Source organism: Bacillota bacterium, assembly GCA_040757205.1.
Taxonomy (GTDB): domain Bacteria; phylum Bacillota; class Desulfotomaculia; order Desulfotomaculales; family Desulforudaceae; genus Desulforudis.
In genome coordinates, this window is the sequence record JBFLXL010000004.1 from 115,343 (window position 1) to 220,745 (window position 105,403).

At 61.8% G+C, this 105,403-nt stretch carries 116 protein-coding genes, 5 tRNA genes, 2 rRNA genes, 1 other RNA gene and 2 pseudogenes (1 of these 126 only partly in view); 19 read left to right on the forward strand and 107 right to left on the reverse strand.

Features of this window, described 5'->3' with window-relative positions; genetic code table 11:
- The 3 genes from AB1402_04675 to AB1402_04685 all read right to left on the reverse strand — a co-directional run.
- Positions 1-616 carry the 5' portion of a GGDEF domain-containing protein gene (locus AB1402_04675; GenBank protein ID MEW6540896.1) on the reverse strand. Its footprint begins 608 nt before the window's first position, so only the first 616 of its 1,224 coding nucleotides appear in the window; it begins with the start codon at positions 614-616; the stop codon falls past the left edge of the window.
- A 22-nt stretch (positions 617-638) separates the two neighbouring features.
- Positions 639-1,106: a CBS domain-containing protein gene (locus AB1402_04680; GenBank protein MEW6540897.1), complete on the reverse strand. Its 468-nt coding sequence runs from the start codon at positions 1,104-1,106 to the stop codon at positions 639-641.
- 742 nt (positions 1,107-1,848) lie between these two features.
- Complete coding sequence (locus tag AB1402_04685) at positions 1,849-2,850, reverse strand: histone deacetylase (protein ID MEW6540898.1); 1,002 nt, start codon at positions 2,848-2,850, stop codon at positions 1,849-1,851.
- A 79-nt stretch (positions 2,851-2,929) separates the two neighbouring features.
- On the opposite strand from AB1402_04685, the gene AB1402_04690 reads away from it, so the two are divergent.
- Together AB1402_04690 and AB1402_04695 are read left to right on the forward strand one after the other, a co-directional pair.
- Entirely contained in the window at positions 2,930-3,625 is a 696-nt protein-coding gene (locus tag AB1402_04690; protein MEW6540899.1) for a futalosine hydrolase, read from the forward strand.
- A complete protein-coding gene (locus AB1402_04695) occupies positions 3,622-4,476 on the forward strand; it encodes a 1,4-dihydroxy-6-naphthoate synthase (GenBank protein ID MEW6540900.1) in 855 nt (284 codons plus the stop codon). Before AB1402_04690 ends, AB1402_04695 begins: the two co-directional genes overlap by 4 nt.
- A gap of 51 nt (positions 4,477-4,527) precedes the next feature.
- Here the strand turns inward: AB1402_04695 and AB1402_04700 are convergent, their stop codons facing one another.
- From AB1402_04700 to AB1402_04725, 6 genes and pseudogenes are all read right to left on the reverse strand, one after another.
- Positions 4,528-4,935, reverse strand: a complete 408-nt coding sequence (locus AB1402_04700; GenBank protein ID MEW6540901.1) for an arsenate reductase ArsC — start codon at positions 4,933-4,935, stop codon at positions 4,528-4,530.
- Positions 4,928-5,989 carry an ACR3 family arsenite efflux transporter gene (arsB, locus tag AB1402_04705; GenBank protein ID MEW6540902.1) on the reverse strand — a complete coding sequence of 354 codons (1,062 nt, stop codon included), beginning with the start codon at positions 5,987-5,989 and terminating at the stop codon, positions 4,928-4,930. Before arsB ends, AB1402_04700 begins: the two co-directional genes overlap by 8 nt.
- A 76-nt stretch (positions 5,990-6,065) precedes the next feature.
- Positions 6,066-6,174, reverse strand: a pseudogene (locus tag AB1402_04710) (4Fe-4S binding protein).
- The gene (locus tag AB1402_04715) at positions 6,174-6,479 is read right to left on the reverse strand and encodes a metalloregulator ArsR/SmtB family transcription factor (GenBank protein MEW6540903.1); all 306 of its coding nucleotides are present in this window, start codon (positions 6,477-6,479) and stop codon (positions 6,174-6,176) included. The pseudogene AB1402_04710 and the gene AB1402_04715 overlap by 1 nt, the downstream one beginning before the upstream one ends.
- Before the next feature lie 252 nt (positions 6,480-6,731).
- Positions 6,732-8,339, reverse strand: a complete 1,608-nt coding sequence (locus AB1402_04720; GenBank protein ID MEW6540904.1) for a cation acetate symporter — start codon at positions 8,337-8,339, stop codon at positions 6,732-6,734.
- The gene (locus tag AB1402_04725; protein MEW6540905.1) at positions 8,332-9,081 is read right to left on the reverse strand and encodes a universal stress protein; all 750 of its coding nucleotides are present in this window, start codon (positions 9,079-9,081) and stop codon (positions 8,332-8,334) included. Before AB1402_04725 ends, AB1402_04720 begins: the two co-directional genes overlap by 8 nt.
- A 633-nt stretch (positions 9,082-9,714) precedes the next feature.
- On the opposite strand from AB1402_04725, the gene AB1402_04730 reads away from it, so the two are divergent.
- Positions 9,715-9,870 (forward strand): hypothetical protein, encoded by a 156-nt coding sequence (locus AB1402_04730; GenBank protein MEW6540906.1) that lies wholly within the window; start codon positions 9,715-9,717, stop codon positions 9,868-9,870.
- 346 nt (positions 9,871-10,216) lie between these two features.
- On the opposite strand, the gene ssrA is transcribed toward AB1402_04730, so the two are convergent.
- The 49 genes from ssrA to AB1402_04975 form a co-directional block, all read right to left on the reverse strand.
- Positions 10,217-10,573: a transfer-messenger RNA gene (gene ssrA, locus AB1402_04735) on the reverse strand.
- Between the two features lie 100 nt (positions 10,574-10,673).
- The gene (gene smpB, locus AB1402_04740) at positions 10,674-11,135 is read right to left on the reverse strand and encodes an SsrA-binding protein SmpB (GenBank protein MEW6540907.1); all 462 of its coding nucleotides are present in this window, start codon (positions 11,133-11,135) and stop codon (positions 10,674-10,676) included.
- A 23-nt stretch (positions 11,136-11,158) separates the two neighbouring features.
- A complete protein-coding gene (locus AB1402_04745; protein ID MEW6540908.1) occupies positions 11,159-12,148 on the reverse strand; it encodes a tRNA pseudouridine synthase A in 990 nt (329 codons plus the stop codon).
- A 13-nt stretch (positions 12,149-12,161) separates the two neighbouring features.
- Positions 12,162-12,500, reverse strand: a complete 339-nt coding sequence (gene rplQ, locus AB1402_04750) for a 50S ribosomal protein L17 (GenBank protein ID MEW6540909.1) — start codon at positions 12,498-12,500, stop codon at positions 12,162-12,164.
- A gap of 22 nt (positions 12,501-12,522) precedes the next feature.
- A complete protein-coding gene (locus AB1402_04755) occupies positions 12,523-13,470 on the reverse strand; it encodes a DNA-directed RNA polymerase subunit alpha (GenBank protein MEW6540910.1) in 948 nt (315 codons plus the stop codon).
- 26 nt (positions 13,471-13,496) lie between these two features.
- On the reverse strand, positions 13,497-14,123 hold the full coding sequence (gene rpsD / locus AB1402_04760) for a 30S ribosomal protein S4 (GenBank protein ID MEW6540911.1): 627 nt from the start codon (positions 14,121-14,123) through the stop codon (positions 13,497-13,499).
- Positions 14,124-14,139: 16 nt separating this feature from the next.
- Positions 14,140-14,526: a 30S ribosomal protein S11 gene (rpsK, locus tag AB1402_04765; protein ID MEW6540912.1), complete on the reverse strand. Its 387-nt coding sequence runs from the start codon at positions 14,524-14,526 to the stop codon at positions 14,140-14,142.
- Between the two features lie 12 nt (positions 14,527-14,538).
- Complete coding sequence (rpsM, locus tag AB1402_04770) at positions 14,539-14,910, reverse strand: 30S ribosomal protein S13 (GenBank protein MEW6540913.1); 372 nt, start codon at positions 14,908-14,910, stop codon at positions 14,539-14,541.
- 13 nt (positions 14,911-14,923) lie between these two features.
- Positions 14,924-15,037, reverse strand: a complete 114-nt coding sequence (gene rpmJ, locus AB1402_04775) for a 50S ribosomal protein L36 (GenBank protein MEW6540914.1) — start codon at positions 15,035-15,037, stop codon at positions 14,924-14,926.
- 21 nt (positions 15,038-15,058) lie between these two features.
- Positions 15,059-15,274 (reverse strand): translation initiation factor IF-1, encoded by a 216-nt coding sequence (infA, locus tag AB1402_04780; GenBank protein ID MEW6540915.1) that lies wholly within the window; start codon positions 15,272-15,274, stop codon positions 15,059-15,061.
- A 136-nt stretch (positions 15,275-15,410) separates the two neighbouring features.
- Complete coding sequence (gene map, locus AB1402_04785; GenBank protein MEW6540916.1) at positions 15,411-16,157, reverse strand: type I methionyl aminopeptidase; 747 nt, start codon at positions 16,155-16,157, stop codon at positions 15,411-15,413.
- A gap of 8 nt (positions 16,158-16,165) precedes the next feature.
- Complete coding sequence (gene secY, locus AB1402_04790) at positions 16,166-17,422, reverse strand: preprotein translocase subunit SecY (GenBank protein ID MEW6540917.1); 1,257 nt, start codon at positions 17,420-17,422, stop codon at positions 16,166-16,168.
- An 18-nt stretch (positions 17,423-17,440) separates the two neighbouring features.
- The gene (gene rplO / locus AB1402_04795; protein MEW6540918.1) at positions 17,441-17,881 is read right to left on the reverse strand and encodes a 50S ribosomal protein L15; all 441 of its coding nucleotides are present in this window, start codon (positions 17,879-17,881) and stop codon (positions 17,441-17,443) included.
- Positions 17,882-17,893: 12 nt separating this feature from the next.
- On the reverse strand, positions 17,894-18,085 hold the full coding sequence (gene rpmD / locus AB1402_04800; GenBank protein MEW6540919.1) for a 50S ribosomal protein L30: 192 nt from the start codon (positions 18,083-18,085) through the stop codon (positions 17,894-17,896).
- A gap of 3 nt (positions 18,086-18,088) precedes the next feature.
- Positions 18,089-18,595 carry a 30S ribosomal protein S5 gene (gene rpsE / locus AB1402_04805; protein MEW6540920.1) on the reverse strand — a complete coding sequence of 169 codons (507 nt, stop codon included), beginning with the start codon at positions 18,593-18,595 and terminating at the stop codon, positions 18,089-18,091.
- 17 nt (positions 18,596-18,612) lie between these two features.
- Positions 18,613-18,981 carry a 50S ribosomal protein L18 gene (gene rplR, locus AB1402_04810; protein ID MEW6540921.1) on the reverse strand — a complete coding sequence of 123 codons (369 nt, stop codon included), beginning with the start codon at positions 18,979-18,981 and terminating at the stop codon, positions 18,613-18,615.
- A 21-nt stretch (positions 18,982-19,002) separates the two neighbouring features.
- Entirely contained in the window at positions 19,003-19,548 is a 546-nt protein-coding gene (rplF, locus tag AB1402_04815; protein MEW6540922.1) for a 50S ribosomal protein L6, read from the reverse strand.
- Positions 19,549-19,707: 159 nt separating this feature from the next.
- Complete coding sequence (gene rpsH, locus AB1402_04820; protein MEW6540923.1) at positions 19,708-20,103, reverse strand: 30S ribosomal protein S8; 396 nt, start codon at positions 20,101-20,103, stop codon at positions 19,708-19,710.
- Positions 20,104-20,120: 17 nt separating this feature from the next.
- Positions 20,121-20,306, reverse strand: a complete 186-nt coding sequence (locus AB1402_04825; GenBank protein MEW6540924.1) for a type Z 30S ribosomal protein S14 — start codon at positions 20,304-20,306, stop codon at positions 20,121-20,123.
- A gap of 13 nt (positions 20,307-20,319) precedes the next feature.
- A complete protein-coding gene (rplE, locus tag AB1402_04830) occupies positions 20,320-20,862 on the reverse strand; it encodes a 50S ribosomal protein L5 (protein ID MEW6540925.1) in 543 nt (180 codons plus the stop codon).
- Between the two features lie 104 nt (positions 20,863-20,966).
- Positions 20,967-21,287, reverse strand: coding sequence for a 50S ribosomal protein L24 (rplX, locus tag AB1402_04835; GenBank protein MEW6540926.1), 321 nt, complete (start codon positions 21,285-21,287; stop codon positions 20,967-20,969).
- A gap of 329 nt (positions 21,288-21,616) precedes the next feature.
- Positions 21,617-21,985, reverse strand: a complete 369-nt coding sequence (rplN, locus tag AB1402_04840; protein MEW6540927.1) for a 50S ribosomal protein L14 — start codon at positions 21,983-21,985, stop codon at positions 21,617-21,619.
- A 30-nt stretch (positions 21,986-22,015) separates the two neighbouring features.
- Positions 22,016-22,273 carry a 30S ribosomal protein S17 gene (gene rpsQ / locus AB1402_04845; protein ID MEW6540928.1) on the reverse strand — a complete coding sequence of 86 codons (258 nt, stop codon included), beginning with the start codon at positions 22,271-22,273 and terminating at the stop codon, positions 22,016-22,018.
- A gap of 12 nt (positions 22,274-22,285) precedes the next feature.
- Complete coding sequence (gene rpmC / locus AB1402_04850; protein MEW6540929.1) at positions 22,286-22,489, reverse strand: 50S ribosomal protein L29; 204 nt, start codon at positions 22,487-22,489, stop codon at positions 22,286-22,288.
- Positions 22,479-22,910, reverse strand: a complete 432-nt coding sequence (gene rplP, locus AB1402_04855; protein MEW6540930.1) for a 50S ribosomal protein L16 — start codon at positions 22,908-22,910, stop codon at positions 22,479-22,481. The genes rpmC and rplP overlap by 11 nt, the downstream gene beginning before the upstream one ends.
- 2 nt (positions 22,911-22,912) lie before the next feature.
- Positions 22,913-23,569 carry a 30S ribosomal protein S3 gene (gene rpsC, locus AB1402_04860; protein ID MEW6540931.1) on the reverse strand — a complete coding sequence of 219 codons (657 nt, stop codon included), beginning with the start codon at positions 23,567-23,569 and terminating at the stop codon, positions 22,913-22,915.
- 3 nt (positions 23,570-23,572) lie between these two features.
- Positions 23,573-23,914 (reverse strand): 50S ribosomal protein L22, encoded by a 342-nt coding sequence (gene rplV, locus AB1402_04865; protein ID MEW6540932.1) that lies wholly within the window; start codon positions 23,912-23,914, stop codon positions 23,573-23,575.
- A 17-nt stretch (positions 23,915-23,931) separates the two neighbouring features.
- A complete protein-coding gene (gene rpsS / locus AB1402_04870) occupies positions 23,932-24,216 on the reverse strand; it encodes a 30S ribosomal protein S19 (protein MEW6540933.1) in 285 nt (94 codons plus the stop codon).
- Between the two features lie 16 nt (positions 24,217-24,232).
- The gene (gene rplB, locus AB1402_04875) at positions 24,233-25,060 is read right to left on the reverse strand and encodes a 50S ribosomal protein L2 (GenBank protein ID MEW6540934.1); all 828 of its coding nucleotides are present in this window, start codon (positions 25,058-25,060) and stop codon (positions 24,233-24,235) included.
- 17 nt (positions 25,061-25,077) lie between these two features.
- Complete coding sequence (rplW, locus tag AB1402_04880) at positions 25,078-25,365, reverse strand: 50S ribosomal protein L23 (GenBank protein MEW6540935.1); 288 nt, start codon at positions 25,363-25,365, stop codon at positions 25,078-25,080.
- The gene (gene rplD, locus AB1402_04885; protein ID MEW6540936.1) at positions 25,362-25,988 is read right to left on the reverse strand and encodes a 50S ribosomal protein L4; all 627 of its coding nucleotides are present in this window, start codon (positions 25,986-25,988) and stop codon (positions 25,362-25,364) included. Before rplD ends, rplW begins: the two co-directional genes overlap by 4 nt.
- Before the next feature lie 54 nt (positions 25,989-26,042).
- Positions 26,043-26,675 carry a 50S ribosomal protein L3 gene (gene rplC, locus AB1402_04890; GenBank protein ID MEW6540937.1) on the reverse strand — a complete coding sequence of 211 codons (633 nt, stop codon included), beginning with the start codon at positions 26,673-26,675 and terminating at the stop codon, positions 26,043-26,045.
- Between the two features lie 23 nt (positions 26,676-26,698).
- Positions 26,699-27,007: a 30S ribosomal protein S10 gene (gene rpsJ, locus AB1402_04895; protein MEW6540938.1), complete on the reverse strand. Its 309-nt coding sequence runs from the start codon at positions 27,005-27,007 to the stop codon at positions 26,699-26,701.
- A 16-nt stretch (positions 27,008-27,023) separates the two neighbouring features.
- On the reverse strand, positions 27,024-28,223 hold the full coding sequence (tuf, locus tag AB1402_04900; protein MEW6540939.1) for an elongation factor Tu: 1,200 nt from the start codon (positions 28,221-28,223) through the stop codon (positions 27,024-27,026).
- A 27-nt stretch (positions 28,224-28,250) separates the two neighbouring features.
- On the reverse strand, positions 28,251-30,320 hold the full coding sequence (fusA, locus tag AB1402_04905; GenBank protein ID MEW6540940.1) for an elongation factor G: 2,070 nt from the start codon (positions 30,318-30,320) through the stop codon (positions 28,251-28,253).
- A gap of 16 nt (positions 30,321-30,336) precedes the next feature.
- Complete coding sequence (rpsG, locus tag AB1402_04910; GenBank protein ID MEW6540941.1) at positions 30,337-30,807, reverse strand: 30S ribosomal protein S7; 471 nt, start codon at positions 30,805-30,807, stop codon at positions 30,337-30,339.
- A 12-nt stretch (positions 30,808-30,819) separates the two neighbouring features.
- Positions 30,820-31,194, reverse strand: coding sequence for a 30S ribosomal protein S12 (gene rpsL / locus AB1402_04915; protein MEW6540942.1), 375 nt, complete (start codon positions 31,192-31,194; stop codon positions 30,820-30,822).
- An 83-nt stretch (positions 31,195-31,277) separates the two neighbouring features.
- The gene (locus tag AB1402_04920) at positions 31,278-31,529 is read right to left on the reverse strand and encodes a ribosomal L7Ae/L30e/S12e/Gadd45 family protein (protein ID MEW6540943.1); all 252 of its coding nucleotides are present in this window, start codon (positions 31,527-31,529) and stop codon (positions 31,278-31,280) included.
- A gap of 128 nt (positions 31,530-31,657) precedes the next feature.
- Positions 31,658-35,119: a DNA-directed RNA polymerase subunit beta' gene (gene rpoC, locus AB1402_04925; protein ID MEW6540944.1), complete on the reverse strand. Its 3,462-nt coding sequence runs from the start codon at positions 35,117-35,119 to the stop codon at positions 31,658-31,660.
- 151 nt (positions 35,120-35,270) lie between these two features.
- Positions 35,271-38,810: a DNA-directed RNA polymerase subunit beta gene (gene rpoB / locus AB1402_04930; GenBank protein MEW6540945.1), complete on the reverse strand. Its 3,540-nt coding sequence runs from the start codon at positions 38,808-38,810 to the stop codon at positions 35,271-35,273.
- A gap of 265 nt (positions 38,811-39,075) precedes the next feature.
- Entirely contained in the window at positions 39,076-39,456 is a 381-nt protein-coding gene (gene rplL / locus AB1402_04935; protein MEW6540946.1) for a 50S ribosomal protein L7/L12, read from the reverse strand.
- Between the two features lie 86 nt (positions 39,457-39,542).
- The gene (gene rplJ / locus AB1402_04940; GenBank protein MEW6540947.1) at positions 39,543-40,070 is read right to left on the reverse strand and encodes a 50S ribosomal protein L10; all 528 of its coding nucleotides are present in this window, start codon (positions 40,068-40,070) and stop codon (positions 39,543-39,545) included.
- 188 nt (positions 40,071-40,258) lie between these two features.
- Complete coding sequence (rplA, locus tag AB1402_04945) at positions 40,259-40,954, reverse strand: 50S ribosomal protein L1 (GenBank protein MEW6540948.1); 696 nt, start codon at positions 40,952-40,954, stop codon at positions 40,259-40,261.
- 50 nt (positions 40,955-41,004) lie between these two features.
- A complete protein-coding gene (rplK, locus tag AB1402_04950; protein ID MEW6540949.1) occupies positions 41,005-41,433 on the reverse strand; it encodes a 50S ribosomal protein L11 in 429 nt (142 codons plus the stop codon).
- A gap of 58 nt (positions 41,434-41,491) precedes the next feature.
- On the reverse strand, positions 41,492-42,028 hold the full coding sequence (gene nusG, locus AB1402_04955; GenBank protein ID MEW6540950.1) for a transcription termination/antitermination protein NusG: 537 nt from the start codon (positions 42,026-42,028) through the stop codon (positions 41,492-41,494).
- A 47-nt stretch (positions 42,029-42,075) separates the two neighbouring features.
- Entirely contained in the window at positions 42,076-42,441 is a 366-nt protein-coding gene (gene secE, locus AB1402_04960) for a preprotein translocase subunit SecE (protein ID MEW6540951.1), read from the reverse strand.
- A gap of 24 nt (positions 42,442-42,465) precedes the next feature.
- Complete coding sequence (rpmG, locus tag AB1402_04965; GenBank protein ID MEW6540952.1) at positions 42,466-42,615, reverse strand: 50S ribosomal protein L33; 150 nt, start codon at positions 42,613-42,615, stop codon at positions 42,466-42,468.
- A 219-nt stretch (positions 42,616-42,834) separates the two neighbouring features.
- Positions 42,835-44,034 (reverse strand): elongation factor Tu, encoded by a 1,200-nt coding sequence (gene tuf, locus AB1402_04970; protein MEW6540953.1) that lies wholly within the window; start codon positions 44,032-44,034, stop codon positions 42,835-42,837.
- Positions 44,035-44,276: 242 nt separating this feature from the next.
- Positions 44,277-45,404: an ATP-binding protein gene (locus AB1402_04975; protein ID MEW6540954.1), complete on the reverse strand. Its 1,128-nt coding sequence runs from the start codon at positions 45,402-45,404 to the stop codon at positions 44,277-44,279.
- 382 nt (positions 45,405-45,786) lie between these two features.
- Between AB1402_04975 and AB1402_04980 the strand changes: the two genes are divergently transcribed.
- Complete coding sequence (locus tag AB1402_04980) at positions 45,787-46,125, forward strand: ACT domain-containing protein (protein ID MEW6540955.1); 339 nt, start codon at positions 45,787-45,789, stop codon at positions 46,123-46,125.
- A gap of 318 nt (positions 46,126-46,443) precedes the next feature.
- On the opposite strand, the gene AB1402_04985 is transcribed toward AB1402_04980, so the two are convergent.
- From AB1402_04985 to AB1402_05000, 4 genes are all read right to left on the reverse strand, one after another.
- Positions 46,444-46,520, reverse strand: a tRNA-Met gene (locus AB1402_04985).
- A 7-nt stretch (positions 46,521-46,527) separates the two neighbouring features.
- Positions 46,528-46,603, reverse strand: a tRNA-Thr gene (locus tag AB1402_04990).
- Positions 46,604-46,617: 14 nt separating this feature from the next.
- Positions 46,618-46,693 (reverse strand) — tRNA-Met (locus AB1402_04995).
- Between the two features lie 93 nt (positions 46,694-46,786).
- A tRNA-Thr gene (locus tag AB1402_05000) sits at positions 46,787-46,861 on the reverse strand.
- 207 nt (positions 46,862-47,068) lie between these two features.
- On the opposite strand from AB1402_05000, the gene AB1402_05005 reads away from it, so the two are divergent.
- Positions 47,069-47,608, forward strand: a complete 540-nt coding sequence (locus AB1402_05005; protein MEW6540956.1) for a peptidylprolyl isomerase — start codon at positions 47,069-47,071, stop codon at positions 47,606-47,608.
- A 288-nt stretch (positions 47,609-47,896) separates the two neighbouring features.
- Here the strand turns inward: AB1402_05005 and sigH are convergent, their stop codons facing one another.
- The 16 genes from sigH to AB1402_05085 form a co-directional block, all read right to left on the reverse strand.
- Positions 47,897-48,547, reverse strand: a complete 651-nt coding sequence (sigH, locus tag AB1402_05010; protein ID MEW6540957.1) for an RNA polymerase sporulation sigma factor SigH — start codon at positions 48,545-48,547, stop codon at positions 47,897-47,899.
- A 104-nt stretch (positions 48,548-48,651) separates the two neighbouring features.
- Positions 48,652-49,164 (reverse strand): NYN domain-containing protein, encoded by a 513-nt coding sequence (locus tag AB1402_05015; GenBank protein MEW6540958.1) that lies wholly within the window; start codon positions 49,162-49,164, stop codon positions 48,652-48,654.
- Positions 49,161-49,919 (reverse strand): 23S rRNA (guanosine(2251)-2'-O)-methyltransferase RlmB, encoded by a 759-nt coding sequence (gene rlmB, locus AB1402_05020; GenBank protein ID MEW6540959.1) that lies wholly within the window; start codon positions 49,917-49,919, stop codon positions 49,161-49,163. The genes AB1402_05015 and rlmB overlap by 4 nt, the downstream gene beginning before the upstream one ends.
- Before the next feature lie 34 nt (positions 49,920-49,953).
- On the reverse strand, positions 49,954-50,274 hold the full coding sequence (locus tag AB1402_05025; GenBank protein ID MEW6540960.1) for a cupin domain-containing protein: 321 nt from the start codon (positions 50,272-50,274) through the stop codon (positions 49,954-49,956).
- Positions 50,275-50,426: 152 nt separating this feature from the next.
- Positions 50,427-51,212, reverse strand: coding sequence for an FAD-dependent thymidylate synthase (gene thyX, locus AB1402_05030; GenBank protein MEW6540961.1), 786 nt, complete (start codon positions 51,210-51,212; stop codon positions 50,427-50,429).
- Between the two features lie 77 nt (positions 51,213-51,289).
- Positions 51,290-52,786 (reverse strand): cysteine--tRNA ligase, encoded by a 1,497-nt coding sequence (cysS, locus tag AB1402_05035; protein ID MEW6540962.1) that lies wholly within the window; start codon positions 52,784-52,786, stop codon positions 51,290-51,292.
- On the reverse strand, positions 52,734-53,450 hold the full coding sequence (cysE, locus tag AB1402_05040; GenBank protein ID MEW6540963.1) for a serine O-acetyltransferase: 717 nt from the start codon (positions 53,448-53,450) through the stop codon (positions 52,734-52,736). The genes cysS and cysE overlap by 53 nt, the downstream gene beginning before the upstream one ends.
- Before the next feature lie 97 nt (positions 53,451-53,547).
- Entirely contained in the window at positions 53,548-54,732 is a 1,185-nt protein-coding gene (gene ispD / locus AB1402_05045) for a 2-C-methyl-D-erythritol 4-phosphate cytidylyltransferase (protein MEW6540964.1), read from the reverse strand.
- Positions 54,725-55,840: a PIN domain-containing protein gene (locus tag AB1402_05050; GenBank protein ID MEW6540965.1), complete on the reverse strand. Its 1,116-nt coding sequence runs from the start codon at positions 55,838-55,840 to the stop codon at positions 54,725-54,727. The genes ispD and AB1402_05050 overlap by 8 nt, the downstream gene beginning before the upstream one ends.
- A 124-nt stretch (positions 55,841-55,964) precedes the next feature.
- On the reverse strand, positions 55,965-56,441 hold the full coding sequence (locus tag AB1402_05055; protein ID MEW6540966.1) for a CarD family transcriptional regulator: 477 nt from the start codon (positions 56,439-56,441) through the stop codon (positions 55,965-55,967).
- Positions 56,442-56,660: 219 nt separating this feature from the next.
- Entirely contained in the window at positions 56,661-57,737 is a 1,077-nt protein-coding gene (gene disA, locus AB1402_05060) for a DNA integrity scanning diadenylate cyclase DisA (GenBank protein ID MEW6540967.1), read from the reverse strand.
- Positions 57,738-57,760: 23 nt separating this feature from the next.
- Positions 57,761-59,095 carry a DNA repair protein RadA gene (gene radA, locus AB1402_05065; protein ID MEW6540968.1) on the reverse strand — a complete coding sequence of 445 codons (1,335 nt, stop codon included), beginning with the start codon at positions 59,093-59,095 and terminating at the stop codon, positions 57,761-57,763.
- A gap of 170 nt (positions 59,096-59,265) precedes the next feature.
- Positions 59,266-61,704, reverse strand: a complete 2,439-nt coding sequence (locus AB1402_05070; GenBank protein MEW6540969.1) for an ATP-dependent Clp protease ATP-binding subunit — start codon at positions 61,702-61,704, stop codon at positions 59,266-59,268.
- Between the two features lie 114 nt (positions 61,705-61,818).
- A complete protein-coding gene (locus AB1402_05075; protein ID MEW6540970.1) occupies positions 61,819-62,985 on the reverse strand; it encodes a protein arginine kinase in 1,167 nt (388 codons plus the stop codon).
- Positions 62,986-63,004: 19 nt separating this feature from the next.
- Positions 63,005-63,508, reverse strand: a complete 504-nt coding sequence (locus AB1402_05080) for a UvrB/UvrC motif-containing protein (GenBank protein ID MEW6540971.1) — start codon at positions 63,506-63,508, stop codon at positions 63,005-63,007.
- Positions 63,509-63,802: 294 nt separating this feature from the next.
- Entirely contained in the window at positions 63,803-64,609 is an 807-nt protein-coding gene (locus tag AB1402_05085; protein ID MEW6540972.1) for a DUF2889 domain-containing protein, read from the reverse strand.
- Positions 64,610-64,912: 303 nt separating this feature from the next.
- On the opposite strand from AB1402_05085, the gene AB1402_05090 reads away from it, so the two are divergent.
- A complete protein-coding gene (locus AB1402_05090; protein MEW6540973.1) occupies positions 64,913-65,644 on the forward strand; it encodes an HAD family hydrolase in 732 nt (243 codons plus the stop codon).
- Positions 65,645-65,759: 115 nt separating this feature from the next.
- Here the strand turns inward: AB1402_05090 and AB1402_05095 are convergent, their stop codons facing one another.
- From AB1402_05095 to AB1402_05130, 8 genes are all read right to left on the reverse strand, one after another.
- On the reverse strand, positions 65,760-66,206 hold the full coding sequence (locus AB1402_05095) for a ferritin-like domain-containing protein (protein ID MEW6540974.1): 447 nt from the start codon (positions 66,204-66,206) through the stop codon (positions 65,760-65,762).
- Between the two features lie 238 nt (positions 66,207-66,444).
- A complete protein-coding gene (locus tag AB1402_05100) occupies positions 66,445-66,795 on the reverse strand; it encodes a hypothetical protein (protein MEW6540975.1) in 351 nt (116 codons plus the stop codon).
- A 194-nt stretch (positions 66,796-66,989) separates the two neighbouring features.
- On the reverse strand, positions 66,990-68,759 hold the full coding sequence (locus AB1402_05105; GenBank protein MEW6540976.1) for a UbiD family decarboxylase: 1,770 nt from the start codon (positions 68,757-68,759) through the stop codon (positions 66,990-66,992).
- Positions 68,760-69,102: 343 nt separating this feature from the next.
- Positions 69,103-69,177: transfer RNA gene (locus AB1402_05110), tRNA-Asn, on the reverse strand.
- A 129-nt stretch (positions 69,178-69,306) separates the two neighbouring features.
- Positions 69,307-70,305, reverse strand: coding sequence for a [FeFe] hydrogenase H-cluster radical SAM maturase HydE (gene hydE, locus AB1402_05115; protein MEW6540977.1), 999 nt, complete (start codon positions 70,303-70,305; stop codon positions 69,307-69,309).
- On the reverse strand, positions 70,305-71,588 hold the full coding sequence (hydF, locus tag AB1402_05120; protein MEW6540978.1) for a [FeFe] hydrogenase H-cluster maturation GTPase HydF: 1,284 nt from the start codon (positions 71,586-71,588) through the stop codon (positions 70,305-70,307). Before hydF ends, hydE begins: the two co-directional genes overlap by 1 nt.
- Before the next feature lie 98 nt (positions 71,589-71,686).
- The gene (gene hydG, locus AB1402_05125) at positions 71,687-73,165 is read right to left on the reverse strand and encodes a [FeFe] hydrogenase H-cluster radical SAM maturase HydG (GenBank protein MEW6540979.1); all 1,479 of its coding nucleotides are present in this window, start codon (positions 73,163-73,165) and stop codon (positions 71,687-71,689) included.
- A gap of 128 nt (positions 73,166-73,293) precedes the next feature.
- On the reverse strand, positions 73,294-73,545 hold the full coding sequence (locus AB1402_05130; protein ID MEW6540980.1) for a TM1266 family iron-only hydrogenase system putative regulator: 252 nt from the start codon (positions 73,543-73,545) through the stop codon (positions 73,294-73,296).
- Between the two features lie 458 nt (positions 73,546-74,003).
- Between AB1402_05130 and AB1402_05135 the strand changes: the two genes are divergently transcribed.
- Positions 74,004-74,351 (forward strand): hypothetical protein, encoded by a 348-nt coding sequence (locus AB1402_05135; protein ID MEW6540981.1) that lies wholly within the window; start codon positions 74,004-74,006, stop codon positions 74,349-74,351.
- Between the two features lie 237 nt (positions 74,352-74,588).
- Here AB1402_05135 and AB1402_05140 read toward each other — a convergent pair whose 3' ends face one another.
- The 14 genes from AB1402_05140 to AB1402_05205 all read right to left on the reverse strand — a co-directional run bounded on the left by AB1402_05140 (position 74,589) and on the right by AB1402_05205 (position 86,463).
- Positions 74,589-75,110, reverse strand: coding sequence for a hypothetical protein (locus AB1402_05140; protein MEW6540982.1), 522 nt, complete (start codon positions 75,108-75,110; stop codon positions 74,589-74,591).
- Positions 75,111-75,226: 116 nt separating this feature from the next.
- On the reverse strand, positions 75,227-75,736 hold the full coding sequence (locus AB1402_05145; protein MEW6540983.1) for a hypothetical protein: 510 nt from the start codon (positions 75,734-75,736) through the stop codon (positions 75,227-75,229).
- A gap of 150 nt (positions 75,737-75,886) precedes the next feature.
- Positions 75,887-76,465, reverse strand: a complete 579-nt coding sequence (locus AB1402_05150) for a hypothetical protein (protein MEW6540984.1) — start codon at positions 76,463-76,465, stop codon at positions 75,887-75,889.
- A 141-nt stretch (positions 76,466-76,606) separates the two neighbouring features.
- Positions 76,607-76,951 carry a hypothetical protein gene (locus tag AB1402_05155; GenBank protein MEW6540985.1) on the reverse strand — a complete coding sequence of 115 codons (345 nt, stop codon included), beginning with the start codon at positions 76,949-76,951 and terminating at the stop codon, positions 76,607-76,609.
- Entirely contained in the window at positions 76,909-77,469 is a 561-nt protein-coding gene (locus AB1402_05160) for a hypothetical protein (GenBank protein ID MEW6540986.1), read from the reverse strand. Before AB1402_05160 ends, AB1402_05155 begins: the two co-directional genes overlap by 43 nt.
- A 70-nt stretch (positions 77,470-77,539) precedes the next feature.
- A complete protein-coding gene (locus AB1402_05165) occupies positions 77,540-78,436 on the reverse strand; it encodes a radical SAM protein (GenBank protein ID MEW6540987.1) in 897 nt (298 codons plus the stop codon).
- On the reverse strand, positions 78,433-79,806 hold the full coding sequence (locus tag AB1402_05170) for a nitrogenase component 1 (protein MEW6540988.1): 1,374 nt from the start codon (positions 79,804-79,806) through the stop codon (positions 78,433-78,435). The genes AB1402_05165 and AB1402_05170 overlap by 4 nt, the downstream gene beginning before the upstream one ends.
- 2 nt (positions 79,807-79,808) lie before the next feature.
- Positions 79,809-81,281: a nitrogenase component 1 gene (locus tag AB1402_05175; protein ID MEW6540989.1), complete on the reverse strand. Its 1,473-nt coding sequence runs from the start codon at positions 81,279-81,281 to the stop codon at positions 79,809-79,811.
- Positions 81,265-82,713: a nitrogenase component I subunit alpha gene (locus AB1402_05180; GenBank protein MEW6540990.1), complete on the reverse strand. Its 1,449-nt coding sequence runs from the start codon at positions 82,711-82,713 to the stop codon at positions 81,265-81,267. The genes AB1402_05175 and AB1402_05180 overlap by 17 nt, the downstream gene beginning before the upstream one ends.
- Positions 82,714-82,736: 23 nt before the next feature.
- Positions 82,737-83,102, reverse strand: coding sequence for a P-II family nitrogen regulator (locus tag AB1402_05185; GenBank protein MEW6540991.1), 366 nt, complete (start codon positions 83,100-83,102; stop codon positions 82,737-82,739).
- Between the two features lie 78 nt (positions 83,103-83,180).
- Complete coding sequence (locus tag AB1402_05190) at positions 83,181-83,498, reverse strand: P-II family nitrogen regulator (GenBank protein ID MEW6540992.1); 318 nt, start codon at positions 83,496-83,498, stop codon at positions 83,181-83,183.
- Positions 83,499-84,341, reverse strand: a complete 843-nt coding sequence (gene nifH / locus AB1402_05195; GenBank protein MEW6540993.1) for a nitrogenase iron protein — start codon at positions 84,339-84,341, stop codon at positions 83,499-83,501.
- Positions 84,342-84,594: 253 nt separating this feature from the next.
- Positions 84,595-85,992 carry an ammonium transporter gene (locus AB1402_05200; protein MEW6540994.1) on the reverse strand — a complete coding sequence of 466 codons (1,398 nt, stop codon included), beginning with the start codon at positions 85,990-85,992 and terminating at the stop codon, positions 84,595-84,597.
- A gap of 135 nt (positions 85,993-86,127) precedes the next feature.
- Positions 86,128-86,463, reverse strand: a complete 336-nt coding sequence (locus tag AB1402_05205; GenBank protein ID MEW6540995.1) for a P-II family nitrogen regulator — start codon at positions 86,461-86,463, stop codon at positions 86,128-86,130.
- A gap of 410 nt (positions 86,464-86,873) precedes the next feature.
- Here AB1402_05205 and asnB point away from each other — a divergent pair, with 410 nt between their 5' ends.
- Positions 86,874-88,718 (forward strand): asparagine synthase (glutamine-hydrolyzing), encoded by a 1,845-nt coding sequence (gene asnB, locus AB1402_05210; GenBank protein MEW6540996.1) that lies wholly within the window; start codon positions 86,874-86,876, stop codon positions 88,716-88,718.
- Positions 88,719-89,051: 333 nt separating this feature from the next.
- The gene (locus tag AB1402_05215) at positions 89,052-90,209 is read left to right on the forward strand and encodes a PRK06851 family protein (GenBank protein ID MEW6540997.1); all 1,158 of its coding nucleotides are present in this window, start codon (positions 89,052-89,054) and stop codon (positions 90,207-90,209) included.
- 103 nt (positions 90,210-90,312) lie between these two features.
- On the opposite strand, the gene AB1402_05220 is transcribed toward AB1402_05215, so the two are convergent.
- The 3 genes from AB1402_05220 to AB1402_05230 form a co-directional block, all read right to left on the reverse strand.
- Positions 90,313-91,641 (reverse strand): hypothetical protein, encoded by a 1,329-nt coding sequence (locus AB1402_05220; protein ID MEW6540998.1) that lies wholly within the window; start codon positions 91,639-91,641, stop codon positions 90,313-90,315.
- 242 nt (positions 91,642-91,883) lie between these two features.
- Positions 91,884-92,462, reverse strand: coding sequence for an RNA polymerase sigma factor (locus AB1402_05225; GenBank protein ID MEW6540999.1), 579 nt, complete (start codon positions 92,460-92,462; stop codon positions 91,884-91,886).
- 82 nt (positions 92,463-92,544) lie between these two features.
- Entirely contained in the window at positions 92,545-96,555 is a 4,011-nt protein-coding gene (locus AB1402_05230) for a PAS domain S-box protein (protein MEW6541000.1), read from the reverse strand.
- Between the two features lie 241 nt (positions 96,556-96,796).
- Here AB1402_05230 and AB1402_05235 point away from each other — a divergent pair, with 241 nt between their 5' ends.
- Positions 96,797-97,594, forward strand: a complete 798-nt coding sequence (locus AB1402_05235) for an epoxyqueuosine reductase (GenBank protein ID MEW6541001.1) — start codon at positions 96,797-96,799, stop codon at positions 97,592-97,594.
- An 82-nt stretch (positions 97,595-97,676) separates the two neighbouring features.
- Here the strand turns inward: AB1402_05235 and AB1402_05240 are convergent, their stop codons facing one another.
- Positions 97,677-99,416 carry an aldehyde ferredoxin oxidoreductase N-terminal domain-containing protein gene (locus AB1402_05240; GenBank protein ID MEW6541002.1) on the reverse strand — a complete coding sequence of 580 codons (1,740 nt, stop codon included), beginning with the start codon at positions 99,414-99,416 and terminating at the stop codon, positions 97,677-97,679.
- Complete coding sequence (locus tag AB1402_05245; protein MEW6541003.1) at positions 99,416-99,835, reverse strand: 4Fe-4S dicluster domain-containing protein; 420 nt, start codon at positions 99,833-99,835, stop codon at positions 99,416-99,418. Before AB1402_05245 ends, AB1402_05240 begins: the two co-directional genes overlap by 1 nt.
- Here AB1402_05245 and AB1402_05250 point away from each other — a divergent pair.
- The 9 genes and pseudogenes from AB1402_05250 (at position 99,809) to istB (ending at position 105,002) form a co-directional block, all read left to right on the forward strand.
- Positions 99,809-100,150 carry a hypothetical protein gene (locus tag AB1402_05250; GenBank protein MEW6541004.1) on the forward strand — a complete coding sequence of 114 codons (342 nt, stop codon included), beginning with the start codon at positions 99,809-99,811 and terminating at the stop codon, positions 100,148-100,150. The two genes, AB1402_05245 and AB1402_05250, sit on opposite strands and share 27 nt — an antisense overlap.
- A 66-nt stretch (positions 100,151-100,216) precedes the next feature.
- Positions 100,217-100,459: a CopG family transcriptional regulator gene (locus tag AB1402_05255; GenBank protein MEW6541005.1), complete on the forward strand. Its 243-nt coding sequence runs from the start codon at positions 100,217-100,219 to the stop codon at positions 100,457-100,459.
- Positions 100,449-100,883 carry a PIN domain-containing protein gene (locus tag AB1402_05260; protein MEW6541006.1) on the forward strand — a complete coding sequence of 145 codons (435 nt, stop codon included), beginning with the start codon at positions 100,449-100,451 and terminating at the stop codon, positions 100,881-100,883. The genes AB1402_05255 and AB1402_05260 overlap by 11 nt, the downstream gene beginning before the upstream one ends.
- 61 nt (positions 100,884-100,944) lie before the next feature.
- Entirely contained in the window at positions 100,945-101,334 is a 390-nt protein-coding gene (locus tag AB1402_05265) for a HEPN domain-containing protein (GenBank protein ID MEW6541007.1), read from the forward strand.
- A complete protein-coding gene (locus AB1402_05270) occupies positions 101,291-101,653 on the forward strand; it encodes a nucleotidyltransferase domain-containing protein (protein ID MEW6541008.1) in 363 nt (120 codons plus the stop codon). Before AB1402_05265 ends, AB1402_05270 begins: the two co-directional genes overlap by 44 nt.
- Before the next feature lie 139 nt (positions 101,654-101,792).
- Positions 101,793-102,071: a hypothetical protein gene (locus AB1402_05275; GenBank protein ID MEW6541009.1), complete on the forward strand. Its 279-nt coding sequence runs from the start codon at positions 101,793-101,795 to the stop codon at positions 102,069-102,071.
- Positions 102,056-102,445, forward strand: a complete 390-nt coding sequence (locus tag AB1402_05280; protein MEW6541010.1) for a PIN domain-containing protein — start codon at positions 102,056-102,058, stop codon at positions 102,443-102,445. Before AB1402_05275 ends, AB1402_05280 begins: the two co-directional genes overlap by 16 nt.
- Before the next feature lie 277 nt (positions 102,446-102,722).
- Positions 102,723-104,254 (forward strand): annotated as a pseudogene (istA, locus tag AB1402_05285) (IS21 family transposase).
- Between the two features lie 46 nt (positions 104,255-104,300).
- Positions 104,301-105,002: an IS21-like element helper ATPase IstB gene (istB, locus tag AB1402_05290; protein ID MEW6541011.1), complete on the forward strand. Its 702-nt coding sequence runs from the start codon at positions 104,301-104,303 to the stop codon at positions 105,000-105,002.
- Positions 105,003-105,159: 157 nt separating this feature from the next.
- On the opposite strand, the gene rrf is transcribed toward istB, so the two are convergent.
- A 5S ribosomal RNA gene (gene rrf, locus AB1402_05295) occupies positions 105,160-105,273 on the reverse strand.
- A 39-nt stretch (positions 105,274-105,312) separates the two neighbouring features.
- Positions 105,313-105,403 (reverse strand): 23S ribosomal RNA (locus tag AB1402_05300); the annotation flags it as partial.

The following is a 105,403-nucleotide window of genomic DNA, read 5'->3' on the forward strand; positions in this document are numbered from 1 at the left end:
AGGCGAGCAATAGTGCGGTCAGTACTCCGGCAAGACAGGCGTCCAGGAAAGAACTGCGCCAGAAGTACCTGGCGCCCAGTGCCAGAAACGCGGTCAGAAACATCAGGATGGACAGTTGGGGCAACGGGGTGGCCACCCCAATACCGGTCTTCAGCAGGGGGGCACCGAGGACTGCCACAATGTCCGCATCTCCGGACGACAGCACACCAGCAACCAGGGCCAGTTGCACGAAAATGGCGGCGAAGCAGGCTTTTCCCCTGGGGGTTGAGATTCCCCGTTCTTTGAGAAAGGCCAACACCAGGATGTTCAACGGCAGCAGAAAAGTAACCGCCAGGTAGACTGTGCTTCGGTAGAAACCCGCGTCAAAACCCGGGGGATGATAGCCAAACACAAAGAAGTAAGCGGCTGAAAGCGCGAAGGTGGTGAAGAAGATCCGGCCTTGGTGGAACCACCAACTGAGAACCAACCCCACCAGGAACACGCTGTATGGTGAGTACCCTATCAGCGGCCCCAGTGCGGGGTCGGTCTCCACGTTCACCAGCCAAACGCAGGAAAGCGCCACCACCCCAAACGGCACTGTCAGCAAGGCCAGCGGTTTTGCGATGCCCGACTTCATGGCCCGTCCATCCGTTCGATATTTATGCCGACTCTCCCTGTTTGCCGAAAGTCGCCCGGATGACGTCCTGACGGCTGATGATCCCAAGGAGTCTTTTATCGGCGTCGATCACCGGCACCCGGTTGATCTTGCGGTCCACGATGATGGTGGCCACATCCTCAATGGGCGCGTCCGGCCCCACCGTGTAGAGCTTAGTGGACATCAACTCGTCCACCTTCTGGGCGACGGTGCGCCTGATCTCCTCGATGAAACGCTTGGGTTTCTCCAGGTAGATGAGGCTGTCGAAAATCATCACGAAAAGCGGTGCCCGCACTTTCTTCTCCCGGAATACCAGGTCCCCTTCGGTCACCACTCCGACCAGCTTCCCGTCCTTGTCCACCACGGGCAGCCCGCTGATGTGGTGCTCCAGCAGCAACTGCGCCACCTTTTCGACGTTATCGTCAGGATGGACGGTGACGACCTCGGTGGTCATTATGTCTTTGGCCAGCATCTTGGACATCCTGCTCATCCTTTCGCTTTCCATACCTAATTTCATACCATTTTTCGGCCCTTGTTGTCCACCGGGTCCGGTTTCCAGGCCCGGTGTGCCGGGGCTTCGATTCGGTCACTGGCGCGGCACGCTGAATTCTCGACAGAGCGTCCTGGTCCCGGAAGGGATTGGCTTGATTTCAACAGGCCTCATTTCGACCATCCTTTTCAAATAATTGTCCGATACTCCGCCGAGGTAGCAATCACTGGTTGTTGCTTCTATCCCTTTCCCGACATCTTGGGCAAATCCCATAAAAATAAGGTGCGTACTTTTCCACGAAATAGCCCTTTGTCTGGAACGGAGCCTGTATTTCCAGAGGGCCGGTCTCCACATCGTCAATGGCGCCGCAAATCCGGCACAAGAAATGGCCGTGGGGGGGCGGGGTTCGGGTCGAAATGCCGTTTGTTCCTTAGATTGTCAACCACTTTCTCAGCGAAAGTATTCCCCGTGCGACGGGCCGCTGCCCGCCCGGTTTTTAAGTTATCCTCCGAGGCGGCGCGTGACGGCGTTGTCCGCCGGAATGAGGAGCCGGAATGCGGAGTTAGAGGGCCTGCTTCGGTTGGGCCGTGGAATTGCCCACGGTCCCTTACCCACTCCCAAACGCCCGCGCCGTAAACAACTTCTTCGGCTGTGAACCCCGCCCGGGGAACGCCCCGTTAAACCGGGTTGCCCTACCGGCCGCCGGTATCCTGTACCGGACTCGCTAAGTCCAGGCGTCGAGGACGGCCCCCAGGCTTTCGGCCAGTCCCTTGAGGTGGTAGCCCCCCTCCAGGGCGGCCACGATCCGGCCCCCGCAGTGGGCTTCGGCGATCTCCCGGACGAGGCCCGCCAAGCGCCCATACCCGGCCGTCGTCAGCCCGAGCCCCCCGAGCGGGTCGGCGTAGTACCCGTCCTGGCCCGCCGAGACCATCACCAGCTCGGGACGGTAGTCACCGGCGGCCGGCACCAGGACTTCGCGGAAGGCGGCCTTGCATCCGGCGTCGCCCGCACTGTCCGACAGAGGCACGTTGATGTTGAACCCCGCTCCCTCCCCCCGTCCCACCCGGCCGGCGTGGCCGGTGCCCGGGTAGCCGTACCGGCTGTGGATCGAAAAGAAAAGCACGCGGGGGTCCTCATAGAAGATCTCCTCGGTGCCGTTGCCGTGGTGGAAATCCCAGTCCACCACCAGGATGCGCTCCAGGCCGTAGACCTCGAGCGCGTGGCGAGCGGCCACCGCCACGTTGTTGAACAGGCAAAACCCCATCGACCGCGCGGGCAGGGCGTGATGGCCGGGTGGCCGCACGAGCGCCAGGGCCCGGTCGAAACGGCCGTCCATGACCGCCTCCAGGGCGGTGATCGCACCCCCGGCGGCCCACATCGCCACCTCGTAACTGGCCGGACAGACGGCGGTGTCTGGGTCTAGGCGCCGCCGACCCTGCCGGCACGCCTCCCGGACGCCAGCCACATACTCCGCCGTGTGCACCCGCTCCACTTCCGCCTCGGCGGCCCGCCGGGGCCGCACCACGGCCGCCCGTTCAAAACGGCCGGCGGCCTGCAGGGCGGCCGTCGCGTGGCGCAGCCGCTCCGCGTTCTCCGGATGGGCGCCGGTATCGTGCTCCAGATAGATCGGATCGTAGACCACCGCCAGGCGCGCCTCCCGCGCCGCAGGCTGCACAGGTGTTTCGATGGTGCACCCCTCCCTTCGCCGATGCTCTAAAAAGTACAAGTTCGCGCCGCGCGGCGCATTTTCCTCTTGACGTTCCGCTTGTGTGGACAACGGAAATGTTGCATCATAGACATAAATTATGAACTCGAACATTATCCGGCGCTGGCGGGTGGGAAAAAGAGTGCGTATCCTCGTGGTGACCGCGGTTGCGGCGGAGAGACAAGCGGTGTGGCGCGGTCTTCAAGGCAACCCTGAGTTCGACGTCGTGGCGGTCGGCGTCGGCCCGGTCGCGGCTGCAGCCAACACGGCAAAGTTCTTGGCGACCGCCCCGACCGACGCCTACGGCTTGGTCGTATGCGCGGGCTTGGGCGGCGGCTTTCCCGGCGTGGCGGACGTGGGCTCCCTCGTGGTGGCGAATGAAATCGTCGCCGCCGACCTGGGCGTGGAGACCCCCGACGGCTTTGCCGGTTTGGACGCGCTCGGTTTCGGCGCCACCCGGATCCCGGCCGAGGCCGGTCTGGTGCACGTGATGACCGAGGCGCTCGGCGCCGCCGGGTTGCCGGTTGTGACCGGCCCGGTGCTCACCGTATCCACCGTGACGGGCACGGCCCAGAGCGCCGCGGTGCTGGCCGCCAAGGTGCCGGGGGCAGCCGCCGAGGCCATGGAGGGCTACGGGGTGGCTTTCGCGGCGTGCGAGTGGGGACTGCCGGTGCTGGAAATCCGCGCCGTCTCCAACTTGGTCGGGCCGCGTGACCGGGTAGCGTGGCGCGTCAACGAGGCGCTGGGCGTTCTGGAAGCCGCCGGCAAAGTGCTGTCCGAGGTGCTGAAGCCGTGAGAATTGCCATCTCCCCCTGCCCCAACGATACGTTCATCTTCCACGCCTGGGTGCACGGACTGGTCCCCGGCGCGCCCAAGCTCGACGTCACCTACGCCGACATCGGCGTCACGAACACCCTGGCGGCCACCTCGAACGGGCCGGACTTAGTCAAGATTTCCTACGCGGCCCTGCCCTGGGTGCTCTCCGAGTACGCGCTGCTACCGTGCGGCGGCGCGCTGGGCCGGGGGTGCGGGCCGCTGGTGCTGACGGCCGGACGGACGGACGGCGCGCAAGACCCGGCGGCGCTCACCGGCCGGCGGGTGGCCGTGCCCGATGAGCGGTCGACGGCTTACCTTTTGTTCCGGCTGTGGGCGCCCCGGCACGTGCCGGGGGGCGTGGGCGGGATCACGGTTCTGCCGTTCCACGAGATCATGCCGGCGGTGCGCGGCGGCCTGGTCGACGCCGGGCTGGTCATCCACGAGGCGCGCTTCACCTACCCGTCTTACGGGCTGAACATGCTGGCCGACCTGGGCAACTGGTGGGAGGCTGAAACCGGCCTGCCGCTGCCGCTGGGGGCGATCGTCGCCCGCCGGTCACTGAACCTGCCGGCGATCGCCTACTGGATCCAGGCCTCCCTGGCCCACGCCTGGGCCTACCCCGAGGCCCCGCGCGCATACGTGCTGAGCCACGCCCAGGAGTGGTCCCCGGAAGTGGCCGCCGCGCACATCGAGCTTTACGTGAATGAGTACACTATGGATTTGGGCGGGGTCGGGTTTGAGGCGGTGGCCGCCCTGCTCCGCCGGGCCATGCAGGAAGGCCTGGTTCCGAAGTTCAGCCCCTCGGCCCTGCACACGGACTGGGGAATGTAGATCACTCAAGCGTTATATTCCCTGTTCCTGTTCTGAGTTCACAACGGCATCTTATATAAGCCTTTTCCTGATCCTGCGCGACAGGTCCTTGATCTTAGTCTCAATCTCGCGAATCATGGCGATAAACACCTCATCGTCTTTCCCTGTCGGGTCGTCCAGTCCCCAGTCCTCCCTGTGCTTGTTGGGCAGGTTAGGGCAAGCGACATTGCAGCCCATCGTGATGACAACATCAACCGGCGGGATTTCCGAAAGCAGTTTTGAGCGCTGTGTTTTCTCCATGTCGATCCCGTGAAGCTGTTTCATCAACCGGACGGCATCCTGATTGATGTGCGGCTTTGTTTCGGTTCCCGCCGAACAGCTTTCAAAAACATCACCGGCAAGGTGTTTGCCCAAGGCCTCCGCTACTTGCGAACGGCAGGAGTTATGAACACAAATGAAAGCGACTTTAGGTTTATCCATGTTGCTTTTCCTCCGTAAACCAATGACGGGTTTTATTGGCGATACGCACCAGCGCTAACATCACAGGCACTTCCACAAGCACTCCTACAATGGTCGCCAGCGCTACAGGCGATGCCGCGCCAAACAAGGAAACGGCGACTGCTACGGCCAGCTCAAAGAAGTTGGACGCGCCGATCATACCGGCCGGAGCCGCTATGTCATGCGGCAGTTTGAGCAGCTTGCCGGCGCCATAGGCTAAGAAAAAGATCAGGAAGGTTTGCAGTATAAGCGGTATGGCAATAAGGAGGATATGAAGGGGATTGCTCAGCATCACTTCCGCCTGAAAAGAGAAAATGATAATCAGCGTGAGCAGCAAACCACCAATTGTGATGTGGTTAAACTTGGGAATAAACCGCTGTTCGAAATATTCCGCGCCTTTCCGGTTTATCATCCAAACTCTTGTCGCCATACCGGCTGATAACGGTATGACAACGAACAACACAACAGACAGGATGAGCGTATCCCACGGAATGGACACGCCGCCCACGCCGAGCAGAAAAGCAACGATTGGGATGAAAGCTACGAGAATAATGAGGTCGTTTGTGGCAACCTGTACCACGGTGTAAGCGGGCCTGCCCTTTGTCAGGTGGCTCCATACAAACACCATTGCCGTACAGGGCGCGGCGCCAAGCAAAATAGCCCCAGCCAGATAATCCTTGGCAAGTTCGGCGGGAATAAACGCTTTGAATACCACATAAAAGAAAAGCCAAGCGATGCCGAACATGGTAAAGGGCTTGATCAGCCAGTTTGCCACCCATGTAACATACAAGCCTTGCGGGTTATTGCCCACATTCTTAATACTGGCGAAGTCCACCTTCATCATCATGGGATAAATCATCAGCCATATTAAAATGGCGATGGGAATAGAAACATGCGCATACTCAAGCCTGCTTAGAAAACCAGGTATTACAGGCAGGAATTTTCCGATGAGAATGCCGATAACCATGCACAGGGCCACCCATAAGGTCAGATACTTTTCAAAAAAGCTAATCCCCGTATTTTTCTCGATACTCATAAAATTGCACCTTCAATATTATTTAGCAGCATTCTTCGTTGCCTGAACAATTACAGCCCGGTACGCTTCCGGCAGCCTAACCCCTAATCACGGCGGCGGCGCATCCGATTCCGGCATCCAACAGAGATAGCATTTACAGGGCAATTTATTGCACAAGCGCCGCATTCCATGCATTGGTCCTTGTCTATTCATCTATCTTGCAGATGCAGCTTTCCTTATCAGAAGTGATGGTGCAGAAAAATTGCCTTGTTTTTTTGATTATTTCCGCATCCAGCGAATAGTACGTCCATTTGCCCTCATTCCTGCCCCTAACAAGCCCGCATTCGCACAAAAGCTTCATATGATGGGACAAGGTGGATTGGGAGATCTTGAATTTTTTTAAGATCATGCAGGCGCATAACTCCCCGCAGGAAAGCATATCCACAATCATGGCTCTTTTGGGATCGCTCAAGGCCTTGAATACTTTTGCATGCTGTGAATAGTTTTCCATAATGACACCTCAAATCTAAGGGCATCGATATGAATACTATAATGTGTCAAATGGATAAATGTCAATTTGAAAATGATATTTGCAGGGCTGACGAGGAGCGTGTAAGCAGCGGTGAAAGTCTTCGGTGTATTCGCCCGGGGGAGAAGGGTAAGGCAGGGATCCGATTCCCTGCCTTACCCGGTCACCAGCCCGTCTGGACGGTGTGAACTTCCTTTGTCGGGTTTGTCTAAAAAGCACTTCCAAGGCAAACGGCTAGCTGCCGTGGGCCGAAGCCAGAAATTCATCCGACCGGCCGGCGGTGTCTTTCGTCATGTAGGAAACCAGCACGGTGGCCAGCACGGCCGCCGGGACGCTGTAGAGCGCCGGGTTGACCAGCACCGGAACACCCAGGATATGGGGCACGTTGAAGAACTTGGCGAAGGTCAGCACGAGCGACAATACCAGGCCCACGCTCATCCCGGCCACAACCGCCTGTTTGGTCAGCCGGCGCCACCAAACGGTAAACACCAGCGCCGGCGCAAAGGTACTGGCCGCGATACCGAAGCACATCGCCACGAGCACGCCGACATTCTGGTCCCGGAGCCAAAGAGCGAGGCCGATCGCCATCGCCGCCAGGAACCCGGCGCCGGTCTTCGCAAAGAGCAACCGCTCCCGGTCGGTGCTTTGCGGCCGCAGAACGGCGGCGTAAAGGTCGTGGGACAGGCTGGTGGTGGCCGAAATGAGCAGCCCCACCGATGTGCTTAGCATTGCCGCCATTGCTCCGGCGGCGATAATGCCCAGGACTATTTCCCCGCCCAACAACTGACCAAGCATCGGCACAGCCATATTGGTCGCCATCCCCCGCTGGCCTTCGGCCAGAAGCTGAACCAGCGTGGGGTACAAAACGTACATCGCGGCCAGGCCGACCAGGAGCACCGCGGCGTAGAAGACAGCGAGCCCCCAGATCGTGAACTCGGCGCTCTTACGGGCGGCCCGCGCGTTCCGCACGGTGTAGAACCGGATCAGGATGTGCGGCAGCCCGAGCGTCCCCAAAAAGAGCCCCAGCACCAGACTGGCTTGATTCATCAGGTCCCGCAGCTCGACTCCCGGAGTCATCGCGGCAGGTGCGTCGGGCATCTGGTCTCTGGCGGTTGTGACTGCGGCCGCCGCCGTTTCCATTTGGGCCACCGTCCCGGCCACTTCCTTCGTCACGACCACCGGCGGGACCATCTCCTGGCCTCTTTCCACGATCGCCAGCGGGTTGCCCCCGAAGTGGGAGATGCTGACCCATATAAGAAGGCCCACCATTGCGCCAAAGAGAAGGATTCCCTGGATAGCCTGGTTGTAGGTCGTTCCCCGCATACCGCCCACGATCACGTAGATCGCCATGAGTGTGCCGGTCACCAGGACGGTGGGCAGGTAGTCCCACCCGAGCAGGAGTTTGAAAAGGTGCCCGGCGCCGACCATTTGGGGAACAAGATAAAGAGTGCACAGGACCAGGGTGCTGAGCATCGCCACGATTCTAATCCCGCTTTCCCTGCCGCCGAAGCGGGCGCTGAGTGCGTCGGCCACGGTAAACTTACCCGTGCTCTTCAAGGGTCCGGCAATCACAAGGAGCACCACTATCCACGCCGCAAAGAAGCCGAGAGCCAGCCACCAGCCGTCAACGCCGACCAGGGCCACCGCGCCGGCCACTCCCAGAAAACTGGCGGCGCTGCAATAGTCGCCCAGCATGGCGGCACCGTTGAGCCTCCACGGTATCTTCCCTTCGGCGACGTAAAACGCCGCGGTCGTCCGCGTGTGCCGCCGGCTGGCCCAACTGATGTACATTGTGAGCAAAATGCTCGCCATGACGATGGTAAAGGCAATCGGGTTATCCATGCGCTTCGCCCCCCCCTTGATTCAGTCTTATCAGGAACACCCTGGTAATAACCACGCCGCCGATTATGGCCGTCCAGCCCGCCCAGATGGCGAGCGGCATCCCGAGCAGCTCGACGGCGGCCGCGTCCTTGTACGGAGCCGAGGTCAAGAGCGCCGCCCCGAAGTACATCACAGAGTAAAGCGCCAGGAGACCGCCGGCAAAGGAAATCTTCTTCCGGATCGCCGCCGGTTCCAACGCTGCGGTGGGCAGAGCCTCCGGGGCCGCGGCCGCTTCGGCCGAGACGGCCAAAAGTGCGGTAATGTCGACCGTGTCCTTTTTGATGATCAGAACGGGGCAGCGCGAATGCTCCGAGATGGCCCGGGCCACGCTCCCGAAATAGAGCTTTTGCAGGCCCTTTCGCCCGGAGTCCCCCACGACAATGAGGTCTGCTTTCGTCTCCTTCGCCACAGTAAGGATCATTCCGGTAATGGGACCGCTCTTCTTGACGGTCGTAACAGTAACCCCGTGCTTCCGGCCAAAGGCCGCAACCACATCCAGCGGCTCGCCTATAAGGGGTTGCGGTCCGGTGCCCTTTAGAGCAGCGGCTTCCGCCTCCTTTTCCACCTGGAGCAGCGGCACTTCTTCCACCACCTGCAGGGCCACGACTTCCGCGCCCTCGCGGCCGGCGATCTCCACCGCCTCTTTGGCTGCGCCCATGGACGGCGCATACCCGTCGACCGCCACCAGTATCTTTTTAAACACGCTTCTCACCTCCCAAATTGTTCCTCGGTCAAGGCGTACCACCCGAAGCATTGGCGCTTTGGTCAAACTTTTTGGCCGGGCCCTCACCACAGAGAATTAAGATACAACTGGCTTCTTCCTCAAGGACCTGTAATCTGTCTATTGTGCGCGTGACGTTCCGGCAGGAGCCTAAGCCGGCATAGGGACTCACCCCCCTGAGCTGTGATACCGAGATTATATAGTCGCCGGTGCCGGGCAGATAGAGATTTGCGGTCAAAAGACTGTTTTGGGTGACCAGCGGAAGAAACGGCGGGTTCTCTGGTGATAGGGCCGGGTGATACCTCTTTGAAAACCCGACCCGCACCGTTCACCCCTCCAAAACGACCGCTCGCGTCCGAAGCTGCGTTTTGGGATCGAACTCCGTATCCCTAGTGTTGTCAGGACAAAGGTCATTTTGCTGGTTGCTCAAGGTTTTAAAAACAACGAGGAAATCGCCTGCCGATAACATGATTTCCCTATTGGGGACGCTGTACAGAAAAGCTATTTATATTTATAGGAATAATTACTGGCTTGTGGATCATAAATATGGAATTATTTGATTCTGCATAACTAATTAATCAGGCGTCCGGTCTTAAATTTAAAGGGGGTAGTTGTATGCAAAAGGCTGTTATTTATACCCTGGCCAGCATTTTGCTCGGCTTCGTCAGTGCCGCTGCACTGGGTGAATACGATGACGGTGAGACCATAATTCTGGCCGCCATATTCTGGCTCCTGGCATCCATCCATTACCGTATGATAAAGCGGAATTAGCCAGAATACGAACTTGAATCCGGCAAGCAAGTAAAAACAAAAATCCAATAATCGCCAGTCTTACAGCCGCAATTTGGTCCAAATTTTGGCAAAATGAGGATGAAAATCGCTCCTTTAATGGCCAGCCAGCCCTTATTTGCTTTCTTTTAACGATTTGCCTGTGTGCCTGCCCTGAAAACCGCCACGGTTCAAGTTAATTACCCTCTAAAAACGGCGATTCAACACAACTACCAATTGCTACAAGGCAAGACGCACAGAGCCAAAAAGCGGCTGGATTCAGGCATTTTCGGGCAAAACAAAACCACCTACCGATAAAATTCTTTTTATCAATAGATGATAGATTATTTGGTGGAGGCGGGGGGAGTTGAACCCACCGTCCGAAAGAATGACTACAAGAAGCGGCTACGAGCGTAGGCTGTAGTTTGGGTTTCGCTCCGTTTGGCGCCTACAGCCAGGCTCCGCTGGAGCTATCTCGATGAATTTCCCCGGGCGCCTCCGAGAATTGGCGCCGGGTGAGTCCGCTTAAATGACACCCCGCTCCCGCTCCGCGGGCTTAAGCGGGTGGGATGCTGGCTGTCTTAAGCAGCCAGAGCGTAAGATTCGTTCTTGGCGTTTATAGCCTTTGCCACCGTTTAACGGGCTGGCGACAACCCCGGCTCGCTCCCCTTGCCTTCACTTCCCCCGTCGAAACCACGTCGCCCCCATATTCAGTTTATCCGCACCAGGCGGCGTACTCGCATTGTAACATAACGGCCGGCAATGGTCAATATTTGGGAAATGTCATATTTGGGAAATGTCAGATGTTAGGCTTTGCCGCGGGCGGCCCGGGCGATCTCGCGCTCGGCCTCCCGCTTGGCGATGTCCTCGCGTTTGTCGTACAGTTTCTTGCCCTTGGCCAGGGCGAGTTCGACCTTGGCCCGGCCGTCCTTGAAGTAGATCCGCAGGGGAATCATGGCCAGGCCCTTTTCCCGGCTTTTGCCCCAGAGCCGCATTATTTCCGCCTTGTGCATCAGGAGCTTGCGCGGGCGCTTGGGTTCGTGGTTAAACCGGTTGCCCTGCTCGTAGGGGCTGACGTGCATGTTTTCGAGCCAGAGTTCGCCGTTCTCGATCCGCGCGAAGCTGTCTTTCAGGTTGGCCTTCCCGGCGCGCAGGGACTTAACCTCGGTGCCTTTCAGGACCAGGCCGGCCTCGTAGGTCTCCAGAATGAAGTATTCGTGCCGCGCCTTGCGGTTCTGGCACACTGTTTTTTCAGGCTCCCTGGCCACTGATGCACACCTCCTCTTTGGGTTCAGGGGTAGGTTACGGATTCGAGGCAGAGGCCGTGGGGCGGGGCGGTGGGGCCGGCGCGGGCGCGGTCGCCGGCGGCGATGATGCCGGGAAGGGCCTCCGGGTCGAGCCGCCCGAGGCCGACCTCCAGCAAGGTGCCGGTGATGATGCGGACCATGTTGTACAGGAAACCGTCGGCGGAGAACACCAGGCGCACAAGGGGCGCATGGGCCTGCTCGGCGCCGGTTTGACACGCCGGCCGCACAAGGGGCGCATGGGCCTGCTCGGCGCCGACTTGGCACACCGGGTGCGCCGGGGGCGCTTGAGTGTCGGTGCCGGGGCGCACCACCGGCGCCCCAGCCTCCACGTCGGCCCGGGTCAGCGTGCGCACCGCCGACCGGACCGGGGCACCCGTGCGCACCCGGGGGTATCCGCCCGGAGTACCCGCGCCGGGCACCCGCGCAGGGTACCCACGCGAGTGGGTCGGGTCAGGTTGGGCCGGCGGGTCCAAAGGCACGGGTCGGCCGGCGGCCTGGAAGGCGCTGAAGTCGTGTGTCCCCGTCAGGTGCCGGGCGGCCCGCCGCATGGCCCCAAGGTCCAGCACCCTGGGCACGTGCAGGCTGTACGGCCGGTGAAACGGGCAGCGGACCGGGTGGTTGTATAAAGTGTAGCTGTAGGTTTTGGCCGTCGCGCTGTAGCGGGCGTGAAAATCGGCCGGTACCTCGCGGGCTTCCACTGCGGCGATGTCGCCGGGAAGGACGCCGTTGAGGGCGGCCGGGATGCGTGCGGTGGGTATTCCCCACCCGCCGGTCACGAAGTTCACCACCTGGCCCCGGGCATGGACGCCGGCGTCGGTGCGGCCGGCCCCGGTCACCTTGAGCGCCGCCCCGGATAGCTCGGCCAGGCAGCGCTCCAGTGTCTCCTGAATGGTCGGCAGGCCCGAGCCCGGCTGCTTCTGAAAACCATGGTAGGCCGTGCCGTCGTACGCGAGCGTCAGCCGGACGTTCGGCACCTTTTGTTTCCCCTTACACCAGCTCCAGGATCACCATTGGGGCGGCGTCCCCGCGCCGGAACCCGACTTTTACGATCCTGGTGTAGCCGCCCGGGCGGTCCTTGTACTTTGGCCCAATGGTGGTGAAGAGCTTCCTGGCGGCCTCTTCGTCGAAAAGGTATTCGGAAACCTGGCGCCGCGCGGCGAGATCGCCCCGCTTGGCCAGGGTGACCATTTTCTCGGCGATGCTGCGGACCTCCTTGGCCCGTGTCTCCGTGGTCTCGATCCGCCCCTCCTTGATCAGCGAGGTGACCATGTTCCGCAGCATGGCCCGGCGGTGGTCGGAGCGGAGTCCCAGTTTCCGGTAGCCCATTTGCATTAGTTACCTCCCAAAACTAGTCGTCGTCGTGACGCAGGTCGAGACCGAGTTCACTCAGCTTGCGCACCACTTCTTCGAGCGACTTCTTGCCCAGGTTGCGCACCTTCATCATTTCTTCCTCGTTGCGCTGGATAAGCTCTTCCACCGTGTTGATCCCGGCCCGTTTCAGGCAGTTGTAAGAACGTACGGAAAGATCAAGCTCCTCGATGGGCATCTCCAGAAGCTTGTTCTTTTTTTCTTCTTCTTTCTCCACCATAATCTCGACGTTGTTAACCGATTCGGTAAGACCCACAAACAGCCGCAGGTGTTCCGTGGTGATCCGCGCGGCCAGGCTCAACGCCTCGTCCGGGCGCAGGCTGCCGTCGGTCCACACCTCCATGATCAGTTTGTCAAAGTCGGTGTCGTGGCCCACCCGCGTCTTGTCGACCGTGAAGTTCACCCTGGTCACCGGCGTAAAAATGGAATCGATGGGAATCACGCCGATGACATGCGTGCCGCGCCTGTTTCTCTCCGCCGGGATATAACCCCGTCCCCGGCCCACCGTCAACTCCATGTACAGCCGGGCGTCCGGCTCAAGCGTGGCGATATGCAGGTCCGGGTTCAGGATTTCCACGTCCGGACTGGTAATGATATCGCCGGCGGTTACCCGGCCCTCGCCTTCCGCCTCGATGCGCATCAACTGGTCCTCGTCGCCGTAAAGCTTAAGGCGCAGGTTTTTCAGGTTTAAGATCAACTCGGTGACGTCTTCGCGCACGCCGGGAATACTGGAAAACTCGTGCAGCACCCCGTCGATCTTGACGGCGGTCACCGCCGCGCCGGGCAGCGAGGCCAAAAGCACGCGCCGAAGCGAGTTACCCAGCGTAATACCGTAACCCCGTTCCAGAGGGTCGACGACGAACTTCCCGTACACGCCCTCCGAATCCATCTCGACGCATTCGATCTTCGGTTTTTCTATCTCCAGCATTGCGAACCCCCTCTAAAGGTACCCACTTACCTGGAGTACAGCTCGACCACCAGTTGCTCCCGCACCGGGATGTCGATGTTCTCGCGCAGGGGCAGGGCCGCCACTTTGCCCACGGCCCGTTCTTTGTCGTACTCCAGCCACGCGGGGGGATTGTTCTCGGACGCCCGGTCCAGCAGTTCCTGGATTCGAGTCCGCCCTTTGCTCCGCTCGCGGATTGCGATCACGTCGCCGACCCGCACCTGGTATGAAGGTATGTCGACCTTACGGCCGTTGACCTTGACATGGCCGTGCCTGACCACTTGGCGCGCCTCCACCCGCGACGCCCCGAGGCCCAGACGGTAGATGACGTTGTCCAGCCGCAGTTCCAGCAGGCGCAACAGGTTCTCGCCGGTCACCCCCGGCTGGCGCTCGGCCTTGTGGAAGTAGTTCCGGAACTGGGATTCCAGGACCCCGTAGATCCGCCGCACCTTTTGCTTCTCCCGCAACTGGATGCCGAACTCCGTGACCTTCCGGCGGGAAGGAGCATGTTGTCCGGGCGGCGCGGGCCGGCGGTCGACGGCACACCGGGGCGAGTAGCAGCGGTCCCCCTTCAGGTAAAGCTTGGTTCCCTCGCGGCGGCACAAGCGGCACCGCGCATCCGTGTATCTGGCCAAAAGGACACCTCCTAAGTTATACGCGCCGGCGCTTCGGTGGCCGGCAACCGTTGTGTGGAATGGGTGTGACGTCTTTGATCAGGCTCACTTCCAACCCGGCGGCCTGCAGAGAGCGTATGGCGGCCTCGCGGCCCGCTCCCGGGCCTTTCACCATTACCGCCACTTCCCGCATGCCGTGCTCCATAGCTTCCCGGGCCGCCTTCTCGGCCGCCAACTGGGCAGCGAACGGAGTGCTTTTGCGGGAGCCCTTAAAACCGACGGTGCCGGCGCTGGACCAGGAGATTGCATTGCCCCGGACGTCGGAAATGGTGATGACGGTATTGTTGAAGGTGGACTTGATGTGGGCCACACCGGTTTCGATGTTTTTACGTTCTTTCTTTTTGGCTCTTGGACGACGCGCCATCTAGCTAACCCCCTACTTCTTTCTGCGGACGCCCACGGTCTTTTTGGGGCCTTTCCGCGTCCTGGCGTTGGTCCTGGTGCGCTGGCCCCACACCGGCAGGCCGCGCCGGTGCCGCAAACCGCGGTACGATCCGATTTCAATCAGTCGCTTGATGTTAAGGGACACCTCGCGCCGGAGGTCCCCTTCCACCTTGTGCTCTTTGTCAATCAGGTCCCTGAGCCGGGAGATTTCTTCCTCGGTCAGGTCGCGGACCCGGGTTTGGGGACTGACGTTGACCTGGTCCAAAAGCTGTTTGGCCGACGCACGCCCGATGCCGTAGATATAGGTCAGGGCCACTTCCACCCGTTTGTCTCTCGGCAGATCAACCCCCGATATTCTCGCCAAAAACCCTCACTCCTTATCCTTGCCTTTGTTTGTGCTTGGCGTTGGAACAAATAATCATGATTTTGCCCTTGCGGCGGATCACCTTGCATTTCTCACAAACCGTTCTTACGGAAGGTTTGACCTTCACCGTAATGCCCCCTTAAATCTTCTACTTATAACGGTACACGATCCGGCCCCGGGAAAGATCATATGGAGAAAGCTCGACCATTACCCGGTCTCCGGGCAGGATACGGATAAAGTTCATCCGGATCTTTCCGGACACATGGGCCAAGACCTTATGGCCGTTGGGCAGCTCTACGCGGAACATGGCGTTCGGCAAAGGTTCGACCACCTTTCCCTCCACCTCGATGACGTCCTGCTTCACTGGCAACCCTCCTTCTCCATCAAAACCCACAGCACTCTTCGGATATCGGCGTCCGTTATTTTCTCTCCGCCGGCTAACCTGCGCTCCAGTTCGGGATCCTGATCCGCGACCAGCCGGCGGCCGAGTCTTCCACCCGCTAAACCCGGGTCAGGATTTCCGGCTCCCCGTCGGTAATCAAGACGGTATGTTCAAAATGAGCGGATGGCCGACCGTCCTTGGTCACCACCGTCCACCGGTTTTCCAGCGTCATCACCTCGAAACCGCCCATGTTCACCATGGGTTCCAGGGCCAGCGTCATGCCCGGCTCAAGCCGGGGGCCCCTTCCCGGAGGACCGTAGTTCGGAATCTGCGGGTCCTCGTGCATCTTGGCTCCGATGCCGTGCCCGACGTAGTCGCGGACCACCGCAAATCCGTGGTGCTCCACGTGGGTCTGCACCGCATGGGAGATATCGGTCAGCCGGTTTCCGGGCCTGGCTTGGGCGATTCCCAGATAAAGAGCCTCTTCGGTCACCCGCAACAGCTCCAGGACCTTTGCTTCCGGCCGACCAACCGGGAAAGTCACCGCACTGTCCCCAAAATAGCCATTAATTTCCGCCCCGATGTCAATACTGATAATGTCTCCATTTCTTAGCTTCCTTAAACCGGGAATCCCGTGCACCACCTCTTCGTTGACCGAAACGCAGATGGTGGCCGGGAAACCGTATAGCCCTTTAAAAGCAGGCTTCGCGCCCTGCTTGCGGATGAACCGCTCCGCCACCGCGTCCAGTTCCCGGGTGGTGACGCCGGGCTCGATGTACCGGGCCAGTTCAGCGAACGCCTCGGCCACCACACGCCCCGCTTCCCGCATGTAACCGATTTCGCGGGCGGACTTGCTGGTAATCATCTATCTGCTCACCCGGACTGCTTGATGAACCCCTGGTAGCTGCGCATCAGCAGGTGCGCCTCCACCTGCTTCATGGTTTCCAAAGCCACGCCGACCACGATCAAAAGGGCGGTGCCGCCGAAGTACACGTTCGGGATCTGGGTCGCCATAAGCACGAAGTTCGGCAAGATCGCGATAAGTGCCAGGAATATGGCGCCCGCCAGGGTGATTCTGGCCATCACCTTGGAGATGTACTCGGCGGTCGGCCGGCCGGGCCGGATTCCCGGGATGAAGCCGCCGTGCTTCTTGATGTTGTCTGCCATATCCACCGGATTCATGATAATCGCCGTGTAAAAATATGTAAAGCCGATAATCAACAGGGCGTACAGGGTGGTATGCAGGAACGACCCCCAGTGGAAGAAGTTCAAAAACCACGCCGCCACCACGTTCCCGGAGAACCACTGCAGCATCTGCTCCGGGAAGATCAGCATCGAGGAGGCGAAGATGACCGGGATGACGCCGGCCTGGTTTACTTTCAGCGGCAGGTGCGTGGTCTGACCCCCGTAGACCCGGCGTCCGATAACCCGCTTCGCGTACTGCACCGGAATCCGGCGCTGTCCCTCGTGCATGGCGACCACGGCGGCGATCACCAGGATCCCGATGATCAACAGCCCGAGCACGCTTAAGATGTTGATCGTGCCGACTTGCAGGTACTCGACCACGCGGGCCACCCCTTCCGGAACCCGGGAGACGATGCCGGCGAAGATCAACAGCGAGATACCGTTGCCGATCCCCTTCTCGGTGATCTGCTCGCCCAGCCACATCAGGAACACGGTCCCGGCCGTGAGGATCAGGGCCACGAACAGGTAGTTCACCACCGTCGGCGAGATCAGGGCGCCCTTGATGACCGCCGACATGGCGATGGCCTGCAGGAAAGCCAGGACCGCCGTACCGTAACGGATATATTGCTGGATCTTCTTGCGTCCCTCTTCGCCCTCTTTGGCCAGCCGCTCCAGTTTCGGAACAACCACGGTCAAGAGCTGCATTATGATTGAGGCGTTAATGTACGGGATGATGCCCATGGCCAACACCGAAAAATTCTTGAACGCGCCCCCGGAAATAACGTCAAAGAAACCAAAGAGCACTCCGCTGGCGATCAGCTCGGCCATAGCTTCGGGACGCACCCCCGGCGTCGGAACATGGGCCCCGATGCGGAAAATCAGGAGCATCGCCAGGGTAAACAAAATCTTGTTCCTGAGTTCCGTAACCTTGATGGCGGCCTGCATGGTGCCTAGGAACTGCAATTAAATCACCTCGGCCTTTCCCCCGGCGGCGGCGATCTTTTCCCGGGCCGTTCCCGAAAAGGCGTGCGCCCTCACGGTCAACGACTTTTTGATTTCGCCGGTCCCCAGAATCTTGATTCCGTCCACCCCTTTGCGGACCATCCGGTTTTCCAGCAACAGGTCGGGAGTGACCACGGTTCCGTCTTCAAACCGGTTCAGATCTTCGAGGTTGACCACGGCGATATTCTTCTTGAAGGTATTCGTAAAGCCCCGCTTCGGCATCCGGCGGGCCAAGGGCATCTGGCCCCCTTCAAAACCGCGGCGGACACCGCCGCCCGAACGAGCGTTCTGACCCTTGTGACCACGGCCGGCCGTCTTGCCCTGACCCGTGCCGACACCCTGCCCCTTGCGGGTCGGTTTCTTGCGGGCTCCGGCCGGCGGTTTCAGTGCGCTGAGTTTCAAGCCTGCACCCCCTTACGCTTCTTCAACCTTGACTAAATGCCTGATTCTGTTGACCATGCCGCGGATCTGGGGCACATCGTTTTGTTCCACCGTCTGGTGCATCCGGGTGAGTCCCAGGGCCCGAACGGTGCGCCGCTGGGTTTCGGGCCGGCCGATCAGGCTTTTAACCAGTGTGATTTTGAGCTTCGCTTTCTTCTCGGCCACGTCTTAACCCCCCGTCCTCAGTTCCTTGACGTCCTTGCCGCGGCTTTTGGCCACCTGATCCCTGGTTTTGAGCTGTTTCAAGGCCTCGATGGTGGCCCGGACCATATTGTTGGCGTTGTTGGAACCCAGCGATTTGGTCAGAATATCCCGCACGCCGGCCAGTTCAAGCACCGCGCGCACCGGGCCGCCGGCAATCACGCCGGTACCGGGGGAAGCCGGCCGCAAGAGGACCTTGCCTGCACCGTACCGTCCCAGAACCTCGTGCGTGATGGTGGTGCCGACCAGGGGCACTTGAATCAGGTTCTTCTTCCCGTCCTCGACTCCCTTGCGAATCGCTTCCGGGACTTCGGTGGCCTTGCCCAGCCCGAAACCGACGTGCCCGGCGCCGTCCCCGACCACGACGAGGGCCGAGAAACTGAACCGGCGCCCACCCTTGACCACCTTGGCGCAGCGGTTGATGAAAACCACTTTTTCCGAGATCTCCATTTTGGAAGCGTCTATCCTGCCCACGTCATTCCCCCCGTCACTTAAAATTCAAGACCTTTTGCCCGGGCCCCTTCGGCCAGGGCCTTTACCCGGCCGTGGTACAGGTAACCGGCACGATCGAAAACCACTCTTTCGATCCCCAGGGACTTGGCCTTTTCGGCGAGCATCTCGCCCACCGCCCGGGCCGTTCCGGTTTTACCCCCGTCACCTTGCCGCTCCTTCAACTCCGGAAGGAGGGTGGAGGCCGCACAGAGGGTCACCCCGCGTTCGTCGTCCACAAGCTGCGCGTAGATGTGCCGTGTGCTGCGGAAGACATTCAGTCTGGGGCACCCCGCAGTGCCGGTTATTTTCTTGCGCACTCTGATTCTTCGCCGTTCGCGCTGCTCCCTGCGACTGGTTCTGTTCAGCAAGAGCCGTGCCCCTCCTTATTGTTATCGCTTCTTCAGTCCGGCCTTACCGGCCTTCAGGCGGATCTTCTCGCCTTCGTACCGCACGCCTTTGCCTTTGTAAGGCTCGGGGCTCCGGAAAGCCCTGATCTTGGCCGCCACCCGGCCGACTTCTTCCTTGTCGGCGCCCCGGACGACGATGCGGGTGACCGCCGGCACCTCGATCTGAATGTCGGCGGGCGGTTCATATTCGACGGGGTGCGAATACCCCAGCGTTATCACCAGCTTCCGGCCCTGAAGCGAAGCGCGGTAACCGACCCCGACCAGCTCCAGGTTCCGCTGAAAACCCTTGGTCACCCCGTCGACCATGTTCGCCACCAGGGTGCGGGCCAAACCCAACATCGCCGTGCCCGGCTCATCCTCGCCTGCTTTCTCGACCAGCACCCGGCCGTTTTCGACCACCAGTTTTACGGCGGCCGGAATTTCCCGCTCCAGGCTGCCCTTCGGGCCCTCGGCCCGGACGGTGTTGCCCTCGGTCGCGATCTTCACTTCCGGCGGTAGATTAATCGGCATTCTCCCGATGCGTGACATCTCTTCCAGTTCACCTCCTGATCCGGAACGCTGCTAACTTCGCCTGGCTTTGTCAGGCTAAAGCCTGTTTCAGTGCTCACGTACCAACCAGTACGCTCCGCGCCGTCCGGTCTTGAGCCGCATCAAGCCATGCTCGTTTTCGCAGTTCCGGCACTGTCGCTACCAGATGTAGCAGATTACCTCGCCGCCAATGCCCTCTTTCCGGGCCGTTTTGTCGGTCATGATCCCCTTGGAGGTGGACAGGATGGCAATGCCCAGCCCGCCGAGCACCCGGGGGACTTCCTCCTTGCCCGCGTACACCCGCAGGCCCGGCTTGGAAATGCGCTTCAAGCCGGTGATCACCCGTTCCTTGTTCTTGCCGTATTTCAGGTAAATTCGGATCTTACCCTGCTTACCGTCGCCCACCACCTCGAAACCCCTGATGAAGCCTTCTTCCTTGAGGATCTCGGTGAGCGCTTTCTTGATCCCCGAAGCCGGAACCTCGGTGGTCTCGTGAAAGGCGGTATTGGCGTTCCGGATACGCGTAAGGTAATCCGCAATCGGATCCGTCAACATTCACCCACTACCTCCTTTTACCAGCTTGCCTTGCGAACCCCGGGGATCTGTCCCCGGTAGCACAAGTTTCGGAAACAGATGCGGCATACCCCGAACTTGCGCATGTAAGCCCGTGGCCGGCCACAGAGCTTGCACCGGTTGTACTGCCGCACCCGGAAAGTCGGTGGCCGGTTGGCTTTTTCGATTAAGGACTTTTTTGCCATTAGCTGCCCTCCTTTAATGAGGTTTCAACGGCATCCCGATGAGTTTCAGGAATTCCCGGGCCTCTTCATCGTTCTTGGCGCTGGTGACGAAAGTGATGTCCATACCCCGCACCTTGTCGATTTTATCATAGTCGATCTCCGGGAATATCAACTGCTCTTTCAAGCCCAGCGTGTAGTTGCCCCGGCCGTCGAAAGCCTTGGGGGAGATCCCCCGGAAGTCCCGGACCCGGGGAAGCGCGACGTTGATCAGGCGGTCCACGAAATCGTACATGCGGCCGCCCCGCAGCGTCACCTTGAGCCCGATCCGCATCCCTTCCCGGACTTTGAAGGCCGCCACCGATTTCTTGGCCCTGGTCACCACGGGCTGCTGACCCGTAATGGTCCGCAGGTCCTGTATCGCGGCATCGATGGCCTTGGCGTTCTGAATGGCCTCCCCCATGCCGATATTGATTACGACCTTCTCCAACCGGGGGACCTCCATCACGTTACGGTACTTGAACTTATCCATCATCGCCGGAATGACTTCTTCAGTGTACTTCTGCTTCAGTGCCGACACCTCTATTTGAGCCCCCTTTGTTCCTTACGGCTACTGCAGCGCTTCGCCGCACTTCTTGCAAACCCTGATTGCGAAAACAAAGCTTCGCAAAATTCCGGCAAGAGCTACGTCAGCGCTTCGCCGCATTTCTTGCAAACCCTGACCCTGGTGCCGTCGTCCAGGTTGCGCCGTCCCACGCGGGTCGGTTTGTGGCACCGCGCGCACAGCAGCATTACGTTTGACGCGTCAATCGGGGCCTCTTTCTCCTGGATTCCGCCTTGCGGCAGTTTCCGGGTCGGGCGGGAATGCCGCTTGACCACGTTGACGCCTTCGACGATCACCTTGTTCTTGTCGGGGATGGCCTCGATGATCTTGCCGCGTTTGCCGATGTCCTTGCCGGTGATGACCACCACTTTATCCCCCCGGCGCACATTCATCCTACCCACTGTTCACACCTCACCATCTTCTCCTACGCAACTCCTGCTCCCATCCCGAAAAAGAGGGGCCAGGCCCCTTTTTTTTCAGCAGGCCTCTTTTTTCAGGCTGACTCCTGTTATTCCGCTTCTTCCACTCCCCGGGAAAAGGGGGACAGTCCCCCTTTTTCCGCGGTCCCTATTTTCGCGCAACTCACTTGCTCCTGGTTTTCGGTTCCGTTCTTGCGGGTTTCTACAAGGGGGACAGTCCCCCTTTTTCCCGCTCTTGGCTCCTGAATTCTGACTCCCTGGCCCCTATTCCGGCTCTTGACTCCTGAATTCTGAATTCTGAATTCTTGCCCCTAAAGTACCTCGGGCGCCAGGGACACGATCTTCATGAAGTCCCTTTCCCGCAGTTCCCGCGCCACCGGACCGAAGATACGGGTGCCCCGCGGGCTTTTGTCGTCCTTGATTACCACTGCGGCGTTTTCGTCAAACTTGATGTAGGAACCGTCCGGGCGGCCGATTTCCTTCTTGGTCCTGACCACCACGGCTTTCACCACATCGCCTTTTTTGACCACTCCGCCCGGGGCCGCCTCCTTGCAGGAGCAGACGATGATGTCGCCGATGGAGGCGTAGCGCCGGAAGGAACTGCCCAGAATCCGGATGCACATCAGTTTCTTGGCCCCGGTATTGTCGGCCACGTTGAGCACCGTTTGTACCTGAATCAAGGTGCATAACCTCCTCTAGATCTGCGGCCATTAGATCTGCGACCGCTCCAGCACCTCGGCCACCCGCCAACGCTTGTGCCGGGACAGGGGGCGCGTCTCCGCGATTTTTACTTTGTCGCCGATTCGGCACTCGTTGTTTTCGTCGTGGGCCATGAACTTGCGGGTGCGGCGCATCGTACGCCCGTAGAGCGGGTGTTTGACCAGGGTGTCCACGGCCACTACGACCGTCTTGTCCATTTTGTCGCTCACAACCCTGCCGGTCCGCACCTTGCGGCTGTTGCGTTCCACTGTCTTTCCCCCTTAAGCGTGCTTGATGCCCAGTTCTCTTTCCCGCAGCACCGTCTTCACCCGGGCGATCCGTCTGCGCACCTCTTGTATTTTCATGGGGTTGTCGAGCTGTCCGGTGGCACTCTGAAACCGCAGGCGGAACAGTTCGTCCTTGGTATCGGCCAGCTTCTTGCGCAACTCCACGTCCGTCATTTCCCTGAGTTCCTTAACTTTCACCGGCCTCACCCACTTCCTGGCGTTTCACGATTTTCGTTCTGCAGGGCAGTTTATGGGAAGCGAGCCGCAAAGCCTCGCGCGCCGTTTCCTCCGGGACACCGGCGATCTCAAACATGATCCGTCCCGGCTTCACCACGGCAACCCAGTATTCCGGCGACCCCTTGCCGGAACCCATGCGGGTTTCCGCCGGCTTGGCCGTGATCGGCCGGTCCGGGAAGATGCGGATCCAGACTTTGCCGCCGCGCTTTACGTAACGGGTCATGGCAATACGGGCCGCTTCGATCTGCCGGCTCGAAATCCAGGCGACATCAAGGGACTGCAAGCCCATGTCGCCGAACTGGATCCTGGTGCCGCCTTTGGCCTTTCCGGCTCGATCGGGCCGGTGTTGTCTTCTCCACTTAACCCTCTTGGGCGTCAGCATTGTTACTTGCCTCCTTCACGCAGAGCCCTTTCCGGAAGTATCTCACCCCGGTAGATCCAGACCTTGACCCCGATCTTGCCGTAGGTGGTTTTCGCCTCGGAAAAACCGTAGTCAATGTCCGCCCGCAGGGTGTGGAGGGGCACCTTGCCCTCGCTGTACCACTCGGTACGGGCGATTTCCGCCCCGGCCAGCCGGCCGGCGACAGAGATCCGGATTCCCTTGGCCCCGAGCTTCATGGCCCGGCCCACCGCCTGCTTCATGGCCCGGCGGAAGGCGATGCGCCGCTGGAGCTGCGCGGCCACGTTCTCGGCCACCAGTTGGGCGTCAAGTTCGGGCGTCTTGATCTCCACGATGTTTATGCTGACCTGTCTCTTGGTCAGCTTCTCAAGCTCCTTGCGCAGCACCTCGACTTCGGTGCCGCCGCGTCCGATCACCACCCCCGGTTTCGCCGTGTGGACGGCGATACGCACCCGGTTGGCCGTGCGTTCAATATGAATCCGGGAAATCCCCGCGGCAAAAAGCTTACCCTTGATGTACTCTCTAACCTTGACGTCTTCCAGGAGGAGGTTGGAAAAGTCCTTCTTGCCCGCATACCACTTTGCGTCCCAGTCGCGGACGATCCCAAGCCTTAACCCTCTCGGGTCAACCTTTTGACCCACTAATTATCCCTCCTTTCCGTCGCTGACTACTACGGTGATATGGCTGGTCCGGTGCTTGATCACGTTCGCCCGCCCGTAGGCCCGCGGCCGGAACCTTCTCAGGGAAGGCCCCTGGTCTACGTAAATCCTGGCGACAAAGAGCCGGGTCGGGTCCATATCGTTATTGTGCTCGGCGTTGGCCGCCGCCGACTCGATCACCTTGGCCACCGCCCCGGCCGCCCGCTGCGGGGTGAACCGCAGGATGGACAACGCCTCGTCCACGCTCTTGCCCCGCACCAGGCCGACAACTTCACGCGCCTTGTCGGGGGAAAGGCGGATGTATCTGGCTATCGCTTTCGCTTCCATATAAGAACAATACCCCCTTACTTCAACGCCGTGGATCTTTCGGTGTGGTGCCCGTGCCCGCGGTAGGTCCGCGTGGGCGCAAACTCACCGAGCTTGTGCCCGACCATTTCCTCGGTGACGTACACCGGCACGTGCTTTCGCCCGTCGTACACGGCGATGGTGTGGCCAATCATCTGGGGGAAGATGGTCGACCGGCGGGACCAGGTTTTCACAACCCGCTTCTGGCCCTTATCGTTCATTTCCTCGATCCGGGCCAGGAGTCTCGGACTGCAATACGGCCCTTTTTTAAGTGACCGACCCACGTTGCTGCCCCCTTTCTTACTTGGTGCGCCGCTTGACTATCAGCTTGCTGCTGGCCTTCTTCTTGTTCCGGGTCCTGGCGCCCAGCGCCGGCTTGCCCCAGGGGGTAACCGGGGGGCGTCCGATCGGTGAGCGGCCCTCGCCGCCCCCGTGCGGATGGTCGACCGGGTTCATCACCACGCCCCGCACGGTCGGACGGATGCCCAGCCAGCGCGCCCGCCCGGCCTTGCCGGTGACAATGTTCTCGTGCTCCACGTTGCCCACCTGGCCGATGGTCGCCCGGCAACCCAGCGGGAAGAGCCGTACTTCACCGGAAGGCAGACGGACGTGGGCGTGGTTGCCCTCCTTGGCCATCAACTGGGCCGCTCCTCCGGCGGACCGGACCACCCGGGCCCCGTGCCCGGGATAAAGCTCGAGGTTGTGAATGAGCACCCCCGGCGGGATGTTCCGCAAAGGCAGCGCATTGCCGACCTTGATGTCGGCCTTGGGGCCGGACATAATCTCCTGCCCAATTTTTAAACCGGCTGGGGCGACGATGTACCTCTTTTCGCCGTCGGCGTATTTGACCAGCGCGATGTTCGCCGAGCGGTTCGGATCGTACTCGATGGTCGCCACCCGGCCCGGTACGCCGTCCTTATCCCGCTTGAAGTCGATCACCCGGTACAGCCGCTTGTGCCCGCCGCCCCGGTGCCGTACCGTGACCCGGCCCTGGAAGTTCCGGCCGGCTTTCTTGCGCAGCGGCTCCACCAGGGACTTCTCCGGCTCGGTCACCGTGACTTCCCGGAAATCGGAAACAGTTACAAAACGGCGTCCGGGGGAAGTCGGTTTAAACTTTTTGGTCGCCATTTACATTCCTCCCTAGACTACACGCCTTCAAAGATCTCGATCTTGTCGCCCGGGCTCAAGGTCACCACGGCCTTTTTTGTCTCCGGCTTCCGGCCGACGACGTTCCGCCGGCGCACCTGCTTGCCTTTCACCCGGATGGTGTTGACCTTGAGCACCTTGACCTTGAAGACCTCCTCCACCGCCTTCTTGATCTCGGTCTTGTTCGCCCGGGGATCGACGATGAAGGTGTACTTGTTACCCTCGGTCAACGACATCGATTTTTCCGAAATCAACGGCTTGCGCAAAATATCGTGGGCAAACTTCATTGCGCCAGCACCTCCTCCACCCGGGCCACCGCGTCCCTGGTCATGATCAGGTGGGGATGGTCCAGCAGGTCGTACACGTTGAGCCGCCTGGCCTCCAGGAATTTTACCCCGGGAATGTTCCGGGCCGACTTCTCGACGTTCGCGTTTCTTTCGGCGGTGACCACCAGCGCGCCCTCACCGGCCTTCAAGTTGCCGAGGATGCGCGCCATCTCCTTGGTCTTCGGCCCTTCGAATTCCAGGGCGTCCAGGACCAGAATCCGGCCCGCGCCGACCTTGGTCGCCAGCGCCGACTTCAAAGCCAGCCGCTTGACTTTCTTGGGCACCCGGTAAGAATAGTCCCGGGGATGAGGACCAAACACGATTCCGCCCCCGCGCCAGATCGGTGAACGGATGGTGCCGTGACGGGCCCGGCCGGTGCCTTTCTGACGCCAGGGTTTCTTCCCGCCGCCCCGGACCTCGGACCGGGTTTTGGTGTCGTGCGTGCCCTGCCGCCGGTTGGCGAGCTGCATCACGACCACCTCGTGCAGTACGGCGTCGTTGACCGGCTGACCGAACACGGCCTCACTCAGTTCAATCTCGCCCACCTGTTGACCCTCGATATTGTAAACTGCTGCTGTGGGCATAAGCTCTAATTCCCTCCTGCCTGCGCTTCCTCTTTACCCGTTTTACCCGTCAGGCTACTTGTCGCCTTTCACCGCGCTTTTGACCATCACCAGGCTGCCCCGGATTCCCGGAACCGCGCCCCGCACGGCCAGGAGGTTCTTTTCCGGGTCGACCTTCACCACCTCCAGGTTTTGCACGGTCACCCGCACGCCGCCCAAGCGCCCAGGGAGTTTCCGGCCCTTGAACACGCGGGCCGGACCCTTCGCCCCCAGCGCCCCCGGCCGGCGGTGGTACTTGGAACCGTGACCCATCGGCCCCCGGTGAAAACCGTGGCGCTTGATGCCCCCGGCAAAACCCTTGCCCTTGGAGGTGCCCGTCACGTCCACGATTTCTCCGGCGTCAAAAAGGTCCGCTTTCAGCACCTGCCCGACCTCGTAGTCGGCGGCGTCCGCAACGCGGAGTTCACGCAAGAACCGGCTCGGCTTCACCCCGGCGCGGCCGAAGTGCCCTTTCAGCGGCCGGTTCACCTTCTTCGCCGGCCGCTCCCCAAAACCCAGCTGCACGGCGCTGTAACCGTCGGTTTCCGGGGTCTTTTTCTGGACCACGGTGCACGGCCCGGCCTCAATCAGCGTCACCGGCACGGCCGTTCCTTCCGCCGTGAAAAACCGGCTCATTCCCAACTTGCGCCCAAGGATTCCCTTGGCCATCAGTTACACCTCCTGCTCCGCACCTATAGCTTGATCTCGATGTCCACACCGGCCGGCAAATCCAGACGCATCAAAGCGTCCACCGTCTTGGGCGTCGGTTCGAGAATATCGATCAACCGTTTGTGGGTCCGGATTTCAAACTGCTCCCGCGAGTCTTTGTCCTTGTGCGGCGAACGGAGAATCGTGTAGATCTCCTTTTCCGTCGGCAGCGGGACAGGGCCCGCCACGTCGGCGCCCGTTCTCCGGACCGTCTCCACTATTTTCTGGGCCGACTGATCCAGCATTTGGTGGTCAAACGCTTTTAGCCGGATCCGGATCTTCTGCCTTTGCATGAAAGAAGCCTCCTAGCTATTTTGTCCCCGTGACCACGCCGGCGCCCACCGTGCGGCCGCCCTCGCGGATGGCGAACCGCAAACCCTCCTCGATGGCGATCGGGGTGATCAGGCTGACGTCCATCTGCAGGTTGTCCCCGGGCATCACCATCTCCACGCCGTCCGGCAACTGGATCACGCCGGTCACGTCGGTGGTCCGGAAGTAAAACTGCGGACGGTACCCGTTGAAGAACGGGGTATGCCGGCCACCTTCTTCTTTGCTCAACACGTACACGTTGGCCACAAATTCGGTCAACGGCTTGATGGAACCCGGCTTCGCCAATACCTGGCCCCGCTCGAGCTCGGTGCGGTCCACGCCCCGCAAGAGGCACCCGACGTTGTCCCCGGCCTGAGCGTAGTCCAGAATCTTGCGGAACATCTCCACTCCGGTGACCACGGTTTTGCGCGGCTTGGCCGCAAAGCCGACGATCTCGACCTCGTCCCCGGTCTTTACGGTGCCCCGCTCCACCCGGCCGGTCCCCACCGTGCCGCGGCCGGTGATGGAAAACACGTCCTCGACCGGCATCAGGAAGGGCTTGTCGATGTCGCGCTCGGGCGTCGGAATGTAGTCGTCGACGGCGTCCATAAGCTCCCAGATGGATTTGCAGTGCGGGCACTCCCGGTTGCCGCAGCCGCACTCCAGGGCTTTTAAGCCCGAACCGGTGACGATCGGGGTGTCGTCCCCGGGGAATTCGTAGTTCGATAACAGCTCGCGTACTTCCATCTCGACCAGCTCAAGCAGCTCGGGGTCGTCGACCATGTCGGCCTTGTTCAGGTAAACCACGATGGAGGGCACGGCCACCTGGCGCGCCAAGAGGATGTGCTCCCGGGTCTGGGGCATGGGCCCGTCGGCGGCGGAGACCACCAGGATCGCCCCGTCCATCTGGGCCGCGCCGGTGATCATGTTCTTGATGTAGTCGGCGTGCCCCGGGCAGTCCACGTGCGCGTAATGCCGCTTCCCGGTCTCGTACTCGACGTGCGCGGTGTTGATGGTGATGCCGCGCGCCTTTTCCTCCGGCGCCGCGTCGATGTCGTCGTATTTTTTGTACTCGGCCTGGCCGATCTTCGACAAAACCAGCGTGATCGCCGCCGTCAGCGTGGTCTTGCCATGGTCCACGTGGCCGATCGTGCCGACGTTTACGTGCGGCTTGGTACGCACAAACTTGGGTTTCGCCATCGATTTTCTTCCTCCTTAAAGACTTACTTAGTACTTGCGGATCATTTTGTCCGCGATGTTCTGCGGAACCTCAGCGTAATGGTCGAACTGCATTGTATGGTTGCCCCGCCCCTGGGTGCGGGAGCGGAGTTCGGTCGCGTAGCCGAACATCTCGGCCAGCGGCACGTCGGCGCGCACAACCTGGGTTTTCCCCTGGAGTTCCATCCGGGTGATGTGGCCCCGCCGGGAATTAAGATCACTGATGACGTCCCCGGTATAGTCTTCCGGCAAAACCACTTCCACGCGCATGACCGGCTCCAGCAACACCGGTGAAGCATTGGTGACCGCCTTTTTCAGGGCCATCGAGGCCGCGATCTTGAAGGCCGGCTCGGACGAATCCACCGGGTGGTAAGACCCGTCGACCAAGCTCACCTTGACGTCCGCCACCGGGTATCCAAAAAGTACGCCGCTGGTGAGCGCCTCGCGGACACCGGTCTCCACGGAGGGAATAAACTCTTTCGGCACCACCCCGCCGACAATCTGGTTTGAAAACTCGAAGCCTTTGCCGCGATCCAAGGGTTCAACGACAATCACCACGTGGCCGTACTGACCGCGGCCGCCGGTCTGCCGGATGAACCGGCCCTCGGCTTGGGCGATCCCTTTGATGGTCTCCTTGTAGGCCACCTGGGGACGGCCGATATTGGCCTGGACCTTGAATTCCCGCAACAGGCGGTCCACGATGATTTCCAGGTGCAGCTCACCCATCCCGGAAATGAGGGTCTGACCGGTTTCCTCGTTCGACTGGATCTTGAAAGTGGGGTCCTCTTCGGCCAGGCGCTGCAGGGCCACGCCCATCTTGTCCTGGTCGCCCTTGGTCTTGGGCTCGATGGCGATGGCGATCACCGGTTCCGGAAAATCCATCGCTTCCAGGATGATCGGGTGCTCCTCGTCGGAGAGCGTATCACCGGTGGAGGTGAATTTCAAGCCGACCGCCCCGATAATGTCGCCGGCATAGGCCACATCGACTTCCTCGCGGTGGTTGGCGTGCATCTGCAAAAGCCGGCCGATCCGCTCTTTCTTCTGTTTGGTGGAATTGTGAACGTGGGAACCCGAATTGATGCTGCCGGAATAGACCCGGAAAAAGGTCAGCTTGCCGACGTACGGATCCACCATCACTTTGAAGGCCAGGGCCGAAAACGGCTCATCGTCCCGGGCCGCGCGGCGGTCTTCCCGTCCGGTCCGCTGATCGATCCCCGCCACGGCGGGCACGTCGGTCGGCGCGGGCAGGTAGTCGACCACGGCGTCTAAAAGCGGCTGTACCCCCTTGTTCCGGTAGGACGAACCGCACAAGACCGGGAACTTCTTGACCGCGAGGGTGGCCTTGCGGATACCGATCTTGATGTCCTCCACGGTCAGTTCTTCTCCATTCAGGTACTTGGTCATCAAGTCCTCGTCGGTTTCGGCGGCCACCTCCAGCAATTTGTCCCGGTATTCGGCCACTACTCCCGTTAGGTCGGCCGGAATGGGGATTTCCTTCATCTTGGTGCCCAGGTCGTCCGTATAGATGAAAGCCTTCCGGGTAACGAGGTCGACCAGGCCGACGAACCGCTCTTCCACGCCCAACGGAATTTGGACGGCCACCGGGTCGGAACCGAGTTTGGCCTTGATCGACTGCATGCTTTTGAAGAAGTCGGCGCCCACCCGGTCCATCTTGTTCAGATAGACAACCCGGGGCACCCGGTACTTGTCGGCCTGGCGCCAGACCGTTTCGGACTGGGGTTCCACCCCGGCCACCGCGTCAAATACGGCGACCGCTCCGTCAAGTACCCGCAGAGAGCGCTCAACCTCGACCGTGAAGTCCACGTGCCCTGGTGTATCGATAATGTTGATCCGGTAGTCGCGCCAGTAACAGGTGGTGGCCGCGGAAGTGATCGTAATGCCGCGCTCTTGCTCCTGCACCATCCAGTCCATGGTCGCCGCACCGTCATCGACCTCGCCGATCCGGTGCACTCTACCGGTATAAAACAGGATCCGCTCGGTCGTGGTGGTCTTACCGGCGTCGATGTGGGCCATTATGCCGATGTTCCGTGTCCGCTCGAGCGGGAACACCCGGGCCATCTTCCTTGGTCCTCCCTTACCACCTGTAGTGCGCAAAAGCTTTGTTTGCCTCCGCCATCCGGTGCGTGTCTTCTCTTTTCTTAACCGCACCGCCTACGCCGTTCGCGGCGTCCATTATTTCGGCCGCCAGTTTCTCCTCCATACTCTTACCCGGCCTCTGGCGGGCAAAGGAAGTCATCCAGCGTACCCCCAGGGTCTGCTTCCGGTCCATGCGGACCTCGACCGGCACCTGGTAGTTGGCGCCGCCCACCCGCCGCGGCCGGGTCTCCACGATCGGCATCACGTTCTTCATGGCCTGTTCCAGGACCTCCAGCGGTTCGCGCCCGGTTTTTAGCCGGACAATGTCCAGAGCGCCGTAGCAGATCGCTTCGGCGACACTGCGTTTTCCATCCAGCATCACCTGATTGACCAGTTTGGTCAGCATCTTGCTGCCGTATACCGGGTCCGCCAGGACTTCCCTTTTCGGGACGGCTCCTCTGCGCGGCACATCCTTCCCCCCTTACTTTTTGGGCCTCTTGGCCCCGTATTTGGAACGCCCCCGGTTCCGGTTCTGGACCCCGGAGGTGTCCAGGGCCCCGCGGACAATATGGTAACGCACTCCGGGCAGGTCCTTGACCCGGCCGCCCCGGACCAGGACCACCGAGTGCTCCTGCAAGTTATGTCCGATACCCGGAATGTAGGTGGTAACCTCATACCCATTGGTCAGACGGACGCGGGCCACTTTGCGCAGCGCCGAGTTCGGCTTCTTGGGCGTCGTAGTGTACACACGGGTGCAAACCCCACGCCTTTGCGGGCACTCTTTGAGTGCCGGCGAGGCCGACTTCTGAGCTGCGGTTTCCCGGCCCCGGCGTATCAATTGGCTGATCGTCGGCATCCTTCAATTCCACCTCCTCCGGTTTAATTATTGATGAACTATTACAAATTTATCCCCTTACCCGGGTGGTAAGGGAATAATGGTTACTCCTCCGTGACCGCCGCGGTGGCACAGTTCACCGAAATCCCACAGGCACTACCCAGCTCCCGCATCGACTCGACCTGTATCAGAGGTATTCCCTTGGCCTGACACACCTGAATGACCGGGTCGATCACCCGGCGATCGGCGTTCATGGCCACGTAGACCGCCCTGGCCTGCCCTTTTTGAATCGCCTTCAAAGTCTGCCTGAACCCGACCGTTTTCTTGCGGGCCGCCGCAATTCCGGCTAGTGACAAAGCGCCAATCCTCCAGGAACTAACACCGGACACTAGAAAATGATAGCACCGGCGAAGTCTTTTGTCAACGCTGATTGACCCCTCCGCCGAAAAGCCTTTCTCCCCGCCTACCGAAGCCGCCGACCTGTCTAGTGGACCGGCGCTTCCTCGGCCGGGATTTCCGCCGCCTGGTCGACCTCGATACTCCGATAGCGGTTCATGCCGGTGCCGGCCGGAATCAGCTTGCCGATGATCACGTTTTCCTTCAAACCCAAAAGCGGGTCCACCTTGCCCTTGATGGCCGCCTCGGTCAGGACCCGCGTGGTCTCCTGGAAGGAGGCCGCCGACAGGAAGGAGTCCGTGGCCAGTGAAGCCTTGGTGATGCCGAGCAGCACGGACTTGCTGGTGGCCGGACTGCCGCCGTCCGCCTCCACGCGCCGGTTCTCTTCGTCCAGGTCCAGGATGTCGACCAGGCTGCCGGGCAGGAATTCGGTGTCTCCAGGTTCTTCGACTTTTACTTTGCGCAGCATCTGGCGGATGACCACCTCGATGTGCTTGTCGTTGATGTCCACGCCCTGCATCCGGTACACCCGCTGGACTTCCCGCAGGAGGTACTGCTGTACAGCCGTCGGGCCCTTGATCTTTAAAAGGTCGTGTGGATTGACCGAACCCTCGGACAACTCATCCCCGGCCTCGATGTAGTCCCCGTTTTGAACTTTCAGGCGGGCGCCGAACGGAATGGCGTACTGCACGCGCTCGCCGGTCTCGCTCCGAATTTCGATCTCCCGCCGGCCCTTCACCTCGCGGACCTCGACCAGCCCGTCGATCTCGGCCACAATCGCCTGCCCCTTGGGGCGCCGGGCTTCAAAAAGCTCCTCCACGCGCGGCAGACCCTGGGTGATGTCTTCCCCGGCCACGCCGCCGGTGTGGAAGGTGCGCATGGTCAACTGGGTGCCGGGCTCACCAATGGACTGCGCGGCGATGATGCCGATCGCCTCGCCGATGTCCACGACCCGGCCGGTCGCCAGGTTGCGCCCGTAGCACTTCTTGCACACCCCGTGCCGGGTTTTGCAGATGAACACCGAGCGGAGCGCCACCTTCTTGATCCCGGCCTTCTCAATCTCTTCCGCGGCCTCCTCCAGGATTTCCCGCCCGGCGTCGACTATTACGGCCCCCGTTTCCGGGTGGACGACGGGCAACCCCGCGGTGCGGCCCACAATCCGGTCGATAAGCACCTCGATAATCTCCGTGCCGTCACGCACGTCACCGACCTCGACGTATTCGTCGGTCCCGCAGTCTATTTCCCGCACGATCACGTCCTGGGCCACATCCACCAGCCTCCGGGTCAGGTAGCCCGAGTCGGCGGTCCGCAGCGCGGTATCCGCCAGACCTTTGCGCGCGCCGTGGGTGGAGATGAAGTACTCAAGCACCGAGAGCCCCTCCCGGAAGTTCGCCTTGATCGGCAGGTCGATGATCCGTCCCGAAGGGTCGGCCATCAGGCCGCGCAGGCCGGCCAGCTGCCGGATCTGTTGGATGTTGCCCCGGGCGCCCGAGGTAGCCATCATGTATACCGGGTTGAAGCGATCCAGGGTGTTCAAAAGTTCCTGGGTGACCAGCTCCGTGGCCCGGTTCCAGATCTCGATGGTCTGGCGGTATTTCTCGTCAAAGGTGATCAGCCCGCGCCGGTACTGATCCTCAATCATTTGCACATGGCTCTCGGCCTCGCCCAGGATCTCCTTTTTGCGTTCCGGGATCACGATATCGTTCATGCCGATGGTCAGTCCGCCCTGGGTGGCGTACTTGAAACCGAGCTGCTTAATGCCGTCTAAAAGCTCGGCCGTCCGCTTATACCCCAGGCGGCGGTAGCACCGGTCGACAATGAGGCTCAGTTCCTTTTTATCCACCAGCTTATTGATGTAGCTTATTTCCGGCGGCATCGCCTCGTTGAACACCAGCCGTCCCACGGTGGTCTCAAGAAGCGTGTCCTCTTTTTTCACTTTGATTAACGCGTGCAGTCCAACAGTACCGGACTCATAGGCCAGGACGGCCTCGTTGAAGTCGCGAAAAGCCTTCCCCTCACCCCGGGCCCCCGGGCGCTCAATGGTCAGGTAGTAAATCCCGAGCACCATGTCCTGGGTGGGAATGGTCACCGGCCGGCCGTCCTTCGGGTTCAAGATATTGTAGGTGGACAGCATCAGGAGCCGGGCTTCGGTCTGGGCCTCCGCCGAAAGCGGCACATGCACCGCCATTTGGTCACCGTCGAAGTCGGCGTTGTAGGCCGTGCACACCAGCGGGTGAATCTGAATGGCCCGGCCCTCGACCAGCACCGGCTCAAAGGCCTGGATCCCCAGGCGGTGCAGGGTGGGCGCCCGGTTCAAAAGGACCGGGTGCTCCTTGATCACGTCCTCCAGCACGTCCCAGACCTCGGGCCGCACCCGCTCCACCTTGCGCTTGGCGCTTTTGATGTTGTGGGCGTAGCCGTCACCGACCAAGCGCTTCATTACAAACGGCTTGAAAAGCTCGAGCGCCATCTCCTTGGGCAGGCCGCACTGGTGCAGCTTCAACGAGGGGCCGACCACGATCACCGAACGACCGGAGTAATCGACCCGCTTGCCCAAGAGGTTCTGCCGGAAACGCCCCTGCTTCCCTTTGAGCATGTCGCTCAAGGACTTCAGCGGGCGGTTCCCGGGCCCGGTCACCGGCCGGCCTCGCCTCCCGTTGTCGATCAGGGCGTCGACCGCCTCCTGGAGCATGCGCTTCTCGTTGCGGACGATGATGTCCGGCGCGCCCAGTTCAAGCAGGCGCTTTAACCGGTTGTTCCGGTTGATCACGCGCCGGTAGAGGTCATTCAAATCCGAGGTGGCGAAGCGCCCCCCGTCGAGTTGTACCATCGGCCTGAGTTCCGGCGGGATGACCGGGAGCACCTGCACGATCATCCAGGCCGGGCTGTTCTGGGACTTGCGGAAGGACTCGACCACTTCCAGCCGGCGGATCGCCCGGATGCGGCGCTGTCCGGTCACATCCCGGATCTCCTGCCGCAGTTCGGCGGCCAGATCATTGAGGTCGATTTCTTCCAGAAGGCGCAGGATCGCCTCGGCGCCCATGGTGGCCTGAAAATCCATTCCGTGCTTATCGCGGAACTCGCGGTATTCCTGCTCGGTCAGCAGCTGTTTCTTGAACAGCGGGGTACTCCCGGGCTCGGTGACGATATAAGAAACGTAGTACAGCACTTTTTCCAGAGCGCGCGGGGACATATCGAGCAAGAGCCCCATCCGGGACGGAATCCCTTTGAAGTACCAGATATGGGATACCGGCGCGGCCAGTCTGATGTGCCCCAACCGTTCCCGGCGCACCTTGGAACGGGTGACCTCGACGCCGCAGCGGTCGCAGACCATGCCTTTGTAGCGTACCCTTTTGTACTTGCCGCAGTAGCATTCCCAGTCCCGGGTCGGTCCAAAGATCCGCTCGCAAAACAGCCCGTCGCGTTCCGGCTTCAGAGTCCGGTAGTTGATGGTCTCCGGCTTTTTAACTTCGCCGTGGGACCAGGTGGTGATGTGGTCCCAAGATGCCAGCCCGATTCTGATCCGGTCAAAATTGGTGAGATCCAGCACTAAGCTTGCTCCCTCCCGAAGTAGTCGTCGGTCGCAGTCAAGCCAAGAATCCGGTCGCCTCTACCCTGAAAATTCCCTCTCCCTCTGGGAGAGGGTCAGGGTGAGGGGTATTTTCATCCTTGCGGTGGTGCCGCTAGAGCGGCATGATTGTCTACTCCCCTTCCTCTTCTCCCTCGGTGTCTTCAAAACCGCCGCCGATTTCATCGTCCTCTTCGTCTTCTTCCTCACCGATCACCAACGGGAACAATCCGCGCAGGGGCTTTTCGAGTTCCTCTTCGTCATCCTCATCACCCTCGTCGGCCGGTACAACACCCGTGTCGTGCAAAAGACCTTCCCCGCCCTGGAGATCACCCTCTTCTTCACCCACCACCGCCTTGGTCCTCCGCTCCGGCATCCGGATGTCGAGCCCCAGTTCCTTGCCGGTTTCGGTCACGTCCTCATCAAGCTCCTTGATTTCGATCTCGGTATTCTCCTCGGTCAGGACCTTTACGTCCAGACCCAGGCTCTGCAGTTCCTTGACCAGCACCTTGAAGGACTCGGGCACTCCGGGTTCGGGAACGTTTTCGCCTTTTACGATGGCCTCGTATGTTTTCACCCGGCCGACCACGTCGTCCGACTTCACCGTCAGGATTTCCTGCAGGGTGTAGGCGGCGCCGTAAGCCTCCAGCGCCCAAACCTCCATTTCCCCGAAGCGCTGTCCCCCGAACTGGGCCTTCCCGCCCAGCGGCTGTTGAGTCACCAGGGAATACGGCCCGGTGGAACGGGCGTGAATCTTGTCATCGACCAGGTGGGCCAATTTGAGCATATACAGGTAACCAACGGTCACCGGATTGTCGAATTCCTTACCGGTCCGCCCGTCACGCAGCCACACCTTGCCGTCCACCGGCAGGCCGGACTTTTCCAAAGTCTTGACGATTTCGGCCTCACTGGCGCCGCTGAACACCGGGGTGGCGATGGTATAGCCCAGGATCTTGGCCGCCCACCCCAGGTGGGACTCGAACACTTGGCCGATGTTCATCCGGGACGGTACCCCCAGGGGATTCAACACCACCTCGATCGGGGTGCCGTCCGGCATAAACGGCATGTCTTCCTCGGGCATGATCCGGGCGATGACTCCCTTGTTCCCGTGACGGCCGGCCATCTTGTCGCCTTCGGAGAGTTTCCGTTTTTGGGCGACGTACACACGCACCAGCCGGTTTACTCCCGGGGGCAGCTCGTCGCCGTTTTCCCGGGAGAACACTTTTACGTCGACCACTTTACCCGATTCGCCGTGCGGCACCCGCAACGAGGTGTCCCGAACCTCGCGGGCCTTCTCCCCGAAGATCGCCCGGAGCAGCCGTTCCTCGGCGGTAAGCTCGGTTTCACCTTTGGGCGTCACCTTGCCGACCAGGATGTCGCCGGACCGGACCTCGGCCCCGATCCGAATTACGCCCCGGTCGTCCAGGTCTTTCAAAGCCTCGTCCCCAACGTTTGGAATGTCCCGGGTGATCTCCTCCGGACCCAGTTTGGTGTCCCGGGCGTCGCACTCGTACTCCTCGATGTGGATCGAGGTGTAGAAGTCTTCCTTAACAAGCTTTTCACTCACCAGAATCGCGTCTTCGTAGTTGTAACCTTCCCAGGGCATGAACGCGGTCAGGACGTTCCGGCCCAGCGCCAGTTCGCCGTGGTCGGTGCACGGACCGTCCGCGATCACCTGCCCGTCGGCGATTCTTTCGCCCCGGGAGACGATCGGGCGCTGGTTGAAACAGGTGCCCTGGTTGGACCGTCCGAATTTGGCCAGGCGGTAGTGACCCACCGCCCCGGAAGCGGTACGGATCTTGATCTCGGTGGAAGTCACCCGCTCTACGACCCCGCCCGCCTCAGCGATCACCAGTACTCCGGAGTCATAGGCCGCCTTTTCTTCGATGCCGGTGCCGATGTAGGGCGCCTCGGAAATCAAAAGCGGTACGGCCTGGCGCTGCATGTTGGCCCCCATCAGGGCCCGGTTGGCATCGTCATGCTCCAGGAAGGGGATCAGGGACGTCGCGACCGAAAACACCTGTTTGGGTGACACGTCCACGTAGTCGACCCGGTCGGCGTCGACCACCATGATCTCACCTCGGTAGCGGCAGTCCACCCGGTTCGCCACGAAGCGTCCGTCCTCATCCAACTCGGCGTTCGCCTGGGCGATCACGTATTCTTCTTCTTCGTCAGCGGTCAAATATACGATCTCTTCAGTGACCCGCCGGCTTTCTTTGTTCACCTTCTGGTACGGGGTTTCCACAAACCCGAACTCGTTCACCCGCGCGTAGGTGGTCAACGACCCAATGAGACCGATGTTCGGACCTTCCGGAGTCTCGATGGGACACACCCGGCCGTAATGGGAGTGGTGCACGTCCCGCACCTCGAACCCGGCCCGCTCCCGCGAGAGGCCTCCCGGACCCAGGGCCGAGAGCCGGCGCTTGTGGGTCAGTTCGGCCAGCGGGTTGGTCTGGTCCATGAACTGGGACAACTGGCTCGAACCGAAGAACTCCTTGATCGACGCCACCACGGGGCGGATGTTGATCAGGGCCTGCGGGGTGATCACCTCGACGTCCTGAATGGTCATGCGCTCCCGCACCACCCGTTCCATCCGCGCCAGGCCGATCCGGAACTGGTTCTGCAAAAGCTCGCCCACCGACCGCAGCCGGCGGTTGCCCAGGTGGTCGATGTCGTCGGCCCGGCCCTCGCCCTGCACCAGCCGGATCAGGTAGCGGATGGTCGCCAGGATGTCGTCGCGGGTGAGTTCACGGATGAACTTGCGCTCCACCGGCACTTCCCGCTTCAGGTGGGGGTCGAATTCGGTCCGGCCGCTCTGCTCCCGGTCGAAACGGTAGAGCACCCCGTGCTTCAACTTCTTAAACAGCTTGTAGCGCCCGACGTCCGCCAGGTCGTACCGCTTCGGGTCGAAGAAAAGGGTTTCCAGCAGGGAACGGGCGCTGTCGGCGGTCGGCGGTTCCCCCGGCCGCAAGCGCTTGTAGATTTCAATGAGGGCGTCTTCCTCACTGTCCGTGTTGTCCTTGGTGAGGGTTTCCTGAATGCTCTTGTGCTGGTCGAAAAGGTCCAGGATGCGCGCTTTGCTCCCGAAGCCCAGGGCTTTGATCAGCACCGTGGCCGGAATCTTCCGGGTCCGGTCGACCCGCACCCAGATCTGGTCCTGGATGTCGGTCTCGAACTCCAGCCACGCCCCCCGGTTCGGAATGACAGTGGCACTGTAAATCTGTTTGCCGCTGGGATCGGGTTGGATGTCGAAGTACACCCCGGGCGAGCGAACCAATTGACTGACAATGACTCTCTCGGCCCCGTTAATAATGAAGGTTCCCTTGTCGGTCATCAACGGGAAGTCGCCCATAAACACGTCTTGTTCCTTGACCTCGCCGGTCTCCCGGTTGATCAGGCGGACCTTGAGGCGCATCGAGGCGGCATAGGTGACGTCGCGGTCCTTGCATTCGGAAACGGTGTACTTGGGCTCCCCCAACTGGTAGTCCAGGAATTCCAGCACCAGGTTACCGGTGAAATCCTGGATCGGGGAGATGTCGTGGAAAACCTCGCGCAGGCCCTTGTCCAAAAACCAGTCGTAAGAACGCTTCTGAACCTCTACCAGGTCGGGAAGATCGAGGACCTCTCGGAGTTCACCAAAAAGACGGCGCTCCCTGGGCTTGACGGCGGGCATACCTCAACCCCCTGAAAAATAAAATACGAAAAGCAAGGTTTTAGTGCACCTCGCTTTATACTTGAAAAACCTATCTGGATAGTATTGCCGCTAATTTGGCGGATGATACTTGTGATCAGATGCAACGACTTTTAATTTTATCACGGGATTAAAATGGTGTCAAGAAACAATTTGTCTGGCAAATGATGGTACAATGTACATAAAACGGGAACCGGAGCCCCAATCCGTCCGGAAGGGGGCTCCGGGCCGCGTGACTCCGGTTTGCCTACTTGATTTCGATGTCGGCGCCGACCTCTTCCAGCTTCTTCTTGATGGTTTCGGCTTCTTCCTTGTTGACCTTTTCCTTAACGGGATTCGGCGCGCCGTCGACCAGTTCCTTGGCCTCCTTCAGGCCTAAACCGGTGATTTCCCGGACCACCTTGATGACCTTGATCTTTTCGTTGCCCACGTTCTTGAGGATGACGTCGAACTCGGTCTGCTCCTCTTCCTCGACCACCGGCGCCGCCGCAGCCGGAACCGCCGCCATCGCCGCCACGGGGGCCGCCGCACTCACGCCGAACTCCTCTTCCATCGCCTTGACCAGTTCGGCCAGTTCCAGAACGGTAAGCCCCTTCACGATTTCGATGATTTCGTTGACTTTGGACATGTGAGTTTATCCTCCTAAAAATCAGATTTGATGACCCGGCCACCGGGCGCCAGGCTGTTGCGGGAACGATTCTTTCCGCTCACGCGCTAGGCCTGTGCGGCCTTCTTTTCCCTGACGGCCTCGAGCACGTAGACCAGGTTCCGGATGTTCCCCTGCAACACGTTGGCCAAAGCGGCGATCGGCGCTTGGAAGGCGCCGGCCACCTGGCCCAGAAGCACCGGCCGGGGAGGCAGGTCGGCCAGCTTCAGGACACTCTCGCGCGGCAACAACCGGCCCTGCATTACGCCGCCCTTGAGGTCGAACTGCTTGTAATCCTTCTCGAACTGAACCATCATCTTGCTTAAAGCAATCTCGTCGTCGTAGCCGAAAGCCAATGCGGTGGGGCCGGTGAGCATGGGCTCCATTTCCTCGATGCCGGCCTCGCGTGCCGCCAGGCGAGCCAAAGTGTTTTTGACCACCATCATCTGTGACCCGGTTTCGCGCACCTTGCGCCGGAGCGCGGTGATTTCGGCCACCGTCATTCCCCGGTAGTCACTCATTACGATCACCCGGGCCCGGGACATCCGTTCTTTCAAGTCGGCCACGGTTGCAACCTTGTCTTTCTTTTGCGGCAAATGATACACCTCCTCCTGAAAATATAAAGGCCCCTGCAGACAACGGCGTACAGAGGCGAACAAGCCCTGTTTCCGGCCTCGGTTGGCGGTCCCGGAGGACCATTAAGCCCTTGATGGTGGTCGGGCGCCTACTGTCTACAGCCAACGGGAGCAAAACTCCGGTTCTTAAATTGTCAAGGACTTGGGGCCTAGCCGATGAACTTCCGGACGTTGACCCTGACTCCCGTACCCATGGTCGAGGTGACCACGAGCCCGCGCAGGTACTGGCCCTTCGCCGCCGCCGGCTTGGCCCGGATCAGCGCGTCGATCAGAGTCTTTAAGTTTTCCTCCAGCTTCTCCACCTCGAAGGACACCTTGCCGATCGGCGCGTGAACGTTCCCGGCCTTGTCCACCCGGTACTGGATCTTCCCGGCCTTCACTTCCGCTACCGCCCGGGCGATGTCAAAGGTGACCGTACCCGTTTTCGGGTTGGGCATCAGGCCGCGGGGACCAAGAATCCGGCCGATCTTGCCCACGGCCGACATCATGTCCGGGGTGGCGATGGTCACGTCGAACTCCATCCAACCGCCCTGGATCTTGGCCACCATCTCCTCGCCGCCCACGTAGTCGGCACCGGCCTTTTCGGCCTCCGTGACTTTCTCGCCCTTGGCGAACACCAGCACGGAGCGGGTCTTGCCCGTGCCGTGCGGCAACACCACCGCGCCGCGCACTTGCTGGTCGGCGTGCCGGGGGTCCACTCCCAGCCTGACGGCCGCCTCGACGGTTTCGTCGAACTTGGCCGGGGCCAGTTCCTTTACCAGTTCCAGCGCCTCCCGGACCTCGTAGTGCTTTTCGGAATCAACCTGTTTTGCCGCTTCGACGTATTTTTTCCCGTGTTTCGGCAACCTCGCCAACCTCCTCCTGTGGTGATAACGGAGTGTCTACACTCCTCCCACTAGCCTTCCACGATTTCAATGCCCATACTTCTGGCTGTACCTTCAACCATACGCACCGCGGCGTCAACGTCAGCCGCATTCAGGTCCGGCATTTTCAGCTCGGCGATTTCCCGCACCTTCGTGCGAGTGACCTTGCCGACCTTCTTGACGTGCGGTTGTCCGGAAGCAGTCTCGATGCCGGCCGCTTTTTTGAGCAGTACCGAAGCCGGCGGCGTTTTGGTCACGAAACTGAACGTCCGGTCGGCGTAAATGGTGATTTCCACCGGAATAATCAGGCCGACCTGGCCGGCCGTCCGGTCGTTGTACTCCTTCACAAAGGCCATAATATTGACCCCGTGCTGCCCGAGGGCCGGACCCACCGGGGGTGCCGGCGTGGCCTTGCCGGCCGGGATCTGCAATTTTACCATCGCCATTACCTTTTTCGCCATCGCGTCACCTCCTCGCTGTCCCGGGATGGGTCAAAACTTACCGCCAGGCGACCTTTCGCTAGGTGACCTTTTCAATCTGGAAGTATTCGAGCTCGATGGGGGTTTCCCGCCCGAACATCGAAATCATCACCCGGATCTTGGCCTTCTCGTAGTTGACGTCATCCACCGTGCCCATGAAGTTCTCGAACGGCCCGACCATCACGCGCACCTTTTCCCCGGGCACCAGGTCGATGCGGATGCGCGGTTGGTCGCCTTCCATCTGGCTGATGATCTGGTCCGCTTCGGCGTCGGTCAGGGGAATGGGTTTCGAGCCGATCCCGACACTGCCCACAAAACCGGTGACTCCGGGAGTGTTGCGCACTACGCGGTAGGAGTCGTCGTTCAAAATCATCTCAACCATGACGTAGCCGGGGAAAATCTTGCGCTTGGAAATCTTGCGCTTGCCGCCCTTGACTTCGATTTCGTCCTCCACGGGCACCACGATGCGGAAGATCTTGTCTTCCATGCTCATCGACTCGATCCGCTTTTCCAGGTTGGCCTTCACCTTGTTTTCATAACCGGAATAGGTATGGACCACAAACCACTGCTTGCTCACGGAAATGAGGACCGGGTTATAGACCCCTTGGTCCTCCACCCCCCAGCCTATGTAATCAGCCGGCCTAGAATCTGGCTCAAGATGAGATCGAAAATCCACAGGAGCACGCCGACCAGAAGCACGGCCACCAGCACCACGCCCGTGTAGATGATCACCTCGCGGCGGGTGGGCCAGTGCACCTTCTTCAGCTCGTGCCACACGCCTTCGAAATAGCGCCGACTGGCCTTGACCAGACCCTCGCGCGGTTTCTTCTTTACGGCGGGCGCTTCTTTCTTGGAGTCTTTCTTCTGGTCTTTCTTCGGGTCTTTCCGGGGGTCCCTCTTCAGCTTGAGTTCTTTCTTGGGCCCGCCCTTCGTCCCGTCGTTCTCCGCCTTGCCTGCCGGTTTGCCCTCCCGCTTTCTACTCTCCGCCATTGTTACATCCCTAGCTTCCCTAGCTTATTTGGTCTCTTTGTGCAACGTGTGCGACCCGCACCAGCGGCAGTATTTTTTCATCTCAATACGGTTGGGGTCGCTTTTCTTGTTCTTGGTGGTAATGTAGTTCCTGCGCTTACATTCCGTACATGCCAGCGTAACATTCACCCGCACCGGAAAACACCTCCCAAAACTAAAAAAAGACCAGTCCCGGCAAAATTTACGATCTTGAATGTATCACAACTGCCAGGGGATGTCAAGGCATAAAAGGTGGGGCAAAAAGGTAGGACGCTGCTCGCCCCTTTTTTCCCAACTTTATCTTCAAAGCCCGGGTCAACTTTACTCGTACAGATGGGGCCCTTGATCAGGCCCCCACCCGTTCGGCCTTCTTCCTTACTTGGTCCCCGTGACCACGCCGGCGCCCACCGTGCGGCCGCCCTCGCGGATGGCGAACCGCAATCCTTCTTCGATGGCGATCGGGGTGATCAGGCTGACGTCCATCTGCAGGTTGTCCCCGGGCATCACCATCTCCACGCCGTCCGGCAACTGGATCACGCCGGTCACGTCGGTGGTCCGGAAGTAAAACTGCGGACGGTACCCGTTGAAGAACGGGGTATGCCGGCCACCTTCTTCTTTGCTCAACACGTACACGTTGGCCACAAATTCGGTCAACGGCTTGATGGAACCCGGCTTCGCCAATACCTGGCCCCGCTCGAGCTCGGTGCGGTCCACGCCCCGCAAGAGGCACCCGACGTTGTCCCCGGCCTGAGCGTAGTCCAGAATCTTGCGGAACATCTCCACTCCGGTGACCACGGTTTTGCGCGGCTTGGCCGCAAAGCCGACGATCTCGACCTCGTCCCCGGTCTTTACGGTGCCCCGCTCCACCCGGCCGGTCCCCACCGTGCCGCGGCCGGTGATGGAAAACACGTCCTCGACCGGCATCAGGAAGGGCTTGTCGATGTCGCGCTCGGGCGTCGGAATGTAGTCGTCGACGGCGTCCATAAGCTCCCAGATGGATTTGCAGTGCGGGCACTCCCGGTTGCCGCAGCCGCACTCCAGGGCTTTTAAGCCCGAACCGGTGACGATCGGGGTGTCGTCCCCGGGGAATTCGTAGTTCGATAACAGCTCGCGTACTTCCATCTCGACCAGCTCAAGCAGCTCGGGGTCGTCGACCATGTCGGCCTTGTTCAGGTAAACCACGATGGAGGGCACGGCCACCTGGCGCGCCAAGAGGATGTGCTCCCGGGTCTGGGGCATGGGCCCGTCGGCGGCGGAGACCACCAGGATCGCCCCGTCCATCTGGGCCGCGCCGGTGATCATGTTCTTGATGTAGTCGGCGTGCCCCGGGCAGTCCACGTGCGCGTAATGCCGCTTCCCGGTCTCGTACTCGACGTGCGCGGTGTTGATGGTGATGCCGCGCGCCTTTTCCTCCGGCGCCGCGTCGATGTCGTCGTATTTTTTGTACTCGGCCTGGCCGATCTTCGACAAAACCAGCGTGATCGCCGCCGTCAGCGTGGTCTTGCCATGGTCCACGTGGCCGATCGTGCCGACGTTTACGTGCGGCTTGGTACGCACAAACTTGGGTTTCGCCATAAACCCGACCTCCTTGACAGTCATGAATTGGCTGTTACATATTTGTCCAGAGTCAAGGTATATTTATTCGCTAATCAAACGTGAACTCCTGCCGAATGTCACAAAAATCCATATCACTGAAGGCACCGCCGCCACCTACGGAACCGACTAGTCAGGAACACAGCCACATAACCACATTGCAACCCTTACCGACAGCTTTTCCGTTCACCCGTAAACCGCGATGAACCCGCCGGCTGATCAGGTCAACACGTGAATGTTCGCCTGACGAAATCCTTGAACATCGGTTCAACAAACCGATACCGAGCCCTTGTTACTCTTTCGATAATGCCCTTCTCCTCCAATTTCTTGATTGACCGAGTTACAGCATTCGCTTGCGGCTTGTCCTTGTACGGCTGCTGGTCGGCAGCAAGCTTACAAATCACGTCGCGCATCTGAGCAGAGCGGCCGAGTCCGGCCAAGATCTCGGTAAACGCTGGTTCGAGAATGGCCTGCGCCTGGTCATAAGCTTGCTGCAAGACGGGCAGCGTCAGTACGTCGCGCCCGTTCAGAGCCACAAGCTGGTATGCTTCGTTGCACAACAGCATCGTATCGTATGGATGGCCGCCCGTAAGTTCCAAGAGTTCCCTAAGAATGCTGGCGTCCGCCTGCACCTTGCGGCTGGCAAATTTCTTTTGAATGTAGGGAAGCCAAGAATCCTGCGGGACGGATGGCACCGGCAGAGGGACGGCGAAACGGTAAAAAGCCTCCCGGCGTGAAGAAAACAGTGTCTTCATCATGCTTTCCTTTGACCCCAGGTACAGAAAACTAACCCGGGGTTGTTCCTGAAAAGCAGCTCTCATTCGTTTGAAAATGCGGTTGCCGGCCACGACGGATACGTCCTGAAATTCGTCGAACGAGACTATCACCCGTTTATTGTCTTTTTCAGCCAGTTTTTGCGGGAACTCCAGGGCTTGGTCGAGCAGCTCATCCGGACTCGCCTTTCGACTGACAAAAAGGCTGACTTCCATCTCCAAGTCCTGCAATTTCAAGCTCACCGGAATTGGACCAAACTGCCGCAATTTCTCCCGGATGGCCGCCAGCGTTTTCGGTAAGCCGGTACGGTTGGCCAAACACCCTTCCATAATCTTTTCTGCCAGGTGCTCTTTATCCCGGATCGCAAAACAGTCAATCCAGACAGTGTAATAACCTTTTTCTTTTAGGCGCCGCAGCGCTTCCTTGGTAAGGGAAGTCTTCCCGATTCTGCGGGGGCCCGCCAGCATGATGCTGTTCCCTTCTTCCAGCCTGGACACAAGCGCATCAACAAAAGGCAGTCTTCCGATCAAGTCCTCTTCCGGTACCGGATGCCCCAGCGGAAAAAGCTTATTACTCAAAGCCCCTCAACCTCATAACACTTATTTAGTATTATTATACTCCATAAAGTGTTGTTATGACACCACCTAAAACTGTATGATTCTTGCCTGCACTGCGGCAAAGAAATACAGTACATATGGAAAGCATTGAGACAGCCGTGGGCGGTGATCCGGCAGTAATGGTTTGGGGGCAGGCAGGCGTTCCGTCCGTAATGTCGAAAAGGACGATAAGGGGTGCTGCACCCCCGGCTCTTGCTGCGCCCCGGAAAAGGCAGATGCATGCGTAAGATGCGTAATCATAAAACCCCGGGCTGTCGGCCCGGGGTTTTAGAAAAAAGTGGGTGTTTTTTTAGTGTTTGAGGGAGTATCCCTGAAACTGGTTTTGCTGGAGGGCCACTATGTGGTGTGCCGTTTGGGAGCTGGCGCTATAGTACCGCCGCCAGGTCTGGATGAAGAAGAACTGTATTCAGTAACTATGGCTCCCGGGGAAACATCCGTAGTCTGCCTTTCCAGGCGGGTACCACCCTGCGTTGCGGTTGAGGACGGCTGGCGGCTCCTTAGGGTAGATGGCAAATTAGACTTTGCCCTGACGGGCATTCTGGCCTCTCTGGCCGTGCCGCTGGCGGAGAAGGGAATTAGTGCGTTCGCACTATCCACTTTTGATACGGACTACCTGCTGGTAAAGGATAGCTCTCTTGGTGACGCTCTGATAGCCTGGCGCCAGGCAGGACATACCATATAAGAATATACCGGGGGATCCAAGCTATGATTGAAAGAAGATTTGACATGCTTTTATGTCAGATTTGGCGCTCCGTGTCTACCAATTCGACACATGGCCAAAATTTCGGCAAAGAATGCCGGATTCCTGCACAGCTCTAGCAGGAAGGGGAACTTGGAAAACCCTCTCCATTATGTTGAGCCGATTAAGAACACAAGATTCAGAAGCGCTTGGAGCGGTTGGGTATGCTTCTTGATACCAGTGTTTTGATCGATCACCTGGCCAAGGTTGGCCAAGTTATGCTTCAAAAAACAAAACCAGCCTTGTCGGCTGGCTGTACACTGGTAGCGGAGGAGGGACTTGAACCCCCGACGCAGCGGGTATGAACCGCTTGCTCTACCAACCTGAGCTACTCCGCCTTGCATATGGAGCCCATAGGCGGGATCGAACCGCCGACCTTATCCTTACCAAGGATACGCTCTGCCTACTGAGCTATATGGGCCCATCTTTCAATATTGGTTGCGGGGGCAGGATTTGAACCTGCGACCTTCGGGTTATGAGCCCGACGAGCTACCGGCTGCTCCACCCCGCTAAGTCAACGCATTAATTATATCACAAACCGGTATCCTTTACAAGGATATTCGCGCCCAGCCGCCCGGCCCCGGTGCGCCCGGTACATCTTGCCTGGAGCCGGCGAAGGGATTCGAACCCCCGGCCAGCTGATTACAAATCAGCTGCTCTGCCACTGAGCTACGCCGGCCTAAAAACGCGGGACGGGGCCGGTCACAGCGGCCGGCACCGTCCGTGTTGCCTACAAGCGCACTCCTATGGTAGCAAAAAGGAGCCGCAGCTGTCAACTCCAAAAACGAGGCTGTCTCGACTATCTCACTCCAAAGGCAGGACTCCGACGTTTCAATGGGGAAGTATTTAAATTTAAATATCGCGAAGTGAGGGGGTCTGTAATCAGTTGAAACTTCTTTGCCTTGACCGGACCAAAAGAGTCGCCGTGTTGCCGGTGCTGGCGCTGTTCACCTTCGCCTTGCTCGCGACCGCCGGCTGCGGGGGAGCGCCGCCGCAGCCGGCCGCGCCGCAGGCCGTGATCGAAACCGAACGGGGACAAATCGTGATCGAGCTTTACGCGTCGGACGCCCCGGAGACCGTGGCTAATTTTAAGTCGTTGGTGGAACAGGGCTTTTACGATTCCCTGACCTTCCACCGGGTCGATCCGGGCTTCGTGGTCCAGGGCGGAGATCCGAACGGGGATGGCACCGGCGGGCCGGGATACGCCATCCGGGATGAGGACAGCAAGCGCAAACATCTGCGCGGGTCGGTCGGCATGGCCAAGAGCGGGCCGCATACGGCAGGCAGCCAGTTTTACATCTGCCTCAGCGACCAGCCCGGCCTCGACGGACGGTACACCGTTTTCGGGCAGGTGGTCAAGGGAATGGAAGTTGTGGACGCCCTCCAGATCGGCGACCGCATGCTCAAGGTGCATATGGAAGAGTGACGCGGGGACAATGCCGGGAGTGCGGGGACAATGCCCCGGTACGCACACGATCCCCGTCCGGCACACCAAACCAGCACCTTAATAACCTGGGTACAGTGGGTCAGCCACGAAATCAACGTATGTAATGCGGGAGTTGTCCATCGAAGCCGACGGTGCAGTAATCCCCGTTGGTGATCACGTTAATATCAAGATGCCTAATGGGATGATTATCACCATTCCGGGAAAGGGTGAACTCAAGGCGGGCTTGCTGTTGGCGGCGCGCGCTTTTGTTTCCAACTGGTCAACGGGCTAGATTTCGCGCCTTTCCAGGTATTTCTCCAGTTTGCGCTTCACCCGCTGCAGGGCGTTGTCAATCGACTTTACGTGCCGGTCCAAATCCTCGGCGATCTCCTGGTAGGACTTGCCCTCCAGGTAGGACATCAGCACCTTCCATTCCAACGAACTAAGCAGTTCGCCGATTTTTTCCTCGATATCGTCGAATTCTTCGCGGCTGATGACCAGTTCTTCGGGGTCGGTGATTTTGGAGCCGGAGATGACGTCCAGGAGGGTGCGGTCCGAGTCTTCGTCGTAGATGGGCTTGTTCAGGGATACGTAGGAATTGAGGGGGATGTGTTTTTGCCTGGTCGCCGTTTTGATCGCCGTAATGATCTGCCTGGTGATACACAGTTCGGCAAACGCCCGGAACGAGGAGAGTTTGTCCAGGCGGAAATCGCGAATCGCTTTGTATAGACCGATCATGCCCTCCTGGATGATGTCCTCCCGGTCGGCCCCGATCAGGAAATAGGACCGGGCCTTGGCGCGCACAAAATGGCGGTATTTGTTGATAAGGAATTCCAGGGCTTCACCGTCGCCTTCCCGGGCATGTTCAACAATCTTTTCGTCTTCAAGAGCATGATAAATCTGGAGCTGGGCAGTCTCGAATTGGGGGTTGAGGCTCAAAAACTATCGCCTCCGTGTAAGGGTGTAAAAAGGGAAAGGCACTTACGTAATGAATTATACTTAAAGGCATGACGAGAGTCAAGCCTAACCTGTCCGTACCCCGCCTACCCGTGCGGCTTTTTGCGGCGCCAGGCCTCCAAGGCCGCCCTGGTTCGCTCTTCCAGGCGATTTTCCAAATAGCTGTCGGCCGGCTTGTCCCGGTGGTGGATAAACGACTCCCGCGACAACCGCCGTACCTTTTCCCAGAATTCCCCCGGCGGCACCCGGTAGGCTCCCAGGCCCAGGACCACCCGCTGTTCGACGTAGTCGGCCGTAACCACGAACACCGGCGCCGGCCACCCGGACAGTCTTCCCACCAGGCGCTCGATCACCGTATCAGCCGTCTCTCCTCCGGACGTGTAGATCACCTCCACCGGCCCGTGCCTCTCGGTGCGCGCCACTCCTCCCGGAACGGAGTGGGCGTCGAACACCACGGTCACCCGTTGACCGGCCAGCGCCGCGAAGTTGACCAGGGTGTCGATCAGGCGGGCGCGCGCGTGTTCCAGGTCGTTCAGGTCTTTAAGCTCCGGGGAGTTGAAGATCACGTTGTAGCCGTCCACCACCAGATGGTCCTTCATCGTGACCCGCCGGCCCTCCTCTGCCGGACGGCCTCGTAGATCAGCAGGGCGGCCGCCACCGAGGCGTTGAGGGAGCCGACGCGGCCCGACATCGGGATCCGGACCAGCGAGTCGCACTCGGCATGCACCGCCCGGCCCAAACCGGCCGACTCGCCCCCGATCACCAGGGCCAGCGGCCCCCCCAGGTCGGCGTCCCAGTAGGAAACCGGGGCCTCCGGGTCGGCCCCCACCACCCAAAGACCCTTCTGTTTGAACTCCCGGAGAGTGAGCGCGATGTTGGTGACCCGGGCGACCGGCAGGTACTCGACCGCCCCGGCCGCGGTTTTGGCCGCCGCAGGGGTGAGCGGGGCCGCCCGCCGGGACGGGACCACGGCGCCGTCCACACCGGCCGCCTCGGCGGTGCGGAGGATGGCCCCCAGGTTACGCGGGTCCTGGACCGCGTTTAAGACCACAAGGAGCGGGTTTTCCCCGGTCAGCAGCGCTTCCACCGCCACGAAGTCCTTGACGGAAACCGTGGCCGCCACGCCCTGGTGGGCCGCACCGCCGCCGGTCAGCTGGTCCAGCAGCGGGCGTTCCACGACCTGGACCGGAATCCCGGCCGGCCCGGCCAGCTCCCGCAGTTCCCGGAACAGCCGGGGATCGGCCCCCCGGGCCACCAGGACCTTGTGCAGGGTCCGCCCGCCGCGCAGGGCCTCCCGCACCGGGTTCCGGCCGTAGATGACCGTCTGTTTTTCGGAGTCACGAGAATCGCGCACCGCCGCCTCCTGGACAAGCCCGGTTACAGAATCATCAGGCCCGGATCATCGTCAAGAGCATCTTGAAACGTTCCACCGCCCGCAACGCGTGCGGGACGTTGGCGGGCATGATCACCAACTGCCCGGCCGAGGCCTCCAGGGCTTGACCGCCGATCATGAGCGCGGCCTTGCCGTCCAGGATCTGGACCACCGCGTCAAACGGGGCGGTGTGCTCGCTCAAGCCCTGTCCGGCGTCGAAAGCGAACAGGGTGAGGGTGCCCGTCTTCTTGTCCACCAGGGTCCGGCTCACGATCGAGCCTTCCGCGTATTCCACGAGGTCTTTGAGGTTTACCGCTTTGAACCCGCTCAAAACCAAACGCCTCCTCAATTCAAGAATGCACGGCCAGTCCGGTTCCCTTATTCCATTATTCTAACCCGGTTTGGATCTCGGGCCAAGATTCGGTTTTCGCACAGCAATTTCCCAAGGGGCCGCCGACGGACGTTGCCGGTTAAAAAACGGGGCCCGAATCACCTGCTTCGCGCCCCGGCCTTTTGCCTGTCGGTTTCTTGCTTTGTCCCGCCCCCGCGGTATTTCTTGCGGACTTCTTTCAGTCTGCCGCAGTTGAGTTTCCCTTCCGGGCAGGGCCCGCGCAGGCATGCCGGCCCGGCCTTGGCGAAGATGGTCGGGGCGGTGGGCTTCACCAAGTCCAGCATGTGGTCGGCCAGTTCCCGGATCTCCCACTGGGCCCGCTCGCAGCAGCGCAGGGTGAAGAAGTGCAGAAGCTGCCGGGCGTTCATGGTGAACACGAACTTTGTTTCGGCGGCGTTCGGCAGGACGAAGCGGGCGTCCTCAAAGGCGTCCCGTTCCCCTCCGAGTGCTTGCGCCCAGTGATCGTACCACTCCTGGATCGTGCGCATCTGGCGCGCGAATTCCCTCCGGGCCTCGTCCCCCAAGGCGGCGATCTGCGGCGGAATTACGTAATCGAATACCCCGTCGGGGTTTTTCGCCGCCGTTTCGCCTACGTAACGCTGTGACTGCACGCTGAATGAGGCCAGGCGGTGCCGGGTGATTTGGGCGAGAAGACTGCGGGAAACACCCTCCACCGCAAAGGTGTACGAGGCATGTTCGATGACGGTGACATGCCCCATCCCCACCAGCTTTTGGATCAGCTCCCCCGAATCGCGCCCCGCTTCGGCGGCCACCAGGTCCTCATTATCCAAGCCGGAGTAGCACCGGCGCCCGGCCAGGGCGGCCAACGCTTCGGGGCCTTCAGTGTGCGCCAGCAGCGTAACATACAGTTTGCTTTCTCCCACTTACAAGCCACCCTTTACCGGTCGTCGGTGGACCCACTAACGCGGGTACCCCGCAGTCAGGTGCCGGTTGGCTATCGTCAGTCCGGTCCCCCACGGACGACCGGCCACCGGCCACCGACCACCGACCACCGACCACTAAATTTCCAGCGGACACCCTGCGGGGTGTCCTCCAGCGCCACGCCCAACTCCCGCAGCCCGTCCCTGATCCGGTCGGCCGTGGCGAAGTCCTTGTTGCGGCGGGCGTCCCGGCGAAGCGCGATCAAAAGCTCGAGCAGCCCCTGGGACAGGTCGCCGCCCACCGTACCGGCCTCCAGGACGATGCGGCCGTTATTCTCCGGGAAAATGCCCAACACGCGGTTGAACGCGTCGAACAGGTCCCGGGCCTTTTGCAGGGTCTCCCGGTCGGGCCGTTCGTTCTGGTGCAGGTAGGTGTTCACCTCGCTCGTCAGGTCAAACAGCACGGCCTGGGCGAGCGCCGTGTTGAAGTCGTCGTCCATCGCCGCCTCGAACCGCCCCTGGAGTTCCTCCAGCACCGTTTCCAGCCGGTTCTCTCCCCCTCCGTCTCCGTCCGGGGCCGGGGCCGGCCGGTCCAAAGACTCGCGCAACAGGCCGAGACACGTCTTCAGCCGGCTGACGGCGCGGACGCCGGCCTCCATGGCTTCGGGGTCGTAGTCGAGCGGATTGCGGTAGTGGTTGGACAGGAGAAAGAGCCGCAGCGCCTCGGGCGGGTAGAGCCGGGTCAGTTCACGCACCAGAAAGACGTTCCCGAGGGACTTGGACATTTTCTCCTCCCGGATGGTAATGAAGCCGTTATGGATCCAGTACCGCGCGAAAGGCACGCCGGTGGCGCCCTCCGACTGGGCGATTTCGTTTTCGTGGTGCGGGAAAATCAGGTCCGCCCCGCCACCGTGAATGTCAAACCCGGTCCCCAGGTATTTCGCGGCCATGGCGGAGCACTCGATGTGCCAACCCGGCCGCCCGCGGCCCCAGGGGCTTTCCCACCAGGGTTCCCCCGGTTTGGCCGCCTTCCACAAAGCGAAATCGAGGGGGTCTTTCTTCTGCTCGCCGACCTCGACCCGGGCCCCGGCCTGTAAGTCATCGAGAGAGCGCTTGGAGAGCCGGCCGTAACCGTCGAACCTGCGCACCGCAAAGTAGACGTCTCCGCCGGCCTCATAAGCCAGCCCGCGACCGATGATCGCCTCGATCAGGGCGATGATCTCGGGGATGTGGTCCGATACCTTCGGGTGCACGTCCGCACGCCGCACATTGAGGGCGTCGGCATCGACAAAATACTCGTCCACGTATTTGGCGGCCAGGATATGGGGGTCCATCCCCTCTTCCCGGGCCCGGTTGATGATTTTGTCGTCCACGTCGGTGAAGTTCTGGACGTAAAGCACCCGGTAGCCCTTATGCAGGAAGTAGCGGCGGATGGTGTCAAACACCACCAGCGCCCGGGCGTTCCCCAGGTGAATGAAGTTATAGGTGGTGGGTCCGCAAACGTACATGCCCACCCGCCCCGGATCACGGGGACAAAACCGCTCCTTGCGGCCGGTCAGGGTGTTGAAGATCTCCAAGAGTCGTTTCTCCTTCCGCATGTGGTTCGCCTTCCAGCCGGCGGACTTTGGCCTCCAGATCCATGATCCGCTCCTGCATGGCGGTCAGGGCTTCCGCCACGGGGTCGGGCAGCTGGTCGTGCCGCAGGTCGATGTCGTCGACCCGTTGTCCGTCACGCCGCACGATCTTTCCGGGAACCCCCACCACGGTGCAGTTCGCGGGCACCGGCTTTAAGACCACCGATCCGGCCCCGATCCTGGAGTTGGCCCCGATTTCAAACGATCCCAAGACCTTGGCGCCGGCACTGATCACCACGTTGTCCCCGATGGTGGGATGCCGCTTGCCCTTTTCCTTGCCTGTACCGCCCAGGGTAACCCCCTGGTACAGGGTCACGTTCCGGCCGATCTCGGTGGTCTCGCCGATAACCACTCCGGACCCGTGGTCGATGAAGAGCCCTTCTCCGATCCGGGCTCCCGGGTGAATTTCGATGCCCGTCAGGAACCGGGAAAGGTGGGAGAGCAACCGGGCCGCAGTGAAGCAGCGCCGCCGGTAAAGAGCGTGAGCGATACGGTGCATGCAGACGGCATGCAGCCCGGGATAGCAGGTAAGCACCTCGACCAGGTTCTTCGCGGCGGGGTCGCGTTCGAAGACCGCCCGCACGTCCTGACGCAGCGTCCGGAACACCTGTACCCCTCCCCCGAGAATGGAATCTTGGATTAGATTCTCATCCTCGACCGCGAATCGCCGTAAGCGACTCCCCGGGCCGACGGACACGAGCCCATTATAACACCGGGCCGCCGGGCAAAACAACTCGCCGCAGGGCGGTTACGGCGTACGCGGCGATGCCCGCGCCGGAACCGGTGAAGCCGAGCCCCTCCGTGGTGGTGGCCTTGACATTTACCACTTCCGGGGAAACGCTCAACACGCGCGCCATATTGTCCTGCATTTGGGGAATAAACGGTGAGAGGCGGGGCGCTTGGGCAACCAAGACGGCGTCCAGGTTCGCCGCCTCCAGGCCGCGTTCCCGGAGGAACACCGCCACCCGAACCAGGAGATCCAAGCTGGAGATGCCGCGGTAGGCCGGGTCGTCATCGGGAAACCAACGGCCGATATCCCCGGCGCCGGCCGCCCCCAGCAGCGCATCCATCACCGCGTGCACCAGCACGTCGGCGTCCGAATGCCCCAAGAGGCCCCGGTCGTGGGGCACCTCCACCCCGCCCAGGATCAGCTTTCGGCCGTCAACCAACCGATGGACGTCGTACCCAAACCCGACCAGCACGGGCCCGCCTCCCAACAACGCCTCGGCAAAGGCCAAATCCTCGGGAGTCGTGATTTTGATGTTGGCGTAAGCGCCCGGGACCATCCGGGCGCGGTAGCCGACAGCCTCCGCCAGGGACGTGTCGTCGGTGCCCACGAAACCCTGCTCCCGAGCCCGGCGGTGCGCTTCGACCAGCACGTCGCGCCGGAAAGCCTGGGGCGTCTGCACCAGCCACAGGTGTTCCCGCGGCAGAGTCAAAACCGGCCCGCCCGGCGGCGCGCTCACCTTCACGGTGTCTTTGGGCGGCACCGCCAGAGTGGCCGCTCCGTGTTCGCGGGCCGCTTCGGCCACCGCGGCGACTTGCCCGGCCGTTATGAAAGGCCGCACCCCGTCGTGCACCAACACCAACGTACACGGCCCCACGACCTGCAACCCCGCCCGGACCGAATCCTGGCGCGCCTCCCCGCCCGCAACCACCGCCGTCACCTTGGTGAAACCAAACCGGTTCACGATCTCCCGGCGGCACCATTCCTCCTCACCGGGAGCGACCACCAGGACCACACCGTCAACCGTGGGCGCGTGTTCAAAGACCTCCAGGGTGCGGCTCAAGACCGGACGGCCGGCAAGCAGCCGGTATTGCTTCTTGGGACCGTCCCCCATCCGATTGCTCCGGCCGGCCGCCACTACAATAGCCAGCGTTTCAGCCAACCGCGTTCACCTCGTCCAGTTCCTGCGCGGTCGTCCCGTCATGCTTCACCACCGCTTTGGGCCGGGCGAAAATCATGCGTCCGGCGGTGGTCTGCAAAACACTGGTGACCAGAACCCGAATACTGTGACCGATAAACTTCTTGCCGCCGTCAACCACAATCATTGTGCCGTCGTCCAGGTACCCGACGCCTTGACCGGACTCCTTGCCGTCCTTGATGATCTGGATGACCATCTCCTCGCCGGGCAGCACGACCGGCTTCAAGGCGTTGGCCAACTCATTGATGTTCAAGACCCGGATGCCGTGGATTTCGGCTACCTTGTTCAAGTTGAAGTCGGTGGTGATAATCTTGGCCCCCAACTTCTTGGAGAGTTTCACTAGTTTGGCGTCCACATCGTTGGCCTCCTCCAGCCCCTTGACACTCTCGTAAATCTGCACCCGCACGTCGGACTGGCGGCGGATGTGATTGACGATATCCAGTCCCCGGCGGCCCCGGTTCCGCTTCAGGATGTCGCTGGAGTCGGCCACATGCTGCAACTCATCCAGGACAAACCACGGAATGATCAGGGTGCCGTCAAGAAAGCCGCTCTTGCACAAATCGGCGACCCGGCCGTCGATGATGGCCGAAGTGTCCAGCAGTTTCGCTTCCCCGCGCGCGCTCTTTTCGCCGCGCCCGAACCGGGGCAGGTTCCCGAACAAACCCACGATCTCGTCCCGCTTCTTAACCGCCACATTTATCCCGAGGTAGGCCAGGTAAATGGCCACCACAATACTCAAAACTTGGCCGAACCAGCCAAAAACATAAAGCAGTGATCTGATGAGATTGGCGATAAGAAGACCAATAATAAGGCCGAAAGAAGCAAAAAGAAGGTCCTGAGTGGGCATCTTCTGCAGGTACTCAACGGCACGCGCCAATAACAGATTGCCGAGGTCCATGAGGCGGCGGGCGGCGATGATCCCCACCAGCAAGCCCAAGGCCACCGCCAGGGCCGCGACCCCGTAGCTCAAGGGTTGGGCAAAAAGCCCACCCTGGGCCAGATAATAGCCGATTACCCCGCCGATGCCGCCAAAGGTCAGCACCAGTCCGACAAAGGCCATTTTCGGCAACATATGCGTACTTACACCTCCTTTCTTTACCCAGTATTCTTGACTGTCAGCCTCTATTATACATTATTATACAGTTCCGCACACCACCCTACGAAACAAAAAGGCTGGCGCGTTTCCGCCAGCGCTTTCAGGCAAACATCTCTTCCAACATCGATCGCGCTTTGTCTTCCTCTACTTCGGTGGCCAACACCAACTCGCTGATCAGAATCTGCCGCGCACTTTCCAACATTCTCTTCTCTCCGGAGGAAAGCCCTTTCTCGCGTTCCCTTCGGGCCAGATTCCGCACCACTTCGGCCACCTCGTAAATGTTTCCGCTTTTGATCTTCTCGAGGTTCGCCCGGTACCTCCGGTTCCAGTTGCCGGGCATCTGTGTGCTTACATCCTTGAGGATTCCGAAGACCTTTTGGACTTCCTCGTGCCCGATCACCTGCCGCAGTCCGATGTTCGGGCCGTTCGCCGTGGGTACCATCACCTTCATATTGCCGACCGGTAAGCGGAGTACGTAGTACTGTTGCCGCTCGCCCAGGATCTCTTTCTCTTCAATCGCCTCGATTACTCCGGCTCCGTGCATGGGATAAACGACCTTGTCCCCGATTTTAAACAACATCCCACCTCCTAAGTACCCCTCTACCTGCTAAGTAGTATAACATAAACAAGATATTCCTGTCAAAATCGGGGCTCCGGGCGGATCAGCACTCCCGCGCTCTTCCTTTTTAACGCTCACACTATTTCCTGGCAACCAGCTTTTGGACCGCCGCTTGTCCGTATCCGAACCAGCCCGGATGGGTATCTCTGACCTCCGGCCTCCGGCTTCCGACCTCTATTATCTGTATCTTTCCTGCAACAACTGGTTCCAATAGCGGCTCAGCCCCTCCTTGATCGAGCGCGCCCTGGTTTCACCGATCCCTTCCACCTCGTCGAGCTCGTTCAGGGAGGCGTTGAGCACCTTGTTCAGGTTGGTGAACACACCTACCAGGTTCTCCACCACCGGATGGGGCAGTCGCTGAATCTTGCCCAGCACCCGGTACCCGCGCGGCGAAACGTTCTGTTCCAGAATGCCGCTGCCGCCGGAATAGCCGAGCACCCGGGCGATGAGCGGCAAGTCGAGCAAATCCTCGCTGGGCCAGGACTCGATGATGCCCAGGACTTGCCTGGGAGACTTTTCCTCCGGGGTCACCGTGTAGTCACGGATCACCATCAGGCCCTCGTTCTCCACGTTACTGATCAACTCGTCCAACTGCATGGTGATCAGGCGCCCCTCGGTGCCAAGCTCGCAGATGAATTTATGGATCTCCCGGACCACTTTCAACGTCATTACCGCGCGCTGGATCACCTTGGCGACCTCGAACAAGGTGACTGTGTCTTCAAACTCGGCGATGCTCAAGTTGACCAGCACCCGGTCCGCCACGGCCCGGTATTTCTCCAGGGTCTGCAGAGCCTGGTTGGCCTTGGTGAAGATGACCTCCAGGTCGCGCAAGACGTACTTCATCGGTCCCTTGTAAATGGTGATCACGCGGCGCCGCTCCGAGATGGAAATCACCAGGGCGTCGGTCTGCCGGGCCACACGCTCGGCGGTGCGGTGCCGGATTCCGGTCTCATTGGACGGAATGCCCAGGTCGGGAACCAGTTGGGTGTTTGCGGCAATGATCCGGCGGGCGTCCTTGTCCAGAATGATGGCGCCGTCCATCTTGGCCAATTCGTAGAGTTTGGCCGGCGAGAAATCGGCGTTGACGTGAAACCCGCCCTCGGCGATTTCAAGTATCTCCGGCCGGTCGGCCACCACGATCAGCGCGCCGCTCTCCGAACGAAGGATGTGTTCCAGACCCTCGCGCAGGGGGGTTCCGGGCGCCACCGTGCGCAGCACCCTCAGCAGCGCTTCTTCGCCCCGCTCATCAACCAAACAAACTTCCCCCCTTTTCCTTGTCACTTGGTCAGGACGAGATCCAGAACCTCGGCCACGCTGCCCGCTGCGAACAGACTTAAGCCCTCGCCGCCGGGCTCGTTTGAACCTCCCGCCGGCAAAACAGCGCGGTCAAAGCCGAGCTTGGCGGCCTCCCGCAGGCGTTTGCCAAGTTGGGGCACCGGGCGCAGTTCACCGGTCAGGCCGACCTCACCGACCACCACCGTGCCGGCCGGCACCGGCCGGTCCCGGAAACTCGAAGCCAGGGCCAGGGCGATGCCCAGATCGGCGGCGGGTTCCGAGATCCTCACCCCGCCCACGGCGTTCACGTATATGTCCTGGCCGCTCAAGAGCATGCCGACCCGCTTTTCAAGGACGGCGGCCATAAGGATGACGCGGTTTGTGTCCACCCCCGCGGTCAAACGGCGGGGGTTGCCGTACCCCGTGGTGCTGACCAGGGCTTGTATCTCGACGAGCAGAGGGCGTGTTCCCTCGACGCAGGACACGACCACCGAGCCCGAAACCGGAGCGCTCCCGGAGCTCAAAAACAGCCGCGACGGATTCTCAACCTCGCAGAGCCCGGCGGAGTCCATCTCAAAAACGCCGATCTCGTTGGTGGAGCCGAACCGGTTTTTTACCCCGCGCAGGACGCGGTAGGCATAATGCCGGTCGCCCTCCAGGTACAACACCGTGTCCACCATGTGCTCCATGGTCCGGGGGCCGGCCAGCACTCCTTCCTTGGTCACGTGTCCGACCAAGAGCACCGGAATGCCGGTGCTCTTCGCCAGCCGCGTCAGGCGCACGGTGCACTCTCTGACCTGCCCCAGGCTGCCGGGAACCGCCGCCAGCCCGTCCAGGGACACCGTCTGGATGGAATCAACGACCGCGATCACGGGCTTGAGTTCAAGAATATGCTTTTCTACCCGCTCGATATCCGTTTCCGGCGCCAGGTAAAGGGCGGGATGCACCGCCCGCAGGCGTTCGGCGCGCAACCGGACCTGCAGGGCGGACTCCTCACCCGAAACGTAGAGCACCCGTCCCACGGCGCCGGCCACGCGCACGGCCGCCTGCAAAAGCAGCGTGGACTTGCCGATTCCCGGGTCTCCGCCTAAAAGGACCACGGACCCCGGAACGAAGCCGCCCCCGAGAACCCGGTCCACCTCGGCGATGCCGCTGGTGAGGCGAGTCTCCTCGGCGCCGGCCACTTCGGTCAACGGCCGCGGAGGCTCACCTGCCGGAGTCTTCCGGCGGGCCGCCCTGGCCCCGGTTTCCTCTTCAACAAAGGTGTGCCATTCCCCGCAACCCGGGCAACGGCCAAGCCAACGGACCGATCTGTACCCGCACTCCCGGCAGCGCATCAGTCAGCCTCACTGTCAAAAACCCGGAACCGGAAGGCCATTTCGTCGATGTTCCGAGCTTTTTCCCCGCATTTGTATTTGGACGCTACTATACCATTTTTTGGACTGGACCACAAGTCGAAAACGGTCGTACTATGTCTAACCAGGGAGATTTCACGAATAATCTCTCGTCACCCTAACGTTCGCACGACGATCTCGCCGTCCCCGGCGTCCAGAAGCAGGCGGTCCCCCCGCTTGAAGGCGCCCCGGATCAATTCCTCGGACAATCTGTCCTCCACCCGCCGCTGGATGGTCCGGCGCAACGGGCGCGCCCCGAATTTTTCGTCGAAACCTTCCCGGGCCAGCAAGTCCTTCAGCGCGTCGGAGAACTCGACCTGCACCTCGTTCTCTTCCAACCGGCCGGCCACGTCCCGAAGCATCAACTCCACAATCTGGCGGATGTGCGCCCCGGTCAGGGCGTGGAAGACGATGATCTCGTCCAGGCGGTTCAAAAACTCCGGGCGGAAGGTCCGGTGCAGCTCGCCGATTACGTTCTCCTTCATCCGCTCGTAGGTCGCCGCCTGGTCTTCCACGGTCACGAAGCCCATCTTGGTCTCCCTGTGGATGAGGTTGACCCCGACGTTGGAGGTCAGGATAATCACCGTGTTCCGGAAGTCAACGGTGCGGCCCCGGGCATCGGTCAGCCGGCCGTCTTCCAGGACCTGCAGCAGAACGTTGAACACCTCCGGGTGGGCCTTTTCGATTTCGTCCAGGAGCACCACCGTGTACGGGCGGCGCCGCACCGCCTCCGTCAACTGGCCGCCCTCGTCGTAGCCGACGTAGCCGGGGGGGGCGCCCACCAGCCGCGACACGGTGTGGCGTTCCTGGTATTCAGACATGTCGATCCGCACCAAGGCGTCCTCGTCGCCAAAAAGCGCCTCGCCCAGCGCCCGGGCCAGTTCGGTCTTGCCCACTCCGGTGGGCCCGAGAAAGATGAACGACCCGATCGGGCGCCGCGGATCCTTCAACCCGGCCCGTGCCCGGCGAACGGCCCGGGAAACGGCCTTGACCGCCTCGTCCTGCCCCACCACCCGCTCGTGCAGCAGGTCTTCCATCCGCAAGAGCTTTTCGGTCTCCTCTTCGGCCAGTTTTTTCACCGGGATGCCGGTCCAGGTGGAGACGATGTGGGCGATGTCCTGCTCGTCGACCACCAGTTCGTCGCCGCCTTTCTGCTGCCGCCAGCCTTCCAGGGAGGCCTGCAGCTCGGCCCGCATGTTCTGTTCCTGGTCACGCAATTGGGCCGCTTTTTCAAACTCCTGCGCTGTCACCGCCGCCTCCTTCTCCTTGCGCAACTCCTCCACCCGCTGTTCCAGCTCCTTCAGGTCGGGCGGCATGGTGAAGGCCTGGAGGCGCGCCCGGGAACCGGCCTCGTCCACCAAGTCGATAGCCTTGTCCGGCAGGAACCGATCGGCGATGTACCGGTCCGAAAGCCGGGCCGCGCCCTCCAGGGCTTCGTCGGTGATGCGGACCCGGTGGTGCGCCTCGTACCGGTCCCGCAGGCCGCGCAAAATGGCGATCGTTTCTTCGACCGTCGGCTCCTCGACCATGATCGGCTGGAAACGCCGTTCCAGGGCCGAGTCCCGCTCCACGTGCTTGCGGTATTCATCCAGGGTGGTCGCCCCGATGGTCTGCAACTCTCCGCGCGCCAGCGCCGGCTTCAGGATGTTGGCGGCGTCGATCGCCCCTTCGGCCGCCCCGGCCCCCACCAGGGTGTGCAGTTCGTCGATGAAGAGAATGATGTTTCCCGCGGTCCTGATCTCTTCCAAAACCTTTTTCAGCCGCTCCTCGAATTCGCCCCGGTACTTGGTCCCGGCCACCAGGGAGGCCAGGTCCAAAGCGATCACCCGCTTTCCGGTCAGAATCTCGGGGACGTTTCCGTCGCTGATCCGCTGCGCGAGGCCCTCCGCGATCGCCGTCTTGCCCACGCCCGGGTCGCCGATCAGGACCGGGTTGTTCTTGGTGCGCCGGCTCAGGATCTGGATCACCCGTTCAATCTCCCGGTTGCGCCCGATCACCGGATCGAGCTTCCCGTCCCGGGAAAACGCCGTCAGGTCGCGGGCGTACTGGTCGAGATGCGGGGTGTTTGTCTGAGCCGGCGCTTGCGCCCGGCTCACGCCGCCTTCCACCGGTCCGGTGCCCCCGAGGAACTGCAGGATCAGGTGCCTGACCCTTTCCAGGTCGGCGCCCATGCCGGTCAGTATCTGGGCCGCCACGCCCTCACCCTCCCGGATCAAACCGAGCAGGATGTGTTCGGTGCCTACGTAGCTGTGGCCCAAGCGCCGCGCTTCGTCTATGGACAACTCCAACACCTTTTTCGCCCGCGGGGTGAAGGAAACCTCCACCAGAGCCGCGCCGCCCTGGCCCGGCTCCACCATTTTCTCGATCGCCGCGCGGATCTTGCGGGGGTCGATCTTGATTTCGGCCAGCGCTCTGGCCGCCACTCCCTCGCCCTCGCGGATCAGGCCGAGGAGCAGGTGTTCGGTGCCGATGTACGGGTAACCGAGTTTTCTGGCTTCCTCCTGCGCCAGCAAGATCACTTTTTGCGCCCGCCTGGTAAAACGTCCGTACACTACTCTTTCAACACCTCCGTGGCGCGGGGGAGATAAAAAGGGGGCAGGCCCCTTTTTTGTACCCGCGATTTTAAAAAACTGCTCTTCCGGCCGGGGGACTGTCCCCTTTGGGCCTCAGGGGGACTGTCCCCCTTCTTCCCCTTTTTCCCCTTCTTCGGGGCTGTCTCCTTCTTCGGGGCTGCCCCCTTCTTCGGGGTCCCCCCCGGAATGCGCGTTCACCAGCTTCCGGACCAGTGTGGCCCGCAATTCGTCCCACTGGGGCGGGGACAACTCCCGTCCGCTGGTTTTCACCAGATAAGACGGCCTGGTGACGACCATCAGTTCAAGCAGCACCCGCGACGGCGGTCCCTTAAGGAGTCCCGCCGTCACCCCCAGGCGTACGTCCGAGATCAGGCGCATGGCCTCTTCCACACCCAGGGTGTGCGCGTGTTTGAGAATCCCGAGCGCCCGGCCCACCCGGTCACGCAGGACCACCGGCATCTGTCTGACCAACTGTTGGCGGGCTGAGCGCTCCTGCTCGATCACATGCCGGGTGACCGAAGCCAGGTTGTCAATGATTTCGGACTCCCGGTGGCCCAGGGTGACCTGGTTCGAGACCTGAAAAAGGTTGCCCACCGCGTCGGTGCCCTCGCCGAACAGACCGCGCACCGTCAGCCCCAGCCTGGAGACGGTCGTCAGCACCTCCTTGACCTGCCCGAACAGCACCAGGGCCGGGAGGTGCACCATCACCGAGGTGCGCAGCCCGGTCCCGACGTTGGTGGGACAGGCGGTCAGGTAGCCGATCCGGTCCGAAAACGCGAAATCAAGCGTCTTTTCCAGCAGGCTGTCGGCCTCGTCCGCCGTGCCCGCCGCGGCCTCAAGCTGCAGCCCGGGGAAGAGGCACTGGACGCGCAGGTGGTCTTCTTCGTTCACCATAATGCTTAACCGCTCGTCCGGAGTCAGCACCAGCCCCTTGCACTCGAAACTGCTCTCCGTGTTCTTGAGAAAACCGGGGCTGATCAAGTGCTTTTCTACCAGTATCCACCGGTCGACCGGAGACAATTCGGTCATCCGGGTCAACTCCGCGTCGCCGAAACGGGCGCGGAACTCCGCGTGGCGCACGGCCAGGTTGACCGCCTGAATCACCTGTTCGGCCTGTTCCGGAGACGACCGGTGGGGAAAAGGGTAGCCCGCCAGACTGCGGGCCAGGCGAGCCCGCGAGGAGATGACCACGTCCGTCTCGGGAGCGTCGTCATCCATCCACTGGCTGTACGGGCTCTGGAGTGTATTCCGCATGCTCAAATCTTGTTCACTCTCCCCATCAGGCCAGTCTCTGCTGCAGATCCCGGATCGCGTCCCGTAACGCGGCGGCGCGTTCAAATTCCTCGTCTTCAACCGCCTCGCGCATTTGGGCCCGCAAGCGGTCCACTTCCTGGATCAGCAGATATTTGTTCCGGGAACGCTGAGGCACCTTGCCGGTATGCCGGATGGAGCCGTGGATCCGCTTCAAAAGCGGCTCCAGGCGTTCGCCGAAGTACTGGTAGCACCCACCGCAGCCCAAAAGACCGGACTGGCCGAACGCGGCGCCCGAAAGCCCGCAGGTTTCGCAGAGGAACTCCGCTTCGTCTTCCGGGACTTCCTTGACCCCGCCGGGGCCCATCAGCCCGGCCAGCAGGTTGTGCAGGTTAAGCGGCGCCCCGAGGTCGAATGCCTTCTGCGCCTCCTCGGCACAGCCCGGGCATAGGTACATCTGCCGTTTTTGGTTATTGATGACCTCGGTGTAGTGCACCGAAGCCGGTTGCTGTTTGCAGCGCTCGCAGATCAAGGGGTGAATTCATCTCCTTTACTGTATTCTACCCGGGGCGGCCGGTTTCAAGCGACCCGTGCCGCTCGCGAACCGGCTCGCGGGGATGAGCCGCTTTGGCCGCGTGAGCGGCAACGTTCCAAGCGCGGCGCCTCTTTATCCGGGGCGGTGTGGTGTACTTTATCCAGGTGGTGCGGTGAAAGGGGAGTATCTTCGCTTGGAGACACCTATCATACCTTATGATCGGGCGGGGCGTCCTGCTCCTGGCCGGTTTTCCACGCGGGAAACACCGGGTCGGAGAATGGTGCGAAGAAACTAAAGCTTCGACCCCGGCGCGGCGGCGGCGGCGGCCAGATTGATCAGGTGCACGCAGCCCTGAGCACCCCCCAGCAAGGGCGCGATTTCTTTCTTTGACTTCCCGGCCAGGGCGGCGCCTTCCAGGCCCCGCGCCAGGGCGGCGGCTTCGAAACAAACCCGGTCCGGCGCCCGGAGCACCCGGCCGGCCGCCTCCTCCACCTCCAGCGCTTCGCCTTTCAGGACCAGCTTCAAGGCCATTTCGTGGAAGGAGTCGTTTATCGTCGCCCGGACGGTTTGGGTATCCCCGGAAGAATGACGGGTGACGGATTCAAAACGGTTGAACAGGTTCGGGCCTTCCCGCCGGCCCACGTACCGGCCCCAGCCCACCGATACGCGGTCCAGGTTGCTGTAGTAGCGGCAGGCGTTGAGGTAAAACGTCTTCCAGTGTTCCACGTAGTCCTCCAGAGAGGCGTAGCCGCGTTCGGCGTACAAAAATGACTCCGCCTGAATCAGGGCGCGGATATTCTCGGTGAACAGGTCGAGAGCCAGGGGCGGGTAACCGGCGAGGGCGGCCCGGAGCGCGGCCGCCCCCGCCTGGAAATAGGCCTTGACGCCTTCCAACTCGGGCACGTCCAGGCTCACCGGCGCCCGGGAATCCGGGGGCCGGTGCCACTCCCAGCGGGCGGCGCGGATTGCAAACGTATGCGGGTCAACCGTAAAACGGGCGCTCGCCTCCGTCAAGGTGCCGCACTGCACCGTTTGGACCAAGATTCCCGGGCCCGTGCGCTGCACGGTGAGATAACGCTGCCGCACGAAATCCAACACGGCTTTCTACCCCTTCCTTACGTCCACCGCCCATAAACAGCAAAGGATGTCCCGTCTTGAACTCGGACGGTCCGGGCGGGCGTATGCCAGTCTTACGTCCATCGCCCATAAACAGCAAACAATGCCCCATTTTAGCATGCGAAACCATGTGCCTCAAGTAGAATTGTCCCCGCCCGATGTTCCCGGTCACATTTGGATAGACGGATTCTCCTGCGGCGGCTGCAGGTTCGAGTGGCGCCCAATTCGTGAGGGGTGGTCTTGCACGCGGCCGGCTGTTATAATGGGCGGGACGGGGGGGATACCATGCCGTGCAAATACCTGCTTTTGGACCTGGACGGGACTCTGCTCCCGATGGACAAGGAGGTGTTTCTCAAGGGTTACCTCCGGGCGGTGGCGGCCAGAATGACACCTTTCGCGGCGCCGGAAAACTTCGTTAAATACCTGCTGGCCGCCACCCGGGCCATGATCGAGAATCTGGACCCGGAGCTGACCAACGCCGAGGTTTTCCGAAACGACTTCTTCTCCCGGTCCGGACTGCCGGAGAAAGAGATCATGGTCGTTTTTGAACGGTTCTACAACGAGGATTTCCCCAGACTGGCCGTACTCACCGGCAACAGCCCGCTGGCCCGCGCCGTGTGCCTCGCCGCCCTTGACCAGGGGATCGAACTGGTGGTCGCCACCAACCCGATCTTCCCGCGGATCGCCATCGAGGAACGTTTGCGGTGGGCCGGGGTCGGCGACCTGCCCTTCCGGCTGGTGACGGCCTACGAGACTATGCACTTCTGCAAGCCGAGGCCCCAATACTACCAGGAGATTCTGAACCTCCTCGGAGCCGGGCCCGGTGAGTGCCTGATGGCCGGCAACGACCCGGAGGAGGATCTGGTCGCCGGTGATCTGGGCATCCGGACTTTTTTGGTGACCGATCATCTGATCGTGCGTCAGGGGAGGGAGCGCCGCCCTGATGTCACCGGGCGGCTTTCGGACCTCCTGGCCTTCATCACGCAGCGGCGGGAAGCGGCTTCCGGTCAACCGTAGGTGCGCCGCCGTTTCCCCCGCAACTATCCTTGGGGCTTGCCATTCGCTTGGCGGCCATACTCCACCTTCTCGGAGAAGAACATCCGGGTCTCCGAAAGTTGCCGTACGCCCGCGGTCAGTGGCGGTGCTCCAGATCTTTGAGCTTGTTGGTGAACCAGGCGGTGTGCAGATCCTCGTCAATCAGATTATCCCAGAGCAGATCAAAAAGTTCCGGCTCGCCGACCCGTACGATGAAATCCTTATAGTCTTTCATGGCCTTCTCTTCCAGGGTGATCCCGGCTTTGAGGACCACCTTCGGGCCGAGAATCCCGGTCAGCGTACCGGCGGTCAGCCCCATCACCGGTGCGACCACCTCGCCGAGCCGTGTCGGTTCGGCATCGCGTTTGCGGATCTCGGCGGCGATGTTGTCCACGTGCTGCTGCTCGATCACGGCGATCCGGGCCAGGGCGCGTGAAAGGTAGATGTCGTCCATCTGTTTGGACTGGGCGGTATAAAGGTCAACCTGCTGCAGTTCCAGACTGTAGAAGAAATTGAGCTTCGCGAGGAGTTCTTTTCGGTTCAAGATACCCACCTCGGCTCTAGTCTTTGAAGAACCGGGGCAAGCTATTCCGGAAGAACGGGGTCAATGCTTTGCTTTCTTGGCGCTACGATATCAACCGGCAATTTCGCCACTGTCTATGTGGCAGAATAGAAATACAGATTTCGGCGGTCTAAAAATACAGAGCCCCATAGGGGTAAAAAATGGAGCCTTGCCAGCCTCCCAAAAACAAATACCTTCTGCGCTGTCTTGGTTTTTGCAGTCACTGCGGCGTGGCGTCCCCGTTTTCGGCCGTACCGCCGCCGGTACCGAGGAAGCGGCGAACACCGGTGGCCACGCGCAACACGCCCAGCACGGCCAGCGCCGCGAGCGCCCAGCCGTAATAGAATCCGGCCACGCGCACCCCTACCGGAAAGAGAGTGGCCGCCAAACCCAGGCCGAACACCCAGAGGCCCACAAACGTCGACAGACCGCGCGGGTCGGCTACGCCCTTCAGTTCGATACCCAACGACCGCACCGCGGGGTAGGCGAAGATCACCAGGTTCCCCACCGAAATGAGCACCAGACCCAGCCCCAGCAGCACAACGTCAAGGGGACCCAATGTCCAGTCCATTACTCACTCCCCGTCCGTCGGTCAGGTAAACCTTGCTGCCGATCTATATAGTCATAGCCTTGAAGGTAATATTCCTACAACATTTGGCCTTTGCCACTTAGCCTCCGCCTCGGACGCAATGCCGTATGTCCGCGCAAACCTCTTGCCACATCCGTGTCACCACGGGACGGCGCGCTGAGCGTATGTCCACACCCCTACCACACCCGCGTCAGCCCGGCGAAGTATTCCCCCCAGCGGCGGTCCACCAAGGCGACCGTGTCCGGGTCCGGCTCCACCTCCGGCGGGTAGGCCCGCTTCATCCGGGCGTCGATCACCACGGGGGCCCGGTAACACAGGTGGTGGCGCCGCACTTCGGTCCCGGCGGCGTGGATGTCGGCCGCCGGCTCGAAGCGGGTGAACACGGTCCACAGAAACTCGGTCTGGTCCCGGGCGATCTGGGCCCGGTCGGCCAGCACGACGAGCGGCCATTCGGCGAAGGCCCCGTGCGCGGCCACCCGCTGCGCCAGACCCGGCTCGTCCGCGTGCGACGCCCCGGCCGCCACCAGGCAACCCGGGCAGAACACCGCGGCGGCCGAAACCCCCGGCGGCAGATCGCCCGCAAAAGCCGCGGGCAATGACCGGTGCGCCGCGCCCAGGCCCATCAAGACCGCCTTGCTGCCCCGGTTCAACTCCGGACCGGCGTAATCCAGGGTGTCCATGGCCAGGTTGTCCAGGACGAAGAAGTCGGTTTCCCAGTGGGTCCGGGCCAGAATGTGGGTCAAGAGCGCCCGGAAATCCTTCAAGTCGACCATGCCGTCCGTGATGATCAGGAACTTGGTCAGGGAAAGCTGGCCCTCGCCGAGAATGCGGAAGGCCGAAACCAGCGCCTCCCGGGCGTACCGCTCCTTGACCACCGCCGCGGCCAGCGGGTGGAAACCGGTCTCGCCGTAACTCCAGAGCCTGCGCACCGACGGCATGACCAGCGGGTAGAGCGGGCTCAAGACTTCGGTCAGGTACTCCCCGATGTAGTAGTCCTCCTGGCGGGGCTTGCCCACCACCGTGGCCGGGTAGACCGGCGCGCGGCGCCGGTACACCTGGTGCACGCGGAACACCGGGAAATCGTGGGCCAGCGAGTAGTACCCGTAGTGGTCTCCGAACGGCCCCTCGGGACGGCGTTCAAAGGGCGGCACCTCCCCGCAGAGCGCGAACTCGCACTCCGCGATCAGGGGGTGGCCTCCGGCCGGGTTTCGCACCGTGCGCAGTTTTTTGCCCTTCAGCAGGGAGGCGAACAGGAGTTCCGGGATGTCTTCGGGCAGCGGCGCGATCGCCGCCAGGATGAGGGCCGGCGGCCCGCCCAGGAACACGGTCACCGGCAGCGCCTCGCCCCTCTCCTCCGCCGCGTGGTAGTGAAAACCGCCGCCCTTGTGGATCTGCCAGTGCATCCCGGCGGTCGCCGGGTCGTAGCGCTGCACCCGGTACATCCCGAGGTTGTGTTTGCCGGTCTCCGGGTGTTCGGTGTACACCAGCGGCAGGGTCAAAAACGCGCCCCCATCCCCCGGCCAGCCGGTGAGCATCGGCAGCTGGTCCAGCCGGGCCGGCCGTTCGGTCACCTCGGTCACCGGCGCACGCCCCGCCCTCTTTGTGCCCACCCGGGCCAGATCGCGCAGGGTGCCGCGCGCGCCCCAGAGCCCGGACAGCCTGGGCGGCAGCATGGTCTCGGCCAGGTGCACCGCCTCCCGCACCAGCGCCGCCGGCCGGGGGCCGAACGCGACCTCGATCCGCTTCGGCGTGCCGAACATGTTGGTCAGCACCGGGTAGGGGCTTCCCTTCACCCGGCTGAAAAGCAGGGCCGGCCCGCCCGCGGCGATCACCCGCCGGTGGATTTCCGGGATTTCCAGGTGGGGGTCCACTTCGGCGCCGATCTCGACCAGTTCCCGTTCCCGCCTGAGCGCCGCCACAAATTCTTGCAAATTGTCGAGCGTCATTTTCCAGCCTCGCTTGGTCTCTTTACTTCGTCTGATCAGAAGCAACCGTCCGGTGAATCGTCGTTGGCACAATCATACCAGAAAGGCCACCACCAGGTAAAACACCCGGACGGACTTGACCCGGTTTGGCGGACACCCTCCAAAACGACAAGGATGGTGGATGGTAGAGATGCGGTGGTAGAGAGGCCGCAAAAGGGGTTATCCACACCCAAAGTAAGAGACGTATTGCGGCTACTTTTAAAAGAAGCCAAGCTCAAACAGCAGGCTCCCTATAGACAGCACCTATGCCGGGCGCACCATAAAAGCCGCCGCACGTTGTGCGGCGGCCGTTCTTTTCGTTTATTGGCTCCGCGAGTAGGATTCGAACCTACAACCTACCGGTTAACAGCCGGTTGCTCTACCGTTGAGCTATCGCGGAACGGCAGCTTTCATTGTAGCACAATAGATTCCGTGGCGCAAATGGTTTTGTTGGCTTGTGCTGTTGGCTTGGTTTTGTTTGGCCACGGGCCTCGCGCGGACGTCTGCACGCTTGTATCGGCCTCGCCGCTCAGTTCCTCCCGGGACCGTGTCCGTAGCCGGAATCCACGGGGCGTCCCAGCCCGGCCAGCGCCTCCCGCCAGGCGGTGAACGAAGACGGCGCCCCGACCGGAGCCGCCGTCCGGCCCGGGTAGATCTCGTAGTGCCGCCGGTAAGGCTCGGGGGTCAGGTCGGGCATCACCACGTTGGCGCCGCAGGCAAGGGCGCGTTGCCTTCCTTCCGGGTGCAGGACGCTCACCGCGGTGGTGGCCGGCAGGTGCGCGCGGGGCAACGCAAGCCGCGTCACGGCTAGCACCTTCAGGGTCAGTTCCAGCGGGCCGGCGGGGGCGCCGGCCAGCGGCGTGTCCGGATGCGGGATGAAGGGGCCGATGCCGGCCATTTCAACCTCCAGGTCCCGCAGCAGGACAACGTCGGCGGCCAGGCTTTCCACCGTCTGCCCCGGCAGCCCGACCATGTTCCCGCTCCCCACCTGGTAGCCCAAATCCCGCAGCCGGGCCAGATTTTCCAGGCGCCCGGCCAGGCTGGTGCCCGGCCGCAAGCGCGCGAAGAGCGCCGGGTCGGCCGTCTCGTGCTTGAGAAGGTACCGGTCGGCACCGGCGACCCGCAGTTCGCGGTAGGCCGCCCGGGGAAGTTCGCCCAGGGAGAGGGTGACCGCGACGTCGAGTCGGTCCTTCAAACGGTGAACCAACCGCGCCAGTTCGGAGGCCCGGTAACCGGAATCCTCGCCGCTCTGGAGCACGACGGTGCGGTAACCCTCGGCCCGGGCCCCGGCGGCGGCGGCGAAGATTTCATCCGGGGTCATCCGGTACCGGAAGAGCCGGCTGTTGTCGCGCCGCAGGCCGCAATAAAGGCAGTTTTGCCGGCAGTGGTTCGAGAACTCGATGATCGCCCGCAGGTGCACCGCGTCTCCCAGGTGCTTGGCGCGCACCGCGTCGGCGGCGCGGTGGAGGGCGCCGGTTTGGGCCTCCCCGGCCGTCAACAAGGCCATTATCTCTTCCCGGTTCGGCATCAAACCCCGCTCTTCTGCGGCGGTGCGCGGCGCGGGACCACATCCGCGTCCGGCGCCTTCCACCCCGGCCCCAGCCGCTCCAGCACCCCCGGGAAGGGCGAGAGCGCCCGCTCCAGCACCCCCTGCACCTGCGCGATGAGCACGCCGTAGTTGACGATGGGCACCCTGGCCGCCTGTGCCTGCATGATCCGCGAGAGCATTTCCCGGCGGTTCAGCATGCACGCCCCGCAGTGGACCACCAACCGGTAGTCCTCCAAGTTCGCGGGCAGTGGCCCGCCGCCGGACATGACGTCGAAATGCAGTTCCCCGCCCGCCGCCTGCCGCAGCCAGCGGGGAATCTTCACCCGGCCGATGTCGTCCGCGATCGGGTGGTGCGTGCAGGCTTCGGCGACCAGGATCCGGTCTCCCGGCCGGAGCCCGCCGACCGCGGCGGCCCCCGCCGCCAGGGTCTCTAGATCACCCTTATACCGGGCGAACAGGATGGAGAAGGACGTCAGCAACACTCCGGGCGGGGTGTCGGCGATCGCGCGCCCGTACACGGAGGCGTCGGTCACCACCAGCTTCGGCGGGTGACTCATCCGGCTCAGGGCGTGGCGGAGTTCCCGCTCCTTGACCACGACCGCCACCGCGTCGTGCTCCAGGACGTCGCGGATCACCTGCTGCTGCGGGAGAATCAGCCTGCCCTTCGGTGCCGACTGGTCGATGGGGACGACCAGGACCACCGTGTCCCCCGGAGCCAAAAGGTCGCCGACGATGGTGGGGAGCGTCCAGTCCCGGGGGGCGTTCCCGACAATCGACCGCTTGAGACCGTCGATGCCGTAACCGGTGCTTGCGCTCACTGAAATCCGGGGCAGGGAGGACAACTCCGGCCATTCTCCGGCCGCCCCGTCCGGGTACAGGTCGGCTTTGTTCACCACGGCGATCACGGGGAGGTTTTTCGCCCGCACGCGCGCCAGCATGTCTTGCTCACACGCGCCGAAACCCTCACCGGGGTCGACGACCAGAAGCACCAGGTCGGTCTTCTGCAAAACGTCCAGACTCTTTTCTACCCGCAGGCGGCCCAACTCACCGGTATCGTCCAGGCCCGCCGTGTCGATCAGCATCACCGGGCCGAGAGGCAAAAGTTCCATGGCCTTGGCCACCGGGTCGGTGGTGGTCCCCGGCACGTCGGCCACGATCGCCACCCGCTGCCCGGTCAGCGCGTTGATCAGGCTGGACTTCCCGGCGTTGCGCCGCCCGAAAATGGCCAGGTGCAGGCGCTGGCCGCGCGGCGTCTCGTTCAATCCACCCACCCCCGTAAAAGGGGACTGTCCCCTATTTATAATGGGCTCCAATCTAGCTCGAAAGTCAGGGAAGGTAAAATAGGGGACTGTCCCCCTTTTTAGAATTTGAGGTCGCGTTCGCCGGCGACGGTGCGTGCCAAAAGCTCCCGCAGCCGCCCCACCCGCTTCGGCATCTCGGCCCCGTACCGGGCCACGTACTCGCCGATGATCCGCTCGCCCGCCTCCCTGGTCCGGGGCGCGGCGTAGTCCAACAGGTACTCCTGAAAGGTGAGCACCGCGTTCGGGATGCAAAAGTGTCTTACCAGGCCCTTTTTGGCGAAGTTCATAAAGTGGCAGCCGGTGCGTGCCGCCCGGTAGCAGGACGTGCAGAACGACGGGAGGTACCCGTCCCGGCACAACTCGTGGACGAAATCGTCCAGGGAGCGGGTGTCGGCCAGTTGGAACTGCTGCCGTTCCAAAACCTGCTCCTCGGCCGCGGTGTAACCGCCCACCGCGATCCGGGACCCGGCGTCGGTCTGCGAGATTCCCAGCGCCATGACCTCCCGCCGCAGCCGGGGGTTTTCCCGGCAGGTCAGGATCAGGCCGGTGTACGGTACGGCGCAGCGCAGCACGGCCACCACTTTCTTGAAGTCCTCGTCCCCGACCAGGTAGGGGGAACTGGTGGCAAACGGCGTGTTCCACGCCGGCTCCAGCCGCGGAAACGAGATGGTGTGGGGGCCGACCCCGAATTCCCGCTCAAGGTCCAGGGCGTGGAAAATCAGGCCCAGCACCTCGAACCGCCAGTCGTAGAGCCCAAAGAGCGCCCCGATGGCCACGTCGTCCACCCCGGCCTCCTGGGCCCGGTGCTGGGAAAACAGGCGCCAGCGGTAGGAGCCTTTCAGCGTCCCGGCGGGATGCAGCCGCCGGTAGGTTTCGTGGTGATAGGTTTCCTGAAACACCTGGTAGGTGCCGATGCCGACCTCTTTCAGGCGGCGGAACTCCGCGACGGAAAGCGGCGGGGCGTTCACGTTCACCCGCCTGATCTCCCCCCGCCCATCCTTGGTAGCGTAAATCCTCTCGATGGAACGGCACATGAACTCGGCGCCGCTCGCCGGGTGCTCGCCGTACACGGCGATCAACCGCTTGTGGCCCTTCGCGGTCAGCGCCCGCACTTCGGTCTCCAGTTCCTCCAGCGTGAAGGTGCGCCGGGGCACCGCCTCGTTGGTGTGCCGGTAACCGCAGTAGGCGCAGTTGTTCACGCACGGGCTGGAGATGTAGAGTGGAGCGAACAGCACGATCCGGTTCCCGTACACCCGCTCCTTGATCCACCGGGCGCCGGCGAATGTTTCCGCCAGCAGTTCCGGGTCCCGGTTGTTCAACAGCACCGCCGCCTCCGCGGGCGCCAGACCCCGGAGTTCGCGCGCCTTGGCCAGCACCTCGCGCACTTCCGGGCGCTCCGGGGCGCGCTTCGCACGCAGGATATCCCAGATCAGCGCCTCGTCGATGAAATCCGTGCGCCGCTCACTCTCCTCGTACTTTTGGACCAGCGCCAGCCGGCCGGCGCGCCAATCCCGTTCCGCGGCGGTCAACAAGTGCACCATTCCCTTCTCCCGGCCCTCCGCTCCTAATTCATTCGCGACACCAAGGCCTCACCCGTCGCGGTCCCCGCGGCCAACCCGGTTCACCGTGGCCCGGTGCCGCCGGTTTGCCTTCCCGGGCCTTCAAGTTACCTTCTCCCCGTCAGGCAACTCCGCACCTCCACGCCCGGCAACACGCCCAGCTTGCCGGTCAGCGATCCGACCGCGTCGGTCGTCCCGTCCACGATCAGCGAAATTACGCAGATGTTCTTCTCCCGGTAGGGGATGCCCATCCGGCCCACGATGATGTCGGCGTGCGCGCTCAAAATCTCGTTCACCCGGGGCGCCATTTCGATCCGGTCTTGGATCACGATGCCCACGACCCCAATCCGAGTCTCCATCTCCCTATTCCCCGCCTTCAAAAAAAATTCCACCCGCCAAGGGTGGGACCCGCACATTTCCCCCCGCCCCTTGCCTTCAGGCCGCCACCGCCGCCCTCCGCGCAGGACTCCGGATACAACGCTTTTCTTAAAGCCGCTTTGCACTTTCTCAATACTTCACTCGTTGTTGCCATCTGCATCAGCATACCTCATTGGTGCTTAGACACTCAGTCCAAGGCAGCCCCTCATCTTTTCCATACCAATTATTATAACACACCAGGCAGCACTTCCCATCCTGGGTTCGCTTCCGCCGGCGGCGGAGTGAGCAGCCCATTACGGCGGCAAGCTGCTGGGCCAGTCGTAGAGCCCGGACAGCGCCCCGGCGGCCAAAGAAGATGTTAACATGCACCCTGTAAGCCGGATAGGAATAAAGTTGGTGGAAGCGCCCGACATTGCGGGTAACTAAGGAGGGAATATGGATGGGCACGACTGGGAAACCCGATGCCGCCCTGAAAGAAATGGCCAAACTTGGGGCCTTGTTGGCAGAGCATGGTCGGCTTGGGAACCTGATCTTGATATATACCAACAATGTGTACATAAAAAATACCGAAGACCACTCCGGACCGAACTCATTCAAGGAACAAGATAAATATGGCGCCGAGGACTGGGAGGATGGCGAAGAAGAGGGTGATCATGACCAGGATGACGATGATAACGAAGACTGGGATGAAGAAGAAGAGGATGAGGATGAGGACGAGGATGAGGACGAGGACGAGGACGAGGATGTCCGGCGCCGGATGAACGATGACGATGACGATGCGGATTGACGGTTGATAAAAGACCCCCTCGTCTTTGGCCGGACGGGATTCATTTAGGCGAACCATAAAAAAGGTCCTTGGCTTCTGGGTGCAGAAGCCAAGGACTTTATAGTCGCCGCGGGCAGGCGCCGGTGTCTAGGAGACCGCTTTCAAAAAACTCGCGCCTGGCAAAAAAGAGGTGTGCAGTGAGAGGTTAGAAGCGCCGGCTTCGCCGCATCAAGCCATGCTTGTTTTTCGCGGTCTCTCCTAGCAGAACGTGGAGGCGGCGCTGATCTTGAGAATCTCTTCTCTGCTGACAACAATGCACAGCTCCACAACCACTTTGAGAAGCAGAGCAACGGTTGGTACCAATGCTCCCGCAACGACCGCAAACTGCGTAATGGGCGTATCGATAACCCCTAGTACCTGGATATCGTGCTTCTGGATATTATCACCAGGCAGAACGCCCGGGCATTCAACAACGCCCTGGAAGGGGACATTCACGGTGATACCCACCAGATTAATGATACCGGCAACGACAATGTTCAAGGTCACGGGGACAAAGCCGACGTTGACAATTTTGTTCGGCACGGCTTCAAGCACTTGGATCACCGGCGTACCGACGGCGGTGATTGTTGTTTGGATCTGGTCCAGAAGGGCAACATCGACACCGGCCAACGGAATTGTAAGATCACCGAATTCGTTGACGCGTTCCTTACAGAGAACCCGCAGTGTTTTCAGGTGTTGGTTGACGAACTGCGACGGCAAAATTTGATTGACAAACGCCATTAGGGAATTCCTCCTTACTATAATGGTGCTGCATCCTATTCCATATAAATCCAAAAGGTGACAGTGCTGCCACTCAATAGTTAAAATTTTCCTGACACCCGGTCACCGTCCGGGATCTAGCAGAACGCTTCGACGGCGTTTACTTTCAGCACCGTTTCACGGACAACAATGATGCACATTTGGAGAACCGCTTTCAAGCTAAGGTTGAGTACGAGCAGGTTCGTGCCGGTGTCGAGCAACTGCACCGGCGCAATGCTGAAGCCTTCGACCTGGACGTCCTGCTTCTGCACGATGTCACCGGGCAACGCCCCGGGGAACTCCAAGACCCCCTGGAACGGGATTTCAAGCAATTGAACGATCACGAGGCCGTTTACGGAGAGTGAAACCGGCACCACACCTTGGTTGATCACCTTGCGGGGGAACACCTCCAAGACACGAATCTGAGGCACTCCAACCAAGCTGAGAGTGACAGGGGGTTCCAATCGTCCCGTCAATGGATCCATTACCACCCCGGCAGGGGCACGGATGGTAACGTCACCAAATTCCTGGACACACTGCTGTCCAATCACCAGCGGGACCTTGATGCGCTGATTAAACTTGTTTTCAGACGAACAGGAGTACGGCATCTTGGGGAAACCTCCTTGTGTGGCTCAAAAGCATATCCGTCCACATAGGGGACGCAACATCAAAGCAGACAACCATGCCGCTCTAGCGGCACCATCGGAAGGATGAAAATACCCCTCACCCTGACCCTCTCCCAGAGGGAGAGGGTATTTTCAGGGCAGCTCGATTCTCGACCCCTTTTTCTTCGGGCACGGTTTTTCCACCACCGGAATGGTTAGTATTTCCTCCCGGGCGACAATAAGCCGAACCCTGAGGATTACCTTGACCACCAGTTTGATCTTCATTCCCACTCCTGGCGCCGTGTGGTCCGGAAAACCGAAGACCAGCAACGACTCAACCTTCGGGAATTCCTGAACGTGATCACCCGGCCTGATACCCTTGATTCTCAGGATGGACTGGACGGGAAGCAGGAGGTGTTTAACGATCTCCTTTTTGGTGGGACAAGGATCGGGATCATGGTTCTCAATAGTCAGCCTGACTTTGACCGAACCGTGGTTGATGAGCAGGCCTTTTAGAATCGTAGGTTTAAGAACCACATCGTCAACCAGCTCCAAACGTACGGGATGGTCGAGCCCGCCGGTCGTTTTGTCAATCCCAACGCCTACCGGCGCGGGGACAGCCAGTTCACCAACCTTGAGCACCTTTTGATCGAACAGCACAACCAGGGATTTAATGTCTTTGGTCGTCAGCTTGGGCTTGGGCAGTTTGCCTCTGAGATCGATTTCCTCCACGTCGATAACCCCTCTCTGGAGGCTTAAAAACCACGGCGTCCAGGACGGTGTCCCGGAGAGAATGGCTTATAAGCCTCCGAAAAAAATTGCTACGTACTGTAGCAATATATGTGAGACGTGGAATATTGGTTATGTTTCGTTTTAAAAGGCCGGACGCCAAACCGCCTCCCCGGCGCGGGTGCCGGAGCGGTGGCAGAGCCGGTGAATCACCCGCTCCAAGGACTTCAGCCGCCGGGCGTCGACACCGGTCTCCCAGCCGCAGAACCTCCGGACCGCGCGCACGACCTCCCCCAGGTCGGCGTTCCCCGCCCGCTCCCCGATCCCGTTCACGGTCACGCTCGCGGCCCGCGCCCCGGCCCGGAGCGCGGCCAGGGTGTTCGCCAACGCCAGGCCGAAATCGTCGTGGGCGTGAATTTCCAAGGGAAGGCCGGCCTCGGCGGCCGTCAATCGCCCCACCAAGGCAGCGGTGCGAAACGGGTCCAGCACCCCCCCAACGTGTCGCACACGCGCAGGCGTTGGGCGCCGGCCTGCCGGGCGGCCTGGGCGTAGGCGGCGAGGAAGTCGGGGTCGGCCCGCGAGGCGTCCTCGGCCCCCACCGAAACCCGGCAGCCCCTGGACCGGGCGTAGGCCGCCATCTCCGTCATTTGTCCGAGCACCCAGTCCCGGTCCCGGCCCAGTTTGTACCGCAGGTGAATGTCGGAAACCGGAGCGGAAAGATGCACCAGCGTCACGCCGCAAGCCAGCGAGGCTTCTATGTCCGCGCGGTGCACCCGGTTCCAGGCGGTGATCTCGGCCTTAAGGCCCGCCTGAACCAGGGCGGCAACCGCCTCCTGCTCCACCTTCCCCATCGCGGGTGTCCCCGCCTCGATGACATCCACCCCGAGTGCGCTCAGGAGTTTTCCCACCCTAATTTTTTCGGCGGTGGAAAAAGCCAATCCCGCCGATTGTTCCCCGTCCCTTAAGGTGCAGTCCACAATCAGGAGGGCAGGTGGTGAGCATTTCAAGGACGGACACTCCTTTTTTTAGAATTCAGAATCCAGAATTCAGAATGAAAAACAGCCGGACCGGAATCAGTTAAGAATGAAGGCGGGTACCGGCGGCCAGCAGGCCGCAGGCATCGGCCCGGCACTGTCGGCACCAGCTCATCTGCGGCACCACCCCCGCGTTCTTCCGGCGCATTTCGCGCACTTGAGCGCCGGTCGGCCGGTCCAGGTGCCGGAAGGCACCCGCGGGATAAAGCGGCATGGTGTTCATCAGCCGTACGCCGAGTGCGCCCACGGTGCGCGCCACTTCCCCGAGGTGCGCGTCGTTCACCCCCGGGATCAGCACCGTGTTCACCTTCACGGCCAGGCCGAAGCCGACCGCGCGCCTGATGCCCGCGAGCTGGTTTTCGATCAGGAGCGCGGCGGCTTCCTCCCCGCGGCGGCGTTTCCCCTCATGATCGATCCACTCGTGGATCAGGGCTCCGATCACCGGATCGACGCTGTTCACGGTCACCGTCAGCGCCCCCACGCCCAGGTCGGCAAGCCGCTCGACCGACTCCGGCAAAACGAGGCCGTTGGTGCTTAAGCAAAGGATCAGTTGTGGAAAGGTCTCCCGCACCAGTTCAAAAGTGCGGAAGGTCTCCGGGTTGGCCAGGGGGTCCCCCGGCCCCGCCACCGCCGCCACCCGGATCCGGGGTTCGGCGGCCAGCGCCCGGTGCAGGGCGCCCAGCGCCGTCTCCGGGGCGAGCACCTTGCCGGCGGTTCCCGGCCGGTTTTCGTGCGCACAACTCCAGCCCTCGGAGCCCCCGGAGCCCCCGGAGCTCCCGGAGCTCCCGGCCGCCCTCCGAAACTCCCGGTCGCAGTAGCCACACTTGATGTTGCAGCGCGGCGCCACCGGCAGGTGCACCCGGCCGAAGCGGCGGTGCGCGCCGGGATTGAAACAGGGATGCCCTTTCAATTCGTGGTCGAAACGTGCCTTGCGCCTCAATTCCGAGACTCCCCTTTCACGATCCGCCAAACCGGGGCCTTGAGGGCGGCCAGAATGTCACGGGCGAAGTTCAAGAAACCGGAATACCCGGCGTAGGGGCCGCTCTCCTGCGGAAAGACGGTGAACGGAACCCCAAACTTGTGGGCCAGCCATTTTTCCCGCGTCCCGCCGGCAATGACGTCCGGACGGTACTGCCGGATGAACCGCAGGACTTCCTCCTCGTTGGCGTCGTCCACCAGCGCCGTCCCGGGGTTCAGGCCGGTCCAAGCCTCGCGGTAGTCGTTTTGGCACCCGAACTGGCTCCCGGCCGCCACCACCTCCAGGCCCAGGTCGCGATAACCCTTGAGCATGGAACCGAGCCGCGACCCGCCGAAAAACAGGCCCACCCGCTTGCCCGCGAGTTCTCGCCGGTACCGGTCCAAATCGCCGGCGACCGCCGCCTCTCCCTCCGCGATCAACGCTTCGGCCTCCGCACGGCAGTCCAGCCACTCCCCGAGCCGGCGCAAAGAGGCGCTGGTTTCCGTCAGTCCGAAAAAGGAACTCTTGCGGTACTCGATCCCGTACCGGTCCTCCATCTCCTCGGCCAAAAGGCCCCCGGTGCGGCGGCAGTGGATCAGGTTCAACCGCACCCGGTGGGCGCGCGCCAGGCTTTCCACCGAGGCATCGGCGGTGACGGCGTTCACCACGTTTACGCCGAGCCTCCGGAAGAGCCCCTTGATCACGCGGTAGTCGCCCATCACGTCAAACTCGCCCAGAAGGTTGATGTCCCGCGGCCCGGGTTCGCCGGGACCGCCAGGTTCGCCGGGACCGCCGCGCCCGATGAAGTGCTCGAGGAACACCCGCGTTCCGATTTCGTGGCCCGCGGCCTGGTGATAGCCCAGAAAGCCCGGGCAGTGCACCGGGACGCAACGCATGCCGGTGTCCCTTTCGGCCCGGCGGCACACCCGGTCCACGTCGTCCCCGGTGATGCCGGGGGCGCAGGTGACGTACACCAAGAGCGCCCGGTGGTCCGGGAAGCGAGCCGCCAGTTCGCGCAGCGCGCTCAAGAGCTTGGCCTCGCCGCCGAAGATGATCTCGTTCTCGGTCAGGTCGGTCGAAAACACCGGGTACCATTTCTTGCGCACCGTTTCGCCGTAGTAGGCGCACGAAACCGGGCCGTGCACCAGGTGCAGCACCTGGCGCAACTGGGCCAGGAACCACCGGGCGCCGTAGTAGGCGCAGGACCGCTGGGACATGGCCCCGGGAAGCGTGCGCTGGTCGCAGGCCGGGATTTGCCGTCCGGGACCGACGCATACCCCGTGGTCCGCCCGGGCGGGGTCGATGAAGGGCACCCGGCCGCTTCCGGCCGCCGGGGTGTTTTTTATCGCCATACTTAAAGCTGCTGGGTCCGCTCCTCGGGATAGCTCGAATCCAGGATCGCGTTCACCAGGTCGGCCAGCAGCCGTTCCCCCCCTCTGTACCCAACTACCGGGCGCTTCTGATAGCCGACCCGGTCGTACACGAAAAGTCCGGTCCGGACCAGCGGGATCCGGAGTTCCCGGGCGATGTCGGCACCCTTGGAATTGCCGATCAACACCTCCACGGGCATCGTCTTGAGGGTTTCCTCGAATTCGAACAGGTCCGAGCCGTTAAAGACGGCCGGAGTGTGGCCGAACTCACCCGTGAGGCCCTCGATGTCGGCCGCAAACGTCTTGGTCTGCGTTCCAGAAAGCACCGCCACCGGTTCCATGCCCAGTTCGCACACGAACCGGGTCAGGCCGGTGACCAGGTCCGGATCGCCGAACAGCGCCACCTTTTTCATCATGGTGTGGTGCAGGGTATCGGCCATGAAGTCGAGCAGCCGGCCGCGTTCGTCACGCAGTGTCTTGGGCGCCTCGCGCCCGGTGACCCGGGCCAGGCGCTCCAGGAACAGGTCGGTGTTCCGTACTCCGACCGGCACCGGCCCGGCGAACGCCGGGATCTCGAACTTTTGCTCCAGGTAGCGGGCCCCGAGCCCGCCCTCGTTCGGGCACAGGGCGAAGGTGGCCATGGAGTTGGCCATGTCCTCGACCTCCTCCACCCGGGTGCCCCCCTCGGGGTAGTAGGGCAGGGTCTGGGGCGGCATCAGCGGGGTGTCGAACACGTCGCTGATGTCGAACAGGACGTGCGCCGCCACCCCCATCTCCGCCAGGAGGTGCTTGATCTCCCGGACATCGCCGGGCATCAGCATTCCGGGGATGATGTTCACCCTGTTGTTCGGCCGCGAGTGGTCGGCGGCCAGGGTCTCCAGGAAGGCCCGGGACGCCCGGTCGTAGCCGGCGACGTGGGAGCCGGCGAAACTCGGGGTGCTGACCAGCACCAGGCGCACCCGGTTGCCGTCTTCCGGACCCAACTCGGAAACCAGGCGCTTTTTCGCCACCTTCACAAAACTGGCCATGTCGTCGCCGATGATCTCACTGGAGCAGGTGGTAACCACGGTGACCACCCGGGGCTTATACCGCACCACCAAGTTCCGGATCCCTTCGGTGAAGTTCTTCCGCCCGCCGAACACGGCGGCGTCCTCGTGGAAAGAGGCGTTGGCGATGCTGGCCGGCTCCTGGAAGATCCGGCAGAAGGTGTAGCGCACGTAGGTGGTGCAGCCCTGCGCCCCCTGCACGAAGGGCAGGCCCCGGTGCATTCCGAGTCCGGCGAACATCGCGCCGAAGGGCATGCAGGTCCGCACCGGGTTGACCACGGCCGCGCGGTTGGCCTTGGGCACCAGCGCCGGGTCGCGCGGCACGTACCCGGGGGTCAACGGCTTTTTCTCGATCTCGAGCTGCCGGTACGTGACGCCTTCGATGGGGATTGGCTCATCGATGCTCGACATGATCAAATACTGTCTCCTTTCCGTTCACCAGGGTCCAGACCGGTGCGCTCACCGCCTGGTGGATGTCCCGGGCGAAGTTGATGAATCCCACGTATCCGGCGTAGGGTCCCTTCTCGTACGAGTGGGAGTTTAAGGTCGGGATGCCCATCTTGCGGCCCAAGTATTTTTCTTTCAGGCCGCACAGGAACAGGTCGGGCCTGTAGCTTTCCAGCATCTCCTCGAGCTCGAATTCGTTGGGGTTGTCGATGATCAGCACCCCGTCGCCGGCCCGGGCGTTGATTTTCTCGTAGTCGTCCTCGTGGGCGAAGGTGCAGGCCCCGGCCACCACCCTCATCTCGAGTTCCTCGAGCAGTTTTATCCAGTGCCAAACCCGCGGGCCGCCCACGTAGATCGCCACCGTCTTGCCGGCCAGCCGCCGCCGGTACCAGTCCAGGGCCGGCTGGAGGCGTGCCGTCTCTCTTGCGACGACCTGTTCCGCCCGCTCCTCCATCCCAAAGTGGCCGGCGATCCTGCGCAGGGCCTTGTTGGTCTGCTGAATACCGAAGAACGACGCCGTGACGTAGGGAAGGTCGTAGCCTTCTTTGATCAAGTCCGCGATGTAGGTCGCCGACCGCTGGCAGTGCACCACATTGAGCTTGGCATCCGGCAGCCGGACCAGGTCCGTCATCCGGGCGTTACCGGTAAAGGTGCCCAGTACGCGCATCCCGATGCTCTCCAAAAGCGGCAGGATCACCTTAAGGTCCCAGTCCATGTTGTACTCCCCGACCAAGGCGATGTCGTACGGTGTGCGCTCCTCCTCGGGGGTGATCAGTTCCGGTCGCTTGCGCCGGATCTCGTTGATCTGTCCGAACAACTGCCGGTTCGCCACGTGGTGCCCCTTGGACTGGCTCACCCCGGAACAGCCGGGCGCCTCGGCAAAGAACACCAGCCTGCCGGTCTCCTGCTCGATTTGTTTGGCCACCGGCCCGATATCGTCTCCGATCAGACCGGAGGTGCAAGTGGTGTACATGATGACCCCCGCCGCTTCCGGGAATAGCTTTATCGACTCCAACGCCGTCTTTAGAAGTTTCTTGCTGCCGCCAAAGACCACGTCCTTTTCCTCCATATCGGTCACCACGCAGTAGCGCCGGTTAAACGCTACGTTGTCGAGCCTCCCGGGCCCGGACCAAGCATATTGGTCCGACAAGTGCCGGCGTGTCGCCCAAGTGTAGTAGGCACATCCTACCGGGGCGTGCACGATCTGAATGGCGTCGGTGATCGGTCCGCCCACAACCCCGCGGGCGCCGGCGAACGCGCACCCGCGCTCGGTCATATCCCCCGGGATGGTGTTCACGTTGCACCGCGGGACGAGCGGGTTTTTGCAGTCGGTAATGTACGTGTGCTTATCCCGCTCCGGGATCGACTCATTGCACTTGAGCCTTACAAACGGCATCGGTCTCCCCCCTTCGGTTTTGGTTAGACCAGCGCCTGGTCGCCTTTCTCGCCGGTCCGTATCCGGTAGGATTCTTCGACCGGACAGATGAAGATCCGCCCGTCTCCGATTTCGCCCGTCCGGTTCACCCGGATCAGGGCGGCGACCACCTCGGCCGCGTCCCGGTCCGGCACCACCAGGCTGAGCATGCGTTTGGGGATCCAGCGCATGCCACCCTCCGGGGCGACCAGTCCGGCCGGCAGTTCAAAAGTCACCTCCGCCGCCAGGCCCTTTTGCTTGCCGCGGCCGAGGACCTTCGCCGCCGTGAGGGACGGAAAGCCGATTCTCGCCAGTTCTTCCTTGGTGGCCTGCATCTTGTTCGGCCGGATTACCGCGATGATTTCCTTCATTTCTCCGCCTCCCTCGCGCCCTTATAGCTCTCTCGCACCCTTACAGCTCTCTTGCGCCCTTACAGCTCTCTGGCGCCCTTACAACTCTCTGGCGCCGGTACGGATAGTGTAGGCTTGTTCCACGGGACTGACGAAGACTTTCCCGTCCCCGAAGTTCCCGGTCCGGGCCGCCTGGCCGATGATCTCCACGGCCCGCGCCACGTGCTCGTCCTGCACCACCAGCCACAGCATCGCCTTCGGCAACTCGTCGTAGTAGACACTGCCCATGCGCAGGCCCATTTGCTTGCCGCGCCCGGCGACGTCCATTTTGGTGAGGGCCGAAAACCCGGCCCCGGCCAGGGCTTGGGCCACTTCCTCGGCCCGCTCCGGCCGGACCACGGCGGTGATCTTCTTCAACTAGCCCGCCTCCTCCAGGTCGAGTAATCCGTACTTTTGCACCAGCAATTCCATCTGGTCCATGGTCATGGGGGTCGGGATCACGAAGTGGTCGTTTTCAATGATCCGGCGCGCCAGTTCCCGGTAGACCGCCGCCTGCCCGGAATCGGGCGCGAACTCAGTAACCGTCCGGCGGTTGAATTCCGCCTTCTGCACGATGTTGTCGCGCGGGATGAACATTATCATCCGGGTGCCCAGCAGCGTGCAGAACTCCTCCAGCAATTCCCGTTCGCCTTCCACCCGGCGGCTGTTGCAGATCACGCCGCCCAGGCGCACCCCGCTCTGTTCGGCGTATTTGACCATCCCGCGGCAGATGTTGTTCGCCGCGTACAGGGCCATCATCTCGCCGGACGCGACGATGTAAATCTCCTGGGCTTTGCCCTCGCGCACCGGCATGGCGAACCCGCCGCACACCACGTCGCCCAGAACGTCGAAGAACACGAAGTCCAGTTCATCCCGGTAAGCGTCCAGGTCCTCCATCAGGTTGATGGCCGTGATCACCCCCCGGCCGGCGCAGCCCACGCCGGGCTCGGGGCCGCCGGACTCCACGCACAGGATCCGGCCGAAACCCCGCAGGCACACCCGGTCCAGGGTAACCGCCTCCTCGCCCTCCTCGCGCAGGGTGTCCATCACCGTGGTCTGCATCATCCCGCCCAGGACCAGGCGGGTGGAATCGGCCTTGGGGTCGCAACCGTGAATCATGATGCGCCGGCCAAAAAAATGGGCCATGGCCGCCGCCGTGTTCTGGGTGGTCGTGGATTTGCCGATGCCGCCTTTGCCGTAAATCGCGATCTTTCTGGTCACCTTAAAACGCACCTCCCTCGTTAGTTAAGGGTCAAGACAGGGTCAGGATAATAACTTAAAACACTTGCCGCTCGGACCTCCCCCCGAAAAAGGGGGACAGTCCCCCTTTTTCCTCCCGGTGGCGGCGAGGAATCGTCGTGGGCGCGGCCCTCGCCTTACCCCGGCCGGAAATAGGGAGGCCCCTGCGCCAAACGCCACCGTCCGGACAGGGGCCTCCTCGCCCCGGTATTCTGTTTTACACCGAGCACTTCGGTCAAGAGCGCGCGCCGGACGGGGCCGGGGCCTCGCTTCGGACCGTCGCCGGGATTCCCGGCGGTTCGCGGTACAGCACCCCGCCGCCCACGTAGTCGCTGTAGCCGTCCTCGCCGTGCTGCGCGATGTCCAGACCGGTGTCCTCGGCGTCCGCGCTTGCCCTAAGCGGCACGAACACGCCCACGAGCTTCAGGAGGACGAAAGTGGCCAGGCCCACGAAGACGATGGTGGCCACCACGCCGATCGCCTGGATGCCGAGCTGCGCCGGGTTGCCGGCCAAAAGACCGTCCACGCCGCCGACCGCGGCGGTGGCGAAGACGCCGGTCGCCAGGGCGCCCCAGATGCCGCCCACGCCGTGGATGCCGAAAACGTCCAGCGAGTCGTCATAGCCGAGTCTGTGCTTCAGAATCGTCACGGCGACAAAGCAGAACAGCCCGCCGCCGAAGCCGATGGCGATCGCCGCCAGAGGCGTCACGAAACCGGCGGCCGGAGTGATCGCCACCAGACCGGCGATGCAGCCCGACGCCGTGCCCAGGATGGTCGGCTTGCCGTGCCGCAGCCAATCGGCGAAGGCCCAGGTCATGGCCGCCGTCGCCGCGGCGATCTGGGTCACCACGAAGGCGTTCGCGGCCCGCGCACCCGCCTCCAGCGCGCTGCCGGCGTTGAAACCGAACCAGCCGAACCAGAGCAGAGCCGCCCCCAGCAGCACCATCGGCAGGTGATGCGGCGGCATCGGCCGCTTCCCGAAGCCCCGGCGCGCCCCGAGCACCAGGCAGCCGACCAGGCCGGCGACGCCCGAACTGATGTGCACCACCTTGCCACCGGCGAAGTCCAGCACCCCCAGCCCGGCCATCCAGCCGCCGCCCCAAATCCAATGGCAGAGCGGGGAGTAGACGACGGTCGCCCAGAGCACCCCGAAAATCACCCAGGCGGAAAACCGCATCCGTTCGGCATAAGCGCCGGAAATCAGGGCCACCGTCAGAGCCGCGAACATCATCTGGAATACCGCGAAGGCGCCGTGCGGCAGGGTGTACACGACGTCCGCCCCCACACCCTTAAACCCCAGGAAGTCCAAGGAACCGATCAGACCGGCGGTGCCGGGGCCGAACGCCAGGGAATAACCCCACAACACCCACACCACGGTGATCAGCCCAAGCATCGCAAAACTCATCATCAACGTGTTCACCACGTTCTTCCGCGAAACCATGCCGCCGTAAAACAGGGCCAGACCGGGAATCATCAACATTACCAGCGCGGCCGAAATCAAAACGAAACCGGTGTCGGCCGGGCTCGCCGCCGCTTCGCCAGCCAGGGCCAGGCCGGGAACCGCCGTCAGTGCGGCCGTGAGCGGCAGGATCACCCGCCAGCGCAAACGCCCCTTAATTCCCTGTACCCGCATCGTGCCTTCAACTCCTTTTTCAGATGCCCGGGAATGATCCCTGTCCGGAAAACAAGGCACCCCGGGGGATTTAATGGTTCTACCAATTGGTTCCACCGCCGAGGCGCCGTTGCCTGCTTTAAAGTTCGGTGACTGCTAAATGGCCGCGTCACCGGATTCACCCGTCCTGATCCTGACCGCCGTCTCGACCGGGTAGATGAAGATCTTCCCGTCTCCGACCTCGCCCGTCCGGGCCACCGTGGTGATTGTCTCGATCACCTGATCCAGCACAGCCTCCTGCACCACGACTTCGATCTTCACCTTGGGCAGAAGTTTGATGAACTCCGTGCCCCGGTAGATTTCCCGCTGCCCGTGTTGAAGACCGCAGCCCAAAACGTCGGTGACGGTCATCCCCTTGATTCCGAACTTCCCCAGCGCCTGCTTCACTTCCTCGAACTTGCCGGGTCTGATCACCGCCTCGATCTTCTTCACGCCGCCTCACCTCCTTTCGTTCGACCGTCGCGGAGGCCGGCCACCCGCCCGGTCCTGGAAAACAGATAGACGCCCCCCAAAAGAAGGGCGCCGCTGGCCTGATTTCGATACCTCAGTGTATCGCCGGTATGTGATTACGCCGTAATTGTATCCGCCGCTCCGGCCTTCGTCAAGCCTCTCCGGCAATGAATCCTGTATACAATCTATGCTATGGAGCTATAGCTATGGAATTATTTCCCGCGGTATTGCCCAGCCAGGGCAATGTCAAGTCGCCGCTCTCCCCCGTAAGATGGGGAAGAACCGAAAGACTTTTAATAACTCAAGGCAACGGCGCCACGAGTTCAAGAGTTCTGAGCGGAACTCGTCGTGGCGCTGTTTCTTGTGCTTTTAGAAAGGGGGAACCACTGCAGATGTGCGGCCTCGCCGGCTGGATCGATTGGGAGCGGGACCTCGGCCGGGAACGCCCGGTGATCGCGAAAATGACCGCGACCCTAACCCCCCGGGGGCCGGACGCCTCCGGTTTCTGGCTTTCGGAGCACGCGGCCCTCGGTCACCGGCGCCTGATCGTGGTGGACCCGGAAGGAGGGGGCCAGCCCATGGTCCGCCGGCGCGGGGAACGCAAGTACGTCCTGGTTTACAACGGCGAACTCTACAACACCCCCGAACTGCGCCGGGACCTGGAGGCACGCGGGCACGTTTTCCGCGGCCATTCGGACACCGAGGCGCTGCTGCTGGCCTACATCGAGTGGGGCGCGGACTGTCTCCCCCGTTTAAACGGCATTTTCGCCTTCGCGGTCTGGAATGCGTCCGACCAGACGCTCTTCCTGGCCCGCGACCGGATGGGCGTCAAGCCTCTTTTCTACAGCGTGCAAGGCAAGGCGTTCCTGTTCGGTTCGGAGCAAAAGGCCATCCTGGCCCACCGGTCCGTGCGGGCGGAGGTGGACGCCGAGGGGCTGGCCGAGGTGTTCGCGCTCGGCCCGGCCCGCACCCCGGGGCACGGGGTGTTTCGCGGCCTCTCGGAACTCAAGCCCGCACACTGCCTTTTTCTCGACCGGAACGGCGTCCGCATCCGGCGTTACTGGGCGTTGGAGAGCCGCCCCCACACCGACGATCCGGCGGCCACCGCGGCCACGGTGCGCGCCCTGCTGCGGGATTCCGTGGAGCGCCAGTTGGTCGCCGATGTGCCCGTGTGCACGCTGCTTTCGGGCGGCCTGGACTCCAGCGCGCTGACCGCCTTCGCCGCCGGCGCCTTCGCGAAGAACGGCCGGGGCCCGGTGCACACCTACTCCATCGATTTCGTGGACAACGAGCGGTATTTTCGCCCGAACCGGTTCCAGCCCGACGCGGATTCCGCCTGGGTGGGCCTGGTTTCGGACCGGCTGGGCACCGTTCACCATCCGGTGTGGGCCGACACCCCGGAACTGTTGGACACCCTGGGCCCGGCCGTCCAGGCCCGCGACCTGCCCGGCATGGCGGACATCGATACCTCGCTCTACCTGTTCTGCCGGGAGATCAAGAAGGAGTTCACCGTGGCGCTGTCGGGCGAGTGCGCCGATGAAGTGTTCGGCGGCTACCCGTGGTTCCACCGGGAGGAGGACCTTGCGGCCGGGACCTTCCCCTGGTCCCGCTCCACCGGGGCGCGGATGCGCCTCTTGCAGCCGGAACTGGCCCGGGCGCTTTGCCCGGAGGAATACGTGGCCGCCCGGTACGCCGAAACCCTGGCCGAGGTGCCCCGCCTGCCCGGCGAGGACCCGGCCGAGTCCCGGCGGCGCGAGATGTTCTACTTGAACCTCATGTGGTTCATGACCACGCTTTTGGACCGCAAGGACCGCATGAGCATGGCCGCCGGCCTGGAGGTGCGGGTGCCTTTTTGCGACCACCGCCTGGTGGAGTACGTGTGGAACATCCCCTGGGGCATGAAGACGTGGGGCGGGTGGGAAAAGGGCATCCTGCGGCTGGCCCTGGACGGCGTCGTTCCCCCGGAGGTGCTCCACCGGCGCAAAAGCCCTTACCCAAAGACCCACCACCCCGGCTACCTGAAGGCGGTGCGGGCGAAACTCCGGCAGGTGCTGGACGATCCGGCCTCACCCTTGCCCGCGCTCCTCGACACCGCCTACGTCCGGGAACTGCTCCGAACGGACGGTTCCCCGTCCGGCGCCACCTGGTTCGGGCAACTGATGGCCGGCCCGCAGCTCTTCGCCTACCTCTGCCAGGTCGACGCCTGGCTGCGTGGGTACCGGGTGACCATCCGGTAGTAAGGAGACCATTTTGACCCCTCCGGCGTCGGAATCCCGCAGTTGTGTACCGGGTGACCATCCGGTAGTAAGGATGGCTCCCGGACCTGTCTGCCTACGGCACAGGCAGGCAGGAATTAATTGGCACCGGTGCCGGCGGCGTTCTTCGGTGACTGCCGGTCGGCAGCGCCCGTACAATGTACCAGCGGCACACAAGGCACCCGACCCGTTCACCAACCGGGTCTTGGAACCCTGTCTGTGACTTGGTCTTTCGGGGGGGGCGTCAGTCCCGTTCACCAACGGCGTTGGGCGGGGAGATAAAGCGCACGCAGAAATTAGAAGGAGGGCCATCCATTGGGCACCGGCAGAATTAAACACGTGTTCCCCGGGGGGAACACCGCGCTAGGTTTCTTTTCCTTTTACGACCACCTGGTTCCCCCGGACGCCGCCCGGGTGTTCATCCTCAAGGGCGGGCCGGGCGTCGGGAAGTCGAGCTTCATGCGCAAAATCGGGGATAAGCTGCTCGCCCGCGGGTTTGACATCGAGCACCACCACTGCTCTTCGGACAACGGCTCGCTTGACGGGGTCGTCATCCCGGCCGCCGGGACGGCGCTGTTGGACGGCACCGCCCCGCACGTGGTCGACCCGGTGCACCCGGGCGCGGTCTCAGAGATCATCCACCTGGGCGACTACTGGGACGAGGCAAAGCTCCGGGCCGCCAGGGAAGAGATCCTGGCCGCAAACCGGCGGCTCGGGCGCCTGTTCGCCACCGCCTACAGCCAACTGGCCGAGGCGAAAGTGATCCGGGACGAAATGGAAAGCTACGTCACCGAGAGCATGCGCTTTGCCCCGGTGAACCGGCTGACCGGCGAACTCATCCGGGAGATCCTGGGCGAACGGGCCGGCCGGTACGAGGCCGAGCCGCGGGCCAGGCACCTCTTCCGCTCGGCCGTCTCCCCCGACGGCGTGGTCCACCACATCGGCAGTCTATTGCCCGAGGTGAAGCAGCTCTACCACTTGAAAGGCCGCCCGGGCAGCGGCCGCTCCACCCTGGTGGAGACGGTGGCCCGCGCCGCCCACGCCCGGGGGCTCGATACCGAGGTGTACCACTGCGCCCTGGAGCCGCACCGGGCCGACCTGGTGGTGATCCCGGCGGCTAAGGCGGCCGTCTTAAAGGACGTGGAGGAGGTCGGCTTCCAGCCGGGCACCGTGCCCGGGCTGCGGGTGGCGGCGTACGACCTGGACGTCTTCCTGGACCGCGGCCGGCTCGCCGAGTACGAGGTGGAGCTGATGAGCGCCGGGCAGCGCTTCACCGCCGCCCTGAACCGGGCGGTGCGCTACATCGGCGAGGCCAAGCGGACCCACGACCACCTGGAGACCTTCTACATCCCGGCCATGGACTTCGCGGCCGTCGACCGCCGCCGGGACGAAGTGCTCCAGCGCGTACTAGCCTACGCCGCCGAGGCCGGGCACCAGCGGATGCGGGTGCCCGCGGACGGCGGCGTGCGTTAGTGGATCCCAACTTGCGTTTTAGACCATTAAAAACTGTTGTGGCCTGACATAACAAAAAGGCCACCCGCCGGTGGCCTCACCATGGTCACGCCTTGTTGCGCACTCAGTTTTCTCCGTTCGCCCCGTCACCGGGGGTGAGGGCCGGCCCTTGAGGTTCATCCTGAGGCTCGGCCAGCTGGGGCCGGCCGGCCTCGGTAACCCCAGGCGCTGCTTCTCTTTCCTCAGCCGGCTGGTCAGCTCCAGGCGCTGCTTCTCTTTCCTCAGCCGGCTTGGTGGCGCCAGGCGCTTTTTCTCTTTGAGGCTCAGCCGGCTGGGGCCGGCCGGCCTCGGTAGCTCCAGACGCTTCTTCTCTTTCCTCGGGAGCTTCAATCAAGTCGTCGAAGTCCTGCAAGGTGGGATCAGCCTTGATGGCCCTCTGAATCCTGGCCAGGGCTTCTTCTTCACTCAGTCCTTCTTCAACGAGGTCCGCCATCGCGGCCGTGATGGTGGTCAACTCTTCCAGTTTCGGATCGGCCTGCAGAGCCGTTCTGAGCACCGCCAGCGCCGTCGCTGCCGGAACGCCGGCGTCCATAAGATCTATTTTGGCGGCGGTGACAGTAGTGATTTCTTCCAGGAGCAGCGCCCTTTCCACGCCTGCGGCCGCCCGTTCCTCCAGCAGGGCAAAGACGGACATCATGTCTTTTTGCGTTGCTCCGGCTTGGTGAAGATCAATCATCGCGGCCGTGATGGTGGCCAGCTCCTCCAGTTCCGGGTCGGCGGTCAGGGCTCCCTTCAGGACGGCCAGGGCATTGTCTCCGGCTATTCCCGCCTCCGTCATGTCGATCAGCGCGGCCGCAATCGTGCCGAATTCTTCTTTGAACCGCACCGGGTCAAGGGCCAGCTCCCTTTGCAGGTTGAGCGCCTGCATGGCCACCGGGGATCCAACCGCAGCCACCAGGTCAACATAGTCGGCCGGGAACAGGCCGGCGGCGCGGGCGGCATCGGCCAGCTCGGCGGTGAGCACGACGCTGGCGACCTCCGCCGCCAGACCGTGCTCCGCCAAGTACCCGCCGAGCGTTTGGCGCACAGTATCGGCCGTGGCGGTCAACTCCGCCTCTCCCGCCCTGTCCCCGACCGGGTGCAGCGCTACCAGTATCCGGCGTTCATCGCCAAGCAAACCGGCCTCATGCAGCGCGTCCGCAATTAGACGCAGCGCCTCCGGCATCTCTCGGCCCGTTAGCTCCAACCCGGCCAGCAGCGACTCTCCCCGGGCGTCCAAGCCTTCCGCATCGATGACGGTGTTTCGCTCGCCGAGGGTCAGGGTTACCGCCGGGTTGACCTGCAGAGCCAGGCCCGCCACCGCCCGGGGGGCGGCAAAGAAAGCCATGTAGGCACCCACAGCCAAAACTACCGCAACAAGCGAGGCAACGAGCGACCATCTTCCTGGTTTCATGATATTAATCCTCCCGCTGTTTTTTTGGGGGGCTGAGAGCGGCGCACCTTCTTTTTTGAAGTGGCCGGAGGCAAGCAGCATATCTCTCAAGCGCCTCTGGTGTGCCGGCAAGTGCACCTCGGGAAGCTCGAGGTTTTCCAGCATGGCCTGCAGTTCCCTGCTGTCGGCGTCAGTTGTTTTTTTCATTTCACTCAGCCCTTTGCCATATTAACGCTGCCTCGGGAAAAAGGTTGCAGTATTTTTTACGTTTTTTTGCCCAACTGATTCCGCAGTCTTTCCAAACCGCGGTGCAAAAGCGACTTGACCGTTCCTTCCGGTTTGCCCAGAATCTCGGCGATCTCTTTATGGCTCTTGCCGGCCCAAAAACGCAAAGCGATAACCTCCTGGTATTTAAGCGGCAGCCGGCCGATTTGCCGCCGACAAGCCAAGAATTCCTGATGACGCGCCAATTCTTCTTGTGCGGCAATCAATTCGGCGTCCAGTTCGTGAAGCGCCGCCGGTTCAAATTCTTGGCTCTCCCGCAGGTATTCCAGGGAAACCGCTTTGTAGGCGCCTTTACGATAATAGTCGGCGAGCTCATTGCCGGCGATGCGGTAGAGCCAGGCCGAAAAGGAACCCCCTTGCCATTCGAAGCGCCCGATATTTCTAAGCGCCTTGACAAAGGTTTCGGCGGTGATATCCTGCGCCAGCTCAACATCGCCCGTCCGGCGCAAGCAATAATTGAGCAGCGCCGGATAGTTTTGATCGTAAAGCCGGCCGAAGGCCTCCGGGCAATGCCGGGCGCGGGCAACCAGCTCTTTTTCGGCCTCACGGTCGTCCATCGATTATTTGTTGCTCCAATACTGTTTTCTGCGGGCAGTTTTCTGCGGGTGGTGTTCCGGCCGGCAGCCGGCGCAAAGCCGGTCAGGCCGGGTCCGGCGGCGGCGCCGGCCGGTCGAACAGCTTCAGAAATACTTCAACCAACGAAGGATCGAACTGAATCCCGGCGTACGCTTTCAGTTCGGCCACTGCGTCCTGGTGGGACATCGCCTTGCGGTACGGGCGGTCGTTGGTCATGGCGTCGTAGGCGTCCGCGATGGCCAGAATCCGGCACTCCAGGGGAATCTCCTCCTCCTTGAGGCCGAGCGGGTACCCCCCGCCGTTCCACCACTCGTGGTGCTTCAGGATCCAGTCCGCAATGGGTGCCAGGTCGGGTGCGGAAAGAGCGATCCGGTGTCCGATTTCGCTGTGCCGCCGCATTTCGGCGACTTCCTCCGAAGTCAGGGGTCCGGCCTTGAACAGGATGCGGTCGGGTATTCCCACCTTGCCGAGGTCGTGAAACTGGGCCAGAAGCCGAAGGTCGGTCATTATCCGTTCGTTTTGCTCAAGCGCCGCCGCCATGGCCACCACCAGAGTCTGCAGGCGGTCGGCGTGTCCCTCGGTGATGAAGTCGCGGGCCTCCAGCGCCTTCATCAGGGTTTGGACGATGGCGCTGCGGGCGCTTCGGCTGTGGTGCAGCTTGACCCGGTACATGTTGTTGTCCGCTTCCCGGAAGAGTTCCTTCACGTTCACCGGCGACTCGTCGGCCACCGCAAAGCCCACGGAGATGCTCAAGGCCATCTCGGGTTTGGTGGAGTTGTAATTCGCAACCGCTTCCCGGATGCGATCGCCCGCCTCTTCCACGATTTCCAGGCCGCTGCCGGGGAGCAGCACGGCGAATTCGTCGCCGCCGACCCGGGCGATCATGTCGCCCTGCCGAAATGATTGCTTGAGTACTGCGGCCGTGGCCACAAGCAAAGCGTCACCGGCGTCGTGGCCCAGAGTATCGTTCACCAGTTTCAGCCCGTCCACGTCGCACACAATGACGCCGATCGGAACCTGGCGTGTCCCCTCGGCGCGGCGCAGCTCCTGCTCGAAGTAGTACCGGTTGTAAAGTCCGGTCAGCGGGTCGTGCAGGCTCAAATGTCGCAGACGCTCCTCCATCAGCCTCCGCTCGGTGACGTCGTAGAACTGTTCCACGACCATGATGGTATTACCGTTCTCATCCAGCACGGGGTTGCTGCGGCAGTCCAGATACCGGCCGAGCTCGGGAACGAACTTCTCCACCCGTTCCAGCCGCTTGGTCCGCCAGGCCTTCTCGGTGGCGCAGGGCCGGCACCTGCTTGAACGCCCGATCAGTTCGTAGCACTTCTTCCCTTTGACCTGCCTGGGCGTCAGGTTGAACAACCGGTAACCCGCCTGGTTCAAGCGGATGATCCGGTGGTCGGAGTCCTGAACCCCGACCACGTCCGGAATCGCATCCAGCACCCCGTCCAGGAGCGCCTTGGCCTTCGTGAGCTCTTCCTCCGCTTGTTTGCGCGCGGTAATGTCGACGAAGCTTTCGATCAGGTGCTTTCGACCGTTGAAAAACACCGGCGCCACGTTCTTGATGATCGATACGATTTCGCCGTTTGCTCTAAGCAGGACGCGCTCCGAACAGTCGATGCTCTGTCCGAAGTCCGTGATCGGACACGCGCCCTTCTCGGCCGGGCAGATGAATTGGTGGCAGACCGAACCGACGATGTCTTCGGCGGGACAGCCGACCATTCCGGCGGCCACCCGGTTCGCGCTCACGATTTGGTGCGTCTGGGCGTCGATGACCACCACCCCGCTCTGAATGGAATCCAGTACCGTTTTCAGCCGGCCCTCGCTTTCCAAAAGCGCCGCTTGCGCCTGCTTGCGCACCGCGATATCGTCGTATATCGCGTACGCGCCCGCCAGTTGATTGTCGAGCACAATGGGAAAACCCAGGGCGCTCACCTCCACCAGGCTGCCGTCCTTGCGCCGGCGCACCGTCTCCGCCTGCACTGTTTCACCTTCCCGGACGAAGCAGGTGAAAGTGGCGCCCTCGTCGGACCGCTCCGGTGGGGTAATGAGTCTATCGATCGGGCGGCCGGCGACCTCCGCGGCCGAGTACTGAAAGAGGCTTTGAAATCCCCGGTTGGTGCTGATGATCCGGTCCCGGTCGTCGAGCATGACGATGGCCAGGGGCGAGTTTTCGAAAAGCTGTTCGAAATAAGCCTTCTGGGTCCTGATTTCCTCCTGCGCCCGCTTGAGGTCCGAAATATCGCGGATCGACTCGATCGCCCCGACCAGTCTGCCCGCCTGATCAAAAAGCGGCGAGGCCGTTTTCCATACGTGGGCGCCCCGCCCGTTTTTCACCATCGGTATGAACACCTCGGCGTAGAGGGTGTTCCCCCGGCGCTCGACATAATCGTAGCGTTTTTCGAGGTCCCGGCCCCCCCGGCCGATGATGAGGTCGGTCAAAAGCGGCCGGCGTACGCCGTAGAAAGCTTCCGCGCAAACTTGAACACCCCGGCCGATGATGTCCGCCTTCGGTACGCCGGTCAGCTCCTCCAAGGCCCGGTTCCAGGCCACCACCTTTCTTTTCCGGTTCACCACGAAGGTGGCGTCGGGAAAAAATTCAATGATGTCCGCCAGCCGCCTGTTGGCGGCCTCCAGGGCTTCCCGGCTCTGCTCCAGCGCCGCCATCTGTTGCCGGAGTTCTTCCTCGACCGCGACCAACTCCTCGTTGACCGCGACCAGCTCCTCGTTGGCCGTCTCGAGTTCCTCATGGCTCTCCTGCAAGGCCTTTTGGCTCCGCTTCCGTTCGGTGATGTCCCTGACGGTCGCCAGGACGACCTCGTCCCCGTTCAGGACCAGCCGGCACAAGAATACCTCTACATCAAAGACTGAACCATCAATAGGACGGCGGGCCTGCCACTCGAAAAGCTCGGACTCCCCGGCCAGCACTCTTTCCCATATCCTGGGCAACTGGTCCAGCGGGTTGTCCGGACCGGAGAAGTCATCACGAATTGACAGGGTGAGGGCCTCATCGCGCTCGACCCCGTACATTTCCAACATTTTGCGGTTGACGTCGATGATCCGGCCGTCGGACGCGTGAATGAAAATAGCGTCGTACACGTTGTTGAAGACCAAGTTTAGGACGTTTTGGGAGGTGCGGAGCCTTTCCTCCATCAGTTTCCGTTCGGTGATGTCCTCGAAGCTCTCAATGACGCCGGTGATCTTGCCGGACGGATTTTTGAGCGGGGTGGCGATCAGGCTGACGTCGACTCTTTGGCCGTCGGGCCGCGTTTTTTCGACTTCGAGCCGCACGCGCTCCTCGCCCGCCAAAATCCGGTGCAGGATACAGTCCGCGGTGCCACAGCAGGCGTGATGAAAGGACTGGAAACACTTTTGCCCGACGGCCTCGCGCCCGGGCACGCCGGAGAGCCGTTCCATCTCCTGGTTCTGTTCGACGATTCGATAGTCGGTGCCGATGATCCGCATACCGCTGCCGGAACCCTGAAAGACAGCCTGCAGGTGGACCCGCTCCCGGCGCAGTTCATCCTCCAACGCCTTCTGCTCCCAATTGCGCTGACCCTGGGTCGAAATCAGCCCGGCAAGGTTGCCGATGAACCGGATTTTGAGCAGGAATTCCTTCTTCGTCAGCACCGGGATGCGCCGGACCGCCTCCAGGTAGGGCTCCTCCTCGAGGCCGAGCATACGTGCCTGAGACCGGAAACGGTCCTCGTCGGGAGATTCGAAAAACACCTGGCTCAGGATGATCGTGGCGAGGTGGCGCCCGGCGACGACAATCGGGGTGGCCGCCATAACCAGGCCGTTCGCGCAGTTTTGTATCACCTCACCCCGATTGCGGGCCGCCTCGGCCAGAATTCGACGGTCGCTCTCCCGGCAACGCGCGGCAGCAGCAGGGGTACCGCGATGAAACACAGTGCAAAGATCGGTCCAGCCGGATTTGGTCAGCACCTGCCCGTCCGGATCAAGAATGGAGGTGGCCAGTCCGGTGGCCGCCGAGAAATCCGCTTGCAGTCGCTGAACCTCAATAAGATCAACCAACTCTTGAAACAAGCCGATCGCGCGTGACGAGCGCACCGTTTTACCACCTTCACCGGGCCGTTTTGAGTGCGTAAGTTTGCATAATTTTTAGTATATACTGCTCTTTTTTCGGCAGCAACCACGCCGAGCTTTAGACGCCCATATAAAAGCCCTGTCCGTACCCGGGGAATTACGGCGCCGGAGGTGTGCCGATGCGGGTAATCGGCCCGCTGATCCTGAATTCGAAAATGACCGCGTTCCGGCAACAGCGAGCAGGTAACGGAAGGGGTCGCGGAGAATGATTGCCTGCCGCACCGTCGGTACGCCTATTGCGCAAGGGGGACACACGGTCACGGAAGCGTACTTAAAGGGCCTGATCATCGAACTGGTCCACCGGTTCGCCGGAAGGACCGCCTACCGCACCCCGCTCGTCGGGTTCGCCCGGGCCGACGATCCGGGCTTCGAGCGGCTCAAAAAGGCCGTGGGGGCCGGACACCTCGGACCGCGGGACCTTCTTCCCGGAGCCGAGAGCGTGGTGGCCTTTTTCCTGCCGTTCTCCGCGGAACTGGTGCGCGCGCACCGCCGCGACCCCTACGTAAGCCGGCAATGGACCGAAGCCTACCTCGAAACGAACGGGCTGATCAGTTTGGTATGTGAAACACTGGTTGACGGCCTGAGAAAGGCGGGAGCCCGAGCGGCCTGGCAAAAACCCACCCACAACTTCGATCCGGCCACCCTGGTCTCGGCCTGGTCCCACAAGCACGTCGCCTACCTGTGCGGCCTGGGCACCTTCGGGCTCCACCACATGCTGATCACCAGGGCCGGTTGCGCGGGCCGGCTGGGGAGCCTGGTCACCGACGCCCCGCTGAAGGCCGGCCCGCCGGCAGCGAAAGAGCACTGCCTGCACAGGCGCGGCGGGAACTGCGCCGCCTGCGTCCGGCTTTGCCCCACCGGAGCACTTTCCCGGGACGGACTGGACCGGCAACGGTGCTACCGGCGCCTGCTCGAGGTAAGCGACTACTACCGCGACCTGGGGCTTTGCGATGTCTGCGGCCGGTGCGCGGTCGGCCCGTGCGCCCTCCGTGTGCCAAAATGAACATTTATTCTATTCTCGGGGGAGGTCTTGGGTGTTTCGGCATGTCCGGGAAGGTCCACTTTTAAGTGCGCGACGCGCGGGGTTACACGCCGGCTTTGGCGATGTAGCGTTTCAGAAGGTCCTTAAGCACCGCCTCGTCCAACCGCCCCTGCAGAGTCGGCGTCTCCAGGCAGCGGCGCGGAAACCGCAGGGTGCCGAAATCGAAACCCATCTCCCGCTTCACTTTGTTCTTCAGCCGGAAAATCCGGTCACCCAGGTCCGTCAGGAAGCTGCCCCCGGCCTCGATCCCCAGGCATTCCAAGGCCGCCCGCACCGTCTCCCGGTCCCACAACCCGCGCCCAAAGAGGCAGATGCAAAGGCTGTTCAGGACCTGGCGCCACTTCTCCTCGGCGATCAGCCGGTCCACCAGGACGCCCGCGTCGAAATCCGGACCCAAGTCCTGGTCCGCCGCGTACCCGGCGTTGCACAGGTGCGAGTGCCGGGCGCCCACGGCTTGGCCCAGCAGGAACCCGTACCCGGTGTGGTAGCCGGCCATCTCGTGGCCGCCCAGGGTCAGGGCGAAGTCGCGGCCGCCGTAGGTGTGCGCCGCGGCTTCCAGCCCGCGGGCCAGGGTCCGGTACAGGTCGTTCGGCTGGCCGACCACCCGGTCCAGGGCGGCCAGATAACCTTCCGGCTCCCCGAAGGCCAGCCGCACCTCCAGTTCATCCGCACTGAGGAGGCCTTTTTCCAGGGCCTCGGTCGCCCAGGCCAGCAGCACCCCGCTGGTGATCGCGTCCAGACCCAGGAGTTCAACCTTCTCGATCAGGGCGTACACACCGTCGGTTTCACCGATGCCCAAAAGCGACCCCAGAGCGTAGATCAACTCGTGGTCGTAGGCCAGCGCGGTGCTTTCGTATTCATGGCCCGTGTCAAACCGGCGCCGGTACAGACCGATGTGGATACAGCCCACCGGACAGCCCGGGCAAGCCAGCTTGCGCAAGAGCGTCTGTTTCGCGAACGCTTCGCCGCTGATCCGCGCGGCGTGCTCGAAACGGCTCTGCCGCAGGTTTCTGGTGGGCAGGGCGCCCAGGCCGTCCAGTACCATAATGTTCCCCGCCGTGCCCAGCCCGTGGTATTTCTCCAGCAGGCCGGTGTTCACCGCCCGCCGGAACACCTCGTCGTACACCGCCCGGTAGGCCTTGCGGTCCGGAATCGGAAAGTTCTTGTCCCCGTACGCCGCCAGCGCCTTCAAGTTCTTGGCGCCGAACACGGCGCCCAGGCCCAGGCGCCCGAAATGGCGGTAAGTATCCACGTTCACCCCGGCGAAGGCCACGCCCCGCTCCCCGGCCGGCCCGATCCGGATGATGCTGCGGTGCCCCCGCCCCGCCTCCCACTCCCGCAGAATGCGCCCGGTCTCCTCGGTGGAAAGGCCCCAAAGGCCCCGCGCGTCCCGGAAGGACACCCGGTCCGGCGCAACCGAAGCGTAAACCGGTTGGGCGGCCCGCCCGGTGATCACCAGGGCGTCCCAGCCCGCAAACCGGAGCGCCAGGGCCAGCCGCATCCCGGCGTAGCTCTCGCCCCACTCCCCGGTCAGGGGGGAGTGGAATACGGCCGCCGTCTTGGTAACCAGCGGAAACACGGTGGAAAGCGGCCCGATGGCCAGCACCACCGGTTGCTCCGGGTCCAACGGCCGCATCGTGGGCCGCCACCGTTCGGCGAAAAGCTTGCTCGCCAGGCCGACCCCTCCCAGGTAGTCGCCCAGGTCGGCGCGGGTTTCTTTTTTCCAGCTCAGACGGTCCAGGTCAAGGTGCAGAATATTCAAGACGCGCTCTTCCGGCACCATCACGCACCCCCCTCGCGCACCGCGGCCATTTCTAAGATGTCGTGCGGGCAGTATTTCGCGCAAGCCCCGCACTGTACGCAGACGATGGGCCGGTCGTCTTCGGGGTCCATCCGGATGACGCGCGCGATACAGGCCGCCACGCAGGCCCCGCAGCCGTCGCACCGCGCCCGGGTGAAGCGCACACCGCCCCCGGGGCGCGGCCGCAGGGCCTCCGGCGGGCAGGCGGCGGCACAGGCCGGTTCGGCGCACCCCAGGCACACATCGGCGGCCAGCTTGCTCTGCAACCCGCCGCGCGTGCGGATCTGGATCGCGCTCGCGGCCAGGGAAAACCGCCCGGAAACGGTGCGCGTGCAGGCCAGCATGCACGAATAGCAGGCGATGCAGCGGTTCATGTGTTTCACGGTCAGTACCCGGGCCACCTTCCGAACGCCCCCTCTGCTTTTCTGTTCACCGTTCAGTTCGCCGCAACCCGCGCCTTTTCCTCCAAGCAGGTGCGCATCGGCCAGAACCTCTTCGGCGCCATGATCCCGTCCGGCCGGGCCGACATCCTGCTCGGCTTCGAACCGGCCGAAATGTTTCCAACCCGCGCCCCGCCCGCCGTTTTCGAGGCCGTCTCCCTTTTGCGCGAGTGGTTCGCCAAGAAAGGGCTGGCGGACAAGGTGGACCGTGCCAATTCCGGTTTAATGGGCAACCCCGGGTGCGTCGTGGAGGGCCTGTCAGGAGCTGCGGAATGACGAGGCAACGAGGCTTGCGTCTTCACGTAAAATGTGCTACACTTAGTTGCGTGGAGGGTAAAAAGAATGGAAAAACAGAATGTTACCATATCAGTGCCCAAGGACGTTTTAAAAAAAGCAAAACATATTGCTGTAAACAGGCAAACGTCCCTTTCCCGCCTTCTGGCAGAAACCCTGGAAGACATTGTTGAAAAAGATGACGCCTATAGTAAAGCAAAGGCCAGACAGCTTGCTGCTATGAAAAAAGGGTTCGACCTGGGGGTAAAGGGGAAAATAGCCTGGAAAAGAGACGATTTACATGCCAGGTGATGCTGAACTCCAGTTCGTGGACACTAACATTCTAATTTATGCATACGATGTAAGCAGTACCGAAAAACACCGGCGTGCCTCGGCGTTGGTTTCAGAACTTTGGGATTCGGGCAGGGGATGCTTGAGTATTCAGGTATTGCAGGAGTTTTATGTTAACCTAACGCAAAAAATTCCCCACCCCTTAACGCGGCTGGAAACAGTTCGTATTATTGATGATCTTGGTCGGTGGCGCCTTCATAAACCAGGGCTTAAAAGTGTAATAGACGCCATTGATATTCAACAGCGCAATAAAATATCTTTTTGGGACGCCATGATTATTTGCAGTGCCAAGGAAATGGGTTGCAAAAATATCTGGACAGAAGATCTCAATGCAAACCAATTATATGACGGTATTGAAGCTCGTAACCCGTTCATGCCCGGTTAACCCGACAGACCGCTTTTTAAGATAACGAAGACGTGCAGCAGGAAAGGAGCATTTTAAACTCATGGCCAACAGGGCGATGGATTGGCTGACCCAAGGGGGGTACGACCTGCAGCATGCGCGCAATTCCATTCCGATGGGTGATTACGAGTGGGCCTGTTTCGCCGCTCACCAGGCGGCCGAAAAAGCGGTGAAGGCACTGGTGCAGCATCGCGGCGGCGAAGGCTGGGGCCATTCGGTCACCCGGCTGCTTATCGATCTCACCACCTTACTCCGCATACCCGACGCCGTCCTGCTGGCCGCCAAGCGCCTGGATAAACACTATATTCCGGCACGCTACCCCAACGGTTTCGACCACGGCACCCCACGAGATTATTACACCGAGGGCGAGGCAAGGCAGGCGATCAACGATGCCGAAACCGTTTACCAATTTTGCCGTGACACGGTTCGTTAACCGGGAAGCGGTACTGAAAACGCTCAAAGAATGCGCCCGGCGGCTAACAGAAGAGATTCCGGGCGTGGAGGTGCGGCTCTTCGGCTCCTACGCCGGGGGTACGCCGACCCCTCGCAGCGATGCCGATATTGCCGTGGTGGTTCCTGACGGCTTTCCGCTGCCGTTCACACACGTAAGAGACCTGGCCGAAACCATATTTCTCCAGGCACCGGTACCGGTGGAGGTCTTTGTCGTCACCCGCGCCGCCCTGACCGAGGGGCGGGAAAACGGCAAATCCCTGGCAAAAACCATAGCCCGCACCAGTATGCCGCTGGTTTGACCGGAAAACAAGTGCCCGGGACAAAGGTGGTTTTCCCGGCAGCGCGAGGTAGCCGGCACGACTTCATCGACGGTTTGCCCGGCGGGGGTTCTTGACGGGAGCAGGATGTGATATACTAACCGATACAGGGGGTGTTACAATGGAACGAGACACGCAAATGATACATGTACGGATGCCGGTCGATTTGATCAAGCAATTGGACGCTTATTTGAAGAAGCATGGAACGACGAAGACCGATTTCATTGTGCGCGCCGTCGCCGAGCGTTTGCGCCGGGAGCTGGCGCTGGAGAGTTTCAGGGCCGTGCGGGGCGCGCTGGCGGCGGAGGATGCCCCGGAATGGAGCGCCGCGCCCGCGGGCAAGTGGGTGCGGGAGTTACGCGGCAAGGAGCGGGATGTGCCGGTATGGCCTACCTCGTAGATACCTGTGTGCTGATCGACCACCTTACCGGCCGGTTACCCTCAGCGGTCCAGGGGATGCTGGAAAGGCTGGTGGCGGCCGGAGAAGTGTGTACGAGCGCTGTTGTCTACCATGAACTGATGACCGGGGCGCAGACGACCAGAGCCCGGGAGGCCGTGGAGCATCTGCTGGCGGCCTGGGAGGTGCTGCCGGTCGACGTTGTCGTGGCGCGGGATGCAGCCGGGATACGGCGGCGCCGACGGGCGCAGGGGCGGACGATCGCGATGGCCGACGCCCTGATCGCGGCCACGGCGAGAGTCCACCACTTAACGGTGATGACGGGGAACGTGAAAGACTTTCCGGACGTGGCAACGGAGGATCTATCAGGAATGTAGCGTTTTTGGGTTTGGGTGGTGCGGATTTCGGCCCAATCCGTCCACCCATTTCGGTGGAAACCGTCCACTCGTTTCGGACGAATCTGTACAGTCATTTCGGTCTAAACCGTCCACTTTTGATCGCTGACCGAAATGGGTGGACGGTTTCCACCGAAACACAGAGACTTTAGGAAGTTGGCGAGCCGGGGCGGCGCTGGATAAACCTGGGCATATGCTCTACCATCAAGGAAAACAGCAAGGGATGTGGATGGTAGAGATGCCGAGAAAGGGGTTATCCATGCGCAAAGTCAGAGAAGCGCTACGGCTGCGTTTCGGCACCGGCTTGAGCACCCGCCAAGTGGCACGCAGCTGCAATATTGGTCACAGCACCGTCCGCGACTACGAACAGCGGGCCAAGGCTGCGGGTATCGGTTGGCCCCTACCGGCCGACATGGATGACGCCCGCCTGGAGGCGCTGTTGTTCCGGCGCCCCCAGTTCCGGCCGGACCGGCCGCTGCCGGACATCGCTTATCTGCATGCCGAGATGCGCAAAAAGGGTGTCACCCTCCAGCTCTTATGGCACGAGTACAAGCAAGCCCACCCCGACGGCTACCAGTACACCCAGTTCTGTGAGCACTACCGCAAGGGAGTCGGCAAGCTGGACCTCACGATGCGCCAGGAGCACCGGGCTGGTGAAAAAGTGTTCGTGGACTGGGCGGGCCAGACTATCACCATCGTTGACCGTGAAACCGGCGAGATTACTCAAGCCTACATCTTCGTGGCCGTGCTCGGGGCCAGCAACTATACCTACGTGGAAGCCTTCATCAACCAGAACCTGGCCAACTGGATCACGGCCCACATCCGCACCTTCGAGTATTTCGCCGGGGTGCCCGAGATCATTGTGCCGGACAACCTCAAAACAGGTGTCAAAAAGCCGTGCCGCTACGAACCCGAACTCAACGCGGTCTACCAAGACATGACCGTCCACTACGGCGCCGCGGTGTCCCTGCCAGGATTATTTGTCAGTGATTGACGGGATAAGATGGCAGGGATAAGGCCAAGGTCGAGGTGGGCGTCCAGATCGTGGAGCGCTGGATCCTGGCCGCACTCCGTAACCGCACCTTCTTTAGCATCACCGAACTGAATGGCGCCATCCGAGAACTCCTGGAGCGGCTCAACAACCGCCGGTTTAAGAGACTCCCCACCACCCGGCGCGAACTCTATGAAAAGCTCGACCTTCCGGCCTTAAAGCCCCTGCCGGCCCAGCGCTACCCGTTCGTCGAGTGGAAGACGGCCCACGTGAACATCGATTACCACATCGAGGTGGATCGCCATTTCTACAGCGTTCCACACCAGTTAGTGGGCGAACGGGTGGACGTCCGCCTGGGGCCCCATCTGGTGGAGGTACTTTACCGTCACCGCCGGGTGGCCAGCCACGCACGCAGCTATATCCCCGGCCGGGCCACCACCTGCCCGGAACACCGGCCCAAGGCTCACCAGAAACACGCTGAGTGGACGCCGTCGCGCATCATCCGCTGGGCAGCCCAGAAAGGTCCACACACGGGCCGTTTGGTGGAAGCCATCCTGCAATCCAAACCGCACCCCGAGCAGGGCTACCGGGCCTGCCTGGGCATCATCCGGCTGGCCGATCGTTACCCCATCGAGAGGCTGGAGGCTGCCTGCCATCGCTGCCTGATAATCAAGGCCTATTCCTACAAGAGCGTGCACTCCGTCCTGAAAACCGGACTGGACCAAGTGGCCTTGGAGCTAAAACCGGTCAAACCCGTTCCCGTACACGCCAACATCCGGGGCCGGGATTACTACAACTAGGAGCGTGAGAACCGTGCTGCAGCAGACCCTGGACAAACTGCATCAGATGAAACTTGCCGGTATGGCCCGGGCGTTGAAGGAGCAACTCTCCCAGCCCGAGACCGACGCGCTCTCGTTTGAAGAGCGCCTGGGCCTACTGGTCGACCGCGAAGCCGACCTGCGCGAAAACCGCCGACTGTCCTGGCGCCTCAAAGAGGCCCACCTCAAGCAACCGGCCTGCGTGGAGGACGTAGACTTCCGGCACTCCCGGGGCCTGGACCGTTCCGCCTTTTTCTCCCTGGCCAACTGCCAGTGGATCCAGGCACATCACAACGTGATCATCACTGGACCAACCGGAGTGGGCAAGACGTACATCGCCTGCGCCCTGGGCAACAAAGCTTGCCGGCTGGGGTTCAAGGTGCGCTACTGGAGCGTTTCCCGCTTCGTTCACACCCTTGCCCTGTCCCGCGCCGACGGCAGCTACGACTCCCTGGTGCGCAAGTTGCAGCGGACCGACCTCCTGCTTCTCGATGACTGGGGCTTGTCTCCCTTTCAACTCACCGAAGCCCGGGATCTCTTTGAGATTCTCGAGGACCGCAACCAGACCAAGTCCACGCTGGTGGTGAGCCAGATTCCCGTCGGCAACTGGCACGACCTCCTGACCGACGCCACTCTGGCCGACGCGATCCTCGACCGCCTGGTACACAACGCCTACAAGATCGAATTGAGGGGGGAGTCTATGCGAAAGATCCTGACCAAGCTTGACTGATTCCGTACACTTGGGTACTATTCCCATAACCAGCGTCGCTTCGCTCCGACACCTGGACGAAAACCCCGGAACAGGTGTACGGATTCACCGGAATGCGCAGGGTGGAGAAACCGAATATAAAGCCCCCTGGAGAAACTCCAGGGGGCTTTATATTTAGCTCCGGCGGCGTCCTACTCTCCCGGGGGCAGGCCCCAGTACCATCGGCGCTGGAGGGCTTAACTTCCGTGTTCGGGATGGGAACGGGTGTGGCCCCTCCGCCATTGCCACCGGAAATTCAATATTCCCTCAAAACTGCACAGCGTGGATTTTTAAGATCAAGCCCTCGACCGATTAGTACCGGTCCGCTGAACTGGTCGCCCAGCTTACACGCCCGGCCTATCTACCTGGTATTCTACCAGGGG

Excerpts from the sequence above, each read along its gene's own strand:
- AB1402_04680 (MEW6540897.1), bottom strand. The coding sequence starts at position 1,106 with ATGCTGGCCAAAGACATAATGACCACCGAGGTCGTCACCGTCCATCCT.
- AB1402_04690 (MEW6540899.1), top strand. The coding sequence starts at position 2,930 with ATGAACTCGAACATTATCCGGCGCTGGCGGGTGGGAAAAAGAGTGCGT.
- AB1402_04700 (MEW6540901.1), bottom strand. The coding sequence starts at position 4,935 with ATGGATAAACCTAAAGTCGCTTTCATTTGTGTTCATAACTCCTGCCGT.
- arsB (MEW6540902.1), bottom strand. The coding sequence starts at position 5,989 with ATGAGTATCGAGAAAAATACGGGGATTAGCTTTTTTGAAAAGTATCTG.
- AB1402_04715 (MEW6540903.1), bottom strand. The coding sequence starts at position 6,479 with ATGGAAAACTATTCACAGCATGCAAAAGTATTCAAGGCCTTGAGCGAT.
- AB1402_04720 (MEW6540904.1), bottom strand. The coding sequence starts at position 8,339 with ATGGATAACCCGATTGCCTTTACCATCGTCATGGCGAGCATTTTGCTC.
- AB1402_04730 (MEW6540906.1), top strand. The coding sequence starts at position 9,715 with ATGCAAAAGGCTGTTATTTATACCCTGGCCAGCATTTTGCTCGGCTTC.
- rplQ (MEW6540909.1), bottom strand. The coding sequence starts at position 12,500 with ATGGGCTACCGGAAACTGGGACTCCGCTCCGACCACCGCCGGGCCATG.
- AB1402_04755 (MEW6540910.1), bottom strand. The coding sequence starts at position 13,470 with ATGCTGGAGATAGAAAAACCGAAGATCGAATGCGTCGAGATGGATTCG.
- rpsK (MEW6540912.1), bottom strand. The coding sequence starts at position 14,526 with ATGGCGCGTCGTCCAAGAGCCAAAAAGAAAGAACGTAAAAACATCGAA.
- map (MEW6540916.1), bottom strand. The coding sequence starts at position 16,157 with ATGATTACCAGCAAGTCCGCCCGCGAAATCGGTTACATGCGGGAAGCG.
- secY (MEW6540917.1), bottom strand. The coding sequence starts at position 17,422 with ATGCAGGCCGCCATCAAGGTTACGGAACTCAGGAACAAGATTTTGTTT.
- rplF (MEW6540922.1), bottom strand. The coding sequence starts at position 19,548 with ATGTCACGCATCGGGAGAATGCCGATTAATCTACCGCCGGAAGTGAAG.
- rpsH (MEW6540923.1), bottom strand. The coding sequence starts at position 20,103 with ATGTTGACGGATCCGATTGCGGATTACCTTACGCGTATCCGGAACGCC.
- AB1402_04825 (MEW6540924.1), bottom strand. The coding sequence starts at position 20,306 with ATGGCAAAAAAGTCCTTAATCGAAAAAGCCAACCGGCCACCGACTTTC.
- rplP (MEW6540930.1), bottom strand. The coding sequence starts at position 22,910 with ATGCTGACGCCCAAGAGGGTTAAGTGGAGAAGACAACACCGGCCCGAT.
- rplV (MEW6540932.1), bottom strand. The coding sequence starts at position 23,914 with ATGGAAGCGAAAGCGATAGCCAGATACATCCGCCTTTCCCCCGACAAG.
- rplB (MEW6540934.1), bottom strand. The coding sequence starts at position 25,060 with ATGGCGACCAAAAAGTTTAAACCGACTTCCCCCGGACGCCGTTTTGTA.
- rplW (MEW6540935.1), bottom strand. The coding sequence starts at position 25,365 with ATGAAGTTTGCCCACGATATTTTGCGCAAGCCGTTGATTTCGGAAAAA.
- rplD (MEW6540936.1), bottom strand. The coding sequence starts at position 25,988 with ATGCCCACAGCAGCAGTTTACAATATCGAGGGTCAACAGGTGGGCGAG.
- rplC (MEW6540937.1), bottom strand. The coding sequence starts at position 26,675 with ATGGCCAAGGGAATCCTTGGGCGCAAGTTGGGAATGAGCCGGTTTTTC.
- rpsJ (MEW6540938.1), bottom strand. The coding sequence starts at position 27,007 with ATGCAAAGGCAGAAGATCCGGATCCGGCTAAAAGCGTTTGACCACCAA.
- tuf (MEW6540939.1), bottom strand. The coding sequence starts at position 28,223 with ATGGCGAAACCCAAGTTTGTGCGTACCAAGCCGCACGTAAACGTCGGC.
- fusA (MEW6540940.1), bottom strand. The coding sequence starts at position 30,320 with ATGGCCCGGGTGTTCCCGCTCGAGCGGACACGGAACATCGGCATAATG.
- rpsL (MEW6540942.1), bottom strand. The coding sequence starts at position 31,194 with ATGCCGACGATCAGCCAATTGATACGCCGGGGCCGGGAAACCGCAGCT.
- rpoB (MEW6540945.1), bottom strand. The coding sequence starts at position 38,810 with ATGCCCGCCGTCAAGCCCAGGGAGCGCCGTCTTTTTGGTGAACTCCGA.
- rplL (MEW6540946.1), bottom strand. The coding sequence starts at position 39,456 with ATGTCCAAAGTCAACGAAATCATCGAAATCGTGAAGGGGCTTACCGTT.
- rplK (MEW6540949.1), bottom strand. The coding sequence starts at position 41,433 with ATGGCGAAAAAGGTAATGGCGATGGTAAAATTGCAGATCCCGGCCGGC.
- secE (MEW6540951.1), bottom strand. The coding sequence starts at position 42,441 with ATGGCGGAGAGTAGAAAGCGGGAGGGCAAACCGGCAGGCAAGGCGGAG.
- tuf (MEW6540953.1), bottom strand. The coding sequence starts at position 44,034 with ATGGCGAAACCCAAGTTTGTGCGTACCAAGCCGCACGTAAACGTCGGC.
- AB1402_05015 (MEW6540958.1), bottom strand. The coding sequence starts at position 49,164 with ATGAAGGACCATCTGGTGGTGGACGGCTACAACGTGATCTTCAACTCC.
- AB1402_05050 (MEW6540965.1), bottom strand. The coding sequence starts at position 55,840 with ATGTTGCCGAAAATGGCCTTTGTCGGACTGGTGCTGACCTTTGGCGGC.
- radA (MEW6540968.1), bottom strand. The coding sequence starts at position 59,095 with ATGCGCTGCCGGGAGTGCGGGTACAGATCGGTCCGTTGGCTTGGCCGT.
- AB1402_05090 (MEW6540973.1), top strand. The coding sequence starts at position 64,913 with ATGCCGTGCAAATACCTGCTTTTGGACCTGGACGGGACTCTGCTCCCG.
- AB1402_05100 (MEW6540975.1), bottom strand. The coding sequence starts at position 66,795 with ATGGACTGGACATTGGGTCCCCTTGACGTTGTGCTGCTGGGGCTGGGT.
- AB1402_05105 (MEW6540976.1), bottom strand. The coding sequence starts at position 68,759 with ATGACGCTCGACAATTTGCAAGAATTTGTGGCGGCGCTCAGGCGGGAA.
- hydE (MEW6540977.1), bottom strand. The coding sequence starts at position 70,305 with ATGCCGAACCGGGAAGAGATAATGGCCTTGTTGACGGCCGGGGAGGCC.
- AB1402_05130 (MEW6540980.1), bottom strand. The coding sequence starts at position 73,545 with ATGGAGACTCGGATTGGGGTCGTGGGCATCGTGATCCAAGACCGGATC.
- AB1402_05135 (MEW6540981.1), top strand. The coding sequence starts at position 74,004 with ATGGGCACGACTGGGAAACCCGATGCCGCCCTGAAAGAAATGGCCAAA.
- AB1402_05140 (MEW6540982.1), bottom strand. The coding sequence starts at position 75,110 with ATGGCGTTTGTCAATCAAATTTTGCCGTCGCAGTTCGTCAACCAACAC.
- AB1402_05145 (MEW6540983.1), bottom strand. The coding sequence starts at position 75,736 with ATGCCGTACTCCTGTTCGTCTGAAAACAAGTTTAATCAGCGCATCAAG.
- AB1402_05170 (MEW6540988.1), bottom strand. The coding sequence starts at position 79,806 with ATGGCGATAAAAAACACCCCGGCGGCCGGAAGCGGCCGGGTGCCCTTC.
- AB1402_05175 (MEW6540989.1), bottom strand. The coding sequence starts at position 81,281 with ATGTCGAGCATCGATGAGCCAATCCCCATCGAAGGCGTCACGTACCGG.
- AB1402_05180 (MEW6540990.1), bottom strand. The coding sequence starts at position 82,713 with ATGCCGTTTGTAAGGCTCAAGTGCAATGAGTCGATCCCGGAGCGGGAT.
- AB1402_05185 (MEW6540991.1), bottom strand. The coding sequence starts at position 83,102 with ATGAAGGAAATCATCGCGGTAATCCGGCCGAACAAGATGCAGGCCACC.
- AB1402_05200 (MEW6540994.1), bottom strand. The coding sequence starts at position 85,992 with ATGCGGGTACAGGGAATTAAGGGGCGTTTGCGCTGGCGGGTGATCCTG.
- asnB (MEW6540996.1), top strand. The coding sequence starts at position 86,874 with ATGTGCGGCCTCGCCGGCTGGATCGATTGGGAGCGGGACCTCGGCCGG.
- AB1402_05220 (MEW6540998.1), bottom strand. The coding sequence starts at position 91,641 with ATGAAACCAGGAAGATGGTCGCTCGTTGCCTCGCTTGTTGCGGTAGTT.
- AB1402_05225 (MEW6540999.1), bottom strand. The coding sequence starts at position 92,462 with ATGGACGACCGTGAGGCCGAAAAAGAGCTGGTTGCCCGCGCCCGGCAT.
- AB1402_05235 (MEW6541001.1), top strand. The coding sequence starts at position 96,797 with ATGATTGCCTGCCGCACCGTCGGTACGCCTATTGCGCAAGGGGGACAC.
- AB1402_05240 (MEW6541002.1), bottom strand. The coding sequence starts at position 99,416 with ATGGTGCCGGAAGAGCGCGTCTTGAATATTCTGCACCTTGACCTGGAC.
- AB1402_05255 (MEW6541005.1), top strand. The coding sequence starts at position 100,217 with ATGGAAAAACAGAATGTTACCATATCAGTGCCCAAGGACGTTTTAAAA.
- AB1402_05260 (MEW6541006.1), top strand. The coding sequence starts at position 100,449 with ATGCCAGGTGATGCTGAACTCCAGTTCGTGGACACTAACATTCTAATT.
- AB1402_05265 (MEW6541007.1), top strand. The coding sequence starts at position 100,945 with ATGGCCAACAGGGCGATGGATTGGCTGACCCAAGGGGGGTACGACCTG.
- AB1402_05270 (MEW6541008.1), top strand. The coding sequence starts at position 101,291 with ATGCCGAAACCGTTTACCAATTTTGCCGTGACACGGTTCGTTAACCGG.
- AB1402_05275 (MEW6541009.1), top strand. The coding sequence starts at position 101,793 with ATGGAACGAGACACGCAAATGATACATGTACGGATGCCGGTCGATTTG.
- AB1402_05280 (MEW6541010.1), top strand. The coding sequence starts at position 102,056 with ATGGCCTACCTCGTAGATACCTGTGTGCTGATCGACCACCTTACCGGC.
- istB (MEW6541011.1), top strand. The coding sequence starts at position 104,301 with ATGAAACTTGCCGGTATGGCCCGGGCGTTGAAGGAGCAACTCTCCCAG.